At 49.5% G+C, this 115,343-nt stretch carries 102 protein-coding genes and 4 riboswitches (2 of these 106 running past the window's edge); of the genes, 81 read left to right on the top strand and 21 right to left on the bottom strand.

What is annotated here, in order from left to right:
- The 10 genes from ADU23_RS29750 to ADU23_RS29710 form a co-directional block, all read left to right on the top strand.
- Positions 1 to 129, top strand: the 3' end of a protein-coding gene (locus tag ADU23_RS29750; RefSeq protein ID WP_053377074.1) for a TetR/AcrR family transcriptional regulator. The gene continues 456 nt to the left of window position 1, outside the view; the window shows 129 of its 585 coding nt (coding positions 457–585); the start codon falls outside the window, past its left edge; the stop codon is at positions 127 to 129.
- A 57-nt stretch (positions 130 to 186) separates the two neighbouring features.
- Complete coding sequence (locus ADU23_RS29745) at positions 187 to 1,620, top strand: DHA2 family efflux MFS transporter permease subunit (protein WP_053377900.1); 1,434 nt, start codon at positions 187 to 189, stop codon at positions 1,618 to 1,620.
- 122 nt (positions 1,621 to 1,742) lie between these two features.
- A riboswitch (cobalamin riboswitch) is annotated at positions 1,743 to 1,942 on the top strand.
- Positions 1,943 to 2,124: 182 nt separating this feature from the next.
- A complete protein-coding gene (locus ADU23_RS29740) occupies positions 2,125 to 2,895 on the top strand; it encodes a DUF4430 domain-containing protein (protein ID WP_063846281.1) in 771 nt (256 codons plus the stop codon).
- The gene (locus ADU23_RS29735) at positions 2,892 to 3,761 is read left to right on the top strand and encodes an energy-coupling factor transporter transmembrane component T (protein ID WP_053377072.1); all 870 of its coding nucleotides are present in this window, start codon (positions 2,892 to 2,894) and stop codon (positions 3,759 to 3,761) included. The genes ADU23_RS29740 and ADU23_RS29735 overlap by 4 nt, the downstream gene beginning before the upstream one ends.
- Positions 3,752 to 5,401: an ABC transporter ATP-binding protein gene (locus tag ADU23_RS29730; RefSeq protein WP_053377071.1), complete on the top strand. Its 1,650-nt coding sequence runs from the start codon at positions 3,752 to 3,754 to the stop codon at positions 5,399 to 5,401. Before ADU23_RS29735 ends, ADU23_RS29730 begins: the two co-directional genes overlap by 10 nt.
- A gap of 41 nt (positions 5,402 to 5,442) precedes the next feature.
- Complete coding sequence (locus tag ADU23_RS29725) at positions 5,443 to 6,075, top strand: ECF transporter S component (protein WP_157266209.1); 633 nt, start codon at positions 5,443 to 5,445, stop codon at positions 6,073 to 6,075.
- Between the two features lie 181 nt (positions 6,076 to 6,256).
- On the top strand, positions 6,257 to 7,204 hold the full coding sequence (locus ADU23_RS29720; protein ID WP_053377069.1) for a carbon-nitrogen hydrolase family protein: 948 nt from the start codon (positions 6,257 to 6,259) through the stop codon (positions 7,202 to 7,204).
- Between the two features lie 26 nt (positions 7,205 to 7,230).
- On the top strand, positions 7,231 to 7,371 hold the full coding sequence (locus tag ADU23_RS33370; RefSeq protein ID WP_176707723.1) for a hypothetical protein: 141 nt from the start codon (positions 7,231 to 7,233) through the stop codon (positions 7,369 to 7,371).
- Between the two features lie 110 nt (positions 7,372 to 7,481).
- Positions 7,482 to 8,120 carry an HNH endonuclease gene (locus tag ADU23_RS31855; RefSeq protein ID WP_063846119.1) on the top strand — a complete coding sequence of 213 codons (639 nt, stop codon included), beginning with the start codon at positions 7,482 to 7,484 and terminating at the stop codon, positions 8,118 to 8,120.
- A 374-nt stretch (positions 8,121 to 8,494) separates the two neighbouring features.
- Positions 8,495 to 9,949 (top strand): cellulase family glycosylhydrolase, encoded by a 1,455-nt coding sequence (locus ADU23_RS29710; RefSeq protein ID WP_063846118.1) that lies wholly within the window; start codon positions 8,495 to 8,497, stop codon positions 9,947 to 9,949.
- A gap of 74 nt (positions 9,950 to 10,023) precedes the next feature.
- Here ADU23_RS29710 and ADU23_RS29705 read toward each other — a convergent pair whose 3' ends face one another.
- A complete protein-coding gene (locus ADU23_RS29705; protein WP_053377068.1) occupies positions 10,024 to 11,028 on the bottom strand; it encodes a LacI family DNA-binding transcriptional regulator in 1,005 nt (334 codons plus the stop codon).
- Positions 11,029 to 11,391: 363 nt separating this feature from the next.
- Here ADU23_RS29705 and ADU23_RS29700 point away from each other — a divergent pair, with 363 nt between their 5' ends.
- From ADU23_RS29700 to hisC, 15 genes are all read left to right on the top strand, one after another.
- Complete coding sequence (locus ADU23_RS29700) at positions 11,392 to 12,753, top strand: ABC transporter substrate-binding protein (RefSeq protein WP_053377067.1); 1,362 nt, start codon at positions 11,392 to 11,394, stop codon at positions 12,751 to 12,753.
- Between the two features lie 143 nt (positions 12,754 to 12,896).
- Positions 12,897 to 15,827, top strand: coding sequence for an extracellular solute-binding protein (locus ADU23_RS29695; RefSeq protein WP_231637558.1), 2,931 nt, complete (start codon positions 12,897 to 12,899; stop codon positions 15,825 to 15,827).
- A 16-nt stretch (positions 15,828 to 15,843) separates the two neighbouring features.
- Complete coding sequence (locus tag ADU23_RS29690; RefSeq protein ID WP_231637557.1) at positions 15,844 to 16,749, top strand: carbohydrate ABC transporter permease; 906 nt, start codon at positions 15,844 to 15,846, stop codon at positions 16,747 to 16,749.
- 4 nt (positions 16,750 to 16,753) lie between these two features.
- On the top strand, positions 16,754 to 17,620 hold the full coding sequence (locus ADU23_RS29685) for a carbohydrate ABC transporter permease (protein WP_053377066.1): 867 nt from the start codon (positions 16,754 to 16,756) through the stop codon (positions 17,618 to 17,620).
- Positions 17,621 to 17,633: 13 nt separating this feature from the next.
- Positions 17,634 to 19,127 carry an NHL repeat-containing protein gene (locus ADU23_RS29680; RefSeq protein ID WP_053377065.1) on the top strand — a complete coding sequence of 498 codons (1,494 nt, stop codon included), beginning with the start codon at positions 17,634 to 17,636 and terminating at the stop codon, positions 19,125 to 19,127.
- Positions 19,124 to 19,744 (top strand): Yip1 family protein, encoded by a 621-nt coding sequence (locus ADU23_RS29675; protein ID WP_053377064.1) that lies wholly within the window; start codon positions 19,124 to 19,126, stop codon positions 19,742 to 19,744. Before ADU23_RS29680 ends, ADU23_RS29675 begins: the two co-directional genes overlap by 4 nt.
- Before the next feature lie 14 nt (positions 19,745 to 19,758).
- Positions 19,759 to 22,335, top strand: coding sequence for a DUF5696 domain-containing protein (locus ADU23_RS29670; protein WP_053377063.1), 2,577 nt, complete (start codon positions 19,759 to 19,761; stop codon positions 22,333 to 22,335).
- The gene (locus ADU23_RS29665) at positions 22,332 to 23,231 is read left to right on the top strand and encodes a carbohydrate ABC transporter permease (RefSeq protein ID WP_053377062.1); all 900 of its coding nucleotides are present in this window, start codon (positions 22,332 to 22,334) and stop codon (positions 23,229 to 23,231) included. The genes ADU23_RS29670 and ADU23_RS29665 overlap by 4 nt, the downstream gene beginning before the upstream one ends.
- 26 nt (positions 23,232 to 23,257) lie before the next feature.
- A complete protein-coding gene (locus ADU23_RS29660; RefSeq protein WP_197286120.1) occupies positions 23,258 to 24,259 on the top strand; it encodes a carbohydrate ABC transporter permease in 1,002 nt (333 codons plus the stop codon).
- A gap of 64 nt (positions 24,260 to 24,323) precedes the next feature.
- The gene (locus ADU23_RS29655; RefSeq protein WP_053377061.1) at positions 24,324 to 25,358 is read left to right on the top strand and encodes a glycosyl hydrolase; all 1,035 of its coding nucleotides are present in this window, start codon (positions 24,324 to 24,326) and stop codon (positions 25,356 to 25,358) included.
- A gap of 50 nt (positions 25,359 to 25,408) precedes the next feature.
- Positions 25,409 to 26,503 (top strand): SGNH/GDSL hydrolase family protein, encoded by a 1,095-nt coding sequence (locus ADU23_RS29650; protein ID WP_053377060.1) that lies wholly within the window; start codon positions 25,409 to 25,411, stop codon positions 26,501 to 26,503.
- Complete coding sequence (locus tag ADU23_RS29645) at positions 26,500 to 27,972, top strand: glycosyl hydrolase (protein WP_053377059.1); 1,473 nt, start codon at positions 26,500 to 26,502, stop codon at positions 27,970 to 27,972. The genes ADU23_RS29650 and ADU23_RS29645 overlap by 4 nt, the downstream gene beginning before the upstream one ends.
- A gap of 37 nt (positions 27,973 to 28,009) precedes the next feature.
- Positions 28,010 to 30,571, top strand: a complete 2,562-nt coding sequence (locus ADU23_RS29640; protein WP_053377058.1) for a beta-mannosidase — start codon at positions 28,010 to 28,012, stop codon at positions 30,569 to 30,571.
- Positions 30,572 to 30,756: 185 nt separating this feature from the next.
- Positions 30,757 to 31,431 carry an S-layer homology domain-containing protein gene (locus tag ADU23_RS29635; RefSeq protein WP_053377057.1) on the top strand — a complete coding sequence of 225 codons (675 nt, stop codon included), beginning with the start codon at positions 30,757 to 30,759 and terminating at the stop codon, positions 31,429 to 31,431.
- A 170-nt stretch (positions 31,432 to 31,601) separates the two neighbouring features.
- Positions 31,602 to 32,714, top strand: a complete 1,113-nt coding sequence (hisC, locus tag ADU23_RS29630; protein WP_053377056.1) for a histidinol-phosphate transaminase — start codon at positions 31,602 to 31,604, stop codon at positions 32,712 to 32,714.
- A gap of 65 nt (positions 32,715 to 32,779) precedes the next feature.
- Here hisC and ADU23_RS29625 read toward each other — a convergent pair whose 3' ends face one another.
- Entirely contained in the window at positions 32,780 to 33,418 is a 639-nt protein-coding gene (locus tag ADU23_RS29625; protein ID WP_053377055.1) for a CAP domain-containing protein, read from the bottom strand.
- A gap of 290 nt (positions 33,419 to 33,708) precedes the next feature.
- On the opposite strand from ADU23_RS29625, the gene ADU23_RS29620 reads away from it, so the two are divergent.
- On the top strand, positions 33,709 to 33,909 hold the full coding sequence (locus tag ADU23_RS29620; protein WP_053377054.1) for a cold-shock protein: 201 nt from the start codon (positions 33,709 to 33,711) through the stop codon (positions 33,907 to 33,909).
- 124 nt (positions 33,910 to 34,033) lie between these two features.
- Here the strand turns inward: ADU23_RS29620 and fabV are convergent, their stop codons facing one another.
- Positions 34,034 to 35,224, bottom strand: coding sequence for an enoyl-ACP reductase FabV (gene fabV / locus ADU23_RS29615; protein ID WP_053377053.1), 1,191 nt, complete (start codon positions 35,222 to 35,224; stop codon positions 34,034 to 34,036).
- A gap of 210 nt (positions 35,225 to 35,434) precedes the next feature.
- A complete protein-coding gene (locus ADU23_RS29610) occupies positions 35,435 to 35,644 on the bottom strand; it encodes an alpha/beta-type small acid-soluble spore protein (RefSeq protein WP_053377052.1) in 210 nt (69 codons plus the stop codon).
- A gap of 132 nt (positions 35,645 to 35,776) precedes the next feature.
- Between ADU23_RS29610 and ADU23_RS29605 the strand changes: the two genes are divergently transcribed.
- Complete coding sequence (locus ADU23_RS29605; protein ID WP_053377051.1) at positions 35,777 to 36,430, top strand: ATP-dependent DNA ligase; 654 nt, start codon at positions 35,777 to 35,779, stop codon at positions 36,428 to 36,430.
- A 257-nt stretch (positions 36,431 to 36,687) separates the two neighbouring features.
- On the top strand, positions 36,688 to 36,828 hold the full coding sequence (locus ADU23_RS33025; protein ID WP_157266021.1) for a hypothetical protein: 141 nt from the start codon (positions 36,688 to 36,690) through the stop codon (positions 36,826 to 36,828).
- Positions 36,829 to 37,055: 227 nt separating this feature from the next.
- Here the strand turns inward: ADU23_RS33025 and ADU23_RS29600 are convergent, their stop codons facing one another.
- Positions 37,056 to 37,541: a C40 family peptidase gene (locus tag ADU23_RS29600; RefSeq protein ID WP_053377050.1), complete on the bottom strand. Its 486-nt coding sequence runs from the start codon at positions 37,539 to 37,541 to the stop codon at positions 37,056 to 37,058.
- A 167-nt stretch (positions 37,542 to 37,708) separates the two neighbouring features.
- The gene (locus ADU23_RS29595) at positions 37,709 to 38,689 is read right to left on the bottom strand and encodes an aldo/keto reductase (RefSeq protein WP_053377049.1); all 981 of its coding nucleotides are present in this window, start codon (positions 38,687 to 38,689) and stop codon (positions 37,709 to 37,711) included.
- A gap of 258 nt (positions 38,690 to 38,947) precedes the next feature.
- Here ADU23_RS29595 and ADU23_RS29590 point away from each other — a divergent pair, with 258 nt between their 5' ends.
- From ADU23_RS29590 to ADU23_RS29560, 7 genes are all read left to right on the top strand, one after another.
- On the top strand, positions 38,948 to 39,727 hold the full coding sequence (locus tag ADU23_RS29590; RefSeq protein WP_053377048.1) for an alpha/beta hydrolase: 780 nt from the start codon (positions 38,948 to 38,950) through the stop codon (positions 39,725 to 39,727).
- 219 nt (positions 39,728 to 39,946) lie between these two features.
- Complete coding sequence (locus ADU23_RS29585; RefSeq protein WP_053377895.1) at positions 39,947 to 41,440, top strand: alpha-N-arabinofuranosidase; 1,494 nt, start codon at positions 39,947 to 39,949, stop codon at positions 41,438 to 41,440.
- 13 nt (positions 41,441 to 41,453) lie between these two features.
- Positions 41,454 to 41,726 carry a DUF6171 family protein gene (locus ADU23_RS29580; RefSeq protein ID WP_053377894.1) on the top strand — a complete coding sequence of 91 codons (273 nt, stop codon included), beginning with the start codon at positions 41,454 to 41,456 and terminating at the stop codon, positions 41,724 to 41,726.
- A 339-nt stretch (positions 41,727 to 42,065) separates the two neighbouring features.
- Positions 42,066 to 43,079 carry an S-layer homology domain-containing protein gene (locus tag ADU23_RS29575; RefSeq protein ID WP_053377047.1) on the top strand — a complete coding sequence of 338 codons (1,014 nt, stop codon included), beginning with the start codon at positions 42,066 to 42,068 and terminating at the stop codon, positions 43,077 to 43,079.
- A 36-nt stretch (positions 43,080 to 43,115) separates the two neighbouring features.
- A complete protein-coding gene (locus tag ADU23_RS29570) occupies positions 43,116 to 43,712 on the top strand; it encodes a TlpA family protein disulfide reductase (protein WP_053377046.1) in 597 nt (198 codons plus the stop codon).
- A 92-nt stretch (positions 43,713 to 43,804) separates the two neighbouring features.
- Positions 43,805 to 47,950 carry a beta-L-arabinofuranosidase domain-containing protein gene (locus ADU23_RS29565; protein ID WP_053377045.1) on the top strand — a complete coding sequence of 1,382 codons (4,146 nt, stop codon included), beginning with the start codon at positions 43,805 to 43,807 and terminating at the stop codon, positions 47,948 to 47,950.
- A gap of 69 nt (positions 47,951 to 48,019) precedes the next feature.
- Complete coding sequence (locus ADU23_RS29560; protein ID WP_053377044.1) at positions 48,020 to 52,528, top strand: sugar-binding domain-containing protein; 4,509 nt, start codon at positions 48,020 to 48,022, stop codon at positions 52,526 to 52,528.
- Between the two features lie 67 nt (positions 52,529 to 52,595).
- Here ADU23_RS29560 and ADU23_RS29555 read toward each other — a convergent pair whose 3' ends face one another.
- Positions 52,596 to 53,894 carry an alpha-glucosidase/alpha-galactosidase gene (locus ADU23_RS29555; RefSeq protein WP_053377043.1) on the bottom strand — a complete coding sequence of 433 codons (1,299 nt, stop codon included), beginning with the start codon at positions 53,892 to 53,894 and terminating at the stop codon, positions 52,596 to 52,598.
- A gap of 215 nt (positions 53,895 to 54,109) precedes the next feature.
- Here ADU23_RS29555 and ADU23_RS29550 point away from each other — a divergent pair, with 215 nt between their 5' ends.
- The 3 genes from ADU23_RS29550 (at position 54,110) to ADU23_RS29540 (ending at position 56,886) form a co-directional block, all read left to right on the top strand.
- Complete coding sequence (locus tag ADU23_RS29550) at positions 54,110 to 54,898, top strand: AraC family transcriptional regulator (RefSeq protein ID WP_442950636.1); 789 nt, start codon at positions 54,110 to 54,112, stop codon at positions 54,896 to 54,898.
- Between the two features lie 119 nt (positions 54,899 to 55,017).
- Entirely contained in the window at positions 55,018 to 56,106 is a 1,089-nt protein-coding gene (locus tag ADU23_RS29545) for a tetratricopeptide repeat-containing glycosyltransferase family 2 protein (RefSeq protein WP_053377041.1), read from the top strand.
- A gap of 156 nt (positions 56,107 to 56,262) precedes the next feature.
- Complete coding sequence (locus ADU23_RS29540) at positions 56,263 to 56,886, top strand: hypothetical protein (protein WP_053377040.1); 624 nt, start codon at positions 56,263 to 56,265, stop codon at positions 56,884 to 56,886.
- Positions 56,887 to 57,617: 731 nt separating this feature from the next.
- On the opposite strand, the gene ADU23_RS29535 is transcribed toward ADU23_RS29540, so the two are convergent.
- Complete coding sequence (locus ADU23_RS29535; RefSeq protein WP_053377039.1) at positions 57,618 to 58,637, bottom strand: LacI family DNA-binding transcriptional regulator; 1,020 nt, start codon at positions 58,635 to 58,637, stop codon at positions 57,618 to 57,620.
- 127 nt (positions 58,638 to 58,764) lie between these two features.
- Here ADU23_RS29535 and ADU23_RS29530 point away from each other — a divergent pair, with 127 nt between their 5' ends.
- The 6 genes from ADU23_RS29530 (at position 58,765) to ADU23_RS29505 (ending at position 64,627) form a co-directional block, all read left to right on the top strand.
- Positions 58,765 to 60,555: an L-fucose isomerase gene (locus tag ADU23_RS29530; RefSeq protein WP_053377038.1), complete on the top strand. Its 1,791-nt coding sequence runs from the start codon at positions 58,765 to 58,767 to the stop codon at positions 60,553 to 60,555.
- A 15-nt stretch (positions 60,556 to 60,570) separates the two neighbouring features.
- On the top strand, positions 60,571 to 61,230 hold the full coding sequence (locus ADU23_RS29525; RefSeq protein WP_053377037.1) for a class II aldolase/adducin family protein: 660 nt from the start codon (positions 60,571 to 60,573) through the stop codon (positions 61,228 to 61,230).
- A gap of 51 nt (positions 61,231 to 61,281) precedes the next feature.
- A complete protein-coding gene (locus ADU23_RS29520) occupies positions 61,282 to 62,784 on the top strand; it encodes a rhamnulokinase (protein ID WP_053377036.1) in 1,503 nt (500 codons plus the stop codon).
- A 46-nt stretch (positions 62,785 to 62,830) separates the two neighbouring features.
- The gene (gene fucU, locus ADU23_RS29515; protein WP_053377035.1) at positions 62,831 to 63,265 is read left to right on the top strand and encodes an L-fucose mutarotase; all 435 of its coding nucleotides are present in this window, start codon (positions 62,831 to 62,833) and stop codon (positions 63,263 to 63,265) included.
- Positions 63,266 to 63,754: 489 nt separating this feature from the next.
- Positions 63,755 to 64,165 carry a hypothetical protein gene (locus ADU23_RS29510; protein ID WP_157266019.1) on the top strand — a complete coding sequence of 137 codons (411 nt, stop codon included), beginning with the start codon at positions 63,755 to 63,757 and terminating at the stop codon, positions 64,163 to 64,165.
- An 18-nt stretch (positions 64,166 to 64,183) separates the two neighbouring features.
- Positions 64,184 to 64,627, top strand: a complete 444-nt coding sequence (locus ADU23_RS29505) for a hypothetical protein (protein WP_053377033.1) — start codon at positions 64,184 to 64,186, stop codon at positions 64,625 to 64,627.
- Positions 64,628 to 64,639: 12 nt separating this feature from the next.
- Here the strand turns inward: ADU23_RS29505 and ADU23_RS29500 are convergent, their stop codons facing one another.
- A complete protein-coding gene (locus tag ADU23_RS29500; RefSeq protein WP_053377893.1) occupies positions 64,640 to 65,182 on the bottom strand; it encodes a GNAT family N-acetyltransferase in 543 nt (180 codons plus the stop codon).
- A gap of 83 nt (positions 65,183 to 65,265) precedes the next feature.
- Entirely contained in the window at positions 65,266 to 66,123 is an 858-nt protein-coding gene (locus ADU23_RS29495) for a helix-turn-helix transcriptional regulator (protein WP_053377032.1), read from the bottom strand.
- Positions 66,124 to 66,312: 189 nt separating this feature from the next.
- Between ADU23_RS29495 and ADU23_RS29490 the strand changes: the two genes are divergently transcribed.
- A complete protein-coding gene (locus tag ADU23_RS29490) occupies positions 66,313 to 68,217 on the top strand; it encodes a beta-L-arabinofuranosidase domain-containing protein (protein ID WP_053377031.1) in 1,905 nt (634 codons plus the stop codon).
- A gap of 75 nt (positions 68,218 to 68,292) precedes the next feature.
- On the opposite strand, the gene ADU23_RS29485 is transcribed toward ADU23_RS29490, so the two are convergent.
- Together ADU23_RS29485 and ADU23_RS29480 are read right to left on the bottom strand one after the other, a co-directional pair.
- Positions 68,293 to 69,258: a DUF4358 domain-containing protein gene (locus tag ADU23_RS29485; RefSeq protein ID WP_053377030.1), complete on the bottom strand. Its 966-nt coding sequence runs from the start codon at positions 69,256 to 69,258 to the stop codon at positions 68,293 to 68,295.
- A 156-nt stretch (positions 69,259 to 69,414) separates the two neighbouring features.
- Complete coding sequence (locus ADU23_RS29480) at positions 69,415 to 70,302, bottom strand: helix-turn-helix transcriptional regulator (RefSeq protein WP_053377029.1); 888 nt, start codon at positions 70,300 to 70,302, stop codon at positions 69,415 to 69,417.
- A 123-nt stretch (positions 70,303 to 70,425) separates the two neighbouring features.
- On the opposite strand from ADU23_RS29480, the gene ADU23_RS29475 reads away from it, so the two are divergent.
- The 10 genes from ADU23_RS29475 (at position 70,426) to ADU23_RS29430 (ending at position 83,539) form a co-directional block, all read left to right on the top strand.
- Positions 70,426 to 71,313 (top strand): sugar phosphate isomerase/epimerase family protein, encoded by an 888-nt coding sequence (locus ADU23_RS29475; RefSeq protein WP_053377028.1) that lies wholly within the window; start codon positions 70,426 to 70,428, stop codon positions 71,311 to 71,313.
- A gap of 31 nt (positions 71,314 to 71,344) precedes the next feature.
- Positions 71,345 to 72,397 carry a Gfo/Idh/MocA family protein gene (locus ADU23_RS29470; protein ID WP_053377027.1) on the top strand — a complete coding sequence of 351 codons (1,053 nt, stop codon included), beginning with the start codon at positions 71,345 to 71,347 and terminating at the stop codon, positions 72,395 to 72,397.
- A gap of 216 nt (positions 72,398 to 72,613) precedes the next feature.
- Positions 72,614 to 74,149: a sugar ABC transporter ATP-binding protein gene (locus tag ADU23_RS29465; protein WP_053377026.1), complete on the top strand. Its 1,536-nt coding sequence runs from the start codon at positions 72,614 to 72,616 to the stop codon at positions 74,147 to 74,149.
- Entirely contained in the window at positions 74,121 to 75,131 is a 1,011-nt protein-coding gene (locus ADU23_RS29460; protein WP_053377025.1) for an ABC transporter permease, read from the top strand. The genes ADU23_RS29465 and ADU23_RS29460 overlap by 29 nt, the downstream gene beginning before the upstream one ends.
- Complete coding sequence (gene yjfF, locus ADU23_RS29455; RefSeq protein ID WP_053377024.1) at positions 75,128 to 76,156, top strand: galactofuranose ABC transporter, permease protein YjfF; 1,029 nt, start codon at positions 75,128 to 75,130, stop codon at positions 76,154 to 76,156. Before ADU23_RS29460 ends, yjfF begins: the two co-directional genes overlap by 4 nt.
- A gap of 70 nt (positions 76,157 to 76,226) precedes the next feature.
- Positions 76,227 to 77,276, top strand: a complete 1,050-nt coding sequence (locus ADU23_RS29450) for an ABC transporter substrate-binding protein (RefSeq protein WP_082198166.1) — start codon at positions 76,227 to 76,229, stop codon at positions 77,274 to 77,276.
- A gap of 119 nt (positions 77,277 to 77,395) precedes the next feature.
- Positions 77,396 to 79,174, top strand: coding sequence for a cache domain-containing sensor histidine kinase (locus ADU23_RS29445; RefSeq protein ID WP_053377023.1), 1,779 nt, complete (start codon positions 77,396 to 77,398; stop codon positions 79,172 to 79,174).
- 19 nt (positions 79,175 to 79,193) lie between these two features.
- Positions 79,194 to 80,405 carry a response regulator transcription factor gene (locus ADU23_RS29440; protein WP_053377022.1) on the top strand — a complete coding sequence of 404 codons (1,212 nt, stop codon included), beginning with the start codon at positions 79,194 to 79,196 and terminating at the stop codon, positions 80,403 to 80,405.
- Positions 80,402 to 82,282 (top strand): substrate-binding domain-containing protein, encoded by a 1,881-nt coding sequence (locus ADU23_RS29435; protein WP_053377021.1) that lies wholly within the window; start codon positions 80,402 to 80,404, stop codon positions 82,280 to 82,282. The genes ADU23_RS29440 and ADU23_RS29435 overlap by 4 nt, the downstream gene beginning before the upstream one ends.
- Before the next feature lie 96 nt (positions 82,283 to 82,378).
- The gene (locus ADU23_RS29430) at positions 82,379 to 83,539 is read left to right on the top strand and encodes a sn-glycerol-1-phosphate dehydrogenase (RefSeq protein ID WP_053377020.1); all 1,161 of its coding nucleotides are present in this window, start codon (positions 82,379 to 82,381) and stop codon (positions 83,537 to 83,539) included.
- Positions 83,540 to 83,611: 72 nt separating this feature from the next.
- Here the strand turns inward: ADU23_RS29430 and ADU23_RS29425 are convergent, their stop codons facing one another.
- Both ADU23_RS29425 and ADU23_RS29420 read right to left on the bottom strand, forming a co-directional pair.
- A complete protein-coding gene (locus ADU23_RS29425) occupies positions 83,612 to 84,439 on the bottom strand; it encodes an aldo/keto reductase (protein ID WP_053377019.1) in 828 nt (275 codons plus the stop codon).
- An 18-nt stretch (positions 84,440 to 84,457) separates the two neighbouring features.
- Positions 84,458 to 85,624, bottom strand: coding sequence for an iron-containing alcohol dehydrogenase (locus ADU23_RS29420; protein ID WP_053377018.1), 1,167 nt, complete (start codon positions 85,622 to 85,624; stop codon positions 84,458 to 84,460).
- 185 nt (positions 85,625 to 85,809) lie between these two features.
- On the opposite strand from ADU23_RS29420, the gene ADU23_RS29415 reads away from it, so the two are divergent.
- The 10 genes from ADU23_RS29415 (at position 85,810) to ADU23_RS29370 (ending at position 97,119) form a co-directional block, all read left to right on the top strand.
- Entirely contained in the window at positions 85,810 to 86,715 is a 906-nt protein-coding gene (locus ADU23_RS29415; RefSeq protein WP_053377017.1) for an ArsR/SmtB family transcription factor, read from the top strand.
- Positions 86,716 to 87,111: 396 nt separating this feature from the next.
- The gene (locus ADU23_RS29410; RefSeq protein ID WP_053377016.1) at positions 87,112 to 89,181 is read left to right on the top strand and encodes a bifunctional rhamnulose-1-phosphate aldolase/short-chain dehydrogenase; all 2,070 of its coding nucleotides are present in this window, start codon (positions 87,112 to 87,114) and stop codon (positions 89,179 to 89,181) included.
- A 15-nt stretch (positions 89,182 to 89,196) separates the two neighbouring features.
- On the top strand, positions 89,197 to 89,568 hold the full coding sequence (locus ADU23_RS29405; RefSeq protein ID WP_053377015.1) for a sensory rhodopsin transducer: 372 nt from the start codon (positions 89,197 to 89,199) through the stop codon (positions 89,566 to 89,568).
- 28 nt (positions 89,569 to 89,596) lie between these two features.
- Positions 89,597 to 90,817: an L-rhamnose isomerase gene (gene rhaI, locus ADU23_RS29400; RefSeq protein ID WP_053377014.1), complete on the top strand. Its 1,221-nt coding sequence runs from the start codon at positions 89,597 to 89,599 to the stop codon at positions 90,815 to 90,817.
- A complete protein-coding gene (locus ADU23_RS29395; protein WP_053377013.1) occupies positions 90,814 to 92,283 on the top strand; it encodes a rhamnulokinase in 1,470 nt (489 codons plus the stop codon). Before rhaI ends, ADU23_RS29395 begins: the two co-directional genes overlap by 4 nt.
- A gap of 38 nt (positions 92,284 to 92,321) precedes the next feature.
- Positions 92,322 to 93,080, top strand: a complete 759-nt coding sequence (locus ADU23_RS29390; protein WP_053377012.1) for a DeoR/GlpR family DNA-binding transcription regulator — start codon at positions 92,322 to 92,324, stop codon at positions 93,078 to 93,080.
- A 262-nt stretch (positions 93,081 to 93,342) separates the two neighbouring features.
- Positions 93,343 to 94,065: a (Fe-S)-binding protein gene (locus ADU23_RS29385; RefSeq protein ID WP_053377011.1), complete on the top strand. Its 723-nt coding sequence runs from the start codon at positions 93,343 to 93,345 to the stop codon at positions 94,063 to 94,065.
- Positions 94,066 to 94,067: 2 nt separating this feature from the next.
- Positions 94,068 to 95,597: a LutB/LldF family L-lactate oxidation iron-sulfur protein gene (locus tag ADU23_RS29380; protein ID WP_053377010.1), complete on the top strand. Its 1,530-nt coding sequence runs from the start codon at positions 94,068 to 94,070 to the stop codon at positions 95,595 to 95,597.
- Positions 95,590 to 96,315, top strand: a complete 726-nt coding sequence (locus ADU23_RS29375) for a LutC/YkgG family protein (RefSeq protein ID WP_053377009.1) — start codon at positions 95,590 to 95,592, stop codon at positions 96,313 to 96,315. Before ADU23_RS29380 ends, ADU23_RS29375 begins: the two co-directional genes overlap by 8 nt.
- A 78-nt stretch (positions 96,316 to 96,393) precedes the next feature.
- The gene (locus tag ADU23_RS29370; RefSeq protein WP_053377008.1) at positions 96,394 to 97,119 is read left to right on the top strand and encodes a FadR/GntR family transcriptional regulator; all 726 of its coding nucleotides are present in this window, start codon (positions 96,394 to 96,396) and stop codon (positions 97,117 to 97,119) included.
- Positions 97,120 to 97,266: 147 nt separating this feature from the next.
- Here ADU23_RS29370 and ADU23_RS29365 read toward each other — a convergent pair whose 3' ends face one another.
- On the bottom strand, positions 97,267 to 98,169 hold the full coding sequence (locus ADU23_RS29365; protein ID WP_063846279.1) for a hypothetical protein: 903 nt from the start codon (positions 98,167 to 98,169) through the stop codon (positions 97,267 to 97,269).
- Positions 98,170 to 98,469: 300 nt separating this feature from the next.
- On the opposite strand from ADU23_RS29365, the gene ADU23_RS29360 reads away from it, so the two are divergent.
- The 6 genes from ADU23_RS29360 (at position 98,470) to queF (ending at position 102,860) form a co-directional block, all read left to right on the top strand.
- The gene (locus ADU23_RS29360; RefSeq protein ID WP_053377006.1) at positions 98,470 to 99,576 is read left to right on the top strand and encodes a rhamnogalacturonan acetylesterase; all 1,107 of its coding nucleotides are present in this window, start codon (positions 98,470 to 98,472) and stop codon (positions 99,574 to 99,576) included.
- A gap of 83 nt (positions 99,577 to 99,659) precedes the next feature.
- Positions 99,660 to 100,178 (top strand): hypothetical protein, encoded by a 519-nt coding sequence (locus tag ADU23_RS29355; protein ID WP_053377005.1) that lies wholly within the window; start codon positions 99,660 to 99,662, stop codon positions 100,176 to 100,178.
- Positions 100,179 to 100,310: 132 nt separating this feature from the next.
- Positions 100,311 to 100,354: riboswitch (PreQ1 riboswitch) on the top strand.
- 146 nt (positions 100,355 to 100,500) lie between these two features.
- The gene (queC, locus tag ADU23_RS29350) at positions 100,501 to 101,166 is read left to right on the top strand and encodes a 7-cyano-7-deazaguanine synthase QueC (RefSeq protein ID WP_053377004.1); all 666 of its coding nucleotides are present in this window, start codon (positions 100,501 to 100,503) and stop codon (positions 101,164 to 101,166) included.
- Positions 101,166 to 101,618 carry a 6-carboxytetrahydropterin synthase QueD gene (gene queD / locus ADU23_RS29345; RefSeq protein ID WP_053377891.1) on the top strand — a complete coding sequence of 151 codons (453 nt, stop codon included), beginning with the start codon at positions 101,166 to 101,168 and terminating at the stop codon, positions 101,616 to 101,618. Before queC ends, queD begins: the two co-directional genes overlap by 1 nt.
- The gene (gene queE / locus ADU23_RS29340) at positions 101,605 to 102,336 is read left to right on the top strand and encodes a 7-carboxy-7-deazaguanine synthase QueE (RefSeq protein WP_053377003.1); all 732 of its coding nucleotides are present in this window, start codon (positions 101,605 to 101,607) and stop codon (positions 102,334 to 102,336) included. The genes queD and queE overlap by 14 nt, the downstream gene beginning before the upstream one ends.
- A gap of 26 nt (positions 102,337 to 102,362) precedes the next feature.
- Positions 102,363 to 102,860, top strand: a complete 498-nt coding sequence (queF, locus tag ADU23_RS29335) for a preQ(1) synthase (protein WP_053377002.1) — start codon at positions 102,363 to 102,365, stop codon at positions 102,858 to 102,860.
- Positions 102,861 to 102,936: 76 nt separating this feature from the next.
- On the opposite strand, the gene ADU23_RS29330 is transcribed toward queF, so the two are convergent.
- Entirely contained in the window at positions 102,937 to 103,293 is a 357-nt protein-coding gene (locus ADU23_RS29330; RefSeq protein WP_053377001.1) for a hypothetical protein, read from the bottom strand.
- A gap of 451 nt (positions 103,294 to 103,744) precedes the next feature.
- Between ADU23_RS29330 and ADU23_RS29325 the strand changes: the two genes are divergently transcribed.
- Entirely contained in the window at positions 103,745 to 103,939 is a 195-nt protein-coding gene (locus ADU23_RS29325; protein WP_053377000.1) for a hypothetical protein, read from the top strand.
- A gap of 64 nt (positions 103,940 to 104,003) precedes the next feature.
- Here the strand turns inward: ADU23_RS29325 and thiD are convergent, their stop codons facing one another.
- The 4 genes from thiD to ADU23_RS29305 are packed head-to-tail and all read right to left on the bottom strand — an operon-like array spanning position 104,004 to position 107,403.
- Positions 104,004 to 104,813, bottom strand: coding sequence for a bifunctional hydroxymethylpyrimidine kinase/phosphomethylpyrimidine kinase (gene thiD, locus ADU23_RS29320; protein WP_053376999.1), 810 nt, complete (start codon positions 104,811 to 104,813; stop codon positions 104,004 to 104,006).
- 34 nt (positions 104,814 to 104,847) lie between these two features.
- Positions 104,848 to 105,882, bottom strand: coding sequence for an ABC transporter substrate-binding protein (locus ADU23_RS29315; RefSeq protein WP_231637556.1), 1,035 nt, complete (start codon positions 105,880 to 105,882; stop codon positions 104,848 to 104,850).
- Positions 105,879 to 106,655 carry an ABC transporter permease gene (locus ADU23_RS29310; RefSeq protein ID WP_053376998.1) on the bottom strand — a complete coding sequence of 259 codons (777 nt, stop codon included), beginning with the start codon at positions 106,653 to 106,655 and terminating at the stop codon, positions 105,879 to 105,881. The genes ADU23_RS29315 and ADU23_RS29310 overlap by 4 nt, the downstream gene beginning before the upstream one ends.
- Positions 106,636 to 107,403, bottom strand: a complete 768-nt coding sequence (locus ADU23_RS29305; protein WP_053376997.1) for an ABC transporter ATP-binding protein — start codon at positions 107,401 to 107,403, stop codon at positions 106,636 to 106,638. Before ADU23_RS29305 ends, ADU23_RS29310 begins: the two co-directional genes overlap by 20 nt.
- An 88-nt stretch (positions 107,404 to 107,491) precedes the next feature.
- Positions 107,492 to 107,594: riboswitch (TPP riboswitch) on the bottom strand.
- 88 nt (positions 107,595 to 107,682) lie between these two features.
- On the opposite strand from ADU23_RS29305, the gene ADU23_RS29300 reads away from it, so the two are divergent.
- The 6 genes from ADU23_RS29300 to ADU23_RS29275 all read left to right on the top strand — a co-directional run bounded on the left by ADU23_RS29300 (position 107,683) and on the right by ADU23_RS29275 (position 112,582).
- Positions 107,683 to 108,240 carry a DUF1273 domain-containing protein gene (locus ADU23_RS29300; protein WP_053376996.1) on the top strand — a complete coding sequence of 186 codons (558 nt, stop codon included), beginning with the start codon at positions 107,683 to 107,685 and terminating at the stop codon, positions 108,238 to 108,240.
- A gap of 130 nt (positions 108,241 to 108,370) precedes the next feature.
- A complete protein-coding gene (locus ADU23_RS29295; protein ID WP_053376995.1) occupies positions 108,371 to 108,976 on the top strand; it encodes a DUF2087 domain-containing protein in 606 nt (201 codons plus the stop codon).
- A 98-nt stretch (positions 108,977 to 109,074) separates the two neighbouring features.
- Positions 109,075 to 109,968: an aminoglycoside phosphotransferase family protein gene (locus ADU23_RS29290; protein ID WP_053376994.1), complete on the top strand. Its 894-nt coding sequence runs from the start codon at positions 109,075 to 109,077 to the stop codon at positions 109,966 to 109,968.
- A gap of 79 nt (positions 109,969 to 110,047) precedes the next feature.
- A riboswitch (ZMP/ZTP riboswitch) is annotated at positions 110,048 to 110,127 on the top strand.
- Between the two features lie 57 nt (positions 110,128 to 110,184).
- Complete coding sequence (locus ADU23_RS29285) at positions 110,185 to 110,763, top strand: DJ-1/PfpI family protein (protein WP_053376993.1); 579 nt, start codon at positions 110,185 to 110,187, stop codon at positions 110,761 to 110,763.
- Positions 110,764 to 110,784: 21 nt separating this feature from the next.
- Positions 110,785 to 111,258, top strand: a complete 474-nt coding sequence (locus ADU23_RS29280; protein ID WP_053376992.1) for a GNAT family N-acetyltransferase — start codon at positions 110,785 to 110,787, stop codon at positions 111,256 to 111,258.
- Between the two features lie 127 nt (positions 111,259 to 111,385).
- Positions 111,386 to 112,582 (top strand): MFS transporter, encoded by a 1,197-nt coding sequence (locus ADU23_RS29275; protein WP_053376991.1) that lies wholly within the window; start codon positions 111,386 to 111,388, stop codon positions 112,580 to 112,582.
- A 124-nt stretch (positions 112,583 to 112,706) separates the two neighbouring features.
- Here ADU23_RS29275 and ADU23_RS29270 read toward each other — a convergent pair whose 3' ends face one another.
- Positions 112,707 to 112,925, bottom strand: a complete 219-nt coding sequence (locus ADU23_RS29270) for a hypothetical protein (protein ID WP_053376990.1) — start codon at positions 112,923 to 112,925, stop codon at positions 112,707 to 112,709.
- A 149-nt stretch (positions 112,926 to 113,074) separates the two neighbouring features.
- Here ADU23_RS29270 and ADU23_RS29265 point away from each other — a divergent pair, with 149 nt between their 5' ends.
- From ADU23_RS29265 to ADU23_RS29255, 3 genes are all read left to right on the top strand, one after another.
- Complete coding sequence (locus ADU23_RS29265; protein ID WP_053376989.1) at positions 113,075 to 114,469, top strand: stalk domain-containing protein; 1,395 nt, start codon at positions 113,075 to 113,077, stop codon at positions 114,467 to 114,469.
- Positions 114,470 to 114,683: 214 nt separating this feature from the next.
- Entirely contained in the window at positions 114,684 to 115,166 is a 483-nt protein-coding gene (locus ADU23_RS29260) for an NUDIX hydrolase (RefSeq protein ID WP_053376988.1), read from the top strand.
- Between the two features lie 97 nt (positions 115,167 to 115,263).
- Positions 115,264 to 115,343 carry the beginning of a phosphotransferase gene (locus ADU23_RS29255; RefSeq protein ID WP_053376987.1) on the top strand. The gene runs 904 nt beyond the window's last position, so the window shows 80 of its 984 coding nt (coding positions 1–80); the start codon lies at positions 115,264 to 115,266; its stop codon lies beyond the right edge, outside the window.

Here is a 115,343-nt window from a genome sequence, read left to right as displayed (position 1 = left end):
GTCAGCGTGGTGCTCGTTTCCTTGCTGGAGGGTGCTTTGATCCTCGCCATAACGAAGCGGGATAAGCAGCCGTTAATGAGTGCGGCGAAGTGTGTGCCGTATTTGATTCATAAATGCCCATCTCTATGAGAGGTCATAAATAAAAGATAGATAGAATGTAGGAGAGTGGAAAGCTTGCAAGCAACAATGGCAGAAACACAGCAAAATACGGGGCAGAAATATAGAGTGCTCCCCATCATGATTTCCTTATTGTTAAGCGGATTTATCGGCATGTTCAGTGAAACGGCTCTAAACGTAGCGCTAAGCGATTTAATACGCGTATTCGACATCACCGCGCCGACCGTGCAATGGCTGACGACCGGATACCTGCTGACGCTCGGTATTTTGGTGCCGGTCTCGGGATTATTGCTCCAATGGTTTACGACAAGGCAGCTATTCATAGCTGCATTAAGCTTCTCCGTGCTCGGCACGCTAGTAGCGGCGCTTGCGCCAAGCTTTGAAGTTCTGATGACGGCGCGTGTCATTCAAGCCGTGGGCACAGCGCTGCTGCTGCCGCTTATGTTCAATACGATCCTTATTATTTTCCCGGCCGAGAAGCGGGGAGCGGCGATGGGCGTTATCGGGCTTGTTATTATGGTCGCACCGGCTGTAGGCCCTACGATTGCAGGTCTTCTTATTGAAAACTTGAGCTGGCACTGGATTTTCTGGCTTTCGCTGCCGTTCTTAGTTATTGCTTTGTTGTTCGGTATGATGTACATGCAAAACGTCTCGACGATTACAAAGCCTAAAATTGATATCATGTCTCTTCTATTCTCGACGCTAGGCTTTGGCGGCATTGTGTTTGCTTTCAGCAGCGCGGGCGAAGGTGAAGGCGGATGGGGCAGCACAAAAGTCATTGTTTCCATGGTCATCGGTATTTTAGCGCTTATCTTATTCGCGGTTCGTCAATTGAGAATGAAGCAGCCGATGATGAACCTGCGGGCATTTAAGCATCCGATGTTCGTCGTAGGTACGCTAATGGTATTTATTTGTATGATGGTTATTTTGTCTTCGATGCTCGTATTGCCGATGTACCTGATCAGCGGGCTTGGGCTTAGCGCATTAACGGCAGGACTCATTTTGCTGCCAGGCGGACTATTAAACGGTATTATGTCTCCGATTATGGGCAGCTTGTTCGATAAATTCGGACCGAAATGGCTCGTTATTCCAGGTCTTGTTATCGTCGCAGCCGTGCTTTGGTTTTTCTCGGGCATTACGACGGCATCAACGATTACACTTATCATCGTTCTTCATTCCTGCTTGATGATCGGGATCTCCATGGTATGGATGCCTGCGCAAACCAACGGCCTTAATCAACTGCCGCGCGAGCTGTACCCGGACGGAACGGCGATTATGAACACGCTGCAGCAGGTAGCTGGCGCGATCGGAACAGCGGTTGCCGTGAGCATCATGACGGCAGGTATGAAAGACTTTATGAAGGGCGTGGCAGATCCTGCAAATGCGCCGCTAGCGATGACAGCGGGCATATCGGATGCGTTTATCTTTGCCATGATCGTTGCGATTGTTGGTTTGGTCGTCGCTTTCTTCATTAAACGGGTCCATGTTAGCAAGCAGCATTAATAGATAATAGTTTTGTGTACAAGAAGATTCGGTTGCCACGTGCGATCGAATCTTCTTTGCTGCTAGCTGCCATTCTGTTATAGACAAACCCCGGCAATCCCGATATGATTGATTCAACAATCAAATAAAGATATAGAAAAGGTGCAGACAGAGCTTGCTTTGTTTGCTTAAAAGGGAAGTCCGGTGCAAGGCCGGCGCGGTCCCGCCACTGTATGTGAAGAGCGCTTCTACCCTAACATGCCACTGTCCTCTTACTGGATGGGAAGGCTGGGAAGCGTGATGACGCACGAGCCAGGAGACCTGCCTTTTCTTATTTTGTTTCTCATTCTTCGGGGGATAAGAATGTGGAGGCGCAATCGTCAAGCAGAACGCATGATATCATTTTAAAATGCTGTGCCGATCTTTTATTAGACATGCAGATCCCTTTCATTTAGGGGTCTTTTTTTTATTTTTTAACGTCTTTTGGATAGTTGGATGAGAGGGAGTAGAAATAAGTTGACAGCAATGAACAGTAAAAAATGGTTTTTCGGCATAATCGTACTCCTGTTAATGATTAGTTTATTAGCTGGCTGCGCCGCTCAAGGGCAACAGGCGAAAGTGGAGCCGAATCAAACGCAAGAGAGCAGCAAGGCACAAACAGAGCAAGAAGCAAATGACGGAAATGTAGAGCAGCCTACAGCTTCTAGCGTGACGGCGGAGCAAACGCAGACTGCAGCGCCGACCGAAACGCCGGCAGAAACAGAAAGCGCAGGGAAAGACAAAGCTACAGCTGCCGCAAGCGATAAGCCGGGGGCAGCCAAGCCAACGCCTAAGCCGACTGTCGCTCCTCCTGCCAAGGATCAGAAAAATCAGCCTATAGCGAAACCAAGCGCTACGGCACAGCCCGTTAAGACGGAGAAACCGGCGCGAACCAAAGCGCCGCAGCCAGCCAATATCGTCACCATTTCGATCATTGCGGACGAAGAAACGGGGACTGTGCTTGATCCTACCGCGGTTGAGCTGAAAAAAGATGATACGGTGCTTGACGTGTTGAAGAGAATTACACGAAAAAATAAAATTCAAATGGAGTATAAAGGATTAAAAGCGACAGCTTATATCGAAGGAATCGATAACGTCTATGAGTTCGACCACGGTGCAAAGAGCGGCTGGATGTACAGGGTTAACGGCGAGTTTCCGAACAAAAGCGCAGGCGCCTATGAACTTAAAGAAGGCGACGTTATTGAGTGGTTGTATACGATTGATCTCGGCAAGGATCTAGGAGCTGAATATGAATGAACACCGCCTTTGGTTCCGTACATCCGATTACGAGCTTCAGCTATTACGCGGGCGTCATAGCCTTTAGCATGCTGCTCTTCCATCCTGTATTTCTCGTGACCTCTCTTGCTGCGGTTACGCTAGTTATTATCATTCACGGCGAAGGGAAGCGGCTGCTTAGGCTGCTTCCTTATTATGTGCTGATGGGCGGCTTCGTCGCCGTTCTAAATCCGCTTTTTTCGCATCGCGGCAGACATATTTTATTTTATTTCATGGATCAGCCGATTACGCTGGAAGCGATTTTGTATGGCGTGACGATGATGCTTTCATTACTTGGGATACTGCTCACCTTCGTATCGTTTCAGTTTATTGTCACGACCGATAAGTGGATGTATTTGTTCTCTCGCGCGCTGCCGCGAACGTCTCTGCTCACGTCGATGTCGATCCGCTTCGTGCCGCTGTTTTTGCGGAGGCTGGAGCAAATAACGACCGTACAGCGGACGAAGGGCGTATCGATTATGGAAGGCAGCCTGCGCAAGCGCTGCAAGGATGGCATGCTGCTCATTCGCGTGCTGCTCACATGGTCGCTTGAGGAGGCGCTGCAGACGGCAGATTCGATGAAGGCGCGCGGCTATGGCGCAGCCAAGCGAAGCTCATACGTCATTTACCGCATGGATCGAAGGGACGTATACACGCTTTTGTTTTTGGCGGCGATGGGCATTGTGTGCGTATGGGGCTGGGTGCAGGGCTTTGGCGTGCTGACCATATACCCGCGGCTTGAAACGATGCAATTTCACCGAGGGGAAGGCTTTGCCTATGCGTGCTACTGTGCCTTTTTGTTAACGCCGGTCGTACTCGAAGGAATGGAGAGAAGGTCATGGAAGTGATTCAAGTAAACAATTTGACGTTCCGTTATCCCGAAGCAAAGGGGGCAGCGCTTGATGACGTTTCGTTTCATGTGAAGCAGGGTGAGTTTGTTGTTTTGTGCGGCGCTTCAGGATGTGGCAAAACGACGCTGCTTCGGCATTTAAAAAAAGAGACGCTTCCGGTAGGCAAGCAATCGGGGTCTGTTAGATATAACGGCACATTGCTTGCGGAGCTGCCTGCGATTGAAGCAGCAGAGCAAATCGGCATGGTGTTTCAAAATGCTGATAACCAAATCGTTATGGATCAGGTGTGGCATGAACTTGCCTTTTCAATGGAGAATGTCGGTTATGATCAGGCAGTCATGCGCAAGCGTCTAGCTGAAATGAGCCATTTCTTCGGGCTTGAGGAGCTGCTTTATAAGTCCGTGCATGAAATATCGGGAGGGCAGAAGCAGCTGATTAACCTAGCTTCCGTATTGCTGCTTCAGCCGAAGCTGCTCCTGCTCGATGAGCCGACCTCGCAGCTTGACCCGGTTGCTGCCCGTGATTTTTTGCAGCTTCTCTATCGCCTGAATCAAGAGATGTCGATGACGGTTATTATTAGCGAGCATCGGCTCGAGGATGTTATCCCGCTTGCGGATCGGATCGTGATGCTGGAGGGAGGCAGGGTAAAGCACGACGCTGCCCCAAGAGAGCTTTGCGAAGCAATCGGTGCGGATGAATCGACAAATGATCTGTCGTATTTACCGTCCGTTGCGAAGCTGTTTTTGTCAGCGCAAGCGGCAGGCAAGCCTTTTGCGGCGCAAGAAATTCCGCTAACGGTACGCGAAGGCAAGCAGTGGCTAGCAGGCCAAGGCGGATTAAAGCCGGACTTATCGCATCAGAATGGCGAGCGCGTCAGCAGCACGCTTGATCCGAGTCAGCGGCTGCTAACTTGCGATGAGATAACCTTCAAGTATGAGAAAACGGGTTCAGAGGTGCTGAAGAAGCTGTCGCTTGATGTGTATAAACATGAGTTTTTGGCGGTGCTTGGCGGCAATGGGGCTGGCAAAACGACGATGCTGCAGATGATGGCCGGGCTTTTGCAGCCCCAGCGCGGCAAGGTGAAGCGGGAGAAACATGTAAAGGTCGGCTATTTAGCGCAAAATCCGCTGCTTTACTTTAGCTATGATACCGTTCTGGAAGAGCTGCAGCGGATGGCCGAATATGCAGGGCTCGCGGATCGTGAACGCAAGATAGCAGAGGTTGTGGAGGCGCTCCAGATCGCCGCTATTTTGCCTAAGCATCCCTATGATTTGAGCGGCGGGGAGCAGCAAAGAGCGGCGCTAGCGCTAGTGCTGCTTGGCGAGCCAGACGTGCTGTGCCTGGATGAGCCAACGAAGGGGCTAGATCCTATTGCAAAGCAGCGAACAGCAGAGCTGCTGCAGCAGCTTTGCCAATTAGGCAAGACCATCGTTATGGTTACGCATGATATTGAGTTTGCAGCGGAGCATGCGACGCGCTGCGCGATGCTCTTTGACGGAGCAATAGCTGCCGAAGCCGATCCGGCTCTATTTTTTGGAACCAACTACTTCTATACGACGGCTATAAACCGAACGGTGCGCGAGTGGCTGCCGGAAGCTTTGACGACCAAGGACGTGATTGAGCAGTGGGCAAATTAAAGCTTTGGTTTTTGGCAAGCATCGGACTGTTCATAGCAGCTATGGCGTTATCGGCGGCGATTACGGAGGACCATTACCTGCTGCTGAGCATTGTGCTCCTTTTTGTGACGATGCTGCCATTCTTCACGAGGTTCGAGAGACGGTCGATTGAAGCGCGCGAGATCGTTATTTTAGCCGTGCTGGCTGCTATCGCGGCCGTCAGCCGCGTACCTTTTGCACCATTGCCAAGCGTACAGCCAACATCGTTCGTTATCATTATTGCGGCAATCGTGTTTGGCGCAGAGTCCGGCTTCATTATCGGAGCGATTGCCGCGGTAGTATCGAACGTTTTTCTCGGACAAGGGCCTTGGACGCCGTGGCAAATGTTTTGCTGGGGCATGATTGGAGCAACGGCTGGATGGCTTCGCCATACTTGGCTCATCAAAACCAAAATCGGCTTGCTCACTTTCGGCTTTGTATGGGGCTTTTTGTTTGGCTGGATCATGAATGTATGGTATATCATTGGATTGCCGGATGCGCTTAGCTGGAATTTAGTTATTGTCGCCTATATTCAAAGCTTTTATTTTGATCTTGCCCATGCGCTGTCCAATGTGTTTTTTCTTGCCGTGTTCGGCAGCAGCTGGATCGCGATATTAAGCCGTTTCAAGACGAAGTACGGCTTACTGGATTCCTAACCGTTCTAACCCTAACAAAGACAGGCGTCAGCCAATAGGCTGGCGCCTGTCTTTGTTAATTAAATTGGCTGGGCAAAATACATGCCAATTGGACGGTTACAGAAAGGGAAGATCCATTTATGATAAAACGAAAAGGATCAGCTAGGCAAAGCGCTCGGGATTAAAAAAGGAGACTTACATTATGAATGAACGTATTGTAAAGGTAGCCGTCGTTCAGGCGGCGCCGATTTTATTCGATAAATTGTCCGCTTTTCAACAGATAGCAAGCTATGCCAGGCAGGCCAAAGCTCAAGGCGCCAAGCTGCTGTTATTTCCCGAAGTGTTTATTGCCGGTTATCCAAGAGGACTTTCCTTTGGTGCCCGGGTCGGCAGCAGAACGATGGAAGGACGCGAGGACTTTGCCAGGTACTGGGAGAGTGCCATAGATGTGCCTGGATCAGACACGGATTTGCTTGGTGAAATCGCGAAGGAAGCAGGCGTTTATTTGATCGTTGGCGTCGTAGAGCGGGATCAGGATTATAGCCACTCGACGCTATATAATAGCATGATCTATATCGGACCGGATGGCAGATTGCTTGGCAAGCACCGGAAGCTGATGCCGACTGGCTCGGAACGATTGCTGTGGGGACAAGGCGACGGGAGCACGCTTACCGTTATTGAAACCCCATTTGGACGAATTGGCGGATTGATTTGCTGGGAGAACTATATGCCTCTTGCCAGGACGGCGATGTATGCGAAAGGGATCGATATATTATTGACGCCCACAGCCGATGCAAGAGATACATGGCAAGCGACACTGAAGCATATTGCCTGCGAGGGGAGGTGCTACGTATTGTCCAGCAATCAGTTTGTGACAAAGGCAGCTTATCCTGCAGATTTGAATGGTTATGCGGAGCTTGCGCAGGACCCTGAGACATTATGCCGGGGAGGCAGCGCAATCGTTGGTCCTTTAGGTGAATATGTAACGGAGCCGGTATACGGGAAAGAAACGATTTTATACGCGGATTTGGATATGTCGCTTGTGACTAAGAGCCGCTTCGACTTTGACGTTGTCGGCCACTATAATCGCCCCGACGTCTTCCAGCTTCATGTAAATGAAACGAAGCAAAATATCGTAACCTTTACCTGATTATTTAATTATGAGGAGGAGAGCAAATGGAAGTGCCAGTAGGCGTATGGATCGCATCAGCTATTATTGTTGTTATTTTAGCATGGATTACGTTTTGGATTACGAACAAAGCTTATTCCCGTAGATGGGAAGATCAAGATACTGAAAATAAAGGCAAGCACTATTAGTTTGCAGAAGCTGGTTCCATGCAATTAGGGTGAAGCTCCCATGGCCTTGCAATTAATGCTACAATAGTAGAAAAACATGAGGGGACGAAATCGGGAACATCGCAAGAGAGATGCCCCCGGACAAACTGATGGATGAAACAGAACCTCTTGCCACGAAGCAATGCGCCAGCTGCAAGGAAGAGAAGCCGCTCACCCAATTTCTGCGACGAACGGGCAGGCGTTCAAGTGCAGGTTCACGCCGAGGCGCATGCCGGGAGTGCAGAAAGGCGAAGGCTGCGGCCCCTTTAACGGCTGTTACCGCGAAAGAGCCAATAGCAGTGAGAAGCAGCGTCAAGGCTAACAAATCGCTGCCTATGCCTCCAAGACCTTCTATTCCATTGCCGAATGATCCCGCAGCTCTAAAGACGACTCGTCAAGGGACGATTTGGATGAGGGGCAAGACGGACAAAGGTCGGCGCTGGTATCAGGAAATTGATTTGGAGCTCGCGGTAACGCTCGTGAAGGAGCATGCTGCGGTTATCGTGAATCGGCATACGATTCGAAGGCTGTTTAGCAACAAGGATTTCCGGCGCTATATTTTGGAGCGGGACAACCATACTTGTTATTTTTGCGGGCAATTTGGCGATACGATCGATCATATGCTGCCGCGTGCCAAGGGAGGGCATACGACGCCTGTCAATTGTGTTTGTGCCTGCAATGCTTGCAACCAGTCAAAGGCCGACCAGGATATAGAATCGTTTATGAAATAAGTAAAGAAGCTGCCACCGTTCCGTAATAGGGATGGTGGTATTTTGTTTGTGCCTTATTTGTCACTGAATTTCTTATGCCTCACAAAATGCATTGAAAGAATAACGGAAAAAAATGATTTGTTATTAAAAGTTATTAATTATATTGTTGATCAAATATCGTTATTCATGTTATGTTTTAATAACAAATTTTATTATGGAGTTACATCAGCTAAGATGTGAATACCCAGTGACTGTTTTTTCATCTCTAAAGTGTTTCTAAAGGAGGTGGTGGGATCGAATAGATAGGTGGGAAGTGTACCGATTTACTTGCAGCTAGATCGATCACTAAAAGCCAGGCCTTCATCACAAAAAACAGTAGGAGGGATTTCGTAATAATGATGATCCGAAAAATGAAACTAACACTTATGTTTGCTATTATGCTGGCTTTGGTTGTTCCGTTTATTCCTAATGAGCAAAGCTTTGCAGCCAATGGATTTTATGTAAGCGGTAACAAATTGAAGGATGCGAACGGAAATGATTTTGTTATTAGGGGTATTAATAACCCTCATGCTTGGTATGATACCCAAGCTTATAATGCTCTGAGCACGATTAGCTCAAAAAAAGTAAATGCGGTCAGAATCGTGTGGCAAACGAGCGGAACGGCAGCACGTTTACAGCAAATTATCGATCGCTGCAAGGAGCTGGGGATGATTGCGATTGTAGAATTGCATGACGTAACTGGCTCTAACAGCGCAAGCGGCTTAAACAATATGGCTAGTTATTTCGCCAGCAGCGCGGTAAAGGCTGTTCTGACCAGTAATGAAAAGTATGTGCTCGTCAATATTGCGAATGAATGGGGAGACTCCACGCTAGCTGATACGTCTTGGCGCGATGCTTACAAAACGGCTATTACAACCATAAGAAATGCAGGTATCCATAATGCAATCGTAGTAGACGGTTCTGGCTGGGGGCAAAATTCTTCTCCAATCAAGGCTTACGGAAACGCGCTTCTTTCGCATGATCCTGATCATAATGTTATGTTCTCGATCCATATGTATGGCTCTTGGAATGATTCCGCTCGAATCGGCTCGGAGCTGCAGGCGATTAAGGATCTGGGCTTGGCGGTCATGATTGGGGAGTTTGGTTATAACTATAACAACGGCAACAATAACTTGGGTAGTCAGGTTAATGCTCAGGAGGTTATGAACCAGAGCCAGGCAAAAGGAATTGGCTATATGGCATGGTCTTGGACAGGAAACGATTCGGGGAATGCTTGGCTTGATATGACGACAAGTGACTGGCAGACGCTTACGTCGTGGGGAAATCTTGTCATTAACGGAACAAATGGCATAGCGGCAACTTCAACGAAAGCATCTGTTTTCAGCAGCGGCACAGCTTCCGCCTTGTATGATTTTGAAAATAACAGCACGCAAGGGTGGACCGGTTTAAATATAACAGGCGGCCCCTGGTCGGTGACGGACTGGGCAGCAAGCGGCAGCAATTCATTAAAAGCGGACGTAACGTTAGGAGGCGGTCAATTTACGCTAAAATATACTGGGTCTAACAATTTTAGCGGAAAGTCCTCCATCTCAGCAAAAGTAAAGCATGCAGCGTGGGGAAATGTAGGGAGCGGCATACAAGCGAAGCTGTTTATCAAAACAGGAGCAAGCTATACATGGTATGAGTCCGGAACGGTAAATATCCAATCCTCAGTCGTATCGACGCTCACGTTGAGCTTGTCCGGCGCAGCTAATTTGGGTGATGTACGTGAATTGGGCGTATTATTCCTGTCACCGGCTAACTCTAGCGGAACATCCGCCGTTTATGTCGATAGTGTAACGCTTCAATAAGCGATAAGCGGAGTTGTTTGAAGGATAAGGGCTGGTATTCCAGTCCTTATCCTTTCTTTGACAAGGCGGCTGACTTAATTTCTAATCATAACCTCAGCTTGAATGAGCGTTTTTTCATAGCTGGTGCTTGGATTAAGAATCCGCCATAACATTTGATCAACCGCTCTCTTCCCGAGCAGCTCCTTATCAACATTCACCGTCGCTAAAAATGGAATTTGCGGATGCGTATTGTCGAAGCCGGTAAAAACAAGATTTTCAGGAATGTCCATCCCTATATCCTTGAGCGTTTCCAACGCAAATAATGCGAAGGTATCGTTGGCGCAAACGAAAACCTCCGGCAAGCCATGCTCAAGGACAGCAGCCTTAAACGTATCGTGAAAGTTTTCGATGTCTGGTCCCATTAGAGAAGGGATCTGCTTTAGCTCGATGTCGTGATCCTCCAGCGCGGAGCGGAAGCCTAGGTAACGCTCATAGAAGCTTTGCGCATCTCTAATATTTCCTAAAAACTGATAGCTCTTGTAGCCCTTCGTAATGACCGAGTTCATGATTTCTCTCATGCTGGATAGATTGTCGGTAAAGATAGAGTCGCAATGAAAGCATGAATCATAATGGTCAACCATAACGACAGGAATGCCTAACCGTTTAATATCGAGCAGCACAGGCGTCGAAATCGATCCAACGGTTATGATGCCGAGTATAGCCTCAGGATTTAAGAGGGAAAACATAGAATCATCCGTAGGCTCCGTTAAGGTTAAAATGTTAATGCCTTTCAGGTTCAGCCTAGCCGATATGCCGTTAAATATAGGGCCCCAGTATAAGGACTCGGTGTTCTGATAACGTACATTTGGAAAAAGTACGAGAATCGTTCCTGACCAGTTCCGTGTATCAATGTCCAAAAGCTCGCTTGGAACAGGTGCAGCTTGGGCGTCCTTAAAGTAACCTAATTGGCCTGCTGCCCTTAAAATGAGCTCCCTTGTTTGTGTGCTGACTCCAGATTTCCCAGACAATCCCCGTGATACAGCGAACTTCGATAATCCAGTAAAATCAGCTATTGATTGAATCGTTACTTTTCGCCGCATATCTGTCATCCTACCTTACTATTTTTGTTTGTTAGTTAATTTGCGTTTTGTTATTTTGTTATGTGACTAAATATAGCTGGTTTTTCGATGAAATACAAGCGCTTGAACTTAAAAAATGAGCTATTGTAGCGGTTATCTTTGTTGTTATTTATAATAACATTAAGAAAACAATTGACCATATTTGTTTTTGGTGATACATTTGTTATGCAAAACAAATAAAACAAATAACAAAACAAATACGAGGCGGTGGTTTAGGGAAATCAGGCAGTCGCGTTATTTTTTTATTCCTCTATGCAAGCGCTTTATTCTTGGAAGGTTTTCGTGTAATACCCACTGATGAATGTAAAATTGGGAGGTTCGGTCATGAGAAAAATAAAAGGATTATCTGTTCTGGCATTATGTTTGATGCTTATCCTTACAGCTTGCAGCGGCGGCAATAACGGAAATAAAGGCAACAATGCCACTCCAAAAGAAAGCGCTGCCACAGAGGCGACTGCTGCACCGGAAGAGGCAGCTGCAACGCCAGAGCCAGTAGATATGGGCGGTCGCGTTATTAAAGTAGCAGCTTGGTGGGATTTGAAGCCTGCTGGAACAACAACCTCTGAGAAAGCCCGCCTTGCGAAAATCGAAGAGGTGGAGAAGAAATACAACGTCAAAATAGAATTCGTAAACGTGCCATTTGAAGAATATATGCCGAAATTCACAGCGACGATTTTGTCGGGCGAGCCGTTTGCCGATATCGTGCAAATGGAATACAAAGCGGCTTTGCCTGCTATTTTGAAAGGGCAGCTGCTTCCTCTAAGTGACTTCACGACCAATGCCTCGAACATTAACGGCGAAGCGAATCTAATCGCGAAGGCGCCTCCTATTGCAGGGAAAGATTATGCGTTCGACGATCCGGGTACAGGCGGCACGGGGCTTCATTATAACCGTGACCTCTTCAAGAAGCTTGGCCTTCCAGATCTGCAAGAGCTGTACACGAGCGGTCAATGGAACTGGGACAAATTCATGGAAATCGCTAAGCTAGCAACAAAAGATACAGACAATGACGGTAAAATTGACGTTTATGGCTACTCCGGCTGGTCGCATGACTTATTCCGCAACCTGGCTGCTGCAAACGGCGGCTTCATCGTTAACGAGACAGATGGTACACAAGGCTTCACGGACCCAAAAACAATTGAGGCGGCAGAGTTTGTAAACCGCATGTACAATGTCGAGAACGTTGTAAGAGTCAAATCAGGCAATAAAACGAACTGGGAAGAGTCGAATACATTTAAAGACGGCGATGTCGCGATGTTTATTTCCGCAGCATGGAATCTAGGCGGCTTAACTTTCGATATCGGTGTGGTTCCGATGCCGAACGGCCCTCAAGGAAGCCCGGAAGTGACATTTGCGAATAATGCCGCAGCAGCTAAGTTTATTCCGAAGGGCGTTAAAGATCCTCAGCTCGTTTATCAAATCTACGAAGAAACGTTTGACATTCCGAACACGCAAGAGTTCCCAAGCCAAGAGTGGTTGGAGAGCCTTTATAACCACGAAGAGGATATTCTCATGACTCGCGATCATATCAACGGTACCGGCCAGATTTTGCTGGATGATGCTTATCCGGACTTTCCGACTGGGAAATTCATTGAAGACATTCTTGTAAACAATCAATCGGTTACCGCAACGGCTGAGAAATACAAACCGGAAGCAGAAGCTTCTATCGCCAAGCTGGGCAAATAATCTTGATTATTCATTGATTATAGGGACTTATCATGAAGGTTGGGGGATGTCCTTGTGACCTCCCCTGATTTTATGAATAGGAGATTTCAAGCTTCCCCGCCATTGGACGGAGAAACCATATCCGCTTGTAAGGAGGACTTCTGGTGGTAAGCAATTTGCGGTTATCATACATAACAAGGAAAATCGTGCCTGTCGTTTTGGCATTTTTAATTGTCCTTCCCTTTGGCTCTGGCGTTCAGGCAGATACAAGTTCAAGCAGTTCTTCAACGAACGAACAATTGGGAAGCGGCACTGATAAAACTGCTTCTTATAATGAACGCAAATATGCTCAGTATATGAAGGAATACGAAGGCGCTGCAAGGCCAGAGAAGGAAATCGTACTGGAAGCAGCGGGCTACAGCCGATTGGATGGAGCAGGATTCGAGAAAATCGACCAGTACGAGGGTATGGATGGCGTGTCGCTGTTGACCGGAGAAGCAGGCGAGGCAGATTGGACCTTTCAAGTTGAGGAGGCAGGCTTGTACAACCTATCGCTGCTCTACTATCCGATAGAAGGAAAAAGCTCTGCCATCGAGCGCGCTTTATGGATAGATGGGGAGCGTCCTTTCCGCGAGGCTGCTTTTTTGCAGTTTGACCGGATTTGGGACAATCAGAAGGAGAAGATCGTACAGGACAACCAAGGCAATGATTTAAGGCCGAAACAGATCGAAAAGCCGCGATGGAGCGAGAAAGCCTTTCAAGATTCCGACGGCTATGAGAACGAACCTTTTCTATTTTATTTTTCACGCGGCACTCATACGATTACGTTAGAATCCACTAGGGAACCGATGGTGATCAAGCAGCTCAAGCTATTCCAGCAGACAGCGCCCTTGCCATATGAACAAATGCTTCAGCAATATGACGCAGATGGATTAAAGGAAACGGAAGGCCAGATGATTACGATCGAAGGGGAAGCCTCGAGAGCCAAATCGTCGCCGACTTTGTATCCACTCAGTGAACGCTCCAGCGCTGCTGTATATCCATATAGCGCTTCGAAAATAAAAATCAACACGATTGGTGGCTTCAACTGGCGATTGCCAGGACAGTGGATGGAATGGGAGATCGATGTCCCAGAGACGGGACTTTACAAGATCGCCTTCAAATCTCAGCAAAATTTTGTAAGAGGCATTTATTCGACCCGGACACTTACGATTGATGGAGAAGTTCCCTTTAAGGAAATGGAGAAGATCCCGTTCCGATATAAAAGCGGCTATCGGCTCGATGTAATGGGCGGCAAAGATCCTTATTTGTTCCCGCTGGAGCAGGGCAAGCATACGCTGCGGCTTGAGGTCAGCCTTGGCGAATTCGCTCCGCTTATTAGAGAAGTGGAAGAGAGCCTCTATAGCCTGAACGAAATGTACCGCAAAATATTGATGATTACCGGTACGAAGCCAGATGAGTTCCGTGATTATCAGCTTGATAAAAAAGTACCGGATTTGCTATCGGTATTTGGCTCCGAGCGTGATCGCCTGAAAGCCATTGCGAGTCAGCTTGTGAAATTGTCAGGCCAATCCAGTGACCAAGAGGCGCTGCTTAAGACGATGGCAGTGCAGTTGGATGAGATGATAAAGGATCCGGACACCGTTCCAAGAAGGCTAACGGCTTATAAGACGAATACGGGCGGGCTCGGAACATGGGTTCAGCAAGCAAGGCAGCAGCCGCTTGAGATTGACACGATCTATGTCGCTTCGCCGGATAAAAAGTTTCCGAAGAAGGGGATGGGACTTAGCTCGAAGCTGAAGCATGAAGCAACAACCTTCGTATCCTCTTTCTTCACGGATTATAACCAAATCGGCAATGTAGCCGAAGATGATGCGCAGCGATCCATTACGGTATGGATCGGCAGCGGCCGGGATCAGGCGAACACGATGAAAGCGATGATCGACGAAACGTTCACCTCCGTTACAGGCATTAATGTCAATTTGAAGCTGGTTAATATGGGAACGCTGCTTCCTGCTACGCTCGCTGGCCAAGGCCCCGATGTTGCCATGCAGATCGACAATGATATTCCCGTTAACTTTGCCATGCGGAACGCTTCCGCAGATTTGACCCAATTTGCAGATTTTACAGAGGTGAAGGATCGGTTTCGTCCTAGCGCAATCGTGCCGTACAGCTATGAGAAGGGCGTATTTGCACTGCCGGAAACGCAAACGTTCAACATGCTGTTTTACCGCAAGGATGTGCTGAGCGAGCTGGGCCTTGAAGTGCCGCAAACCTGGGATGATGTATCTAACCTGCTTGCTGTGCTGAGCAAAAACCATATGCAATTTGGTTTGCCAGTCGTCGCCCAAGCAGCTGTTCAAGGGCAGAACATTCCTCCCAACTCGATGTATGCAGCGCTTCTCTTCCAGAACGGCGGCGCATTTTACCGCGATGGCGGGAAGGAGTCGGATCTGGATTCCCGCGTTGGGATCGAGACCTTTAAGCAGTGGACGGAGTTTTACACGGATTATAAGCTGGAGCGCGAATATGACTTCGCCAACCGGTTTCGTACAGGACAAATGCCAATCGGCATAGCGGATTATACAACGTACAACCAGCTTTCGGTGTTCGCGCCGGAAATTCGGGGCATGTGGGGATTCGCGCCAATTCCGGGAACGGCGCAGAAGGATGGAACCGTTAATCGCGAGGTGCCAAGCGGCGGCAGCGCGGTCATTATGCTAAACAAAGCCGAGGATAAGGATGCAGCTTGGCAGTTTATGAAATGGTGGACGAGCGATGCAACGCAAACGGTATTCGGCCGGGAAATGGAGGGCCTGATGGGCGCTGCGGCACGTTATCCGACTGCGAACATTAAGGCGCTGGACAGCTTGCCATGGCCGGTTGCCGATTATGAAAATTTAAAAGCACAGTTTGAATGGGTGCAGGGCATGCCGGAGGTGCCAGGCGGCTATTTCACTGGACGGCATTTGTTCAATGCCTTTTACAAGACGGTAGTCGGCCAAGTGGAAGCACGTGAGTCGATCATGGACTATGTTCAGTACATGCAGGATGAAATTCGGACGAAACGAAAAGAATTTGGTTTACCGCAATAATGGGGGAGGGTCAAGCATGCAAAATTGGTGGAGCCTGAAGTTGCGGGAAGTGAAAGCCAATAAGCATTCGTACATTTTGCTGGCGCCATACATGGTGTTGTTCGCCGTCTTTACGATATTGCCAGTCATTATTTCGATTGTACTGAGCTTTACTTATTTTAATATGCTGGAATTTCCGAAGTTTATCGGCTGGCAAAACTATACCCGTCTGTTTCTAGAGGACGATGTGTTTCTAATTGCAGTGAAGAACACGATATTGTTCGCCGTCATTACCGGCCCGATCAGCTATATTGCTTGTTTTGTGTTCGCATGGATTATTAATGAGCTGTCGCCAAAGGTAAGAGCGGTCATGACGCTTGTATTCTATGCGCCTTCGATATCCGGAAACGTATTTTTTATTTGGCTCATGATCTTCTCAGGCGACCGCTATGGGATCGCCAACGGGCTGCTTCTCAAATTAGGCTTTATATTGGAGCCGCTGCAGTGGCTGAAGACAGAAGCTTATATTTTGCCGATCATTATTCTCGTCCAATTATGGCTCAGTCTCGGAACGGGCTTCCTCGCTTTTATCGCAGGGCTGCAGACGGTGGACAGCACTTTGTATGAAGCAGGGGCAGTGGACGGCATCAAAAACAGATGGCAGGAGCTTTGGTATATTACGTTGCCATCCATGCGGCCGCAGCTTATGTTCGGAGCGGTTATTCAGCTGACAACCGCGTTCGCAGTTGCAGATGTGTCGATTGCGCTTGCGGGTTTTCCGAGCGTCAACTATGCAGCAGAAACGATTGTTACGCATTTGATTGATTTCGGCACCACCCGCTTTGAAATGGGATATGCCTCCGCAATCGCCACTGTACTGTTCATGATCATGGTGGGGTCCAATCTGATCGTCCAAAAACTTCTTCGCAAGGTGGGTGAATGAAATCATGACTTTCTCGTTTCGTATCCGCAGGAAACGGGTGAACCGATCGTTCTGGGGCAGCTTTTCCCTTTTTCTATTGCTTGCGGTGTTCGGCGCATTCATGATCTTGCCGCTCATCTACGCCATTAATAACGCATTCAAGCCATTGGATGAAATTTTCATGTTTCCGCCGACGCTGTTTGTCCGCAATCCGACGATGAATAACTTCGTTGATCTTATGGGCTTGCTCGGCAATTCATGGGTGCCGTTCTCCAGATACATTTTCAACACGGTATTTATTACGGGGATGGGGATTATCGGGCATGTGCTGCTTGCTTCGGCTGCAGCCTACCCTCTGGCTAAACATAAGTTTCCCGGCAAAAACATGATGTTCGGGGTAGTTGTTCTATCCCTGATGTTCACGCCTGCGGTTACGGCCATTCCGACGTACATGATCATGTCATGGCTCGGCTTAATTGACACGTATTGGGCGGTCATTATTCCGGCGTTCGCGTATTCGCTTGGCTTGTATCTCATGAAGCAATTCATGGAGCAAATTCCTGACGTGCTGCTTGAGGCAGCCAAAATCGACGGTGCGAGCGAATACCGCATTTTTTGGACAATCGTCATGCCTAACGTGAAGCCGGCTTGGCTTACGCTCATCATTTTGTTATTTCAAATGCTTTGGGGCAGCGATGGAAATGGTTTCATTTATAGCGAGCAGCTGAAGTCGCTGCACTTTGCCGCGAATCAAATCGTACAAGGCGGTATCGCACGCGCCGGGGCAGCCGCCGCTGTTGCGCTTATTCTAATGAGCGTGCCTATTACATTGTTTGTTTTCTCGCAGAGCCGAATTATAGAGACGATGGCAACTTCAGGAATGAAAGACTAAGGGGGGATTGCGCTTGGCAGCGAAAAAATGGCTTCTCGTGGTTGCGGTGGCATTCCTGTTGCTTGCTTATGCAGCGCCGGTACCTGCGCTGGCATCGTCGACGCCTTATGAGAGCTATAACTATAACTATTGGGAAGAAGCGGTGCCCGCGCCAGCGGTATATGTTCCGAGCCGATCGATAACCGGTTCGGACCTTGGCATCGGCGACTTTCTGGAGCCAGCCGACATGGTCGTTGCAAGCAGCGGGCTCATCTATATTGTGGACAGCGGCAACAGCCGGATCGTCTGCTTGGATGACAAGTGGAACGTGCAAAGCATAATCACAGGGTTCGACAACGCAGGCAAGTCGGATAGCTTCAAAAATCCATCAGGCTTGTACATTGATGACGAGAACAATCTTTATGTGGCGGATACGGATAATGGCCGCGTCGTCGTCCTCACCAAAGAGGGAGCTTTGCTCCGCTTGATTGAGAAGCCGCAGTCCGATATTTTAGCAGGCGAATTCAAGTTTAATCCGTTAAAGGTAACGGTGGATAAGGCCAAGCGGGTTTACGTCGTAGCCAAAGGCGTATACGAAGGCATTATGCAATTTGACGGCAACGGCAGCTTTATCGGGTATGTAGGGACGAACAAGGTGAAACGCGACTATACGGAATTTTTGTGGCGTTTCCTCTCAACCAAAGCGCAGAAGGCCCAAATGGTGCTGTTTATTCCAACGGAATTTTCTAATATCGATATTGATGCCAAAGGATTCGTCTATGCGACGAATATCGATCCAGACTCCAGGGAGCCGGTTAAACGGCTTAATCCTTCGGGCGAGGACGTTCTGAAGCGCTTCGGATATTTTGATGTTAGAGGTGATATTCTGTTCCGAAGAGTGGTTGGCCCCTCCAAGCTGATAGATGTAAAGGTGCAGGAGAATGGCATGTACAGTGTGCTCGATGCCAATCAAGGAAAGGTGTTCACTTACGATGACGAAGGCAATCTCCTTTATGTGTACGGCGGGAAAGGCAATCAAACGGGTACCTTCAAAATACCGGTAGCCATTGAGAGCTCGGGAGAGAACCAGCTGGTGCTTGACCGGGGAAAAAGCAATATCGTCGAATTCAAGCCGACGAAATTCGGCGCAAGCGTTAATGAAGCTATAGGGCTTCATTATAACGGTGAGGATAAGCTAGCCGTACCAATCTGGCAGGATGTGCTTCGGCTGAACTCGAACTACGATATTGCGTATATCGGTATCGGCAAATCGCTGCTGATGGAGAAACGGAACGGTGAAGCGCTTGAATACTTCAAGCTTGGCATGGACCGCGACGGTTATTCCGTCGCCTACAAGCGGTATCGCAGAGAAGTGATGAAAGAGCATTTTGGCACGTTCCTGACTGTGCTATTGATCCTGGCTGCCGCATGGGCGGCATTCAAGCTGGTTAGCTCTCGGAGACAGAAACGAATGCTGACGATGCCCGGTTTTGCCGCGCAAAGCCTGAAGGGGGAGAAAGCGCCATGAAGCAGGATTTCATTAAGTTTCCGCTGCACCTGATCGTGCATCCATTTGACGGCTTCTGGGATATGAAATATGACGGCAAAGGAAAAGTCCGGGTTGCTCTAGTTATACTAGCGCTGGTCGTCTTGTCTATCATTTTGCAAAATCAGTTTGCGGGTTTTCTAGTTAACTATAATGACCCGCGTTATTTGAATAGTATCTCACAGCTGCTTACGATCGTATTTCCTTTCTTCCTGTGGTGCATCTCCAACTGGGCGATTACAACCTTAATGGACGGGGAAGGGAAGTTTAAGGAAATCGTTATGGCAACGGGCTATGCGCTTGTGCCCATCGTCCTCCTGTACGTGCCGATTACAGTCGCTAGCCGGTTCATGGTGGAGGAAGAGACTGCTTTTTATTATTTGGTCATTTCAATTTCTTCGATCTGGTTTGTAGGGCTCCTCTTTGTCGGTACGATGACGGTTCATCAGTATTCGGCGTTCAAGACGATCATCACGATGATTCTAACGATCATTGTAATGGGAATCATCGTTTTTCTAGGAACGCTCGTGCTTAGTATGATGCAGCAAATTTATGAATTTATCGTTAACATTTATCGAGAAATTATTTTCCGTACGTAGAGGAGGCCGCAACCGTGAGAAAACGAAAAATGCTGTTTGCGGTGCTCGCCTGCGCCGCAGCAATCTGTATCCTTGCCATTATCTTGCTGGTGACGAACCGGGGGGTGCGGGCAATCGATGCAGCCGCTTATTTAAAGCCGACTGTAGAAATGGAAGCGGGCAGTGAGCTGAAGCTGCTGTCTGACTCGTCGGAAGGCGTGCCTGGCATGAAGCTTGTGGCGGACAACTCCGAATTATCGCTCTATTACAACGCTGACACAACTGAAATAGCGGTGAAAGACAAACGGCAGGGTGAGGTGTGGTACAGCAATCCGGCTAACCGGAGCGAGGATAAAATAGCCTCAGCGTTCGAGAAGGAGGTGTTGTCCTCCCAAATAACGGTGCTCTTCCGGGACTCTGTCGGCACATTGGACAATTTTACGAACTTTGCTCGAAGCATCAGCGCGAAACAGTTCACTGCCGAAAGCATTGAAAATGGCATTCGGATTACGTATACGATTGGCGATATGTCACTCGGCATCGACGCTTTGCCAAAGTATATTAGCAAAGCCCGCTTGGAAGAGAAGGTGCTGACTAAGCTGGACGAAACCTCGTCCAAATATGTATCGGTACGTTATTATCCGAATGCGGCGAATCCGGATGTCATGGAGCGGCTCGATGAGCAAATCTCCAAGCAGCTTGTACTGAACAAAATGATGGCTGCCTTCCAGAAGGCGGGTTATACCGAAGACGATCTTGCTTTCGACAATGAAGAGAACGGGGCAGCAGGAGGAAGCCAGTCTTCCAAACCAAACTTCGTCATTCCGCTGGAGTATCGCCTGGATGGGGATTCTCTTGTCGCATCGATTCCGGTGAAGCAGGTGAAGGAGAGCGCAAACTACCAGATTCGCAGCATCGAGCTGCTCAACTTCTTCGGCGCAGCAGGGTCGGAGCAAGAAGGTTATATGTTCGTGCCGGACGGCTCGGGCAGCATTATCCATTTGAACAACGGCAAGGTGAAGGAAGAGCAGTATGTGCAGAAGGTTTACGGCTTCGACCCGAACGACAATAGCTTTAGACGCGGGCAAGTGAGCGAGAGCGCCCGCATGCCGGTATTCGGTCTGAAGGCAGGCAGCTCCGCATGGTTTGCTGTCATTGAAGAAGGAGACGGTATAGCGAGTATTGCAGCGGATATTAGCGGCAAGAAAAACTCCTATAACTATGTGCACAGCAGCTTTGCTCTGCGCGGCGAGGATGAGCTTGAGCTGTATACCGGCTCTACCATTCAAGAAATTCAGCTGCTGAACGATGAGATTTACCAAGGCGATATTAAGGTTCGTTACAGCTTCTTGGCAGAAGATAAAGCTAGCTATTCAGGAATGGCCGAGCTTTACCGTGATAGGCTTGTGGCGGATAAGGCGCTTCAGCCGCTGGAAGCAGGAAAAGACATCCCTTTCTATCTGGAAATCGTAGGGGCAGTCGATAAGCAAAAATCATTTTTAGGCGTACCGTATCGCTCGGTTATTTCTATGACCACATTTGATGAGGCTGCTCAAATGGCTGCGGAGATGAAGCAGGATGGCGTTAACCGCTTGCTTATGCGTTACACGGGCTGGTTTGGCAAGGGCGTCAACCATAAAACGCCGGTAAAATTAAAAACGGACAGCGTGCTCGGCAGCAAGGCAGAGCTTAAGGATTTGTCCAAGCAGTTGGAGCAAGCAGGGGGGACATTATTCCCTGATGTTGCTTTCCAGCAAATCTATCATGATGATAGCGGCTTCACGCCTTCCTCCGATGCGGCACGGTTCGTGACCCGCGAGCAAGCGGAGCTGTATCCGTATAACCGGGCATTGAACCGGATGGATATGTCACTTGGAGCCTATTATTTGTTATCGCCAGCGAAGCTTCCCTTCTACGTCGATACCTTCATGAAGAAGTATGAGCCGCTCCAGATGAAGGGTATAGCGCTTCGCGACCTTGGCAGCTTGCTAAGCTCAGACTACCGAGTCAGCCGGGTCATTCAACGGGAGACGGCAAAACATATTATCAAAGAGCAGCTTGAAGTGATCGACAATGGGGTAGAGGAAACGATGCTATCAGGCGCTAACGCTTATGCGTGGCCGTATGCAGACCATCTCATAAATGTGCCGACAGCATCCAGCGGGTTCAATATTACGGATGAGGAAGTGCCTTTCTACGAAATGGTCGTACATGGTTATATGGATTACGCGGGCAGCGCGGTTAATTTGAGCGATGAGCAGGATTTGAAGAAGCAGCTGCTTCGTTCGCTTGAGCTCGGCGCGGCACCTTATTTCTCATGGACCTTTGAGTCGTCTTCGAAGCTGAAGTTTACCCCTTTTGATACCATGTTCTCTACTTATTACAAAGACTGGTATGACGAGGCGCTGTCCATGTACAAGGAATCGAATTCGGCTTTAGCCGGGCTTCGAAATGAGCGGATGGTCAAGCATACGCGTCTCCAAGAAGGTGTAGTGGAAGTGGAGTATTCGAATGGAACAACGATCACGGTGAACTATACGGATAAACCCGTTGCCATTCATGGAAAGACAGTCGAAGCAGAGCATTACTGGATCGGAGGCGAGCGCTCATGAACGGATATAAGCTAACCTTAAGCCGCAAGCGCTCACTGCTAGGCTTCGCTTTTGTCGCACCTTGGCTCTTTGGTTTTGTGTTTATGTTTGCAACGCCGCTTATCCAATCGATCAAATTCAGCCTCAGCAAATTAACGGTAGCGCCATCGGGTTATGAGCTGGATTATGTAGGGCTGTCCAATTTCAAGGAAGCATTGTTCATCGATGCGAACTTTAACCGGATTTTAACGCAATCGATTACTGAAATGGCCTTAAACGTGCCGATGATTTTATTTTTCAGCCTCTTCTCGGCAACGTTGCTGAACCAAAAATTCCGGGGCAGAATTATCGCGCGCGCCATCTTTTTCCTGCCTGTCATTCTCGCCTCCAACGCGATTTCGGCAGCTGAGTCAGCAGGGCTGATTAACCTTGTTGGCGATGCAAGCGTCGTGAATGAGATGGGCAGCGAGTCTTCGGATTATAACATTATGTCGATGGTGATGATGCTCAGCGAGGTTGGCTTGCCGCTCTCTTTCATTGATTACATTATTGAAGCGATTACGCGAATCTATGAAATTATAACGAGCTCCGGCGTCCAAATTCTTATATTTCTAGCCGCGCTGCAGTCCGTGCCAGGATCGATGTATGAGGTTGCGAAAATGGAAGGGGCAACGGCGTATGAATCCTTTTGGAAAATAACGTTCCCAATGGTTAGCCCGCTTATTCTGACCAATGTCATTTATACGATTATCGATTCCTTCACTGGCAGCGCCGTTACCGACATGATCTTTACGACCGCGTTCAAAACACAAAACTTCGGGCTAAGCTCCGCGATGTCTTGGATTTATACGCTAATCGTCAGTATTGTCTTGATCGTGATTGGCGTCATTCTATCGCGAAGAGTCCATTACAACTAAGTAAAAAGCAAAGGAGGAAACAGCCTATGGAAGCTTCTCAGGCGGTTCGCAACGAGGAGACGAAGTATCGGATGCAAAAAGCGAGAAACAAAACGGTCGACATGCTTTATTCGATCTTCCGGTATGCGCTTGTGATCGGCATTTCGTTCATTATTATTTATCCGCTGCTGATGAAATTTTCAGTCGCATTCAAAGCCAAAGAGGATATATATAATCCGACGATCTACATGGTGCCCGTTCATTTTACGCTCGATAACATTAAGATGGCGATGGAGATTTTGAATTACTTCCCGCTGCTTGGCAACACGCTGCTCTTTGTCATTGTCACGACTGTGCTGACGGCCGCCTCCTGCGCCCTTGCCGGATACGGATTTGCCCGGTTCTCATTCCCCGGGAGCAACGTGCTGTTCGCCCTCGTCATATTGACCATTCTCATTCCGACGAGCACGCTGATGGTGCCGATGTACCTTCATTTCAGAAGCTTTGACTTACTAGGCATTGTGAAGCTTTTTACTGGCAAAGACGGCGTGAATCTATTGAATACGTACTGGCCTTCCGTTATTACCTCGGCAACAGCGATTGGTCTGAAGGCAGGCTTGTTTATTTACATCTTCCGGCAATTCTTTAAAGGAATGCCGAAGGAAATTGAGGAAGCGGCGCTTATCGACGGCGCTGGCGGCGTAAAAACCTTTCTGCGCATTATGCTGCCGAACGCAGTGCCGCCTATGCTGACGGTCGTATTGTTTTGTTTCGTATGGCAGTATAACGATACCTTCTTCACCTCGCTGTTCATGAGCGAGACGCAGCTTATGCCGCTGAAGGTCGCATCATTATCCGCTCAAGCGAATCAGCTGATCCCGCTTATGCTGGGCGTCGGAAGCGGTGCTAACGTTAAGGCTGATCCGAACCACGTGGCGATGATTATTGACACCGGTATTTTGCTCGCCATTATTCCATTGATTCTACTCTATTTGCTCGTTCAGCGTTATTTTGTTGAGAGTGTCGAGCGCAGCGGCATTATCGGCTAGGAGCCTTGGTTTATGCAGTCTTTCATATACAACTAGAAAACAATAAGGATGGGAGAAACCGTAAATGTGGAATTTGGAGCAGCAGCCAGCATTTAAAGTAGAGCCTAAGCTGATCAATCCGAATGCGGATGATAATGCCAAAAGGCTAATGACCTATTTGTGCGATAGCTATGGAACGAGGATTTTGACTGGGCAGCAAATCGGCGTCGTATCAACCCCCGAGCTTGATATTTTACACGAGGTCACAGGCAAATATCCAGCTGTTTATGGGTTCGATTTCATGAACTATTCACCATCGCGTACAGAACGAGGGGCAACATGCTCCGATACCGATATTGCCATCGATTGGTGGCAAAGCGGCGGTATCGTAACCTTCTGCTGGCACTGGAACGCGCCGAAGGATTTAATCGATTTGCCGCCGGATAGAACATGGGGCAGCGGCTTCTATACGAAGGCTACGACCTTCGATGTGCAGAAGGCGATGGATGATGAGGAGTCTGAGGATTACCGGCTGCTTATTAGAGATATTGACGCGATAGCTGCTGAGCTTGCGCGGCTTCAAGCTGCGGGAGTGCCCGTGTTATGGAGGCCGCTGCATGAAGCCTCGGGCGGCTGGTTTTGGTGGGGCGCGAAGGGGGCTGACCCATGCATACGCCTTTGGAAGCTGATGTACGACCGTATGACTAACCTTCATAAGCTCAATCATTTGATATGGGTATGGAATGGCCAGCATGCGGACTGGTATCCGGGAGATGAGTACGTTGATATTATCGGCGAAGATATTTATCCTCCCGAGCATAATTACGAGTCTCAGCAGCAGAGGTTTGCTGCGGCGAAGGCCTATACGAGCATGAATAAAATTGTTGCGTTATCGGAAAATGGGGCGATTCCCGATCCTGATCTTATGTTGCAGGATAATGCGCTTTGGGCATGGAATTGTACGTGGTACGGCACTTTTGTCTACGATACGATTGATGGTCGCAGAGTGTATGCGGAGAAGCACACGGAGAGGGAGCAATTGATTAAATTTTACAATCACCCTTTCTCTGTTACGAAGGATGAGCTGCCTAATCTCCAGAACTATAAGCTGCGAGAGTAACGTAAAGTAGCAAGGCAAAGCCTAAACCTTTATCGAGGAGTGCGTAACCCATGACGTTGTCGGTTTGGAAGCATAGAAATAAGCTGCATCACACGCTGCAAAAAGTAAAGGATGGACGCATAAAGGTGGGTTTTATCGGCGGCTCCATTACCGATGCAAGGCCGCGCCATAATTGGCCGGAGCCGGTTATTAGCTGGCTCGCTGAGCAGTATCCGCAGACTCGCATTTCGATTGAAAATGCGGCTATCGGCGCGACTGGCAGCGATCTGGCTGCATTTCGAGCCAAGCGTGACTTGATCGATACGGAATGTGATCTCGTGTTTGTTGAATACGCGGTTAATGATGAGAACGAACCGACCTTGAAGCGCAATCGCACGCGAGAAGGGTTAATTCGGCAGCTGCTGGCTTCCGGCCAGCGGGATATCGTAATCGTATACACGTATTCGCAAAACATGTATGAAGCGATGCAATCAGGTGCGGTTCCAGATACGATAAGCGAATTCGATCGTATCGCTGAATACTATCAGATTGGTTCGGTATGGATGGGCTTGTATGCTCTTGAGGAGGTCAAAAAAGGCAGGCTGCGCTTTGAAGAGTGGCTGCCTGACGGACTTCACCCGACGAGCCGAGGGAGCCTCAGCTATGGGCAAAGCGTCATCACGTTTCTGACAAAGGAATTGCTCGAATCGGATGTTAACGCGAAAGGGCTGGATACACCCCTTCCAGAGCCGCTAGATGCTAAGTGCTGGGACAAGGTGTACGCATTATCCTTCGATCAAGTACAAACGAGCGGTCCTTGGGTTATCCGCAGATGGCCGCACCTAGAATGGATCGATCAAGTACTTGAGACAGCGGCTGTTGGAGCGGGACTCTCCTTTCGTTTCGAGGGAAGGGGCCTCGCGCTTGGTTTTGACTTTGGCAGAAGCTCCGCAGAGTTCCGCTACCGAGTAGACGGCGGCGAGTGGCAACCTTCGGAACGAGAGCGTCCATCCTGGTTAGCGGAGGACGGCTGGTATCGGCTTAGCTTTTTTGGAGATGATTGGTCCGGTGGAGCGCATCTCTTCGAGCTTGAAGTTATGCATGGCAATCAACCTAATTGTACGGGCACTAATTTTCGATTGGCAAAGGTAGGCATTATTCAGTGATACTAAAGCAAAAGAAAATGATTATAGGCGTTGCAATCTTAACAGGTTTAGCGTTTGCAGGCTCGGGCGCCGCTCTCGGTTTGGCAGTCAAGGCAAAGAAGGAAGAGCCATTCGTTATTTATGAGGCGGAGGATGGGCAGCTATCCGGCACCATCGCCGCGCAAGGAGCGGATGGGTTCTCTGCTTCGGGTTTTGTTACCGACTTTACCGATGAGGACGACCAGCTAACGATTGAAGCAGAGGCGCCCAAAACAGCGTTATACGATGTATGGGTCAGCTATCGTGCTCCAAACGGAAATAAAGTGGCAGGCCTTTCGCTTAACGACAGTCCTCACGGCGATTTGGCGTTGGAGCAGAGCAGCTCATTTACCGAGGTTAAGGCCGGAAAAATGCTCCTAAACAAAGGAGTGAACCGTATTAGTCTTAAGCGCGGCTGGGGTTACTACGATATTGACTATATCAAATTGCAAAAAACGAAGGCGGCAGCAAAGCATAAGGTCACCAATCAATTAGTGAATCCAAACGCATCTCCAGAAGCGAAGAAGCTTATGAATTATTTGGTGAAAAGTTATGGGAACATGGTGCTATCGGGTCAAACAGGGCTGGAAAACGTAGACTTTCTGGAGAAGATAACCGGCAAGAAACCGGCCATTGTCGGATTTGACCTCATTGATTATTCTCCAACAAGAGCGGAGCATGGTGCTGTCTCTTATGAAGTAGAAAAGGCGCTAGGCTGGCATAAGCAGGGAGGCATTACGACCTTCTTATGGCATTGGAATGCGCCTTCAGGCGTGTTGGACGAGAAGGGAAAAGAATGGTGGCGCGGCTTTTATACCGATTCGGTAACCTTTGATCTGGAGCAGACGTTAAGCCATCCCGAATCGGAGAATTATAAGCTTATGCTATCGGATATTGACGTTATTGCGGAGCAGCTCAAACGATTAAGAGACGCCCATGTTCCCGTTCTATTCCGGCCGCTGCATGAAGCGGAGGGAGGATGGTTTTGGTGGGGAGCTAAGGGACCAGAACCTGCGAAACAGCTTTACCGGATTTTATATGATCGGCTCGTTAACAAGCATGAGCTGAACAATTTGATTTGGGTGTGGAACTCTGTGTTGCCGGAATGGTATCCTGGTGACGATGTGGTAGATATCGTAAGCGTGGACAGCTATCCTGCGCCGGGCGATCATTCGCCGGTCAGCAATCAATTTGATAATCTTGTTGCACTCGTAAAGGACAATAAGCTGGTGGCATTAACCGAAAACGGCTCCATACCTGATCCGGATTTAATGAAGGCCTATAGGGCGAATTGGAGCTGGTTCGTCACTTGGGAAGGTGAGTATTTGACCGATGGGAAACATAACAGCGAGCAGATTTTAAACAAAATTTACAATCATCCAGACGTCACTACACTTGATGAGCTGCCAAACTTATTCGGAATGAAAAAAGATGCAGATATAGAAGAGTGACAATCGATAGGAAAACATAACCCTTCAGGAGGACATGATGAGAGAGACACAACAAGTACTGAACAATTGGAAATTTAAAGCATGCAAGGACAATGAATGGCTGGAGGCAATCGTTCCGGGCTGCGTCCATACGGACCTGCTGCGAAATGGCGTGATCAAAGATCCTTTCTATGCGACGAATGAGCATGATTTGCAATGGATCGACAAAATCGATTGGGAGTATGAAGCGCGTTTTGACGTTGAAGAGCGGCTGTTTAACGCCTCCTCGCTGGAGCTTGTATTCGATGGACTTGATACGTATGCAGATGTGTATGTGAACGGCAAACATGTGTTGTCCGCCGACAATATGTTTAGAACGTGGAAGGCAGATGTGAAATCGCTTGTAACGGCTAAGGACAATGTTATGCTGATCAAATTCCGCTCGCCTGTCCAAGAGGATTTGCCGAAAATCGAGAAGCTTGGCTATAATCTGCCCGCGTCGAACGATCAGTCGGAGCTTGGCGGGCTAGGCGCTCAGAAGATAAGCATCTTTGCTAGAAAAGCACCCTACCACTACGGATGGGATTGGGGTCCAAGGTTCGTGACAAGCGGTATCTGGCGCGAAGTTAGGCTAGAGGGCTGGTCTGACAGCAGGATTAATGACGTTTATGTAAGGCAGGACCAGGTATCAGCATCGGAAGCTAGCCTAACGGTTAGCGTGGAAATAGAGTCAGAGCACGCTTGGAGCGGCTTGGTGAGACTGAGCGCGGACGGCCAAACTTGGGAGCAAGAGGCCCATTTGGCAGAGGGTGTTAATGTCATTGAGATTCCTGTCACGATCGAGCAGCCGAAGCTCTGGTGGAGCAGAGGGCTGGGCGATGCCCATTTGTATACCTTTACAGCAGAGCTGAGTAAAGGGCAGCAGACGATCGCTGCCAAATCCGTACGCACGGGCTTACGCTCCGTTCGTTTGGTGCGCGACAAGGATGCGGTTGGGGCAACCTTTTATTTTGAGCTGAACGGTGTGCCGGTATTTGCGAAGGGCGCTAACCATATCCCGAATGACAGCTTTATTACCGATGTGACGGAAGAGCGCTACAGGCATGAAATCGTTACGGCAGCGGAATCCAATATGAATATGCTGCGGGTATGGGGCGGCGGCATATATGAGCAGTCGATTTTTTATGAGCTATGCGATGAGTACGGCATTTTGGTATGGCAGGACTTTATGTTCGCATGCAGCATGTATCCCGGCGACCAAGCGTTCCTTAATAATGTCCGCCTAGAGGCGGAAGAAAACGTGAAGCGTCTCCGCAACCACCCGTCAATCGTGCTATGGTGCGGCAATAACGAGATTGACTCCGCTTGGGCGCAGTATGACGAGAAAGGCGGCTGGGGCTGGAAGAAGGAATATACGCAGGAACAGCGAGCTGTCATTTGGGCAGACTATGAGACGATCTTCCATGACATTTTAGCTGAAGCGGTTGACGCTCATGCGCCGGGAACACAATATTGGCCGTCATCTCCGCTAATTTCGCTGTCGGGCGACATTAATCAGCATGCGCACCCGCTCTCCACTGAAGGGGACGTTCATTATTGGGGCGTTTGGCATGCGGTTGAGCCGTTCGAGAACTACAATGTCAAAATCGGGCGCTTCATGAGCGAATACGGCTTCCAGTCGTTTCCCGAATACGATACGGTGATGACGTTTGCGACGGAGCAGGATTTGGCGCTTGATTCGAAGGTTATGCGGGCGCATCAGAAGAATGGCGACGGCAACCGTCTCATTAAGGAATACATGGATATTTATATGAGTGAGCCTAAGGATTTTAGCGCATTTCTATATATGAGCCAAGTTTTGCAGGCTGAGGCGATGAAGATGGCGATCGAAGCCCACAGACGCAGCATGCCATATTGCATGGGGACGCTTTACTGGCAGATGAACGATTGCTGGCCGGTTGCATCTTGGGCGGGCATGGATTATTACGGCAAGTGGAAAGCGATGCAATATTATGCCAAAAGAAGCTTCGCCGACACGATGCTGTCGTTTGACAAAACGGATGACGGAAAGGTTAATGTGCATATCGTAACCGATTTGTTAGCGCCGCTTTCCGGTGACCTGAAGCTGACGCTGTATGATTTTGCCGGCGCGCTGATCAAGCAGGTATCGACTAAAGTTGCAGTGGCGGGCAATAGCGCTGCAGTAGTCTTCTCTATTAATGAGCAAGAATGGCTGGCAGGCCATGAAGCAGGAAACGTTGTCTTGTATGCGGAGCTTGAGCAGGAAGGACAGCTGGTGGATAGCAAGGAGCATTATTTGGTCAAGGCGAAGGAGCAGAAGCTGACGGCGGGCACTATTCACATCAGTGAAGTAGAAGGCAGCAATGGCACCCTATTCTCGCTTGCGACGGACGTGCTTGCGAAGCAAGTATGGCTAACTGCAGAGGGCGAAGGCATGTTCTCGGACAATTTCTTTGACCTCATCCCAGGCGTTGCCAAGACGGTAGAGTTCCGCTTGCGCGAAAGCGGCGAGAGGATGAGCAAACCGGCAGCGGCCGGCAAAGTCCAAGCTCGCTCGATGATTGAGTTTTTGGCTGAAAGCAAAGTAGAACAGGCTTAACAGGATACGCGAGGGCGCTAGTGACCAAGCTTTGGTCATCTAGCGTCTTTTTTTAGGCGAAGGAGATTAGCGTTAAGAGAGTGGATTGTTAAGTTTATAAAAAAAGGTAAGTAAAGCTGCAACCTTTTATTTTGAAGCTCGTCTATGAGGAAGGAACGTTCCAAAAACTAGATGAGGTGACAACGATGACAGGAAAATTTAAATTGATTACACTAGCGGCTACTGCTGTTTTAACTCTATCTATTGCTGGACAAAGCTTTGCAGCCGCATCAACGTTTACAGATCTTACGAATGGAGCTGCAAAAGATAAAATTTCCTCCCTTCAGCAAAGGGGTCTGGTGCATGGCATCAGCAGCGATCGTTTTTTCCCTGATGCGACGCTTACTGCAGCTCAAGGCATTCAGCTCATTGTGAACGCTCTTGATTTGAATATGGATCTTATCCGATTCATTAAAGAGCCTAAGGCGACGGATTATTTTGAAAAAGCGGATAATGCCGCATGGTACGCTAACACGCTGATTATCGCTGCGAGCAATAACATGGATCTGCCGAAGGATCTTGATCCTAATCAGACTTGGACCAAAGAACAATTTACGCATCAGCTGATTTTAGCTATTGAGCTTCATAGCAATTTGCCGATGATCAAACTATTGCCGGTTGAGATTGGCGATGAAGCTGATCTATCGGTTGAATATGGCGGCTCCATCCAGCGCGCGCTCGCGCTAGGGATTGCAGCTTTGGATGCAGAAGGCAACTTTAAGCCGCAGGAGAGCATTACCCGCGCGGATGCTGCTGTGCTTATCTTTAATGCGCTAGCATATATAGAGGCACACCCGGCCCCGGCACAGCCGTTGTCTTAAATGATAGGAGGGAGGCGCCTGTGGGGGGCGCCTTTCTATTTACATATTAACAAAAGCCATATACGTATATTGTAGAATAATAGTCACACATTAATCCTTTACTGCGACAAAGAGTTAATGTATCATAGTGATAAAGTTTTCAAATAACGTCTATGAAGGTGAAGCCATTTATGAGCGGAAAAATCGAGGTTCAAGCACGCAAGGAATTAAAACAAATGAAGCCTTATACCCCCGGGAAACCGATCTGGGAGGTGCAGAAGGAGCTTGGCCTTGAGCGGGTTGTGAAGCTTGCGTCCAACGAGAATCCGCTAGGTCCTTCTCCGAAGGCGGTAACGGCTATGCAGGCGGCATTAACGGATCTCCACCGGTATCCGGACGCCCAGTCCGTACAATTGAAGCAAGCGATCGCGACCCATTACGAGCTAAGTGCCGAGCAAGTGATCATCACCAATGGCGGGGATGAGCTGATTACGCTCCTATCTGAGACGTTCCTTGATGCCGAAGATGAAATTATTGTTCCAGGGCCTACCTTTAGCGAATATGAATTTGGTGCTCAGCTGATGGGTGCCAAAGTGATAGTAGCGCCGCTTACGAATGATCTTCAATACGATCCAGAGGCTATTGTTGCAGCCGTGACGGAACGAACGAAGATGGTGTATTTATGTTCACCCAACAACCCAACCGGCACGATTTTGTCCAAAAAAGAGCTGCAATATATTCTCGACTCCCTTCCCAAGTGGGTGCTCGTCGTGCTTGATGCCGCATATAGCCACTTTGTCTCTGCGGATGATTATTCGGATGGGATCGAATTTGTGCGCGCGGGCTATCCGCTGGTCGTCTTAAAAACCTTCTCGAAAATATACGGTTTAGCAGGCATACGCGTCGGCTTCGGGGCTGCGCCGCAGGCGATTATCCAAAACATTTTGCAGGTCAAAGAGCCGTTTAACGTAAACGCCTTGGCTCAAGCGGCAGCAATTGCGGCTATAGGGGACGAAGAGCATGTATCACGTTCGCGTTCGCTTGTTGCCGAGGAGCGCCAGCGGCTGTATGCATCATTCCGCGAGCTGGGATTAAGCTATACAGAGAGCATGAGCAACTTTGTGTTGGTAGAGGTCGGCGAGCAATCGGAGTTTATCTACGAGCAACTAATGGCTAAAGGCATTATCGTTCGTCTGGCAAAAGCATGGGGGCTGAATTCGCATTTGCGAATATCGATAGGCACGCCTGAGGAGAATGAGCTGCTGATCGAGGCATTGCATCATATTTTGAAAGAAAATACGTAACAAAAAAACAGCCATTCCGGACCTCCAGAATGGCTGTTTTTTAATATCGCTGACTGGTAATAAGTTTATCCGGTAAACTCTTGAACCCATGCGCCCTTGAAGTAAGCAATTCCGATCTTTGAAAAGCTGCCGCTTAAAATATTCGCCCGGTGGCCTTCGCTATTCATCCAATCATTCATAACCTGCTCGGGAGTCGGCTGGCCTTTGGCAATGTTTTCGCCAGCAGCGCTGTACGTAATTTGAAACTTTTTCATCATATCAAACGGTGATCCATAGGTGGGGGAATTATGGTCAAAGTATTGGTTGTTAATCATATCCTGAGCTTTGACCATCGCCATTTTAGATAAATCGCTGTTCATGCTAAGGGAGCCTAAACCTGCTTTGGCACGTTCGGAATTGACGATTTGCAGCACTTGCTGGTCAAATTCCAGTGAGGTTGAAGGCTGCTCCGGCGCGTAGTCAATCGGATCTTGTTTGTTCGTGATCCATTTTGGAACGTTATGTTGATTTTTTTTCATCGGCATTGCGGACTTGCCTGTTTGAGGGGTGGTAATGGAAGAAGCTTGCGTTACCTTCGGCACCGATTGGATCGTCTTTGTCTTAATTTCCGAATGAGAAACGGCAGACTGTTTGTTGGTCACGTTATGATTGGCTGAACAGCCTGTGACGATTAATAAGGCAGCAATTACGATATACCTCTTCATTGTATGGACACCTCGATATCGGATTAAATTAAGTGCATCAGACTATATGTTTGCCAATAATGACGGCTTTTATGCCGTTCTGGAGCGGGAGGGGTTAAATTTTCGACTATTTTGAAAAAAGACTTGCGTATTGTAAATGCCTATGTTATATTATCAATACAAACAACAAATTTAACCTTGAATTCACATATTGAAAAGGTTGTCATTTGTATGATGATATCTTTTTCAATGTGTGATTTTTAGTTTTTCTGGAAAAAACATGTTAAAAAACTTATTGGAGGTCATTTAAAATGGAACAAGGTACAGTGAAATGGTTTAACGCAGAGAAAGGTTTTGGCTTTATCGAAGTAGAAGGCGGCAACGATGTATTCGTACATTTCTCCGCAATTCAAGGCGAAGGCTTCAAATCCCTTGACGAAGGTCAACGCGTTGAGTTCAACGTAACTCAAGGCAACCGTGGACCACAAGCAGAAAACGTTGTAAAACTGTAGTATTTTAAACAAAGAGCCCTTAACTTCGGTTAAGGGCTTTTTTTTGTTGCTGGAGCCAGGACGAGACAAGAAAAAAAGCCACTTCGAGCAAATGAATGCTCGAGGCGGCTTTTATTGGATTTATTTATTTGAGGTTAGTAATGTTAACTTCCGGATTCACGTCCGCTTCATAATTAATGCCGTCTGTTTCAAAGCCGAACAGCTGGAAAAACTCGCGACGATAGCCTTCAAGATCGGATAGGTCATATACATTTTCCGTAGAGAGCTTAGCCCATACTTCTGCAACCTCAGCTTGAATTTCAGGTCTCATCTCCCAATCGTCAACGCGGATAAGCCCTTTCTCGTCAATGAGCGTTTCGCCCTTGCCGTATAGGCGCTCGGAGAACAAGCGATACATTTGCTCGATGCAGCCCTCGTGAATGCCTTTTTCCTTCATGACTTTATAAAGAGCGGAAATGTAAAGCGGTACGACTGGAATTGCCGAGCTCGATTGCGTAACCAAAGCTTTGTTGACGGATACGAAAGCGCGGCCGCCATTTGAGCTGAGCTGCGCGTTAAGACGCTTAGCAGTAGCTTCAAGATCGTTTTTCGCTGCACCGATCGTACCTTCGCGATATACCGCATGCGTAATTTCTGGACCGATATACGAATAAGCAACGGTAGTTGCGCCTTCAGCCAGCGCACCTGCTTGCTGCAGCTCGTCAATCCACATTTGCCAGTCCTCGCCGCCCATGACCGCGATCGTCTGGCGAAGCTCGTCCTCTGTTGCCGGCTCGATGGTTGCTTGTGATACCTCGCCGCTGTGGAAGTTAACGGTTTTGTTCGTGTACGTGCCGCCAAGCGGCTTAATAACGGAAGCGAAAGTTTCGCCAGTCTTAGGATGTGTGCGGCGCGGAGAAGCGACGCTGTAAACGACCAAATCGATTTGTCCAAGCTCGGTGCGAATGAGGTCGATCGTTTTTGCTTTAATTTCGTCGGAGAACGCATCGCCTACGATGCTGTAGGATTTACGTCCAGCAGCGGAAGCAGCCTCTTCGAATGCAGCCGAATTGTACCAGCCCGCCGATGCCGTGCGCGCTCCTTCGGCAGCTTTATCGAAGTAAACGCCAATCGTGTTAGCGCCAGCTGCAAATGAGGATACGATGCGGGAAGCAAGGCCGTAGCCCGTCGAAGCACCGATAACAAGCACGTTGCGAGGGCCTTCGATAGCTGGTTGTGCTTTAACGTACTCGATCTGGCGCTGCACTTGCTGCGCGCAGCCCTCCGGATGTGCAGTCGTACAAATAAAACCTCTCGTTTTCGGTTGAATAATCATATTGGAATATTCCTTTCTTTTATGGAATTCGTTTGTTTACAGTATGTAACGGCAAAACGGACAACTCTATCTCATTTTACCGACTTTTGCTGCATAAGGGAAGTTCCCCGTTGAGGACTAACGCATTTATTTTGCAAAATTACAGCAGTATGCAAACAAATAAGCGCCGATTCAGCCTTTAGGCGTTCTCGGCGCTTATTTATGTGAAAGTTAACGACGACCTGAGAGCTGCTGCTCAGCCATTTGAACGAGTCGGCGTGTAATTGATCCGCCGATGGAGCCCATATCGCGTGTAGTCATATTGCCGTAATAGCCATCTTGCGGAAGTTGAATGCCAAGCTCTTGAGCGACTTCGAACTTGAGTTGCTCCAACGCTGCGCGTGCTTGGGGGACAAGAAGTTGATTTGTGCGGTTTGCCATCTTTTCTCAGCCTCCTTCTTAACCCTATTATGCGGAGCGTTGGCAGAGATTATTCGCTAATTGCACCTAAATTTACCGCCGTTTTTCAGAATGAGTCCGTGCTAAAATGGATACACGGAAGGAGGCGGCATTATGTTTATGAAGCCAATGCTCATGACGAGATATGAGAAGCCTTTTGATGATGAAAATTATATTTTCGAACCGATCATTGACGGCCATCGGCTGCAGCTTTCTTTCATGTCGAGCAAAACGAAATTATATACAAGGCACTTTAATGAAGTTACGCGGCAGTATCCCGAGCTACATAACGTTCCTTTGAGAGAGCCTGCCGACGTTGTCCTCGACGGTGAGGTTGCCTATGTAAATCCTCATACTGGAGCGATTGAGTTCGATACGCTTCAGAAGAGATTCCGGCTGAAGAAGGAACCGAGCATACGAGATGCCAAGCGGATAAACCCTGTGGAGTTTTTTGTGTTTGATATTCTCTATTATAATGGAGTTGATCTGCGGGAAACGCCGCTGCTTGAGCGCAAGAGGCTGCTGGATGCTATTTTGGAGGATAACCTTTATTATAAGAAGATGCTGTTCGTAGAGCGGGAAGGGATGGCTTTGTTCGATCTAGTCAAACGTTCCGATCTTGAGGGCGTCGCATGCAAGCGAAAGGACAGTACTTATGCCGAAGGGCGCGGGGACAACTGGTTAAAAGTGAAAAATGATGAATATGGCGTGCTGCCTATGACGGAGATGCGCAACGAAGTAAGTAACGCTGAACAGAAAAGTTGTTAATGTAAATGTTAATCAATATACGTTTATTAAAGTTTGGAAAGAGATGCTGACGGCAAATGTCGTTGGCATCTTTTTTGTTGCTGATCGCTTCTAATTATACAAATACGGCTAAGTGAAGCCCGTCATAAACGATAAATTTGTTATTGACGATAAGCGGGCGAAATCGTTACAATATAATCGTTAATATTATTAGTAATCAATTAATAAAATAACAAATGTAAGCGCTCTTTTAAATGCTTGCGTGGAAGGCGAGGTGCATGGCAAAAGTTTTTGTTTTTTATTGCGGAAGCCATTCAAAACATTCGTTTAAATCGGAAGGGGATGGCTGCTTTTTTGTGGAAAAATGGAACGCGATCGCACCAGAAGCGGCTATCCGCGGAAATAAAGCAGGAAACTAGACATATGAAACCATGCTGCGCGAGTACATGTATATCGTCCATTAGCGTTATCGATATTGCACCTGCTCTGAAAGATCGCAATTCATATGGGCAAAGATCGTGAAGCAATGAATGTTTCATATTTCGTTTAAATGTTTAAATAGGTTGTAGAATCAACGCCGCTCAATTGCCTTAAACAAAAAAAGAGCTGCAAATCGCATTCAGCGATCGCAGCTCCATCCATAATTCTAATTGACTACGCGTCTAGCCGTTACGTAGGTTTTTGACCAGTAGCTTGTATTCAGATTTGATACGGTAACGCCTTGGCTCGAAGAACTGTGAATGATTTTGTTGTTGCCAGCGTAAATAGCTACATGGCTAATAGACTTGCCGTTTGTTTTGAAGAAAACAAGATCGCCCATGCTCAGGGAGTCCTTGGGAACCTTCTCGCCAATTGTTGCTTGAGCAGTAGAAGTCCGTGGAAGAGAAACATCCAGCCCTTTAAACAAGAATTGCGTGAACGAAGAACAGTCAAAAGCGTATGTAACGCCAGCGGGTGCACCAAATCTATATGGAGTGCCAATGTATTCTTTGCCTGTGGAAATAAGATCGATCGTTTCAGGTGTTGCTGCATGCGCTTTCTGTGCAAATGATCCGAGTGTGATAGCTGACATGACGATCGCGCTGCATATGCCTGCTTTTGCAATTGATTTCATTAGGTTTGATTTTCTCATGCTGTCAGGATGTCCCTCCGCGTTTCGTATTATGTGTAATGACTATAACACATTTACAAAACGGCAATTTTCGCTCATGAGAGCGAAAAGACAGCTATTATCGGGATTATGAGCAATTATGAGAAAAGAATGAAAAATTATTAATGAAAAACAGCAAATAATGCGCCTTAAGGCATATTTACGCCTCTAGCGCTCACAAGAAGGGTATACCATTGCTCCCGAGTCATCAATTCTGCTTGTTTTACAGCGTCTTTACAAGCCAATATGCGCTCTGGATTTACCGTGCCGATGACAGGCTGTATGCGGGCAGGATGCTTCATTAGCCAGCCAAGCACTATGGATTCAGGCGTTGTATCGTTCTCCTCAGCCAGCTGCTTAACGAGAGCGGCTGTTTGCAATTCTGCCTCGTTCGCATTCTCCGATACCTTGCCGGAAAATCTCCCTTGCGCAAGCGGGCCCCATGCTTGAATTTGAATGTTTTCCATTTGCATGAATTCCATAAGCCCTTCAGGGAAGCTGTCGTTCAGTCCGGCTTTTTGATTGACGTGAACGCCGTGGTCAACCCAGTCATGACGCAGCAGGCTCATTTCCAGCTGATTCACGACAAGGGGATCGGGCAATTCACGCTGCAAGAAACGGATCTGGCCCGGGCTCATGTTGGATACGCCAAAGTTGCGCACCTTGCCTGAGAGCTTCAGCTTCGTGAAGGCTTCAGCGATTTCATCCGGTTCCACGAGCGGATCTGGACGGTGAAGCAGCAGAACATCCAAGTACTCCGTGCCAAGCCGCTCCAAAATGCCGTCTACCGAAGGCAAAATATGTTCTTTCGAAAAGTTAAAGCGTACGGGCAGTGCGCCGTCAGACAATTGAATGCCCACTTTGGATTGAATCACAATCTGCTCGCGCAGCTTAGGCTGCTGCTTGAGCACTTGTCCGAATACAGATTCGGCTTTGCCCCTTGTATAGATATCTGCATGATCATACATCGTAATGCCGATTGATAAAGCAGCTTCAACTGCAGCTTCCGCCTGAGAGATATGACTAGATGTAATCGGGTCTGCAAGATCCCAGCTTCCGCCAAGTCCCATGCAGCCTAGCGCAAGCCGACTGTCTGATATTCCGCGACGAGCTAATGGCATCAATTTCATTTTTAATCATCCTCCGCTATATAGGTTGGAAAAACCTTCAATCGGATTCTATTATAACGCTCTATTTCCAATCATATAAGCACTGAAAAAAAGTTCACTAACTAACCTTGTGACGCATAGGCTGGATCGAATAGACGTTGTTGCAAGCTAGCATTGCAAGCGCTTCTTTTTGGTGCTACATTACTTATGATTAGGTTCAGTTCAAAAATGCTAGACGAAGTAGTCTAGCTTCACTAGATCAATTGGGAGGAATATCGATTGGCTTATATTACCTGTAACTTTTTTTCGGAAGCGCTGGGCTTAAGCACGTCAATGACCGTTATTTTGCCGCAGCAGACAACCTCGCAAATCGGTATGAATAATCGCAGCAGCCAGAAGCTGCACAAAACCTTATATTTATTGCACGGCCTGTCCGACGACGATACGATCTGGTCAAGAAGAACGTCTGTCGAGCGTTATGTAGCTGAGCTCGGGCTCGCCGTAGTCATGCCGAATGTTCATCAAAGCTTTTATACGGATATGGAGTATGGCAATAAGTATTGGACTTTTCTAACGGAAGAGCTTCCTGCTGTCGCTAGATCGTTTTTCCCTTTATCAGACGCACGCGAGGACAATTATGTTGCAGGCTTGTCGATGGGCGGTTATGGCGCGTTTAAATGGGTGCTTAGGCATCCGGATCGAATCGCAGCTGCGGGCAGCTTGTCCGGCGCGCTAGATATGGCCAACCATATCAAAGATCCGGCTCATATGAAGCCGTTATTCAACCTTATTTACGGTGACAAAGAGGTTAAAGGCTCGGATAATGATTTGCTGCACCTTGTTACCGAGCTTGCACCTTCTTCGTCTCCGAAGCCGGCGCTTTACCAGTGCTGCGGCACGGAGGATTTTTTATACGACGATAACCTGGCGTTCCGCGACGCTTGCAAGCAAGCGGATTATCCGCTGACATATGAAGAAGGTCCCGGCACTCATGAGTGGGGCTATTGGGACACGCATATCCAGCGCTTCTTGCGGTGGCTGCCCATTACGAATGAATAGATAGCAGCCTTACGATGCTAGTTAATAGAGGGAGAGAGGAAAGCTACCAAGCTGATGAGGCTGGCAGCTTTCTTTTTTTATTTAAGGGTTGCAAAATGTATCCGCTCCCATTATGCTTTGTATAGAATTAATGTTTATGTTTATGGATCAATAAATACATTAATTCAACTATTGGATATGTTATTTATTCTAATCATACAAAAAGCGAGGGCGAATGAAATGGCAAACCGCGTAACCATTAACGCCGATTTGGCAGCAGGCACGATTAACCGCAATATTTATGGACATTTTTCCGAGCATTTGGGCCGATGTATTTATGAAGGCATTTGGGTGGGCGAGGATTCCCCTATCCCGAATACAAACGGCATTCGCAATGACGTTGTAGCCGCGCTTAAGCAGTTGAAAATTCCAGTGCTGCGCTGGCCGGGCGGCTGCTTTGCCGATGAGTACCATTGGAAGGACGGCATCGGTCCGCGCGAATCACGCAAGCGGATGATTAACACACACTGGGGCGGCGTGCTTGAGAATAACCATTTTGGCACACATGAGTTTTTGATGCTGTGCGAAATGCTGGAGTGCGAGCCGTACATCTCAGGCAATGTAGGAAGCGGCACGGTTCAGGAAATGTCGGAATGGGTGGAGTACATGACGTTTGACGGCGTATCGCCAATGGCGGAACTGCGCCAAGAGAATGGCAGGGAGAAGCCGTGGAACGTCAAATATTTTGGCGTCGGCAATGAGAACTGGGGCTGCGGCGGCAACATGCGTCCCGAGTATTACGCGGACCTCTATCGAAGATACCAAACCTACGTGCGCAACTACGGCGAGAACAAGATCCACAAAATCGCCTGCGGACCTAACGTTGACGATTATCGCTGGATGGAGGTGCTGATGCGTGAAGCGCATGGGATGATGGATTCGATTTCGCTGCATTATTACACGATTCCAGGCGAGTTCTGGACGCAAAAAGGCGCGGCGACGGGCTTCTCCGAGGATGAGTGGTACTCCACGCTGAAGAAAGCGCTATGGATGGATGAGCTGATCACGCGTCATTCGACGATTATGGACAAGTATGACAAGGGCAAGCGGATTGGCCTAATCGTAGACGAATGGGGAACTTGGTTCGATGTAGAGCCGGGCACGAACCCAGGCTTCCTGTACCAGCAGAACACGATTCGTGATGCGCTTGTGGCAGGCGTTACGCTGAACATTTTCCACGACCATTGCGACCGGGTTCAAATGGCGAACATCGCGCAGGTGATCAACGTGCTGCAATCGGTTATTTTGACCGAGGGCGAGAAAATGATTTTGACGCCGACGTACCATGTATTTGATATGTACAAGGTGCATCAGGACGCAACGCTGCTTACGACGTCGATTGACAGTCAGGATTACGCCCATAATGATCAGCTGATTCCTCAAGTATCCGTATCGGCTTCGAAAGACGCGGAAGGCCGCATTCATATCAGCTTGTGCAATTTGGACAATCATTCCGGCGCAGACGTTGAAATCGATCTTCGCGGCTTGGCAGGCGCAGGTCTTAAAGTAAGCGGAACGGAGCTTACCGCTACAACGAAGGATGCACACAATACGTTCGAGCAGCCTGAAGCCGTGGTGCCGACCGCTTATCAAGCCTTTAAGGTTGATGGCACTACCATTAGCGCGAAGCTCTCGCCGATGTCCGTTACGGTTCTTGAGCTGATTTCGGAATAATGAACGCCTTATGATGAGCAGCAAAAATCAGTGCAAAGGCTGCCGCGACGAGTACATTGTGACGGACGAGCAGATCGATCGCATTTTGGCAGCGCCGATGTTTCAAACGGATATCAGCGTGCCTGATGACGTGTACGAGCAGCGCTTGATGCAGTGCGGCGGCTGCCCGAAGTTTCAATATGGAACGACATGCGCCATCTGCGGCTGCTTCGTGCGCATTGCCGCCAAATACAAAAACCGTGCTTGTCCACTGCCGGGCGACAGCCGCTGGACGAAATATGCTTAATGAATAGAAACAGGCCGCTTTCCGGCTTCACGGAGAGCGGCCTTCTTGCATCAAAAACGTGCATGCCGCATTTGCCAACGCTCTAGCCCATTACGGAACGGCGGAAATTCGCAACTTTTGACCTGATATTGCAAATACAATCCGATTTCATCTTTGTACAATAAAGCTAATCGGGAGGAAAGCTAGACCTGCGCTGAAAAGAGGGGGACCCTGCGCACATCAGCTGAATCGATAGGTTAGATGTGATACATATTGTATCGTAATGCGTGGAATATGCTGCCTAACAGCTGCTATGATCCTCTCAACAACAACTCTATGAATCTGGAAGGGACGATTTCAATGAAAAATTGTAAGCGTTTTACGATGATGGGTTTGATAGTTCTGCTAGTCGCCATGGCATTGCCGGGCTTCGCGTTTGCGGCTGAGACGCCTAGCTTCACGCTGACTCAGGATCGGTCTGACAATCAAATCAAGATTGCCATTACAGGTGATAAATTAAAAGATATGTACGCCTATGAAGTGAAAGTCGCTTTTGATACGAAGAAGCTTCGCTTCAAGAGCGCAAGCAGCGGAGTTACAGGCTTCTCGATTACGCCAATCGTAGAAGGCGCGCAGATCGTATACGCAACGACCAAAATCGGCAAAAAAGCGGGAGACAGCGGAAAGGTTGTATTATCCAGCTTGAATTTTGAAGCGATTGGCAAGGGAAAGGCGGAAGTGAAGCTCACGGATGTGAAGCTAATAAACAGTGCTTTGGAATCCGTCACCTTGAAACCAAACGTGAAAATAGCGGCAGAGCTGGGCAGTTCGTCCATATTCTTCAAGGATATTGCGGGACACTGGGCGATTGCATCGATTGAACGGGCAGTTGAGCTTGGCTTCATTAATGGCTATGCCGACGGATCTTTCCGGCCGAATGCGCAGGTAACCCGTGCCGAGTTTGCCGCTATGCTCGTTCGCGCTCTTGACCTGCAGACAGCAGTAGGCGCGAAATTATCGTTTAAAGACGCAGCAGGCATTCCAAGCTGGGCAACTGAGTTCGTCGGCACTGCCGTAGACGCTGGCATTATAACGGGCTATGAGGATCAGACATTCCGTGCAAGCACGCCTATCAAGCGCAGCGAGATTGCTGTCATGGTAGCGCGGGCGCTTAAATGGCAGGTTGATGCTTCCAAAAAATCATCGTTTGCCGATCGCGACAAAATTCCGGCATGGGCAGACCCCTCTATCGCAATGGCTGCGGAAGCAGGCGTCCTCAAGGGAAGAGGCGCTAATCTGTTTGTGCCAAGCGCGAACGCCACACGGGCGGAAGCGGTAACGCTGCTGCTCGCTATGATCGATCTTAAAGCCTAACAGCAGGCAATCATTTGCGCACGGGGAGTAGATAGGATGAAAAGCATGATTTGGATACTAGCAGGATTTTTGCTCGCAACCGCCTTTGGCGTCGCATTAATCGTGAAAACGGACCGTACGAGCGGCGAGGAAGGGAAGAAGCTGGATGCTTCCGCGCTGGAGAGCGTGCTAAGCGTAGACCAAGAAGCGGCGCTGCATCGCAAAACATCATCGGGCGTGAAAGCACCCGCCTTTACGCTCAAAGCGCTGGACGGCAAAACCTATACCATCGGAGAAACGAGCGACAAACCGATCGTTTTGCAATTTTGGGCCAGCTGGTGCGAGGCGTGCACCGTGGAAGCTCCTACGCTGAAGAAGCTGCATGAGGCGTACCGGGATAAGGTTGATTTTTATGGCGTCAACCTGTCCTCCGAGGAGAAGCAAGCGGGCAATATCTCGTCATTCGTCCAGCAAAATGAGTGGAGCTTTACCAATCTGCTCGATGCCAATAAACGCGCCTCCTACTTATACGAGCTGCATGCGCTGCCAACCACATTCATTATTGATACGGATGGCACGCTGCTGGACACCTTTCATATGGTTGATCCGATGGAATTTGAGTTGAAGCTGGATCAGCTGACGGAAGGGAGGTGAGCACGGGATTAAGAGCTATTAAGGAGAAATCAGCTTCGAGCTCAATATAGTTACTTGTTTATTTTGACCAAAGTCCGAGGGAGTGAAGCAAGATGAGATTCAGCGCAAAGCTGAAGCCAAGCGTGGTTATGCTGCTTATATTTGCCCTGTACGTAAGCAGCTTTCTGCCAGCTGTCCATGTAGAGGCAGCGGCGGAGGATGAGCCTGGTTTTTTCGAGGATCATTTCAATCGATCGGTCATCAATGAAAAATGGAATGTTGTCGATGGCAATTGGTCGACAGCAAGCGGCAAAATGACAGCAGAGAGCGGCAACGGCTCGAAAGCGCTAATTAAACAGACAGAGCTACAGGATGGAAGCATCGAAGCGGACATTAGCTTTGCTAATCGAAACGGCGATGCGGGCTTATTGGTCCGTACGGTTAGCGCAGCGCCTGGCGCCGACAATGTAAAAGGTTATTACGCGGGCATTTCCGCGCAAGGAACGGGCAGCGTATTTCTTGGGCGCATGGACAACAAATGGACCGAACTGAAGCGCGTTAAGATTGCGGTAGATCCAAGCACGGTTTATCGGTTTAAAGCTAGTGCCGAAGGATCGCAAATCAAGCTTTATGTGAACGACACGCTCGTTTTAGAGCAGACGGACACGACCTATACGAAGGGACAGGTGGGCGTAAGGCTCTACCAGTCGCTGCCGACATACGACAATGTTCAAGTTGCGGATCAGCAGAAAACGGTCGTATTCACGGACAACTTTGATGCTCCCGCGCAGGAGTTGGCTTTGCCGAACTGGCAAACGATTCTAGGCGATTGGAAGCTGCAATCAGGAGGGATTACGGTTAATAAGGGCTCTAATCAAACGCTGCTTGTGAAAGAAACCTCGTTTAATGATTTTACGGCAGAGACGGACTTGAAGCTGACGGCAGCAGAGGGTGCCGCAGGGCTCGTATTTAGAACCCAGTCCAGCGAAGCAGGAAAGCTGGTTAAAGGTTACTATGCTGGCTTGCAATCGGATGGAAACCTCGTTCTCCGCCGTTTAAATGAGGAATGGTCCGATTTGAAAGCCGTCAAAGCTCTGGATGCGGTCGCTCCAAACAAGTTTTATCAGCTGAAAGTCGTCACGTATGGCTCGGGCATTAAAGTCTATCTGGATGATATGCATAATCCGGCGCTGGAGCACAGCGACGACAGCGCGCAGAAATTCACTTCGGGCGGGGTTGGCGTCTGGGCTGATGCGGTGCAGCCGGCGTTTGACAACTTTATTTCCAGCGATTATTACGTGCCGGCGGAGTCGTTCAAAGAGCCGGTAGCCAATAAAGATCCGCTCCTGCAAACGCCGTTCGTACCTCTTCCGCTAGGAGCAGTGAAGGCGGAGGGCTGGCTGCTTAAGCAGCTTGAGCTTATGAAGGATGGAGCGACCGGTTATGCGGAGGATTTGTACGGCGAGCTGAACACCAATTCGGAATGGCTTGGCGGAACAGCGCCGGAATCGAACTGGGAACGCCCCGTTTATTATGTGAAAGGATTAGTAGCGCTTGCCTACACGCTGGATGACCCGGATCTGATCGCCAAGTCGCAAAAATGGGTGAATTGGATGCTGAACAGCCAGCAGGAAGATGGCAATTTCGGTCCAGCCAGCGATAATGATTGGTGGCCCCGCATGGTTGCTATCTATGTGCTGAAGGATTATTACGAAGCGACTAACGATGAGCGGGTCATTCCTTTCCTAACGAATTATTTTCACTATCAATTAAACAATTTGGATAAGCGTCCTTTATTCGATTGGGGACAAATTCGCAGCGGCGACAACCTGAACGTCGTTCTGTGGCTCTACAACCGTACCGGTGACAGCTTCCTGATTCAATTGGCTGAGAAGCTCCATGAGCAAGGTACGGATACGACCGATGTTTTTACGAACAATAACTTTTTGACAGCCGCTAAGAGCAATGCTGGCAACTTCTACACGCAGCATACGGTGAACGTCAACCAATCGATCAAGACACCTGCCATTTATTATCAATTATCGAAAAATGAAGCGGACAAAGACGCCTACCAAGCAGGCGTGGAGCATCTGAATCAATCCCATAACCAAATTACCGGCATCAATTCCGGTACGGAAATGCTCGCTGGCCTTGCATCGACGCAAGGGGTAGAGCTATGTGCCATCGTCGAGCGCATTCACAGCGATGCCGTCACCGCGATGATAACCGGCGATCCGACGATCGGCGATGCGCTTGAGAAGCTTACGTTCAACTCGCTCCCGGGAGCGATGAGCAAGGACATTAAGACGCATCAATATTATTCGCTGCCCAATCAAGTGCAAAGCGGCTTGACCGATCATGGCTTTAAGCAAAATTACGATTCCGGCACGGTGCAATCGCCGTATTCGGGATTTCCTTGCTGCCGCTTCAACATGCATATGGGCTGGCCTTATTTTGTGAAGGATATGTGGGCAGGCACGGCTGACGGAGGGCTTGGCGTTATCGCATACGGGCCTAGCCGCGTCTCTGCCAAAATTAAAGGCGCCAACGTCACCGTTAAGGAGACGACGAACTATCCGTTCGAGGATCAAATCCGCTTTACGATCGAAGAGGCGTCGGAGAGCGTGAATTTCCCGCTTAAGCTGCGTATTCCAAATTGGACAGAGAATGCGACGATTACGGTGAATGGTCAGCCGCAGGCAGCGGTGAAAGCAGGCGAGTATTTCTCCATTGACCGGGTATGGCAAAAAGGGGATACCGTTGTGCTGACTTTGCCGATGGAGATCAAAACCTCGACATGGGTAAACAACTCTATCGGCATTGAGCGCGGACCGCTCGTTTTCTCGCTCAGAATCGAAGAGAGCTGGGTGGAGCAATCGAATCCGGCACCTCAAGTGAAGGAACCCGGCTTCAAGCAGTACAACATCAACGCCGAATCGCCATGGAATTATGGCTTATTGCTAGATCGCGACAATCCTGAGCGTTCGATCGAGGTTGTCATGTCAGACATGCCGGAAAATCCATTTATACAGGAGACGACCCCGATTAAGCTCATCGCGAAGGGTAAACGAATCCCTGCATGGGGCAAAGCGCCTAACGGCGTCTCAGCAGCGGAGCCGCCTGTCGGCCCTGTTTATTCCGCTGAGCCTACGGAGGATATTACGCTGGTGCCGTTCGGAGCGGAGAATCTGCGCGTAACTTATTTCCCTGAGGTGACGGAAGACTTGGCCATTCAACCGGCTAAGTATGAGGCTGAGAAAGCTGAGCTGTTCAAAGCAAGCGCTCGCAGCAATAACATTCATGCCTCCTCAGGCGGCTATGTCGGCGGTATCGATTACGAGGACAGCTACGTTCATTTCAATCAGGTTGAGGCTCCAAAGGCAGGAACCTACAAAATGTTCATTTGGTACGCTCAAAACACGAACAACTACCAGCCTGCAACCGCCAAAATGATTATAAATGACGGCGTGGAGCAGACGGCACAGCTTGCCGGAACGATAAACTGGGGCAGATTTATGGCGACCAGCGTAAACGTTGAGCTGAAGGAGGGCGTCAACTCCATTAAATTTATGCGCGGCTCAGGGGCAAATCCCGGCTTTTACGAGCTGGATTACATTGCTTTGTCGGCAGCAAGCAGCGAGGATGTTGAACCGGAGGTGAAACCGGCTGCGACGTTAACAGGCGACGCAAGCGCGGCGAGCGGACAAATCATTGATCTTACGTTCGGGGTAAGCCGTGTTACGGACAGCGTCTATCAGAGCGTTTATGCGCAGGATGTGACGGTATCCTATGATCCGAGCAAGCTTGCTTTCGTAGGTGTCTCCTCGCTCAGAGAAGGGCTGAATGTGCTTGAGACTAAAGAGCTTGGACCGGGCAAAATCCGCATTCTCGCATTTGCGCAAGGAATGGGCCTAGCGCCAAACGCGGATTGGCTGAAGCTAACCTTCCAAGCTGCTTCGCTGGAGTCGGCGGAGTCAACCAGCGTCACGTTGACCAATGCGAGACTTGCAAACGGCGATGGCGCCGAGCTTGCGCTAAGCGATGCTAAGCACGCTCTGCAAATAGCGGCACGGCCGCCATCAGGCGATCTAAATCAGGATAACAAGGTTTCAATAGGCGATCTTGCCATAGTAGCTGCGGCTTACGGCAAAACGAGCGCTGATCCGAATTGGACACAGTTTAAGAAGGCAGATCTAAATCAAGACGGAAAAGTAGATATTGAGGATCTTGCGATGCTTGCTAAATTAATAATCGGCTAAAAGAACCATGGGGGAAGGCACATCACTTCCCCCACCCAATTTTAATATGAAATATTGGAGGTTCCATACATGTTGAAGCGAAGCAAAGCAATAAGTATGCTTGTAACTTTATCGATGATTTTGAGCATTGCGGCTTCCGCAATCTCGTTTGCCCCAAGGGCTGCGGCAGCGGAAGGCTCGGCGGGAGGAGCTGCGCCGGCTGCGTACCATGGCTTGAAAGCCGAATATTATACCGCGGGAGGACCTCCCAATTTTACATTCGACACCTTTAAGGGTACCGGGTATGACCCGAATCTGGACATTTCTAATCTTGAGCCGTCGATTAAAATGTATACAGGGCAAGAAAATCGCGTCGGGATTAGATGGACGGGGTTTATCCAGCCCGAATTCTCGGAGAACTATACGTTTTATATTACCGGGGACAATGGTTTCCGGCTATGGATTGATAATAAGCTGACGATCGATCACTGGGTCGCGGATTGGGATAAAGAACAAACCTCGCAGCCGGTCGCATTGGTTGCCGGTCAAAAGTACAGCATTAAGCTGGAATTGTTCGAAGATTCCGGCGGCTCGAATGTACACATGCGCTGGGCTAGCCCGAGCGTAGCGAAGGAAGCGGTGCCGACGCAGGCATTTTATTTGCCGGACGGCTTTGCGCCTGGCGGCATAGTATCGGAGGATGGGCTGCAAATCGAGCTTCCCTTCGAAGCGTCGTTAAAACCGGTTACAGCCGAGCTTGTGAAACATTTGAAAGTAAATATCGCAACAGGCAGCTTGTCCCTTGCTTCTGCGGCTTTGAAGGAAGGCGATGACAAAGTCGTTGCCGTTAAGCTAACAGAGCCGCTTAATTCCAGGGATATAGGCAATGTCAAAGCGGTTTATGACGGCAAGGGCGGTCTAGAGACGCTGGCGGGCGAGGTCGTAGCTGGCTTCGATAAGCCGCTGCTTAACGGCTCGAAATATCAAATTATGTCCCCATGGGCGGATGACGTGGATAAGGAAAATGTGCTCCCGGAATACCCAAGACCGCAATTGGCGCGTGAAAACTGGGTTAATCTGAACGGCGAGTGGGAGTTCCAAGCGGCTAAGAAGGGGGAGGCAGTTCCAGCCGGCTTAACGCTGAAAGAAAAGATTCTCGTGCCATTCGCGGCAGAAGCGAAGCTTTCAGGCATCAACCGCGTCGAGGATTTAATGTGGTATAAGCGTACGTTCACCATTCCGAAAAACTGGGACGGTGAGCGCGTGAAGCTTAATTTTGGCGCGGTAGACTATTTGGCAACGGTGTATGTGAACGGACAATCGGTAGGCAGCCATAAAGGCGGCTACACGTCCTTTAGCTTCGACATTACCGATTATCTAGTAGCTGGCGACAATGAGCTTATCGTCCATGTGCTTGACGAGACGGATATGGGAGCAGACCAAGCGGTCGGCAAACAAACCGTTAAGAAGCTCGGCGGCATTTGGTACACGTCCGTATCCGGTATTTGGCAGACAGTATGGCTGGAGCCGGTAGCGGCAGCGCATATCGAGAAGCTGGATATGGCGACGGATATCCACAAGGGAGAATTGAAGCTGAACGTTGCGGGAAGCGGCATTCAAGGCCATACCGTTGAAGCCGTCGTGCTCTCAAATGGCGATGTAATCGGAACGGCGACAGGTGACGTCGGCTCGGAGATAGCAGTACCAGTGCCAAATGCAAGACTATGGTCTCCCGATGATCCGTTCCTCTACGATTTGAAGGTTTATTTGAAGGATGGATCGCAAACGGTAGACGAGGTAACGAGCTATTTCGGGATGAGAGAGATCAAGCTAGGCAAAGTTGATGGCGTAACCCGTCCGCTACTGAATGGAAATTTTGTGTTCCAAATGGGCCCGCTCGACCAAGGGTTCTGGCCGGACGGCATCTATACGGCGCCTACGGATGAAGCTTTGAAATTCGATATTGAAGCGGTCAAGCGCGTGGGCATGAATACGATCCGCAAGCATATTAAGGTAGAGCCTGCCCGTTGGTACTATTGGGCGGATAAGCTCGGCGTACTCGTATGGCAGGATATGCCGAGTCTGGAGGATCGCCAAGGCAATAAAGGCTCCGATATTACGCAGCCAACAAAAACGCAGTGGTTTAAGGAATACAAGGAAATGGTAGACCAGCTTCGCAGCGTTACATCTATTATTGTATGGACTGTGTTTAATGAAGGCTGGGGGCAATTCGACCAAGGCGGTCAACAGACGAGGGACGCTACGGCCTATGTAAAAGGACTGGATTCGACTCGTCTCATCAACAGCACGAGCGGCTGGTGGGATGCCGGAGCGGGCGATTTGCTCGATATGCACAGATATCCTGATCCTGGAGCGCCGAATGCAAGCGATACAAGAGTTGCGGTGCTTGGCGAATACGGCGGTCTAGGGCTGCACGTGCCTGGACATGAATGGAGTCCGCTCGTGTTCTCCTATCAATTAATGAACAGCAAGGAACAGCTTACTTCCACTTACATCAATTATATTAATAGGCTGAAGCAATTGAAGGAAGGCGGACTAAGCGCCGCTATTTATACTCAAATTACGGATGTGGAGTATGAAATCAACGGCTTGCTGTCCTATGACCGGAAAGTAGAGAAAATGGACTTTGACCGCATTGCGATCGCACATCGCGAGCTTATCGGCACAGCGACAAAAACGGATTTGCTTGCTGAAATCGCGAAGGCGGAGGCGATGGTCGGCCAGGCGAAAATCGGCACGGGTGCCGGCGAATATAAGCAAGCGGTGGTTGATGCTTTTAATGCCGTTCTAGATGCGGCTGCGGCGGTTGCTGAGAACGCGAATGCACTTGCCGGAGATATCCAAACGGCACTAAAATCGCTGCAAAACGCGCGCGGGCAGCTGTTCGCTGCCGTTAATGATCCAATTGAAGCAGGCTCGAGGGTAGATGGCTTTGATGCTGCGGCGCTAAATGAAGAATGGTCGGTATTTAAAGCGGATAACAGCAAATGGTCGCTAACGCGCAAGCCGGGCTTCCTCAGCCTAGACACGTCCGCCGGCGATACGTTCCAAGGCTCTAATAATTTGCCGAATATTTTCTTGAAAGACGCACCGGCCGGCGATTTTGTTATTACGACTAAAGTTGAAGCTCCCGTTCGGAAAAACTATCAGCAAGCAGGTCTCTTCCTATGGCAAAATGAAGACAATTACGTGAAGCTAGGCCATGTATGGGATACGGACGGTTCAACAGGCAAAAGCCTGGAGACTGCTTACGAGAAAAACGCCGCTTATGTAAAAGCAACAAACATGGCGAATCATCCAGGTTTTGATACGTCGTATTTGCAGATTCGCAAGATTGGCAATGTCGTTTCCACGTTCTTTTGGAATGGAACGGCTTGGAAGGCTGCGGCAGATCCGATGACTGTCAGCCTATCCAATCTGAAAATCGGTTTCTACGGCTTATCTTCCGGGGATAAAACCTCCATTCAAGCCAATTTTGATTATTTCTCGGTTGGTCCTGTGCAAGCCGCTGATAAAGCAGCGCTTCAAGCTGCGATAACAGCCGCCGAAGCACAGCTTAGCGCAGCGGTAACCGGAACGGAGCCGGGACAATATCCGCAAGTCGCAAAGGAAGCTTTCGGCGCGGCGATTGCGGCGGCAAAAGCAGCAGCAGCTAACGCGGCTGCGGATCAAGCGGCAGTAGATGCAGCAGCAGCAGCGCTGAGCCAAGCGGCAGCAACGTTTGCAGCCGCAGTCGTACCGACTGCTCCTGCAGAGGCGTCAGCTACGCTTGCTGGTCCAGCACAGGTAAAAGCAGGTCAATCCTTTGATCTGAAGGTGGGCATATCGAATATTACAGCAGAGAAGTTCCAGTCGCTTTATGCTCAAATTTTAACGATTACCTTCAATCCTAACCAGCTGGCGTTGTCGGAGGCTGTTTCCTTGCAGGAGGGCTTTGGCATTCTGGAGAAGCATGCCATTGAGCCAGGCAAGGTTCGCATTATTGCGGCGGGCCAAGGCAGCAGCCTATCTGCGGATGCGGAATGGTTGAAGCTTACCTTCCTCGCCAGCGTAACAGGTGCGCCTGTCCGTGCGGATATTTCCGTAAGCGGAATTGAAGTCGCCAACAGCTTAGGGGAAGAGCTTGCGGTAAATGGCGCAGCGCATACGGTACAAATTAGTGCGCAAGTAGATTTGACTGCACTGAATGAAGCTATTGCGGCAGCGGAGGCTCTCTACAACGGAGCGGTAGCGGGCACGCAGCCTGGACAATATCCAGCTGCAGCTAAAGCGGCATTCGGCGCTGCGATTGCAAAAGCCAAAGAAGTCGCGGTCAACCAAAATGCAACCGATGCACAAGTAAGAGACGCAATTGCTCAGCTTCACGCAGCCGCGACAGCCTTCCAAGCATCGGTCTTGTCAGGCGACATCAACAACGATCAGAAGATTACGGTCGGCGATCTTGGCATCGTGGCTGCTGCTTACGGTAAAACAAGCGCGGATCCGAACTGGTCGCAGTACAAAAAAGCCGATCTTAATGCCGATGGCAAAGTCGACATTGAAGATATCGCGATGCTTGCGAGATGGATTCTTGGCTAATGCGGATATAAGGCAATAAAAAAGGGTGACCAGAAGCCAAATGGCTTTTTGGTCACCCTTTTTCTCATTATTTGTAGCTTGGCAGCCAGCTGCCATGCGCTTCGATGAGCTCGTCGCAAAGCGATACGATGTCATCCATAGACAGCTCGGCAGAGGTATGGGGATCGAGCAGAGCGGCGTGATAAATATGTTCACGCTTGCCGGTAATTGCAGCTTCGATGGTTAGCAGCTGCGTGTTGATGTTCGTGCGGTTCAGCGCAGCGAGCTGAGGCGGCAGGTCGCCAACATAGGTTGGCGTTACACCGTTCGCGTCGACTAGGCATGGCACTTCTACGCAAGCTTCCTTCGGCAGGTTCGTGATCAAGCCGGTATTCATGACGTTGCCGCCGATTTTGAACGGGTTGTTCGTTTCGATCGCCTCCAAAATATAAGAAGCATATTCCAGGCTGCGGCAATGCTCAAGGTTGCGGTCGTTAACGAGCGAATCGCGCATCGACTTCCAGCCTTCGATTTGGCTCACGCAGCGGCGCGGATATTCATCGAGCGGAATGTTGAAGCGTTCGATAAGCTCCGGATAGTTGCGCTTGATGAAGTAGGGATGGTATTCGGCGTTATGCTCGGAGGATTCGGTGATGTAATAACCGAATTTCAGCATTAGCTCATAGCGGACCATGTCGCTATGCTGCTCCTTTTGCTTCTCGGCCGCGCGGCGTTTGATTTCCGGATAAAGATCGACGCCGTCCTTGCTTGCTTCAAGCAGCCATGCCATATGGTTGATGCCTGCTATTTTGTATTTAACGCCCGTTGGATCTAGATCCAAGTGCTCGAACAGATGCGGTACGCATACTTGTACACTGTGGCATAGGCCGACGGTTTGGACGCCGCCATGCGTGTTCATCACATTGGTGAGAACAGCCATCGGGTTCGTGTAGTTCAGGAACAAGGCGTCTGGACAAACCTCGTTAATATCGCGGGCAAAATCGAGCATGACCGGAATCGTGCGCAAATTGCGGAACAAGCCTCCGATTCCAACGGTGTCGGCAATCGTCTGACGCAAGCCGTATTTTTTTGGTATTTCAAAATCGGTGATGGTGCAAGGATCATAGCCGCCTACTTGGATAGCGTTAACGATATATTTAGCTCCGCGAAGCGCTTCTTTACGATCGGAGTAAGCTTTAATGTGACAGGTGCTTGCGCTGGTTTGCTTAAGATTAAGCAGCATTTGCTCCGAATCATGCAGACGTTCTGCGTCAATATCAAATAAAGCGATTTCAAATCCTTGAAGCGCTGGTGTTTGCATGACGTCGCCGAGAATATTTTTCGCAAATACGGAGCTTCCTGCGCCAATAAATGTAATTTTAGACATTAGACAATAGCCTCCTAGTGGATGATTGCTGACTCCTCTAGTATAAGGAGGAAAGAGGGAAAAGAATATGGAAGGAACGAAGCATTATATGGAGAAATGTTGCATCATTTAGTATGATAGCTAGAGCAGGCACGATTGGAGGTGTGACGTTGGAATCGCATCATAGTCTTTCATTAAGTATTAACGCAGCTCCGTTAAAAGGAGAAATGTCCGTTTTGTTTAGCGGAAAGGGACAGCCGGTCGCTGGCCATTTTATCGGACCGGCGGTTCACGATTATTATCTCATTCATATTGTGCTGGACGGCGAGGGCATGTTTGAAACGCTAGGAAAGGCTTATTCGTTGAAGAAAGGCGATGCCTTCGTTATTTTTCCCGACATTCTGGTCAAGTACGAGGCAAGCATGAGCAATCCTTGGAAGTATATGTGGGTCGCATTCTCAGGTGAGATCGTAGAGTCTTCGCTCAGCTCGATCGGCATTACGCCGGATCAAGGAGTCATCTGTGATTGCTCGCTGCCCGTCATGCAGAAAATGTTCAGGAGCATGCGCAGAAGCATGGAGAAAACGAATGCCCCCGCTCTTGGAAACATGGAGTCTTCGGGCTGGCTGCGGTTGATTTTGCATGAGCTAGGACGGCTGCACCTTACTGAGAGCACTGCGGCTGACGTGCCGGCGCCTCGCTCTTATCGCCAGATTGACCAGGCCATCCGCCTGCTTTCCTTGCAGTATGGGCAGCAGCTGTCCATTGAAAGCATCGCCCGCACGCTTGGCTACCATCGCGCTCATCTAACGAGGCTGTTCAAAGAGGCGACAGGCCTGCCGCCCATGCAATATTTGTTTAAGGTGCGCATGAAGAAGGCGGAGGAGCTGCTCGAGGGTGAGCTCACCATAGCGCAGATCGCCACTTCTGTCGGCTACAATGATCCGCTTTTTTTCACCAAACAATTTCACAAATGGAGCGGGCAATCGCCGACCGATTTTCGGAAAAACATGTTGAATGAATAGTTTTTGTCCGCTATGAAAAGTTATTCGGCTGTTAGCCGAATGGCTTTTTTATTTTGTCCAAACGCGGCAAAGGCATGCTCCATATAATGTATCGGAACAGGTTAGGGGGAGCGGAAACCGTGATTACGATTAGCTTGTGCATGATTGTCAAAAACGAGGAGCAGGTTCTGGCTAGGTGTTTGGATTCTGTCAAAGAGCTAGTTGATGAGATCATCATCGTCGATACAGGATCAACTGACCGTACGAGGGATATTGCTGCTAACTATACGAATCGCATTTTTCATTTTGAATGGATCGATGATTTTTCTGCTGCCAGAAACTACTCGTTCGAGCATGCGGAAAGTGATTATATTTTATGGCTGGATGCGGATGATTGGGTGCAGGAGAAGGATTTGGAGGCGTTCAAAACGCTCAAACAAAGCTTAGATCCGGCTGTTGACGCTGTTTGCATGGACTATTACGTCGCATTTGATCCGCTTGGGCAGCCAACGGCAGTGATCAAAAGAAACAGGCTCGTCAAGCGTTCCGCTCATTTTGAGTGGCATGACCCGGTGCATGAGCAGCTAGCGGTCTCAGGAAAGGTGGTTTTCTCAGACATTGCAGTGAGTCATGGGCGGGTGCATGCGAAGTCGGATCGGAATTTGCGAATCTATGAGAGCAGGCTAGCGAAGGGAATTAGTCTTTCGAATCATCAGCAATTGCAATATGCAATGGAGTTAACGGCTCATGGTTATTTTGACAAAGCAATCGGAATCTATCAAATAATCATAGCCGATCCATACCGTTATTTTGAAGATAAATTGTTAGCTTGTGACCGGATGGCTCATTGCCATCACGAGCTTGGTTATAAAGAGCAAGAGCTGCAATCGCTGCTGCAAACGTTTAACTACGACATCCCGCGCGCCGATTATGTATGCCGGATTGCTTACTATTTTCAGGAGAACCTTGATTTTGAAAAAGCCGTGAATTGGTATCAGCTGGCGCTGAGGCTGGAGAAACCAAAGGATCGCCTGCGCGGCATTAATCATATGGCTTGGACGTGGTTTCCCCATCTTCAGCTCGTCAAATGTTATGGCAAGCTTGGGCAGCTGGAGAAAGCTTATGAGCATAATGAAATTGCGCTTTCGTACTCTCCAAACGATCAAGCCATCTTAGACAATAAGCAAGTACTGGTGAAGCATTTGAGCAGGAGAGGTTATTTTAAATGATGGTGATCATGGCTTTCCGACAGGCTGCATTAAGGAGATTTCAGCAGCTAACGGGAAGCCTATTTCGTATAGTTAGGGCGAATATCGTATCTATTAGCTGCGGCAATCCATATGATAATTATATGCTAGCAAGATTTAACAGGAGGAGGCGAAGCAATGACGATTAAAAGAGTAGGTTTAAAAAAGCGCGTCTGCAAAAGCATCGTTCGCAAGAGTGTTAGCAAAACAATTATTTGCAAGAAGATTGTCGCCAAGAAGCGTGTGAGAAAGCCGGTTGTTTGCAAGCCGATTGTCAGGAAGAAACGCGTGTGCAAACCTATCGTGTGCAGGCCAATTATTAGGAAAAAGAGAGTCATCAAACAGCGTGTTAGGCGCAACTCTGCGTTTAGAGCGCTCTCTGGTGTTGATCAACAACTGCTTGATGGTATGACAGAGCAGGTTCAATATCAGGTCGAAGAGCTTGATCTGGGCAACGAATATAATTCGGCTACCTCGACTTTTCGCCCCAAAAAAGACGGTGTATATACGTTGTTTGCGAGCGTCTTTTTTCAAACCGTTACCGTGACAGCCTATACGCTAGATTTAGAGATTAGAGTCAATGGCGTGCCGAGAATTTCCGACCAAGAGGATTTTAACAATACGTCAGGCATTATAGAAGCTAGCGGTATCGTAGAACTAGAAGCGCGTGATAGAGTGCAAGTATTTGCTACCGTTTTTGAGAAAAACGTAGAAATTCAAAGCGGATTATCGACACGTTTTGAAGGCGCTAGAATCAGTTAAAGAGAGTATGTGAATAAGATCATATACAAAAGCGGGCGCTAGCGGCGATTCTAGGGGCTCGTTTTTTCATTTTCCTTGTTCGTTCAGCAACCCGCTTTGTGGCTACTCGATCAACCAAATATTTGTCAAACAGAACACGCACCATCCCAACAACTAACTACCCGACCAGCTGAACACGCATCACGCCTTGACTAACCAGCTGTTCAACCAATCACACCAACCCCTTCAAACGTCCACCAACCAACCCCCCCGTCCCGCCAAGATACACTCTAGCATTAACACTAACGGGAAAAACTCCCGCTAATTCAAGCGCTTTTGAGGGGGAAATCAGTATTAGAGGGAATTTCTCCCGCTAATTTTCTGTTTTCAGTCGAATATGAGCGAAAGTACGATATTTAACGGGAGGTTTTCTAGATAAGTGATTTAATTTCCTTCAAATCAGAAAATTAGATGGAGAATTTCCTGTTAATGCCGTCCAACGGCATGGGGGAAGGATGGTTGACGCGGTATTTCTATGGGGCTGGCGAAGCGCGCGAAGGATATATGTGGACGCTGAAAGCAGCTTTTTGAGAAAAATGTTTTCCAGCTAGGCGATTTATTCGCAGCCACATCGACAATTTCACGTTACTCCTGTTCGACTGCGAAGGGGGACTAGGGCTGTGGCGACAAGAGACAGTCAATATAAAACGAGCCTTAGAAGCGATTCGAAGGCTCGTTTTCGTTATGATTTCTTAAAGCGTCGTTATTTCCTTCACCGACCTGCGGATCAACAAATCCGCTGGCAATACGATCTTTTTCCAAGGCAGCGCCGTTTCGCGCTCTTGAATGCGCTCGACGAGCATTTGCATCCCCATGTACCCGAATTGGTAAGCTTGCTGGGCAGCAACGGTCAAAAAAGGCTCGACCTCCGAATACGGTCCAAGATCGTCGAAGCAGACGATGGACATTTCCTCCGGCACACGCAAACCGCGGTCGCGAAGCAGCCTTAATATTTCTACGGCAAGCACGTTATTGCCCGCCACGATAGCGGTAGGAGCAGGCTCCAGCTGGTCCAGCCACTGGCCCATCTCCGTTAAATCATTTAAAGGGCCGAAGCTCGTCTCAAAAACATATCGCTCATCATACGCCAAATCGTTTAGCTTCAATCCGTCCTGATAGCCCTGCAGCCTAAGGCGCGCACTGGAGATGGAAGGAGAGCCGTTCACCATCGCGATGGTGCGATGCCCTTGCGAGGCAAGATGCTCGACGAGTCGTCTCGCGCCATCCTTGCTGTCGCCGAGCACGATGTCGCACTCGATGCCGGGCACTTCGCGGTCAAGCAGCACGAACGGAACGTTATGCTTGCGCAGCGACTCCAAATGAGGCAGCGACGGATCGCCGGCGGGCGCGACCAGAACCCCGTCTACGCGCGTGGTCAATATTGTTGTCACATAATCGGATTCCTTCTCCAAGCTTTCATCGCTGTTGCCGAACAGCAGGCGGTAGCCGGAGCGCTTGGCAGCATCCTCGGCGCCGCGGGCCAGCGTTGTATAGAACGGGTTCATAATATCGGTTATGAGCAGAAAGAGCAGCTTGGTCTGCTGGAGAACGAGGCTGCGCGCCGTTTGATTCGGTACATAACCAAGCTCCTCCATGACACGCTTTACCTTTGCTCTTGTTTTCTCGCTTATTTTACCAGTGTTATTGATAACTCTGGAGACGGTCATAGCGGATACGCTAGCCTTGGCCGCTACATCATATATCGTTACCATATTTTTGTCCCCTTATCGCTAAATCATAGTTTCTATCATACAGAAAAGTAGTCATTGACAGCAACCTTTTTTATTGTTATTTTGAGGTTATCGGTAACATTATTATAACCTAATGGAGGTTTTATTCATGACGGACACAAATTTGCGTTTCCAAAGCGGATTTCCAAAAATCGGCATTCGACCAACAATTGACGGCAGACGGAAAGGGGTTCGCGAATCACTAGAGGAGCAAACGATGAACATGGCAATCGCGACTGCGAAGCTGTTGTCGGAGCATTTGCGCTATCCAAACGGTGAGCCGGTCGAATGTGTCATTGCTGACAGCTGTATTGGCGGAGTATCCGAAGCGGCGGCATGCGCCGATAAATTTGCCAAATCCGGCGTTGGGGTATCGATAACGGTAACGCCATGCTGGTGCTACGGTACAGAAACGATGGATATGGACCCGTCCATTCCGAAGGCGGTATGGGGCTTTAACGGAACGGAGCGCCCGGGTGCTGTGTATTTGGCGGCTGTATTGTCCGGTTATGCGCAAAAAGGGCTACCTGCGTTCGGCATTTATGGCGAGCATGTACAGGATTCAGGCGACACCTCCATTCCGTTTGATGTGAAAGACAAGCTGATTGGTTTTGCTAGAGCGGCGCTTGCAGTAGCTTATATGCGCGGCAAATCCTACTTATCGATGGGCTCGGTTTCGATGGGTATTGCAGGTTCAATCGTAAACGACGCTTTCTTCCAAGAGTATCTTGGCATGCGTACCGAATATATTGACATGAGTGAATTCGTACGCCGTATGGAAGAAAATATTTTTGATCCTGCGGAGTATGAGAAAGCGCTTACGTGGGTGAAGGAAAACTGTATAGAAGGCAAGGACAACAATCCAGCCCATCTTCAAACCTCAAGAGAGCAGAAGGATACAGACTGGGAAACGGTTGTCAAAATGACGCAAATTGCCCGTGACCTCATGGTCGGCAATCCAAGGCTCGCAGAGCTTGGCTTTGGCGAGGAGGCAGGCGGACACAACGCGATCGTGGCAGGCTTCCAAGGCCAGCGGCAGTGGACGGACCATTTTCCAAACGGCGATTTCATGGAAACGCTGCTTAACTCCTCCTATGATTGGAACGGCATTCGGGCTCCCTATATGGTGGCAACGGAAAATGACAGCTTGAACGGCGTCGTGATGCTGTTTGGGAACCTGCTTACGAATACGGCTCAAATTTTTGCGGATGTTCGTACGTACTGGAGCCCTGAATCGGTGGAGCGCGTAACCGGACATAAGCTTGAGGGAGCGGCAGCGAACGGTCTCCTTCACTTGATTAACTCAGGCTCTGCAACGATGGACGGAACTGGCGAGCAGACAAGAGACGGCCAGCCGGCTATGAAGCCTTTCTGGGAAATTTCCGAGGACGAGGCGCAAAAATGTCTAAATGCTACATCATGGCGTCCTGCTTCCGTTGAATATTTCCGCGGCGGCGGTTACTCCTCTGATTACTTGACACGCGGCGGCATGCCGATGACGATGTCACGCATCAACTTGGTTAAAGGCATCGGTCCTGTTCTTCAAATCGCGGAAGGTTATTCGGTTGATTTGCCGGAGGATGTGCATAACACGCTGGATAATCGTACAGATCCAACATGGCCGACGACTTGGTTTGCTCCAACGATTACGGGCGAGGGCGCTTTCCACTCCGTATATGAGGTAATGGACAATTGGGGTGCGAATCATGGCTCGATCAGCTACGGACATATCGGCGCAGATTTAATTACGCTTGCTTCGATGCTGCGGATTCCAGTTAATATGCATAATGTTCCGGAAGAACGCATTTTCCGTCCTAGAGCATGGGGCTTGTTCGGTACGGCAAATGCAGAGAGCGCGGATTACCGTGCTTGTCAAAATTTCGGACCTATTTATAAATAAATTGGAGGTTTTACAATGAGCAGCACTAACATTCGCAATGAGCTATGCAAATATGCCCGCAAGACGGTAACGAACAAGCTGGTCGTTGGGCCAGGCGGCAATATTAGCGCTAAATTCGAGGGTAAAATGTACCTTTCGCCAAGCGGCTTCGCGCTTGATGAGGTAGAGCCGCATCAATGGGTCGAGGTGGATATCGAGACAGGGGAAATTACGGATATCGGCCTGCGTCCGTCCTCAGAGGTGCTGATGCATCTTTATGCATACCGCGCAAATCCGGATATCGGTGCAATCGTTCATACGCATCCGCCTTATTGCATTGCTTTTACGTTAGTTGAGCAGGAGCTGCCGATCATGTTCCCGGACCAAGCGGCGCTCGTCGGCAAAACCGTATACGTGCCTTATGTTCTTCCTACAACGGATAAGCTCGCTGACGCTTATGTAGCGAAAGTGAATGAAGCAAGCTCCGTCTTGCTCGGTAACCACGGACTTGTGACTTCGGGGCGCAATTTGCGCGAAGCCTACTACCGTACCGAAGTCGTGGAGGAAAGCACGAAAATTTATTTGATCGCCAAAGCGATTCGCGAGCCGAAGGTGCTTACGAAGGAAGAGTTCGAGGAGATCGCATCGCTTGAGAGCGAAGCATACCGCATCGAACTGCTGCAAAAGATGAAGTGACCGGCTGGCGCCATCATGGCGCTGGCTTTTACTCAAAGGAGGCTCTAAAGCATGACGAAGCTTGCGACCGTGCTCGCCTTTGATTTAGGCGCAAGCAGCGGCAGGGCGTTAATCGGCGAGCTGCTGCCTGATGAGGCAAGCGGGCAAAGGAAGCTGAAGGTGACGGAAATCCACCGTTTTCCGAATCAGCCGATCGCCGTAGGCGGCCATTTGCACTGGGATATATTGCGCCTCTTGCAGGAGCTGAAGATTGCGATTCGCAAAGCCTTCCAAGAAGGCTACACGCCGCAAACGTTTGGCATTGATACTTGGGGCGTTGATTTTGGGTTATTGGATGCGAATGGGGAGCTTCTAGGCAACCCGTATCATTACCGCGATCCGCAAACGGATGGAATCATTGAAGAGCTGAACGAGCTGATCGGCAAAGAGCGCTTGTATGAACAGGGCGGCTTGCAGTTCATGCCCTTTAATACGATCAACCAGCTGTATGCGATGAAAAAGGCAGGCTCGCCTAAGCTGGCGGCGGCAAGCACGCTGCTGCTTACGCCCGATCTGTTAGCCTATTTCCTGACAGGCGAGAAGGTGTGCGAGTTTACGATGGCAACCACGACACAGCTGTTCCAGCCTAAGGAGCAGCAGTGGAACCGGGAGCTGATGGAGCAGCTGGGCATTCCTAGCCGGCTGTTTCTCGAGCCGATTCACCCTGGCACGAAGGTGGGCAGCTTGACGCCCGAAGTATGCGAAGAGCTTGATGTGCCGCCTATTACGGCGGTTGCGGTCGGCACGCATGATACGGAATCAGCGGTTGCCGCAGTTCCGGCAGCTGGCGAATCCGCATTTGCTTACCTCGTATGCGGCACTTGGTCGCTGCTCGGTACGGAGCTTGCAGGGCCGCTTGTTACGCCAGAGGCACAGAAGCTCGATTTCTCAAACGAAGGCGGAGTCGGAGGCACCTACCAGCTTCTCAAAAACATTATGGGCTTATGGATTTTGCAGGAATGCAAGCGCGAATGGGAGGAGCAGGGCAACGACTTGTCGTTCGCAGACATCGTTGTGCAAGCGGAACGCGCCGAGCCGTTCCGCAGCTTCATCCATCCCGACGATCCGTCCTTCTATGCGCCGTCTGGCATGATTGGCCGCATTCAAGCCTATTGCCGCCAAACGTCGCAGAAGGTTCCGGAGTCGGTGGGTGAAATCGCAAGATGTATACTAGAGAGCCTTGCGCTTAGATACCGTCAGGCGTTGACGCAGATGGAAGCTTTAACGGAGCAGTCCTTCAGCGGCTTGCATATGGTAGGCGGGGGCATTCAAAACGAGCTGCTGTGCAGGTTCACGGCGAATGCGATTGGTCGTCCGGTATGGACGGGTCCAGTGGAAGCGAGCGCAATTGGCAATATGCTCATGCAGCTCGTCGCGCTGGGCGAGTGCGCTGATTTACAGGATGCGCGCATGCTTGTTGCGTCGTCGTTCCCAATCGAGGAATACGCTGCTGCGCATTCGCAGGAATGGGACACGGCGTTTGCATCGTTTGAGCGGCTAGCAGCGGTGAAATAGTTACTATTAATCTATTAGGCTGGAGCATAGAAAGGACGAGGCACATATGCTGATCGGCATATCGAAATTGATTTCCCCTGAGCTGCTTAAGGTGCTCAGTGAAATGGGCCATAGCGACGAAATCGTCCTCGCGGACGGCAACTTTCCGGGCGCAAGCCACGCACAGCGCCTTATCCGCGCCGATGGGCATAACGTGCCCGAGTTGCTTGACGCGATTTTGCGGCTGTTCCCGCTCGACCAATACGTCGAGAAGCCGGCTGCGCTTATGCAGGTAGTAGCCGGAGATACGGTACAAACGCCGATATGGGACCAATATCGTTCAATCATCGAGCAGCGGACGGGGCTTTCGGAGCCTTTCGAGCAGGTGGAGCGCTTCGCGTTCTATGAGCGGGCGAAGAAGGCCTACGCCGTCATTGCGACAGGAGAGAGCGCGTTGTACGCCAATCTTATTTTGAAAAAAGGCGTTATTACGGAAGGCTAGCAGGTTATTTATTACGAATAAGGATGATCTATAAGACTGCCTCACGGTCAAAAACCGGGGCGGTCTTTTTTCCACTTCAGGAAACAATTGGGTGATCTTTTGCGTTATAGTAAGTATATACTTGTTTTCGTTGATTAAGAGGAGGTATCTGCTCTGAAAAAAAACCAATTATATCCCGCACTCATTTTTGTTGCGCTGCTTATTATTCTTAAAGATCATACGGGAACTTCGTTAGGTGACCGCATTTTTAATGCTATTGGTTTATCCCCGTGGACCAAATCCAATGATTACGGTTTTTATCTTCCTGGAATAATAGGCATAGCGCTGCTTATTGCCGCTATTGTTTTAACGCTCAAATCTTACCGGTCCAATGAGAGAAAGGTCCGTAACCGTATAATAATTGGCTGCATTTTGCTCATATGGTTGTTCCCGTTTGCTTCGGAGAAAAGCCATTTTCTGCTCCTGTATCATACATCCGCAGCGGAGAAAATGGATTATTCGTTAAAAAACAATGAGTGCACATTCAGCGGGGAAGAGAATAAAGTGAATGCGAGCTGCTCAGTTACTTTATATAATTACGGCAAAGCGGACAGCGTGTCCATAAGGCCTATGCTCAAGCATTCATCTGAAGATGTAGAATTTGATGCTAAGGTCGTTTCTATCACTCCCCACCAAAGGATGACACTGCTTATTGATTTTGTAGGCACGCAAAAAAATGGCGGCAGCTTTTCAGGATTTAGTAAACAAGTGGAGTTTGATCTAATGGCTCCCAATAAGGATGCAACATACAACGCTATGAGAATGCGGGAAATTGCCTGGAATTCCTTAGAAGAAGAGAAAGAGACCGTTACGGGCAAATTGGGCACCGAGGCGATCATAGGCAACAATTTTAGGCGGTAGTGAGAAGGAGCGGGAGTTTTGAGAAATAAGACCATTTGGTTGCTTGCTGTATTGATCGTTATTGTTGGCATCTTTTACTTCGTAGATAAGGGGAAAAATACGACGGTTCAAAAAGAAGTTTTTGCTGGAATAGGTGAAATGGATGCTGTGGGGATGTCGTTAGAAAGATATTCCGACGAAACGAGAATCTCAATTAAAGACAAAGAAACTGTGGCAAAAATGGTAGAGGGTTTATCCGGTGTGAAGCTGAAAAAAGTAAGCGATTTTTCTTCCGAGAGCGAATATGCCATAAGAATATATAGCGATCATGCTGGCAATCTCGGCTTGGAAATGACAAAAGATAAAAAATATGTGGCGATATTTAAGGACTCGGGCCATATCAAATATAAGATTGTTAACGATGACCACCATTTAGATATGATCGATAGCTTAGATTGGGAACAAAAGGACTTCGAAAATTGAAGTCCTTTCTGTTTATTCGGCAGCAGCCGTCTTCAAATAGTCCTCGCGCAAAATCGCGTAATAAGCGATGTCCACGTACTGATCCCATTTGCGAATATGCTCGCGGAAGGTGCCTTCGTATTGCATCCCGGCTTTTGTCATGACGCTGGATGAGGCGGGGTTTTTGGTCATGGCTGCGGCATGGATTTTATTAAGCTGAAGCTCCTCGAAGCCGTATTTTGTAACGCGCTTAACCCCTTCGGTGACATAACCTTTGTTCCAGTAACGTTTGCCCAGCCAATAGCCAAGCTCTGCTCGGTCATGCGATTGATTAAGATTCATTCCAATCGAGCCCATAAAAGTAAGGTCTTCTTTGTTGATAATGGCAAACGTATAGCCTTCGCCATTCTGGGCGGCCTCCAGTCTACGATGGATAAAAGCTTCGGCAGAACCTTTTGGATAGGGATAAGGGATGTTTAACGTCGTGCTGGCAATTTCATAATCATCGATCAGTAACTCCAAGGCTTCAGCATCGCATGGTTCCAATTGTCTAAGCATCAGTCTCTCCGTATACATAGCAGCCACAAAGCATCTCTCCCCACATAAATTTTAATTAAGTATAAAGGAAATTTTGGAAGTTACAAGAGTTTAAAGCAGATTTAGTTAGAACGGTACTGTTTGCGGAACGCTTTAGGCTTCGTGCCTGTATGCTTGCTAAAGCAGCGAATGAAATAGGGGAAGGAGCCGAAGCCTGTATCCTCAGCGATTTTTCCGATCGGCTCATTCGTATGAATGAGCAGCTGCTTGGCTTTATCGATCCGGTAACGGGTCAAATATTCAAGCGGCGTGCAGCCGAATGTCTTTTTCATGCAAATGGCAATATAGTTGGGGTGAAAATGCAGCTCCTCCGCCATCAGCTTATAGCTGAGCGGGTCTTGATAATGGCGGCGAAAGAACAGGGCAGCCGCCTCTGCGATTTGCAAATAAGGATTGTCCGCTGCTGCCCCGCTCTCCTCCTGGAGCATTTGGAGCAGCGTATGAAATAGCTGCTGCTGCGACCAGCGGGAATGTAAGGAGGGCTGCTCCTGCAATTGAAGCAGCTCGTGCATTTTCTCTTCAATGGCTTGCGGCGTCGGCAGCTTCCCTTGCCTAGGAAGGTGAAAAGGAAAATATTCGATTTGTGCATAGGGTAGCTCGTGTTTGGAGAGTGTAAAGGGTTCTTTTTCATTCGCAGCGTTCCACGGACCTACGGTATGAAAATGAAGCCAATAGAAGTGGGTTTCCTCGCTGCAGGGCTTCGTCGTCCGGTGTGCTCGGTCGGGACGCAAGATCGCATAGTGGCCGCCTGAGATGTCGATTTCTCGTTGTTCCTCCTCCATATATAAACAACCGCGCGTCACGACGATTAGATCGAACACGCCAATATTTGAGCGGTCTGCATGTTTGCCGAAGACTGGATAAGTATCCTCGCCGACTTGCATGAAATGAGGCAGCGGCGGACATATGAATTGGAACATTCGGGCTACACTCCTTGATGAATCATTGTCGACTAATCATAAATGATTATTGCAGCTAGAGTAAAGATATCACTTTCATGTCGATGTTGTGATTGGATAAATAGTGGTTGCGATCGGCTATCCAAATGAAGCTGCTTGGCATGCTATATTCGGTTAGTGGTCATTACGCTATGAAGGAGTGTGTTAGGCATGAGTAATGGGAATGAAGCATTTGCAGCGCTGCCGCTGGGCAGCATTAAGGCCGAAGGCTGGCTATATAATCAGCTTCGGATACAAGCAGACGGATTAACGGGTCATTTGGAGGAGCAATGGGCTGATGTTGGATCAAGCAGCGGCTGGATTGGCGGGGATGGCGAGAGCTGGGAGCGCGGCCCATATTATTTGGACGGCCTGCTGCCGCTTGCTTACATTTTAGGAGACGAGCGGCTTATTGCCAAAGCGAATAGGTGGGTGGAGTGGTCGCTTGCAAGCCAGCAGGAAAACGGATTTTTTGGTCCAAGAGTAATCKAAACGGTGAATCAAGAGGTAGACAAGCAGCAGGACTGGTGGCATTTTATGATTATGCTGAAGGTCATGATGCAGTTCGAAGAGGCTACGGGAGACGAGCGGATCGTACCGTTTCTGAGCAAATTTCTAGGTTTTGTAAGGGCGACAATCGAGGAGCAGCCGCTGAGGAGCTGGGCGGAGTCCCGCGGCTCGGAGCTGCTGCTTTGTATCCTATGGCTCTATAAGAAAACGAAAGACGATGAGCTGTTGAAGCTTGCGGATATCGTTGCGAGTCAAACGCTGGATTGGACTGATATCTTTTATGATTTTCCGTTTTGGCGCAAGGTTGATGAATGGGATTTGCGGACGCATGTCGTGAATGTGGCTATGGGAATCAAGATGCCTGGCATTTTGTATGAGCTGTACGGGGAAGACATACAACGGGAGGCGGTTCATCGCGGGATAGACAGCTTGATGACCTATCACGGACAGGCGCATGGCATGTTCTCTGGGGATGAGTGGCTGTCGGGCACGCATCCGAGCCAAGGCGTCGAGCTATGCGCGGTTGTGGAGTATATGTACTCGATGGAGCAGCTTACTCGTATTTTTGGAGAAGGGCGCTTTGGGGATATTTTGGAGAAGGTGGCGTTTAACGCGCTTCCGGCTGCGATTTCCAAGAATTGGACCTCGCATCAATACGATCAGCAAGTGAATCAAATCATGTGCAATGTTGCGCCAAGAAGCTGGACCAATGGACCGGATGCGAATGTGTTTGGGTTGGAGCCTCATTTTGGCTGCTGCACGGCAAACATGCATCAAGGGTGGCCAAAGCTTGCAGCTCATTTGTGGATGGCGGAATCTGGCGGAGGATTGGCAGCCGTATCGTACGTACCATGTTGCGTGGAAGCTATCGTTGCTGGCGGCGTTGCAGCTCAGGTTCGAGTAAGCGGAGAATATCCGTTCCGCGATGAAGTGGCAATCGAGCTGACACTGGAGCGTGCCGCTGCATTCCCGCTATCGCTGCGCATACCGGGATGGTGCAAGGCAGCAAGCTTAACCATAAATGGAGAATCGATAGCATTGGATGCCGTAAACGGCTATGCGCGCGTAAATCGGGAATGGCATGACGGGGATAAGCTGCTGCTTAAGCTGCCGATGGAGGTGCTTACCATATCCCGCAACCTGTACGCGGTAAGCGTAGAACGCGGACCGCTCGTATACGCCATGCCGATTGCAGAAAACTGGCAGCTTCTCCAAGAGCGGGAAATGTTCCACGATTGGGAAATTTATCCGGGCTCGCCATGGAAGTATGGCCTGCTTGCGGATTCTGACTTTGAGGTAAAGGAAAGCGGGGAGGCTATTCCTTATCAACCGTTCGATGCATCTGCCTCGCCAATTCGCTTGAAGGCAAGCGGCAAGCTCGTGCGCGACTGGAAAATGGAAGGAAACAATGCAGGCACGCCGCCGCTGAATCCGAACACGGAAGGTCAGCCGGTAACGGAGCTTGAGCTTGTTCCCTACGGCAGCGCGAAGCTGAGAATCGGCGAGTTCCCACTGCTGGGGCAGCGAAAGCCGGTTGGCCGCACACAGCAATTAACTAGGGAATAACAAATAAGCTGGAGCAGCTCTTTGGTGATTTCACCTAAAGGAGCTGCCCCAGCTTTTATTTATGATAGCCGACGACTACTTCTTGAAGAAGCCGTTAAAGATTTCCGCTGTCTTCTTCTGGTCCGGCGATATGGAGAAGAGGACGAAATTTCCGCTGCGTAAAATTTGATAGTTTAGCGATTGCTCGTATTGGTCGGGCAAATAGGTTTCGAAAGCCTTTTGCACCGCTTCCGCACGCTTCTCAAATGCCGCCTCGATATCGGCATAGTCTTTCTCCGTTTTGAGGTGGACGACGGAGAATTCCCCAGCTTGAATCATCATCTTAGGCTGATAGAAAATGCCGTCAACCAGCTGGGCTTCCATGTCTATGCCATAGACGTCCTTCACTTGATCGTCCTGAACAGCCGTTAGCGGTCCGAGTCCGGCATCTGCTGTTATTTTGGCTGCAATGTCGGCAACGGTGACCTTGCCGAATGGATTTTCCGGATCTGGCTTCGTTGTTGGCTTAGGCGTAGGCGATGGCGTTGCCATTGTAATGGTGGAAGGCGTTGGCGTTGCCGACGGCTTCGTGCTTGGTTCCTGTGTTGGAATAACTGCTCCCGGCTGTTTAGTTGGCATCGCTGTCGGGACGGGCTTTGGCGTTGCACCGGGCTTTTTGGTCGGCTTTGCCGTTTCCTTGGCAACCGCCTCATTGGCCGGTTTTTTGGTCGCAGCAGGCTTCTGCGTTGATGAATTCTCTGTTGGAGCTACTGTCGCTGTTGGCTCCTCAGTCGCCGTTTCCTTCGCCGGTGCAGAGGTAGGTGTAGCTGTAGCTGTAGGTTGTTCGGTTAAGGCAGTTTCACTGGGCGCTAGCGTCGGTTCGGGCGCCTTCGTCGCTTCTGGCTCTTCCGTGGAATTCGTCGCTTCGGCTGCGCTTGTTGTATCTGTTGGGTTTGCGTTATTTTTCACTTGGCTTGATCCATCGCTGCAGCCAGCAGCCATGACGGCAATCAGCATCGCGAAGATCGCAACGGAGAAATATTTATTTTTAATCGGAAACATCCAGTTATCCCCTTTAATCATCGTTGTATATTAGACGCTAGCAGGGTATACAAAGTTGCTAGATTCATCATTCTCCTTTAATAGCGACTAAAAATAGTTATAATGAATGTTTTTACATGAATAATAAATCGCGCATATATATGCACAATATCTCGTTTATGTCTTCCGCGTCTGCGAAGGCGTAGTCCCTTTATACTGCTTGTACAGCTTCGTAAAATAGTTCGGATTCTCGCATCCGACCTTGGCGGCAATTTCGGTTATCGTGTCATTGCTCTCGCGAAGCAGCCGCTCCGCTTCGTTCATGCGGCAGACGTTGACATACTCCACAAAGGTGCGGCCGGTCAGTTTTTTGAATAGCTTGCAGAAGTGGTAAGGGTTCAAGCTAACTTGCTTCGCCGCTTGTTCGATCGACATTTTCTCGCCAAACTGTGATTCGATGCGCTGGATAAGCGCTTTGAAGCGATCCCGATTGACGAAGTATGGCTCCGCCGGCTTGCCTGCGAGCTGCCGTTCCATGAAGGTGCGGGAGAGCAGGGTGAACAGCGTGTGCAGCTTAGACTTTACGATAAGCTGGTAAGCAGGCGGTTTCGCGGCAAGCTCGGCGGTCACTTCATCGAGCAGCGAGTAATAGCGGAGGACTGCCTCATCCTGCGCCGACGGCTTGACGGGATAATGAAGCCGGCCCTCCAGGTAGGGAGCGACAAACTGGGCATGCACAGGATCATGAACCCAATCATTAAAGAGCGATGCGTTCAATACGATGCAATCATAATGCACATTTTCGTAACGAAGCGCATAGCCGACATGCAGACCGCCGCCAGGAATAATAATAACGTCACCCTCATTAAGGATGTATGGACGGCTGTCGATATGGAAGAGGGCGCTGCCTTCCCTCATGATGATGATCTCGAAATGCTCATGCCAATGCAAATATAGAATGCAATCATTTGGCGCTGCGTCATGACAGCGGTTTTGAAATAGCTGGATCGGGTATGTTTTATGCTCGAGACGGGTATTTTCCCAAAGCTCCTTAGGATAGGTCAATCTGCTCACCACCACAAGATTAGACTATTATTGCTCAAGATTGTATAGAGTGATCTGCATAACTCCTAGCTATAATGGAGTTGTTACGAATACTATAAGCCAATATTGGAGTGATATACAAGGATGGATAACAAATTGCGAATTGGAACGCTTGTAGGCGGAGGAAATGCGGATCACGTCATTCCGCAAATAGTGAAGCATGGATTTGAATCATTTAATTTAACCTTTTGGCAAACGACCGGCAGCACGGATTTGGTTGAAATGGCTAAAAGGGTTAGAGCGCTCGCTGATGAGCATGATTTTGTCGTACCAGCTGTAAGCGTTTTCGGAAATCCGTTGACAGGGGAAGGCAATAATGCCGATACGCTAGCCAGCTGGGAACGTCTCATTGACCATGCCCACTTATTCGGAGCGGATATCGTATCCGGCTTCACGGGCCGACTGACGGATCAATCGATCGACGAATCGATTCCAAGGTTCAAGGAAGTGTTCGGCGAGCTAACGAAGCGGGCTGCGGCTAAAGGCATACGGATCGCTTTTGAAAATTGTGATATGGGCGGCACTTGGGCAACCGGCGACTGGAATATTGCGCATAACCAGGCAGCCTGGGAGCTGATGTTCAACGCGGTGCCGGAAGACAATATCGGACTGGAATGGGAGCCCTGCCACCAAATGGTCAGCTTGATCGATCCGATTCCGCAGCTGCGCAAATGGGCGGGCAAGGTGTTCCATGTACATGGCAAGGACGCAACGATTGCATGGGATATCGTAAAAGAGCATGGCGTGCACAGCAAGCAGCAGTTCGTATGGCACCGGACGCCGGGCTTCGGCGATAGCAACTGGTCGGATATTATTACGATTTTGAGACAGAATGGCTACAAAGGCACGATCGATATAGAGGGCTGGCATGATCCCGTTTATAAGGATGAGCTGGAAATGACCGGACAGGTTCATGCTTTGAATTATTTGAAGCGCTGCCGCGGCGGCGATTTTGTTCCAAATCCAGTTTAAATTAGCGGAGCGAAAGCGAGGAGAAAATCAAATGACAACGAAGCATCGAGTAGTCATTGCCGGCTGCGGCGGGATGGCGAATACGTGGGTGGACTATGCGAAGGATCGGGAAGACACGGAAATTGTTGGACTTGTTGATATAAAGGAGGAGTTTGCTGCGGCGATGGCGGAGCGCAAAGGGCTTGCTTGCCCAACTTTCACCGATATTAAGCAAGCTATTAAGGAGACAGGGGCGACTTTGGTATTTGACGTTACGATACCGGCGAGCCATTATGCAATTAGTACGGCTGCGATAGAGCTTGGCTGCAATGTGTTTGGCGAGAAGCCGCTCTCGGAAACGATGAGCGATTGCAAGGAGATCGTGCGAATGGCTCAAGAGAGCGGCAGGACGCATGCCGTTATGCAAAATCGCAGGTTTGATCCGCGCATTCGCGCCTTTCACGGGCTAATCGAGAGCGGAACGATCGGCAAAGTGGGGTTCGTAAGCGCGGACTTCTTTATCGGCGCGCATTTTGGCGGCTTCCGCGATGCGATGGAGAGCCCGCTGCTGCTCGATATGGCGATCCATACGTTTGACCAAGCAAGATATATTTCCGGCGCAAATCCCGTTTCGGCCTATTGCCATGAATTTAACCCTCCCGGCTCTTGGTATGCCGGAAACGCGATGGCGATCTGCATCTATGAAATGTCCGACGGCTCGGTCTTCAATTACCGCGGCTCTTGGTGCGCAGAGGGCGTGCCAACTTCATGGGAAGCGTCTTGGCGGGTGACCGGCGAGCATGGCACCGCGATTTGGGACGGCAAAGGAAATCCGTATGCGGAGATCGTTGCTGCAGGCGATCAAGACGGCAAGTTTATCCGCGATTACGAGCGGGTTGAAACGCAGCTTCCCGAAATGGCGAATACGTTCCATAAGGGCTGCTTGGATGAAATGTTCGCCGCTCTCGACGAAGGCCGCAAGCCGGAAACCGATTGCAGCGACAACATCTACAGCATGGCGATGGTGCTTGCCGCCGTAGAGAGCGCCAAAACCGGGCAAAAGGTGCTGATTTCTGATTTTATGGGAACGGCTGCGCTTAAATAAGGCTTAAAAGGACTGACAAACAGAGGGTGTCTCGGCAGCTAGTAAGCGGCCAAGGCATCCTCTTTTTGTCATGCAAAAAACGTGATCGCGCTAGAAACATCAAGCGTCCGCTGACCTAAATGTCCGAATTGTTTAAAAAAAGACCTATATTTCTAAATACGCATGCCTGCTCTTTTTCCTACAATTGGAGGTGAAAATGGAAAGAGGTGAAGGTCAATGAGCACTGAATACGTGCTTCATATGAAAGGGATTAGCAAATCGTTTCCTGGCGTCAAGGCGCTGTCAAATGTTGAATTTAGCCTCAGAAAGGGCGAAATTCACGCTCTGATGGGAGAAAACGGAGCAGGCAAATCGACGCTGATTAAAGTTGCGACAGGCGTTCATAAGTGGGATTCAGGCGAGGTGAAGCTGGCCGGACGGCCGATTGCACCCAAATCTCCGCTCGAGGCACAGCAGCTTGGCATCAGTACCGTCTATCAAGAGGTTAATTTATGCGCCAACCTAACGGTGGCCGAAAATATTTATGTTGGCAGGCATCCGAGGAAACGCGGACTTATCGATTGGGAAAAAATGTACCGGGACAGCGAGCGCCTGCTGGCGCGGCTTGATCTCGATATTGATGTGAAGCAGCCATTGTCCCATTATTCGGTGGCGATTCAACAGATGGTTGCCATCGCCCGGGCGGTTGATATTTCGAGCGGCATTCTTATTTTGGATGAGCCAACCTCAAGCCTGGATGCCAATGAAGTGAAGCAGCTGTTCAAGGTAATGCGCAAGCTGAAGCAGGACGGGATGGGCATCGTGTTCGTTACTCATTTCCTTGATCAGGTTTACGAGATAACGGACCGAATTACAGTGCTGCGCAACGGCGCGCTCGTTGGTGAATATGTGACAAAGGACTTGTCCAAAACAGAGCTCGTCTCGCATATGATCGGCCGGGAATGGACTACGGAGGACGCTGCCGGCAAAAAAGCGGTGGAGCGCATTTCAGGCGAAGGTTTCCTTAAGGCGAGCTCGCTCGGGAAAAAAGGAAGCATCAATCCCATCGATCTCCAGATCGGAAAAGGCGAGGTGCTTGGGCTGGCAGGGCTGCTCGGCTCTGGCCGGACGGAAATCGCCAAGCTGATCTTTGGCATCGATAAGGCCGATGAAGGCACGCTGACGGTTGACGGCGAGCAAATCACATCGATGTATCCGCAAAAAGCGATTCAGAAGGGGCTTGGCTTCACACCGGAGGACCGCAAGGTAGCTGGCATTGTGGGCGAGCTGACTATACGTGAAAATATCGTGCTTGCGCTGCAAGCGCGCAAAGGCATGTTCTCGTTCATCCCGCTGCGCAAGCAGAAGGAAATCGCGAACAAGTATATCGAGCTGCTCAAGATCAAGACGCCAAGCGCGGAGCAAAAGATCGAAAATTTAAGCGGCGGCAATCAGCAAAAGGTTATTTTGGCAAGATGGCTTGCCACTCAGCCCAAGCTGCTCATTCTGGACGAGCCGACGCGCGGCATCGATGTTGGGTCTAAGATGGAAATTCGCAAGCTCATTCTCGATTTGGCGGCAACCGGCATTTCGATATTAATCATTTCCGCGGAGCTTGAGGAGATGGTGCAGTGCTGCAACCGGATTATCGTGCTGCGTGATCGAATTAAGATTGGCGAAGTTGCCGGTGCGGACATGCGCGAGAATGTCATAATGGAAATGATTGCGAAGGGAGCGGAAATGTATGGCGGGTCTGACGGGATTGGCGCGTAGCTTAGGCAGGCAGAAAATGATATGGCCGATCCTTGCGATCGTCGTTTTATTTCTATTTAACTTAATGGTCATACCGGATTTCTTCCGAATGGAGTGGAAGGATGGCCATTTATTCGGCAATTTGATCGATATTTTGAAAAATGGCTCACCCCTCATTATTATCGCGATTGGCATGACGCTCGTGATTGCCAAGGAGGGGATCGATATTTCGGTAGGTTCCGTCCTAGCGATTTCGGGAGCCATCGCGGTCTTTATGCTTGATGGTTATCCGCTTTGGCTAGTTATTTTGGCAGGCGTCGGCGCTGGCTTGATATGCGGCTTATGGAATGGGATGCTGGTCGCGATCATCGGGATACAACCGATGGTGGCGACGTTGATTTTATTGACGATTGGCCGCGGCATCGCCCAGCTCATTACGGGCGGCCAAGTGCTTACGACAAGCGACAAGGCATACCAGTTCATCGGCAAAGGGCATTTGCTGGGCCTTCCTTTTCCGCTGTTCATTGCAATGGGCGTTTTCCTAATCGTCTATCTCTTTAAAACGCGTACCGCTTTCGGGCTCTTTCTTGAGGCGGCTGGAGGCAATAAGACAGCGAGCAGCTATGCAGGTATCCGGCCTAAAGTGATCTTCATGACGGCTTATACGATTACAGGCATTTGCGCAGGCATTGCCGGCATTATTATTAGCGCGAACGTAGCAAGCGCAGATGCAAATAACGCAGGACTATGGATTGAGCTCGATGCGATTCTTGCCGTCGTCATTGGCGGAACATCGATGCGCGGCGGACGTTTTTACCTCGGCGGAACGATATTTGGCGCGTTGTTCATTCAAAGCCTCACGACAACGATTTATTCGCTAGGCGTTGAGCCATCCAGCATTTTGCTCGTGAAAGCCGTAGTCGTTATTGTCGTCTGCTTAATTCAATCCGATATATTCCGGCAGTCGTTTAAATTGGCGAAAAAGAAGGTGGCGGCACAATGAAGCAGGTATCGATGAAAATTAGCCATAACAACATTATTGTGCTCGCGACGCTGCTGCTTTTATTTATTTTGTACGGCTCGGGCGCTGCGCTGTATACCGGATTTTTCTCGATGCAGGTTTTTCTGAATCTATTTATCGACAATGCCTACCTCATCATAGTAGCGACCGGGATGGCTTTCGTCATTATAAAAGGCGGCATCGATCTATCGGTAGCCTCGGTCGTTGCGCTTATCAGCATGGTTTCCGCCGAATTGTTCAGGCAAGGTGCCAATGCGATTGTCGTAACGATCGTAGCGCTCGTAATCGGCACGCTGTTCGGCGCAGGGCAAGGTTATTTGATTCAACGCTTTCAGCTCCACCCGTGGATCGTCACGCTTGCGGGCATGTTCCTCGCCAGAGGGATCAGCTTCTTAATCAGCACGGAGAGCATCGTCATTAACAATCCGTCCTACGTCTGGCTATCCCAGCACAAAATACACGTATGGGGAGATAGCTTTATTACGATCAGCGTACTCATTGCGGCTGCCGTGGTTGTCGCGGCGCTCTTTATAGGCCGCTACTCTTCCTTTGGCAGAGCGGTTTATGCCATTGGCGGCAGCGAAAAGTCGTCGGTATTAATGGGCTTGCCAGTAGCGAAAACGACTATTCTGGTTTATACGTTAAGCGGTTTGTTCTCCGCGATCGGCGGCATCGTATTTACGCTGTATATGCTGTCGGGCTATTCCCTGCATTTGATGGGCATGGAGATGGATGCGATTGCGGCTTGCGTCATTGGCGGCATTTTGCTAACAGGCGGGTTTGGCTACTTGATCGGGCCGACGCTTGGCGTGCTCTGTACCGGCATCATTCAGACGATCATCATGTTCCAAGGAACATTAAGCTCATGGTGGACCAAAATTACAATCGGATTTTTATTATTTCTTTTCATGGCATTTCAACGAATTATTGTGATGAGAAAAGAAAAAAGCGCATTGCCGGCTTCCAAAAATAAACCGAAATTTGAAAATAAAGTCGTTAATTTGTAAATACAGATCAAATGTAAAATTTGTATATTGAAAGTGTAGCCAATAGATGCTTGAAAGGGAGGAAGTAAGAATGAACAGAAAGAAACCGTTTTTTATGACCATGCTTGCAACGATTATGCTAGTAGGCTTAATCGCAGGCTGCGGGAACAGCAGCAACAATGGGGGCAACAAACCGGCAAGCGGCAATGCAACGAACGAGCCTAAGACCGAGGAAGCGGCAACGGATGCGCCGGCAGAGAGCAAGAAGCTTGTCGTAGGCTTCGCGCAAATCGGTGCAGAGAGCGGCTGGCGTGATGCCGAGACGGATTCGGTTAAAGCGACATTTGGCGAAGATCCGAATTTCGAGCTGAAGTTCTCCGATGCGCAGCAAAAACAAGAAAACCAAATTAAAGCGATCCGTACGTTCATCGCTCAAAAAGTAGACGCGATTGGACTTGCGCCTGTCGTTGAATCGGGCTGGGAAACGGTATTGAAAGAAGCAAAGGATGCTAACATTCCCGTATTTCTCCTTGACCGCGGCATTTCAAAAGGCAATGAAGACCTTTATGTATCGTTCATCGGCTCTGACTTTATTCTTGAAGGCCAAAACGCAGCAAAATGGATGATCGAAGAGTTCGGCGCTGGCGCACAAGTAAACATCGTTCAGCTCGAAGGAACAGTAGGCGCAAGCGCGGCGAATGACCGTAAAAAAGGGTTTGAAGACGCGATTGCAAGTGAAGCTGGCTACAAAATCGTTTATTCCCAAACCGGCGATTTCACTCGCGCCAAAGGGAAAGAAGTTATGGAAGCTTATCTGAAAAAGGATAAAAACATCCAAGTTGTGTACGCACACAATGATGACATGGCGCTAGGCGCGATTCAAGCGATTGAAGAAGCGGGCCTTAAACCGGGCACGGATATTAAAATTATCGGCGTAGACGGCATCAAAGCAGCTTTCGAAGCGATTGCTGAAGGCAAAATGAACGTGACGGTTGAATGTAACCCGCTTCTTGGGCCGCAGCTCAAGCAAGCTATCCTTGATTACAAGGCTGGCGCAACGCTGGAAAAATGGATTAAATCCGATGAGGACGTTTATTTTGGCCAAAAAGCAATCGATGCATTGCCTAATCGTAAATATTAATTTATAAGTTAATGGAAAAGTAAGGAAAATACGAAATTACAAAAGAGAAAAATCTCTTTTGTAATTTCGTTTTTCGCATTAAAATGGAATTGCAACACTATTTTATGAGAACGGATTGGATGTCTATGCTAAGCGGATTGTTTGCGAATAGAAGTATCCGTTTCAAGTTGTTGTTTTATTTTGTTATTATCACTTTATTTTCCATTTTAGCGCTCAGTTTTTTGGGCAGCACCTTGTACAAAAACGCCATTGAAGAGGAAACGAATGCACACACGGTGCAGATGATGGATCAGGTTAAAAACCACATCGAAGTATACATACAAGAAATGGACAACATTATTTACTACCTGTCGCAGGATTCGTCGGTCATCCAGTTTATGAAATGGTCTAATACCGATTCAAAGCTTTTTACGGTACTGGATTCTATAGTAAAAAAACTGCAGGGGGTCTACATTGAGAAGCATGTGGAAATTGCAGGCGCAATGATTGTAAGCGATAACAATCAGTTCGCCAGCGCCGGGTTGGAGCAGATTACTAGAGATCCGATGACGGAGGAGCAATGGTACAAGAAAGCGGTGCAGCAGCCGGATCACATCCATTTGTTCAGCCATCCGATCGGAAGAAATATTAGAGCCGAACAAAATTTAAGCGCCGATCAGGTGTTATCGTTCGTGAGAGCGGTGAAGGACCCTTCGACGGGTGAAGTGCTTGGCGTTATTTTGATCGATATGAAGCTCGACATCATCCAGGATATTATCGAATCGGCACCGCTTGGCAAGAGCGGCTTTATCTTCATCATGGACGAGAAAGGCGGTGTCGTCTATTCGCCGGTCAATCCAACCGTTTACCGCATATCGGGGAACTGGCTGGAGGGCCGCTCCGGCAAAGTTTTCCGCCATATCAATGAGCAGGAATACCAGATGGTCTATAACACCTTTCCGGAATTTGACTGGCGGATCATTGGCGTATTCCCGCTGAAGGAATCGCTGCAGGTCGTTGCCGATATTCAATTTTATACGGTTATTATTGCGCTGGTCACGCTGCTGCTGGCCTTTATGGCATCGTGGTATTTCACCAATTCAATCGTTCGTCCCGTCGGCAAGCTGCGCAGCTTAATGAAGAAGGTGGAGGAAGGCGAGCTGCATTTGCGCTTCCCAAGCAAGACGAAGGACGAGATCGGGCAGCTCGGCAGCAGCTTCAACAATATGGTGCAGGAAATCGACAACCTGATCCATCTCGTCTATTTGGAGCAAAAGGAAAAGCGGGAGGCGGAGCTGAAAATTTTGCAGGCGCAAATTAAGCCCCATTTTCTCTACAACACGCTGGATACGATTCAGTGGATGGCCCAAGACCGGGATGCGGACGATATCGTCGATATCGTTGTCGCACTGACCCATCTTTTTCGGATTAGCCTCAGCAAAGGGCGCGAGGTCATTCCGCTTAGCGACGAGATCCAACATGTGGAGAGCTACCTGATCATTCAAATGGCGAGATACGAGGATAAGCTTTCCTATGAGATCGAGATTCCGCCGGAGCTAGCGGTGCAAAGCGTGCTCAAAATTATTTTGCAGCCGCTCGTTGAGAACGCGATTTATCACGGCATTAAAGCAAAGCTGGGCAAAGGCAAAATTCGGATCACGGGCAAGGAGGAGGATAGCAAGCTGGTGCTCATTGTTGAGGATGACGGCATCGGCTTTGAGGCTGAGCGGCTCGCCCAGATGAACGAATCCTTTCATGCCATCCGGCAGAGCAGCGAGGATCGGGGTTATGGCTTGTATAACGTGAACGAGAGAATCAAGCTGACGCATGGCACGGGGTACGGTCTTACGATTGAAAGCGAAAGCGGACGAGGTTCTAAGATCGTGGTCCGTCTTCCGTTAATGCTAGCATTATTTTAAGTGGCAGGGAGGGAATCGTATGTGGAAACTGCTTATTGCGGATGATGAGCCGAAGATTCGTAGAGGATTGTCTAAGGTGCTGCCTTGGGAGGAGCTTGGCATTGAGCTTGTCGGCGAAGCCGAGAACGGCTTGCAGGCGCTCGAGCTAGCGGAGGAGCGAAAGCCCGATATTTTGTTCGTTGATATTTGCATGCCATTCGTAGACGGGCTTGAATTTATTGAACGGCTGCGGCTTACGCTGGAGCGCTGCATTGTCATCGTTATTTCGGGCCATGACGAATTTCGTTATGCCCAGCAGGCTGTGAAGCTGCATGTCTTTGAATATATGCTTAAGCCAGTCGTGAAGAGCAAGCTGGAGAGCGTCGTCCGCAAAGCGATCGGCGAGCTTGAGCAGGCGCGTAATCAAGAACAAAAGCTCGTATGGATGGATCAGCAGCTCAAAACGAACTCCATTGCCATTCGTGATACCTTTCTATTGAAGTGGCTCGAAGGCATCTTGGCAGCGGAGGAGATTCATAGCCAAACGGCATTTCTGCAGCTCGGCTGGGAAGGCGCGATCGGCATGATTGCGTTTAAGGTCATTCATAACGTAGAGTCCGGCAAGGCGATGCGGGTATGGGACCGGGATTTGCTGGAATTTGCTTTGAAAAATATTACCGAGGATTTGCTCGCCGCAGGCGGAACGGGCAGACATGTCGTCCTGAACGATAAGAAGGGTCATATCATCGTGCTTGGGCGGGTAGACCACTATGCGGAATGGCTGAGGCTTGGCCAGAAAATTCAAGACAAGATGGAAGCGCTGCTGGAGAAAACGATTATCGTCGAGCAGCAAGCGGCGGATTTTATCGAAGATATTCCGAAGCTGTACCGCTCATTAGTGAAGGAGCTTGGCAGCAAAGGCAGCTTGTCTCCGATCGTTATTTTGACCAAAAAATTTATTGACCGCAATTACGGCTTGCCGACGCTGACGCTTGGGGATGTTGCCGAAGGCGTGCAGGTAAGCCCGACTTACTTAAGCAAGCAGCTAAAGCGGGAGCTTGGCTTGTCCTTTATCGATTATTTGACGGAGGTACGCATTCGCAAGGCGATTCAGCTGATGAGTGATCCTTTGTTCAAGGTATATGAGATCGCGGAGAAGGTGGGCTACAGCAGCCAGCATTATTTTAGCAGCGCCTTTAAGAAGGTGACGGGAACCTCTCCGATGGTCTATAAGAAAGGGATACGTTCATGACCGCCAGGCAAATCGCAAAACGGGTACTTTTCCTTCTCATGCTCATCGTGGCGGTTGTGTTTGCCCGCTCTTGCATCATGAACTCGGAAAACGGGGATCACGATAACGGCTATAAATATTTGATCGGCGTGTCGCAGCCCAATTTGAGCGAGCCTTGGCGCGTTGCCATGAATGAGGAGATCCAGCAGGAGGTAAGCAAGCACGAGGATATGCGCGTCATCTTCACCGATGCGGCCCAGAGCAGCGATCAGCAGGCGCAGGATGTGCAGAAGCTGGTCGGCTATGGCATTGATTTGCTCATTATTTCGCTGGATGATCCGGTTGCCCTTACGCAAACAGTAAGCGCCGTGTACAACGATATTCCCGTTATTGTGCTGGGCAGAGGAGTGACGGGTTACGATTATACGCTTTATGTCGGTACGGACGACGAGATGATCGGACGCAAGGCAGGCGAATTCGCCAAGAATACGCTTGGCGCAGCCGGCGGGAATATCGTGGAAATACAAGGCCTTGCGGGCTCGCCGACCGTGGAGGAGCGGAGCAAGGGATTTCGCGATGCGATTCAGATCTCCAAGCTGAGCATCGTACAGACGATGAATGCGGATTGGCAGCGTGATCGGGCCGAGGATTTGTTAATCGATTGGCTGAAGGAGCATCGGGACGTCGACCTGGTATTTGCCCATAATGAAGCGATGGCGCTGGGCGCTTATCGGGCGGTGCAGAGGTATGATATTAAAAATATTAACATTATCGGAATCGACGGGGTCAATTCCGAGAACGGAAGCTTGAAGCTGGTGTCCGAGAACAAGCTGACGGGAACCTTTACAAGCCCGCCTGGCGGCAAGGAAGCCATTCGGTATGCGATCGATATTTTGAACAAGGAGAAGGGCATACCGAAAAAAGTCATTTTGCGCAGCCAGAAAATAACGGATCAATGGGTGGATACGAGCCAAACCAAGTTTACGCCGTCTCCTGACCCGTCTACGGATTCTCCTGAAGCTCCGTTAGTCGTCGGATTTGCGCAGGTTGGCATGGAAAGCGGCTGGCGGATTGCGCATACGAAGTCCGTAATCGATGCGGCGAAGGAGGCAGGCGTTGAGCTTCTTTATGAGAATGCCGACCAGTCGCAAGATAAGCAAATTGAGCTCATCCGCCGGTTTATCAAGCAAAAGGTTGACGTTATTGCTTTCTCTCCGAAGACGGAGACCGGCTGGGACGAGGTGCTGCAAGAGGCCAAGCAGGCAGGCATTCCGGTGATTTTGTCCGACCGGGAAGTAAACGTCAGCGATGATACGCTTTGGACGGCATATATTGGCTCGGATTTTCGCGAGGAGGGACGGCGGGCAGCAAGGTGGCTGATCCAGCAGTCGAAGGAAGAGCAACGCTACCAGATCGTCGAGCTGCAGGGCACGCCGTTTTCGGCGCCTGCCGTTGGACGGAAGCAAGGCTTTAATGAAGTGATCGGAACGGATAATCATTTCGCTATAGTTGAATCGCTGGAAGGGGATTTCACGAAGAAGCAGGGCAAGGAGCTGATGGCCGCCGCATTGAAGCGGCATGGCTCCAAGATTGACGTAGTCTATTCGCATAATGACGATATGGCTCTCGGCGCTGTCGAGGCTATTGAGGATTTTGGCTTGCGGCCGGGAAAGGACATTATTATTATTTCTGTCGACGCGACCAAATCAGCGCTCAAAGCGCTCAGCATCGGCAAGCTTAATTTTGCGGTAGAATGCAATGCGCTGCTTGGCCCGCAGCTTATGAAAGCCGTTAAGGATTTATCCGAGGGCAAGGAGCTGCCGATGAAGATCATTACCTCCGAAGGGGTATTTACGCAGGAGTCGGCCAAGATGGCGCTGGCTAGCAGGGAATATTAGACTTTGGCGGCTGGCGCAAGCCTTTCGCAATGGTTGACAAGCGGCACCAACCAAGAGCAAAATAAAGCATATCCTTAACGAAATGAGGCGTAACGATTGCCATCCCTTATCGATAAAGTTAAGAAGCTTGCCGCTGGATTTGATGAAGAAACGCTGCGTTCCATCGAAATTAACCCGCTTCGGGTTGAAGCGGGTGCCATTCAAGAGGTTGCTCCTTACTTGAAGGAGCAGCAATATAGCCGCGTCATCATTGCGGCGGACGCTATCACTTACGAAATCGCAGGAAAAACGCTGGAAGAAGCAGTAGCCGCGCTTGGCATTTCCGTTCATGTTACTAACCTTAAGCCAGACCGTCAGGGCGATGTGATTGCTGATGAGGCATCGATCGTACAGCTTTTGCTTGATATTCAGCAGTATAAGGCACAGGTTGTCATTGCAGCAGGTTCAGGAACGATTCATGATATCTCCAGATATGCCGCTTATACGGCTAGCATTCCATTCGTATCCGTTCCAACGGCGCCGTCTGTGGACGGCTTTAATTCCAAAGGCGCACCAATTATTATTCGCGGCGAGAAAAAAACGATAGCCGCGATTGGCCCCGATGCGATATTTGCAGATCTGGACATACTCGCGAGTGCGCCGGCTGCGATGGTGGCAGCGGGCTTTGGCGATATGCTTGGCAAATATACGTCGCTTCTTGACTGGAGCTTTGGCGCGTCGGAGGGCGGTGAGCCGTATTCGGTGGAAGTAGCCGAAATTACGAGAATCGCGCTTAACAAATGCGTAGAGCATATCGATCTTATCGCACGCCGCGATCCGGAAGGCATTCGCATCTTAATAGAAGCGCTGATTGAGTCAGGGCTTGCGATGCTGCTGTTTGGCCAGTCGCATTCAGCTTCGGGCTCGGAGCATCATTTGTCGCATTTCTGGGAGATGGAATATATCCGCCTTGGCAAAAGACAGCTCTTGCACGGCGCTAAGGTTGGCGTAGCATGCGCGGAAATTTCCAAGCTCTACCACCGCTTAGCGGAAGAAGAGTCCGGCCTTGCTTTCACGGCTCATCATGAGAAGGTGCGAGAGGCGATAGCCGCTCTTCCGGGTGAGAGCATGCTTCGCGAGTGGCTTAGCCAAGTAGGCGGACCATCAACGACAGAGGAGCTTGGCGTCGATTCGGAGCTGCTTATGCGCAGCCTGCTGGAAGCTCATCATGTAAGACCGAACCGCTACACCTTGCTGCGAGCTTATAACTCGCTTTAATGCCTGAGGCTCTTTACGCTCAAACGGCTCCGTCCCTTTAAATGGGGCGGAGCCGTTTGTTTATATATGGAGTTAGAAATTGAAGTTGTCTGGGTCCGGACCATAGCGGTGATCGCTGTTAAGCGCGCTGATCTGTGCTACTTCCTCTGGCGTTAGGGCGAAGTCGAAAATATCCGCATTCTCCTTCAAGCGAACGGGATTGATCGATTTTGGAATCGTAACGACCTCGTTCTGAAGATCCCAGCGAAGCACGACCTGAGCAGGCGATTTGCCATATTTGGCGCCAATCTCAGCGAGAATGCTCTGGTCAAGATTGCCTTGCATAAGCGGGCTCCATGCCATCAGCTGAATGTTGTTGCTCTTCGCGAAGGAGTGCAGCTCCTGTTGTGTCAGAAGCGGGTGATACTCCACCTGATTGACCATTGGAACCACCTCGCCGGAGGCGATAACATCCTGCAAGTGATGGATTTGGAAGTTGCTTACGCCAATGGCGCGAACATAGCCGTCACGGTAAAGCTTCTCGAGCGCACGCCAGGTTTCGGTATATTTGTCTTTGACTGGCCAGTGGATAAGAAGCAAATCAACAACCTCTACGCCGAGCTTGCGTCTGCTGTCCTCGAATGCGGTTAGCGTGGATTCATATCCTTGATGCGCATTCCAAATTTTTGTCGTGATAAAAATCTCATCGCGCGCGATGCCGCTGTTGCGGATGCCGGCGCCTACGCCCGTTTCATTATTATAAGCGGCTGCCGTGTCGATGAGCCGGTAACCTTCCTCGATAGCTGAGGCAACGGTTCTCTCCGCTTCGCCGTCATCCTTCACCTTCCAAACGCCAAGGCCGAACCAAGGCATCTTAACACCATTACTTAATGTGGTAGAATCGATTCTTGCATTTGTCATGAATAAACGACCTCCATATTATAGTGATAATTCTAAAATAGCCTTAACATCCTCTTTCTCCAAACGTTTGAACGAACCGATAGCGCCGTAACGAACGGCTTCCTCCGCCATACGATCAAGCTTTTCGCTTCCGATCTCGAAGTCGGCAAGACGTGATTCGGCACCGATGCGCGTGAAGAAATCACGTGTCGCTTGAATGCCTTCAAGCGCGATTTCTTGATCTGATTTTCCTTCCGGATTGACGCCCCATACACGTGTTGCGTACTGAACGAAACGATCAATGCGCTCTCCATGCACGTATTTCATCCAGTTCGGGAAAATAACCGCTAGTCCAGCGCCGTGCGGGATATCATAAATGGCGCTTACTTCATGCTCGATGCCATGCGAAGCCCAATCGTTTGTCATGCCAACGCTAATAAGTCCGCCGTTTAGAGCCATCGTGCCGCACCACATGAGGTTGGCGCGAGCGGCAGCATCTTCCGGATTTTCAAGCGCGATCTCGACGTTTTCAATAACCGTTTGCAAAATAGATTCGCAGAAGCGCTCTTGCAGCGGCGTATTTTCGGTTAAGCTGAAATATTGCTCGAACACATGCGACATAATGTCGACAGCGCCGTTAACCGTATGATTGCGGGGTACCGTATAGGTTAGCGTTGGATCAAGGATTGAAAATTTAGGATACGTAAAAGGGCTGCCAAAGGCGCGCTTTAAGTTCTCTTCCCAGTTCGTTACGACGGAGGAGCCGTTCATTTCCGATCCGGTTGCTGCCAGCGTAAGAATCGTTCCAAGCGGTAGAGCTTTCTGGATGACAGCTTTGCCTGTGAAGAAATCCCATACATCGCCTTCGTAGAGAACGCCTGCTGCAATCGCTTTGGCTGCATCAATAACGCTGCCTCCGCCAACAGCTAGAATGAAATCAACGCCTTCTGTGCGGCAGATATCAATTCCTTTTTTTACTGTAGATAGGCGTGGATTTGGTTCAATATTTGGAAGCTCGTGTACCTTGATGCCAGCCTCGTTAAGAAGGCTGACCGTGTTATCGTACAAGCCTGTTTTCTTTATGCTGCCTGATCCGTAAACGAGAAGAATCGTTTTACCGTACTTGGAGGCTAGTTGGCCTACTTGATTCGCCGTGCCTTCGCCGAATACGATGTGTGTTGGGTTTACAAATTGAAATGAATTCATGACTTACCTCCTAAGTTTGTTTAGATAACTAAAAAAGCAACTAAATATCTTTTAAGTTATGTATACGCCGTTAATTTTAGTGATATTGAAAATAAATGTCAAGTTTTAATCCATTAAAGCATTGAAAGCTTAACTTTTTAGTTATATAATGAGGGGCATTAGATAGAAGCAAAGGGGTAGCCGTAATGGAAGTGGAAGTTAGCACGCGTAATATGAAGTTTCTTGAATGCTTCTCATCTCAAACGCGGGTGAAAATGATTGAACTGCTCAGCGTGCAGCCAATGAATATTAAAAGCTTGTCTGAAGCGCTAGATATAAAATCTCCTATTGTAACGCGGCATATTCATATGTTGGAGGAAGCGGGCATTGTTCGCTGCGAAAGCTTGCCGGGAATACGCGGCATGCAAAAGATTTGCCATTTGCAGCTGACGCAAACGATGCTTCTATTTAAAGGCACGCCTGCTGCGGACGAATCCAAAAGATATAACGTATCGCTTCCGGTGGGGCATTATTCATCCTGGCAGATCAAGCCCACATGCGGGCTGGCTAACGATACCCAAATGATCGGCATGTGTGATGATCCGCGGTATTTTGCCGACCCGGAGCATGTCCATGCCAAGGTACTGTGGTTTGGCTCGGGTTTCGTTGAATATCGCATTCCGAATTATATGGTCAATAATGAAACGCCGGAATCGCTGGAAATATCGATGGAAATTTGCTCGGAAACACCGTGCAGCGTCAATCATTTGCCATCGGATATCGCATTTGTGTTAAATGGCGTAAGCATCGGAACATGGACGTATCCGGGTGATTTTGGCAGCACGCGGGGGTTGTATACGCCAGAATGGTGGCATAAGAACATAAAACATGGCTTGATTAAGACGATCCGCGTGAATGCGCAAGGCTCATTCATTGATGGCATCCAAGTTTCCAATGTGACGATCGATCAGCTTATGCTGGCTTATGACAAAGAAATTTTGTTCCGTATTTCTAGCAGCGCGACAGCCAAAAACTGCGGCGGTGTCACGCTTTTCGGCAAAGGCTTCGGCAATTACAACCAAGATATTGAAGTGACGCTTCGCTGTCAATAGTGGCAGGTAAGGGACGAGCTCCGCAAGGTCATTTGTGACTTTGCGGAGATTTTTTTGATTGGGTTTATGCGGCTGGGCTGGGTTATTCAATTGAAGAGAAAGTTTAAGAGGACTAGAGACAAGCCCCGGGGAAATAGTTGTCTTGCAGCTGAAAAAATCCAGTTGACAGGCTGCGGGTAGGGGATGAGATGCCGTTTGCTGAGAGTTCTGCTATTTCGTAGCAGATCTTTTTTTATCTGTTTTTATTTACGCTTTTACTCCTGTTTTGTTTTTGTTTTAGCGCTATAAAACGTCGCTTATCATTTCCGTTTGTGTTTGAAATATGTATATTCAAAAATAAACAAATATGTTATGATCGATTCAAACAAATACAAAACATCATTCGGAGGTATATCCATGGTACAAAGCTTATGGGAAAATGAAAAAGCATCGCAGCTTGAGAACGGATTAGCTGAGCTTGTTTACCGCTCCAACATTATCGGCTCGGATCGCCGGGTATGCAACTATGGCGGCGGCAACACGTCCAGCAAAACAATCGTAAAAGACTTCCGCGGCCGTGAAGTTGAAGTGATGTACGTGAAGGGCAGCGGCTCTGATTTGGCTTCAATGAAGGCAGGCAACTTTACGGGTCTTCGTATGGATGATATCCGTCCATTGTTCGAGCGTTCCGAAATGCCGGATGAAGAGATGGTTGCTTACTTAGTGAACTGCATGATCGATTCGAAGCACCCGCGCGCGTCTATTGAAACGCTGCTGCATGCTTTTCTTCCTTTTAAACACGTGGATCATACGCATCCCGATTCTATTATTAGCTTGTGCTGCGCGGATAACGGCAAAGCGCTCGCGAAGGAAATTTTCGGCGACCGCTTCGTATGGGTTCCTTATGTGCGTCCTGGCTTTAACCTGTCGAAAATGATTGCGGAAGGCGTTCTCGCTAACCCGAATGCGGAGCTCGTGCTTATGGAGAAGCACGGCTTAGTGACATGGGGCGAGACGAGCGAGGAATGTTACGCGCAAACGATCAAAATCATTTCGGAAGCGGAAGCGTTCATCGAATCCCGCTTTGACGAAGCATCGCTGTTCGGCGGCGTAAAGCACGAGGTGCTGGAAGCGGATGTGCGCAGAAGCGTGGCCGCTCAAGTAATGCCAACCATTCGCGGCGCGGTTAGCGATGCGAAAAAAATGATTTTGACCTTTGACGATGAGGCGGATGTGCTTGCATTCGTTAGCGGACAGGATTCGCCGCAACTATCTCAAGTAGGCGCTGCTTGCCCGGATCACCTTGTGCATACAAAGGTTGTTCCATTGTTTATTGATTGGACGCCTAACGCGGAGGATATCGACGGCTTGAAAGCGAAATTGTCAGAAGGTATCGCTGCTTATAAGGAACAATATAAAGCTTACTTTGACCGCAACAAAAACGAAGGCGACGTGATGTTCGAAGCAGCGCCGCGCGTTATCCTCATTCCAGGTATCGGCATGATCAATACCGGCAAGAGCTGGGCGATGGCACAGGTCAGCGGCGCACTTTATCACCGTGCGATTGCGGTTATGCGCGGCGCAACGGCACTCGGCGAATTTGTATCGCTAAGCGAGAACGAGTCGTACAACGTGGAGTACTGGCCGCTTGAGCTTTACAAATTGTCGCTTGCTCCTGCTGAAACAGAGTTTTCGCGCAAGGTTGCCTTCATTACGGGCGGCGCAGGCGGCATCGGCAGCGAAACGGCACGCCGTCTAGTGTCGGAAGGCGCGCATGTCGTGCTTGCTGATCTCAATCTGGAAGGCGCGCAGAAAGTTGCCGCTGAAATTAACGAGAAATACGGCGATCACCGTGCGACAGCCGTCAAAATGGATGTGACGAGCGAGGAGCAGGTAGTCGCTGCTTATGCGGAGACGGCGCTTGCATATGGCGGAGTTGACATCATCGTCAACAATGCAGGTCTTGCGACATCAAGCCCGTTCGATGAGACTTCGCTTAAGGAATGGAATCTGAACATGAACGTGCTCGGTACAGGCTACTTCTTGGTAGCGCGCGAAGCGTTCAAATTGATGAAGCAGCAAAGCATCGGCGGAAACATGGTGTTCATTGGCTCGAAAAACTCGGTATACGCTGGCAAAAATGCTTCCGCATACAGCTCTGCCAAAGCGCTTGAAGCACATTTGGCACGTTGCATCGCAGCGGAGGGCGGCGAGTTCGGTATCCGCGTGAATACGATTTTGCCGGATGCGATCTTGCAAGGCTCTGCGATTTGGAACGGAAGCTGGCGCAATGAACGTGCAGCGGCATACGGCATCGAGCCGGATCAGCTCGAAGAATACTACCGCAAACGCACAACGCTGCTCGTTAACATTTATCCGCGCGACATTGCGGAAGGCATTGCTTTCTTCGCTTCGTCCAAAGCGGACAAAACGACGGGCTGCATGCTGACCATTGACGGCGGCGTGCCTGCTGCATTCACTCGATAGGAGGACTGATGCGATATGTTTCAAGCGCGAGGAGAAAAAAATTGGTACATTCCCGACGGTTTTATTCCGCCAGACAGCACGGGAGCGCTCATCAGCCACGAAGCGGTATGCGTGCTGAACTGTTCCTCGGAAGAAGCACTTATTCGTTTTACGATTTATTTTGAGGATCGCGAGCCGATAGAAGATGTTGTGGTTGTCGTGCCAGGCAGACGTACGAAACATATCCGCACCAGCACATTGATGAAGGAAGGCGCGTCGATTCCAATCGGCGTTCCTTACGCCATCGAGGTGCAGAGCGATATTCCGATAATCGTACAATACAGCCGCCTGGACTCTACGCAAGCTGAGAATACGTTAATGTCTACAATGGCTTTTCCAATGAAATAATAACTATAGATATGGAAGGGTGTTCAACATGTCCGATAAAGCTTATATGTTATTTGAGGAGCAGCAGCAAGCTAGAGGCATTAACATAGATGATGTGAAATCAAAATTGAAAGCGCTAAAAATCGAGACGCCATCTTGGGGCTACGGCGATTCCGGCACACGTTTTAAGGTGTTCCAGAAGGAAGGCGTTCCCCGCAATCCGTTCGAAAAATTTGACGATGCGGCGCAGGTGCATAATCTGACAGGACTTGCCCCTTCAGTTGCGATTCACATTCCTTGGGACAAAGTTGACGATTACGGCAAGCTAAGAAGCCACGCAGAGAGCCTCGGGCTTACGATTGGCGCGGTCAATCCCAACCTGTTCCAGGATGAGGATTATATGCTTGGAAGCGTTACGAATTCGGATGCGGCGATTCGCCGGAAAGCAACGGATCACTTGCTCGAATGCGTAGATATCGCCAAGGAAACGGGCTCGCGTGATTTTAGCCTATGGTTCGCTGACGGTACAAACTACCCAGGCCAAGGCCATATCCGCAAGCGCAAAGGCTGGATGCAGGAAGCGTTGACCGAAATGTACAATGCGATGTCGCCGCATATGCGGATGCTGATTGAGTACAAATGTTTCGAGCCTGCGTTTTATCATACCGATCTCGCGGATTGGGGCATGGCCTATAATCTAGCGCAAAAGCTCGGTCCGCAAGCCGAGGTGCTTGTTGATACGGGACATCACTTGCCAGGGGCAAATATTGAGCATATCGTCGCTTATTTGATCGACGAGAAACGTCTCGGAGGTTTCCATTTCAACAGCCGCAAATATGCCGATGACGATCTCATTGTCGGCTCTGTGAACCCGTATGAGCTGTTTTTGATTTTCTATCAAATTCTGAGCGGAGCAAATGACGCAGATGCTGCCATTCGCAGCAACGTAGAAAATATCGCTTATCTTATCGACCAATCGCATAATATCGAGCAAAAAATTCCGGCCATGCTGCGTTCGGTTTTGAACGTTCAGACACAATACGCGAAGGCGCTGCTTATTAATCATGCCGAAGTCGACGAGGCTGCTGAGCGCAACGATGTTCTAGGCGCGGAAGACGCTGTTCGGCGCGCTTTCGAATTTGATGTGACGCCGCTGCTGCATTCGCTGCGCGAAGAGCAAGGGTTGCCGCTTGATCCGATGAAAGCCTACCTGAGCAGCAGCTATGGCAAAGACATCTTGGTGAGGGGCAAGGGCGGTGCCAGCTGGTGACCATCCTCGCTTATGATCTCGGGGCGAGCAGCGGAAGAGCGCTGCTCGGAAGGTTAAATAACGGCAAGATCGAGGTTGAGGAGCTGCATCGTTTCCCGAATGATCCGGTGCAGGTCGGCGATCGGCTGCACTGGGATATTTTGCGGCTGCTGCATGAGCTTAAGCAGGGATTGCTTAAGGTGAAGCATCGCGGCATTACGCTGGACAGCATCGCTATCGATTCTTGGGCCGTTGACTTTGGCTTGATCGGAAGCAGCGGCGAGCTGCTGGGCAATCCTTACCATTACCGCGACCATCATACGGATGGGGTCATGGAGCAGGTGGTCGAGGAGCTGAGCAAAGCTCGTATTTTTGAGAAGACGGGCATACAGTTTCTGCCGTTTAATACGATTTATCAGCTTGCGGCTTTGAAGAAGGCCGATTCGCCGATTTTGCGGGACGCGAAACATTTTCTGATGATTCCGGATTTGCTCCGTTATTTTTTGACTGGCGAAATGTTCAACGAACTCTCCAATGCGACGACGACTCAGCTGTATAATCCGGTAACGGGCAGCTGGGATGAGGAGCTGATAAGGGCAATCGGCATCTCGCCGGAAATGTTCGGTAAAGTTGTGCAGCCTGGAGCTAGGGCGGGCAGCCTGCGTCCTTCCGTTTGCGAGGAGCTGGGCATCGAGCCTGTTCCTGTATACGCGGCTGCGGAGCATGATACCGGATCGGCGGTTGCGGCAGTGCCAGCGCTTGACCCCTCGTTTGCTTATCTGAGCTGTGGCACATGGTCGCTTATGGGAACAGAAGTTCATGAGCCTGTTATTAATGAGCTCGCTCAGCAGCTGAACTTTACGAACGAAGGCGGCGCATACGGCACTTTCCGCTTGCTGAAAAACATTATGGGCTTGTGGATTTTGCAGGAGTGCAGACGCTCGTGGGAGCGAGCAGGAGTTTCGTACTCGTTTCCCGAATTAGTTAAGCTGGCTGATGAAGCGAAGCCATTCGCGGCGTTCATTGATCCTGATGATCCGTTGTTTCTCCGCCCAGGCGATATGCCCGCTAGAGTAGCGGAATATTGCATGCGTACAGGGCAATCGGCACCTGAGGGTGCGGGCGCGATCGTTCGTTGTATCTTGGAGAGTCTGGCGCTTAAATACCGTTATGTGTTCGAATTGACGGAGCAGCTTTCAGGGCAATCCTTCAGCGGTCTTCATATGGTAGGAGGCGGCATTCAGAATACGCTGCTGTGCAAATGGACGGCTAATGCGATCGGCAAGCCGGTATGGGCAGGTCCTGTAGAGGGCAGCGCGATCGGCAATATGGTCGTTCAGTGGATTGCAAGCGGCGAGCTTGCTGATATTTGGGAAGCGCGCAAGGTCATTCGGGAGTCTTTCCCGGTTGACGCGTACGAGCCGGAGCAGCGTGCGGAATGGGAGCATGCATACGGTGCATTCAAAGAAAAAACAGGAATCGCTTAAAAAGGCGAATACAAATATAAGTTAGAAAGAGGTACGCTATGCTGGTCCAGGAACGATACGACAAAATTGTGCAGCTTGTAAATGAGAGAGGCAGCATCCGTGTAACGGAGCTAAGCGAGCTATGTCAAGTAACCGAGGAAACGATTCGGCGCGACCTTGACCGCTTGGAGCAAGCCGGACGTTTGCGCCGCTCCCACGGCGGCGCGGTTAGCGTAAAGGATCAGCAGCCGGAGATTCCGTATTTTGAGCGGGAAATTACGCGCGCGGAGGAGAAGAAGCGGATCGCTGAGGAAGCGATTAAGCTGATCCAGCCTAAGGACCGTATTTTGCTCGACGCGAGCTCCACCGCTTGGTATATGGCGGCTAGCATGCCGGACATACCGCTGACGGTGCTTACCAATTCCATCAAAGTAGCGATGGAGCTGAGCAGCAAGGAGAAGATCGAAGTGATTTCGACGGGCGGCATATTGGCATCGCGTTCCTTGTCTTATGTCGGGCCGCTCGCAGAGCGCTCACTTGATGCGTATCATGTGGATAAAGCATTTTTCTCATGCAAGGGCGTTCACTTGGAGCGAGGCGTAAGCGAGTCAAATGAGCTCCAAGCGCGCATCAAGCAGAAAATGGTCGGCATGGCCGACCAGGTGATTCTGCTGGCTGACTCCAGCAAATTCGGCGTTCAAGCCTTCACGCATGTCGCTGATTTGAGCGATGTCGATACGATCATAACCGACAGGCATTTGTCGCCTGGGCTGTTGTCACAGCTCAAGGAGAAACAAATCTCCGTCACAACGGTTTAACCGAACACGGCGCTGGCTTCAGTAGAAGCGCAGCGCTGTTTTTGTAAAAGTGCGGATGGTCTATGGCGCTGGAAAGCAAGCTGCTGACGCGGGATAGGGAGCTTTAAGCGCCAATAGGTGCTTAAAGAGCTTCGAACGAACAACAGCCGAATCACGTTTCCAAATCCGATCGGACATTTTCTTTATCAACAATCTCTTTTTTAACCAAACTTGTCTGACAACCTGATAAAATAACATCAATCATGACAAAAGGGGTGCGGGTATGAAGGTTTCCTTATTTATTACTTGCTTAAGCGATGCGCTATATCCAAGGGTCGGCGAAGCGATGGTGCGCTTGCTGGCGAAGTACGGCGTCACATTGGCGTTTCCGACGGTACAAACCTGCTGCGGGCAGCCGGCTTTCAACAGCGGCTACTGGAAGGAAGCCAGGGAGTCGGCTAAGACGATCTTGGATGCTTTTGAAGACAGCGATTTCGTTATTTCGCCTTCGGGCTCCTGCACGGGCATGATTCATCATTATCCAAAGCTGTTTGAGGATGATCCGGTTATGTTAAAGCGTGCGAATAAGCTGCAAAGCAAATCGTATGAGTTTACTCAGTTTTTGGTGCAGGTGCTCGGCGTTACGGATATCGGTGCCGCATTCCCACATAAGGTGACGTACCATCCTTCCTGCCATGGCAGCCGGATTCTCGGCGTCAAGGACGAGCCGCTCGCGCTTATTCAGAACGTGAAGGGGCTTGAGCTTGTGCCGCTTCCATTTGCGGAGGACTGCTGCGGCTTTGGCGGAACGTTTGCGGTCAAAATGGCGGATATTTCAGGGGCAATGGTGACGGAAAAAGTTGATCATGTGCTGGAGACGGAAGCGGAAGTGCTGGTCGGACTCGACATGGCATGTCTTCTAAACATTGCCGGCAACCTGCGCTATCGCAACGAGCCCGTTCGCGTCATGCATTTGGCAGAGCTTCTCTATGAAGGGGTGAAATAAGGATGGCTGGAGCAAAAACGGAAGCTACCGTAAAAGCTAGGGCAGATCTTGCGCTCAATGATGAATTTCTGCGCAAAGCGGTAAGGTTTACGACGGAGCGTCTTCGCAACGGAAAAAAGAAAGCGACAGACGAGCATGGCAATTGGGAGGAATGGCGGGAGCGCGGCAAGCAAATTCGGCTGCATACGATCGCTCATCTCGATTACTATTTAAATCTGTTTGTAAATAACGCCCGTGCGAACGGCGTCCATGTGCATTTTGCAAGCAATACGGAGGAAGCTGTGAAGCTAACGCTTGATATCGCTGAGCATGCGAATGCCAAGTCAGTCGTCAAATCCAAGTCGATGGTGTCGGAGGAGCTGCATCTGAACCACGCGCTTGAATCAATCGGCGTCGAAGCGGTAGAAACCGATTTGGGCGAATACATTATCCAGCTAGCAGGCGAGATGCCTTCACATATCGTTATTCCGGCGATTCACAAAAATCGCTATCAAATTGCCGACCTCCTCTCCAAGGAGGCGGGCTACACGCTGCCGCCGGATACGACGGCGCTTGCAGGCTTTGTTCGCAAAAAGCTGCGCGAAAAGTTTTTGGATGCGGAAATCGGCATGACCGGCTGCAATTTTGCGATTGCGGAGACGGGCTCGATGGTGCTTTTTGAAAACGAAGGCAACGCCCGTATGGTTAGCACGGTTCCCAAAACACAAATTACGCTTATGGGCATGGAACGCATTATTCCGTCATGGGCTGACCTTGAGGTCATGGCGACGCTGCTGCCGCGCTCGGCAACGGGACAAAAGCTTACGATGTATATGTCCGGCATTACGGGTCCGCGCCGCTCGGAGGATGCGGATGGTCCGGATGAAATGCATATCATTATTATCGATAACGGCCGTTCGCTGCAGCTGGGCGATCCTGAGTTTCAAGAGCTGCTGAACTGCATTCGCTGCGGCGCCTGCTTAAATGCTTGTCCCGTCTATCGCCACATTGGCGGCCACGCCTACGGCAGTACCTACAGCGGTCCGATTGGAGCCGTACTGACCCCATCCTTGAACAAAAATATCGCGGAGTGGGACGATATCGCCAACGCCTCCAGCTTATGCGGTGCTTGTTATGAAGCGTGTCCGGTCAAAATCCCGCTGCACGACATGCTCGTTTATTTGCGCAGACGCAAGGTGGAGAGCGGCAACGGCAGCAAAATGGAGTCCATCGGCATGCAAGGTTTCGCTACCGTCATGGGGAATTCCTCGCGCCTCGGCGGCGTGCTGCGGCTGGGCAAGCTGGGGCAAAAGCTCGTTGTCCGCAGCGGCGTCATCAAGACGAAGCTTGGTCCGCTTAAAGGCTGGAACACGTACCGCGTCACGCCAAGCTTGCCGAAGGAGTCGTTCCGCGATCGCTGGGATACGCTTGATCAAGAGCTGAAGCAGGTACTCAAACAAATGGAGCCGTCGATGCAAAATCGGATGGAGGAGCTTGTGCGCCAACGCGAGCTGGATGAGAAAAACGGCAAAGGAGGACACGGTCATGGCTGATTCGCATAAACAGTGGTTAGAGAAGCTAGAGGCGGAGTCACGCGTGAAGCAGGAGCATTTTATGAACGATATCGCCGCTAAGCTGAGGCATCCTAGAATGGTGAATAAGCCGCAGCATCCGTTCCGCGGCGCGCCTGACTTTTGGAATGCCTTCGAATGGTCGGAAGAGGAGCGAATCCAGCAGTTTACCGATAATTTTTTATCCGTAGGCGGTCATGTGGCGCGTCTTCAGACGATGGAGGAAGCAAAAGCTTTTATCGTGCAAAAGGCTGGGGAAATGAGCGCGAAATACGTTGTTCGCCAAAATCAGCCGGAGCTGGATGCGCTTGATCTTGAAGGCTCTCTCACAGACTCAAAAGTGTCCACATGGAATACGGATGCGGAGCAATACTGGCGTGCGCGTGCGGCAGAAGCGGATTTTGGCATCGTCATTGCGGATCATGCTGTCGCCTATACAGGCTCGGTAACCGTATTGTCGGCGCCGAACAAAGGCCGTTCGGTCAGCCTGCTGCCGACCGTCCTCATTATAATCATTCCGATAGAGCGGTTGAAAACGAGACTAGGCGAGGTGCTCGTAAAGTTTGATGAAGCGGGTCAAGGGCAGCTGCCGGCGGGGATTCATTTTATTTCCGGCCCAAGCCGCTCCTCCGATATTGAAAATGATCTGACCATCGGGGTTCATGGCCCAGGAATTGTATACGCGCTGCTGGTCGGATAGGATTAAATTCGTTACTGATAGCGAAGGGCACGATTGCAAGGCGGCGCGTGCCGTATACTGCATAGGAGGTTAGTGTCCATGCCGTCTTTAGAGGTAGAGAAGCTTTCAAAGCGCAACCACTACGAGGCAATTACCGAGCAAGTGAAGCAACTGATCGTGGAGGGCAAGCTCAAAGTCGGAGATAAGCTGCCTTCTACGAAACAAATGTCCGAGCAATTTGGCGTTGGCCGTTCGACCACCCGCGAGGCTTTGAGCGCGCTTAAAGCGATGGGCTTAATCGACATTCGGCAGGGCGGGGGCTGCCGCGTTATTCGCAACGCGCCAATGGATATGGAGCTTCCTGAGCTTACGTCGCTTCGCTTGAACCGCGAAACGGTGCTTGAGCTATTAGAGGCTCGCGAAGCGCTGGAGGTATCGGGCGCGGCAATAGCCGCTGCGAAGCGGACGGATGAGGATGTAAAGCTGCTGCGTGATTTGATTGACGAGATGGAGCGGACAGTTGGCGATGAGACCGAAGGCGAGCGGCTAGACCTGAAGTTTCATCTTACGCTCGCAAAGGCGACACATAACTCCATCATGGTGCGCTTGTTTGAGTCGATTATGAATTACATTGAAACGGCCATCCACGATATTCGGCGAGTCGAGCTGTATGCCAGCACAGCTGTTGCGGAGCGGCTTTATAAGGAGCATCTAGCTATCTTCGAGGCGATTGAGCAGCAAAATTCCGAGCAAGCAGCCGAACGAATGAAGCAGCATTTGCAGCATATTGAGAGCATCGTGCTAAAGCATTTGGGCGAAGGCTAAATGGGCGGGATGCAGCTACCCATTTATAGTCCCCCCTTTTTTGCTGCGCAGGATAAATCCCAAAGCGGCTGCCTCACAAAATAAAAAGCCCGTATGCCGCCGACATCATCCTGATGGCGGAGGCATACGGGCTTTCATCGACTAGTTCTATTTCACTGTACGCAAATATTTTTTGATAAATTCTCGCGCTTTCTCCGGGTTTTTGCTGTCGAGGCGTATCCCGATGATCATGTTCTCCTTGTAAAGAGGAAGCTGATCGACAAGGGCGCTTTTGCTTATATCGATGCCGTACACATGCTCCTCGGTATCGTCTTCGGTCTTCGCCTTCAACGTCAAACCATCTTTCAGCAATGGTTTGAGCTCGCCGTTAACGTCGTTATCGAGGTTCATTAGTACGCCCTGATTGCCGATCCACTCAAAAATATTCCGATCCATGATGTAAACATCCGGATGCTCTGTCGCCAAAATCAGCACTGCTTTCTGCATATAAGCCATTTGCGATTGTTCGTCGGCAGGTACGAAGGTTAACATGGAAACGAATCTTTTCCATTCGGGAAACGCTGTCAAAAGTGCGCTTTCAATCGGCTCTTCCTTAGGAGCGTCATCCTTCAGCATGTAATTGCCCATAAAAGATACGTTTAAATCGACAGGCGGCAGACTAGCAAGCCGTTCCTGCTCCTCACGGTAGTTCATGAAGCTGATTACCCCATAGATAATAAGTGCTACTGCTGCAATTGCGCCAAGCGTATGGAACTTGTAATAGCGCCAGAAATGGTCCATTTTCTGAGCTTGTCCAGCCATCTTCTTGTACTTGCCGTATTCCTGCTCGTTGAAGGCATCGGTCAGCTTGCGATCCTCATACTCTAAAATCAGCCGATACGCCTGTGTAATCTTCGCAAAAGAATCCTCCGCGTCACCCGCGTCGTCCTTCTGCTTCTGCGTTCGGGAGCGTGCTTGACGCATAAGCGTCGTATAGCGTTTCTCCACTTCCTCTTTTGCCGCTAGCTCTGGCAGCCCCATCGTTTCATAGGCTTGTTTCAACTCTTCCACTTGCGTCACCTCAATTAGTAAGTAGCTCCTGCATGATTCCTATCTATTAGTATACGGAATTCCACCGGTAACGCAAACTTTGACAGCGTTAAACGGGCATTTGTCATTTCCTGCCGCACGCTGCCATTTCCAGCGATCGTTATGCGGCGTATGCTCAGCTCGATCCTTAAATAACAAATAAACGGTACACATGTGCAGGGGGTCTGATTTTTGAACAAAATAGACGAATTATTGGCTTCCTATCCACACGTCATTTGTTATTCTACTAATAGGACAATCAACGGATAGGATGGTGCTGGCATGACTACATCGTTTCGCTTTGATTTTGGGATTGGCAACGCGCCTGCTTCCCCTTATATACAAGTGCTTCCGGATACCGTTTATAGCGAGGCGGCAGGCTACGGCTTCGAGTCTAACGAGCGTGTCAGCTCGCGGAATCGCGATGACCAGGATCGCCTGCGCGGCGCCTTCTGCATACCGCTAGATGCTGTGTTTGCCGTCGATCTGCCTAACGGCTGCTATACGGTAACCGCAACGATCGGCGATGCAATTGCCCCGACCTCAACGACCTTAAAATATGGCGTGGGGCGCATCGTACTCCACAAGGCAGTTACATCGGCGGGGCAGTATGCGGTGCACAGCTTTACGGTCAAGGTGGTTGATGGGCGTTTGCGCCTTGCTTTCTCTGGCATTGCACCGCGCATTAATGCGCTGCGGATTGAAGAGGCGAAGCAAGCGACCACCATTTATTTGGCTGGCGACTCGACCGTGACCGATCAAGATACGTTTCCGTATGCGGGCTGGGGACAAATGCTTCCGTTATTTTTTAAGACGGATGTGGCGATTGACAACCATGCGATGTCGGGCAGAAGCTCTAGAAGCTTCATTGATGAGGGGCGCCTTGCAGCGATATTGGAGCAAATTAAGCCTAACGACTACTTGTGGATACAGTTCGGACATAACGACGAGAAGCCGGACGCCGAACGGGCAACGGAGCCTTTTGGCAGCTTTAAGGAGATGCTCACGATCTATGTGGAGGGGGCTCTTGCACGCGGCGCAAGGCCGGTACTGATTACGCCGATGCATCGCCGCAAGTTTGACGAGCAGGGGCGGATCATCGACACGCATGGCGATTATTTGCTTGGCATGAAGCAGCTTGCGTCGGAGCTTGACGTTCCGCTTATTGATTTGGCTGCAAAAAGCAAAGTCTTGTATGAGCAGCTGGGCGACGAGCCCTCGAAGGCGCTGTTCATGTGGGCATATCCAGGCGAATTCATTCATTTTCCGGATGGCGCACAGGACGATACGCACTTTCAAGAGCTTGGCGGTATCCAAATTGCAGGGTTGGTTGCCGAAGGGGTACGCGAGCTTGGTCTGTCGCCGCTATTCTTATATTTGAAGGGATAATTACAAAAGAAAACTCGATTCTACGTTCCTTATCGACTACAATAGCTTAGTACCTACTGCTGTAAAAAAGAGAGGAATCCATGATGTTTGATCCAACTGTATTTGAAAACTTGAAAGTCGCTTTTGAGAACCAAATTTATGACCTAGACACGCTGGATCGAAAGGTTGATATCATCAATCGGATAGACCGGTTGGAATTAGCCGTTATGTCTCGCGAGTTTGCGCTTCAATTCACGCTGGCTGGCCGCGCGGAGGTGTCAGCGGAAATACAGCTCACTGCATCGCTGAAGGATTTGGCGGCTGAGCTCTTAGAGCAAAAGGGCGAGACGCCCGCTTGTACGCTGAGGCTTCGCTTCTACATGCAGTTGAGTGATGTAAACGAGCAGTGCAGGCAGATCGAGGACATCCTGCAGCGTATTTGGGAGCCGGAAATGGCGCCGACGCAAACGATAAGCTATTTATTCGGCGATGAAGCGCCGAGCTATTCGAATGTGATCGAGCTAAGTTTTAACCGTAAAATAAGCGAGGAGCAAATGGAAGACATTCCTGAGCTGTCCCAGCATGTTCTTCAGACGCTTGCGAAGCTGGTGGAGATCGTATAATAAGCAGAAGGGAATGGAAGCTGGTTAGTAAAATACTGTCTGTTTCTATTTGCCCAAAGCTATGCTATAGTACTTGAGGATATGCAACTAAAGAAGAAATTCCGGTGCCTCGTCAATCGACTTAACGGGCGGCCGGGAGAGGTTCGCGAACTCCCTCTATAAAAAACTATGCGAAACGATTGTCCCGTCAGGTGACATCGTCGTTTTTGCGTTCGGCGCGAACCGGTTTTTTACCGTTTCGCGCCGTTTCTTTGGTTTTTTAGCTACTTATGAAGGATGTCAGGCGATCTCTATCTTCTCAAACCAGAGAGGGAGATGCAGCATGAAAAAGGAAAAGGCGGTCGTCGTATTCAGCGGCGGCCAGGACAGCACGACTTGCTTGTTTTGGGCAATGGAGCGCTTCTCGGAGGTTGAGGCCGTTACGTTCAATTATGGACAGCGGCATAAGTTAGAGCTCGAATGCGCGGCGGATATTGCCAAGGAGCTGAATATTAAGCATCATATTCTCGATATGTCGCTGCTTAATCAATTGGCGCCTAACGCGCTCACTAGAGATGACATTGCGATTGAGCAAAAGGAAGGGGAGCTCCCTACCACCTTTGTTGATGGCCGCAATCTCTTATTTCTAACCTTCGCAGCCGTGCTGGCTAAGCAGCAAGGCGCGAAGCATATCGTGACAGGCGTATGCGAAACGGATTTTAGCGGATATCCGGATTGCCGTGATATTTTCGTGAAATCGCTCAATGTCACGCTGAATTTGTCTATGGATTATCCGTTTGTCATCGATACGCCGCTCATGTGGCTAAACAAAGCCGAGACATGGGAGCTTGCCGAGACGCTCGGCGCGTTTGAATTTGTACGGGAGCGGACGTTAACCTGCTATAACGGCATTATTGCTGACGGCTGCGGCGATTGCCCGGCATGCCAGCTGCGTAAAAACGGATTGGACGAATATTTGGCCAAACGAATGGATGGAGTGAAGCAATGATGCTGCAGCAGGTGTATCCAGCAGCCGCTCACCCTTACTCTTATGAGCTGAACAAGGATTTTCAGTTCGCAGCGGCACATTATGTGCCTGCCGAGGAAGCAGGCAAATGCCGTCAGCTTCATGGGCATACGTATTATGCCAATGTGACGGTAGCGGGCGACGAGCTTGATGCGGCTGGTTTCCTAGTCAATTTTGCTATTATCAAGCAGCTGATTCATGACCGGTTTGACCATACGCTGCTTAATGACGACAAGGAGAGCTTCAGCGACACGCAGCCGGAGCGATTTCCGACGACGGAAGTGGTAGCACGCACGATTTACGAGATCGTTCAGCGTTATTTGGACAGTACGGTGAATCGCCCGCAGTGCGTTCAGGTTTATTTAAGAGAAACGCCGACAAGCTACTGTATCTACCGCCCTAAGAGAAAGGCGGGTTCGGATGCAGGCGATTAAACGGATTCCCGTTCTGGAAGTATTCGGTCCCACCGTGCAAGGCGAAGGGATGGTCATTGGCCGAAAAACGATGTTTGTTCGTACCGCAGGCTGCGATTACAGCTGCTCATGGTGCGATTCGGCATTTACTTGGGATGGAAGCGCGAAAGCAGATATTCGCATGTTAACGGCGAATGAAATCATAGAGGAACTAATGGCAATCGGCGGAAAAACGTTCGAGCATGTGACGATTTCCGGCGGCAATCCCGCGCTGCTCCCGCAGCTTAGCGTATTTATTGAAGAGCTGCACGCGCGGGGGATAAGCGTAGCGCTAGAGACGCAAGGCAGCCGCTGGCAGGACTGGTTTTGGTCGATTGACGAGCTGACCTTGTCGCCGAAGCCGCCAAGCTCCGGCATGAAGACGGATTGGCAAATTCTCGACGAGATTGTATCCAAGCTAAACGAAAAGGAAGCAAGCTTTTGCTTAAAAACGGTCGTCTTTGATGACGAGGATCTCGAATACGCAACTTTTGTTCATATGCGCTATCCGAATGTTCCCTTTTACCTGCAAGCTGGAAACAGTCAATTGCAGGAAACGGAGCCGCACAGGATGCTGCCTTATTTGGTAGAGCGTTACGAATGGCTGATCAACAGAGTAATGCCGAATGATGAATTGAAGCGGGTTCATGTGCTCCCGCAGCTTCATACCTGGGTATGGGGCAATAAAAAAGGCGTTTAATAGGAAAAGGAAGGGTGGAGACGAGCATGGAAGGAAGAAGCAAGGAAGAGCTTAATGGCGTAACGCTGCTCGGCAATCAAGGCACACAATATTTGTTTAACTACTCGCCGGAAATTTTGGAGACATTCGATAATAAGCATCCAAACCGCGACTATTTCGTTAAGTTTAACTGCCCGGAGTTTACGAGCCTTTGTCCGATGACGGGGCAGCCGGACTTTGCAACGATTTATATTTCATATATTCCCGGTCAAAAAATGGTAGAGAGCAAATCGCTCAAGCTGTATTTGTTCAGCTTCCGCAACCATGGGGATTTTCACGAGGATTGCATGAACATCATCATGAATGATTTGATCGCGCTCATGGAGCCGAGATATATCGAGGTTTGGGGCAAGTTTACGCCTCGCGGAGGCATTTCTATCGATCCTTATTGCAACTGGGGCCAGCCAGGCACCAAATATGAGCAAATGGCGGAGCATCGCCTCATGAACCATGATCTTTATCCGGAGAAAGTGGATAACCGTTAACTTAACGCATAGGAAAGGGACACCTGTCGCAGGTGTCCCCAGACTATCGGCTAAGCCCCTCATTTGGGGCTTTTTTTTAGTTATGGAAGCTTACCGAAGGTCCCATCCAGCTGTCAGGATTGCTGGCCACGAATTTATAAGTGCCGGCCGGCTGATTGCCAAGATTTAATGTGCCTTGATGCATATCATGGCCAGGCCTGCCGCCTTCTTCCGAATAAGAGGTAATGAAAACATCGCCTGATGAAGTAACGCGATAAATCGTGATGTTCAAATATCCGCTTACATGGGAATCGTACGCAGAATAATAGACGTACAGGTTGCCTCCGCCATGCGAATAAGTCCCCGTTTCAACCCGGTTTGCCGCGGAAGCGGACGAAGCAAATGCAAGCAACATGACGAGTACGATGAAGCTTAAGCCCATTTTTTTCATCATTGTATTCCTCCTCTTCAAATGGTGATCGCCAATCAACGGAATGTACACATGCTCCTCCAAGCGCGGGCTCTTGGAAGCCAATCGTGTGCAGGATCGAAGCTGAGAATCACCTCCTTTAAATAAAGGAATAAAAGATGTGTTATTTCGGGCTGAATGGATGGAGGAGCTCTAGGGAGCAGCCAATCAATAGAGTGCAGCAGAGGATTTGCTGGATTATCGTAAAAGTTAATAGATGATATAGGCGGGAATAATTCCCATTGTACTAGTAAGTTAACCCATTGGCAAACAAAAATGTAAACATATGCATGTTAAGTATTCGATTATGTATGGGGTTAACCCGCCTAAAGTCTAGGCTTCTATCCTTCCTTAAGTCCATAGCTTTTTATTTTCATTGCTCTATACTTAGGAATAGAACGGCTAATGAAATAGCGAGGAAATGAGTGGAACGTCTATGATAAGAAATGTGATATGCATGTCTGTGCTGCTTTGTACGATAGCGGCGGCGCTTACGAGCTTTGATATGGCGCCGGAAAGAGTGAATGCTGCGGCAGCGGAGCAATCGAAGTATGATGTAAAGCCTCTTACGGCAGTAGCGGTTATGCAGCTTGAAGTTGAATCGGCGGCAAATTTTAATCTTCGAATATGAAACAATAGCTCAAAGAAAACGCCGCTTCCATCCCGGAAGCGGCGTTTTCTTTGGACGAAATAGGCTACTCGCCCCGAAGCCTGCGCCGGTAAGCAAAATGATTCGTAGGCCCGTGGCCATCGCCAAACCCCAGCTGGTCTTCGATGGCAGCTTGAATGAAGGCTTTGGCTGTACGAATCGCCTCGGGAACGGTTTTTCCTTGCGCGATTTCCGCCGTTAATGCGGCTGAGAAGGTGCAACCGGTCCCATGCGTATGACGGGTTTCGATTCGCCGGCTTTCCAAGTAATCGAATCGCTCTCCATCATAAATAAGGTCGACTAGCCGTGCGCTGCCCGAATCATGCCCGCCCTTGATGACGACATAACGGGAGCCTTGCTGGAACAAGATTTTTGCTGCTTCCTCCCGTTCGCTCAGCGTGCGGATAGCCATCCGTGCGAGCAGCTCGGCTTCGGGAATGTTTGGCGTCGTTACGAGCGCGAGCGGCACCAAATGTTTAACGAGCGCTTGAATGGCTTCCTGCTGAAGCAGGGAAGAGCCGCCTTTGGCTACCATGACAGGATCAATGATCAAGTTCTGCCATTGATACTGCTTTATTTTGGCAGCTACAATTTCAATAATTTCGCTGCTGAATAGCATGCCTGTCTTAAGCGCGGAAGGCGTTAAATCCTCGCCGATCGAATCCAGCTGCCTTCTGACGGCAGCGGCTTCTACCGGATATACGCCTTGGACGCCAAGCGTATTTTGCGCCGTTACTGCGGTTAGGACTGACATGCCGTAGGCGCCAAGCTCTTGAAAGGTTTTGAGATCGGCTTGAATGCCTGCGCCGCCCCCGCTGTCTGAGCCTGCAATCGTTAACGCTTTATAGATGTTCATCGACTCGTTCCCCCGATCGTATCAATTCGCTGTCTTACAAATTGGAGAAAGCATCCTCAGCCTTTATGTCTGGCGGCAGCAGATCATTGTTAAGCAGCCATTCTCTTACATGGGACCAGGAAGCCGGGTCCTGATAGCCGAAGGCTTGCTCTCCCGCATCCATAAGCGGCAGCAGGATGTCCAAGCTTTTTGTCTCGATCTCCTTGTCGAGCGGCGACGTTTGATCCTCGTGCTCGAACAGGATCGACAGCGCTTGCTCGGCATTGGCGGAAACGTATTGCTGGCCTTCTGCCATGGCTGTAATGAATTTATGAAAAAGCGCCTTTTTCTTGCTTAGACCATCGTCGCTGGCAACAAGCACCAGCTCGTAATAGTCGGGCACGCCATAATCGGCTGGGTTAATCGCGGTCATGGGATAACCTTCCTTGGCAAGCAGCAATTGCTCATGATTAATGAAACCGCCGATGATGGCATCTACTTTGCTCGTCGAGATCGCCGGAATAAAGCTGAAGCCTACGTCGATCATTTGTACAGCTTGCGGATCTCCGCCGTCCTCCTTAATCATCGTGCGCATCATCGCCTCGTAGAGGGGGATAGAGGAGTAGCCGACTTTTTTGCCGACCAGATCCTTAGGCGACTTTACGCTTCCGCCTTCAGGCACCATCAGATGATTGAGCGGATGCCTGACGATTGCCGCAATGGACTTGACAGGAATTTTCTCGCCGCGAGCCATCAGAACTTGTGGCTGGTAGCTGAGTGCCAAATCGATTTTGCCTGCGGCTACCAGCTTTAAAGCATCGTTTGTGTCGGCGGGCATCTGAATATCAACCTCTAGTCCTTGCTTCTTGAAATATCCGTTCTTCTGAGCGGCGTATAAGAAGGAATGAACGGCGTTTGGATACCAGTCGAGCATAATCGATATTTTCTCTATCTTCTGATCATCGGCTGAAGCATCGGCCTTGGAGGCTTCGTTATTGTCCGTGGCAGCCCCGCCGCATCCGCTTATTACAAGCAGCATGGCAGCAAGCGTGATCAAACCGCTCCAGTTTTTTTTAGCTTTTGTCATCATTTCTTCGTTCCTCTTCTCTTTAAAATCATTTTCTCAAGCAGCATCGCGCTGGCAAATAAGAGAATGCCAATGAGCGATAGCAGAAATACGGATGCAAACATGGCATCGGTGTTCAAATTGCCGGACATTCGCCGGCTGTAATAGCCAAGCCCTTCGCTGCCGCCTAGCCATTCGCCTATCGTAGCGCCTACGACGGAGTAGACGACGGACAGCTTAAGACCGGAGAAGAAGGAGGGCAGGGCAGCCGGAATTTGTATTTTGCGGAAAATGTCCCATCGGGTCGCTCCCATCGTCAGCAGCAGCTCCCGATACTCCGCATCCCCTTTGCTCAGGCCGTCGTAGGTGCTGACGACGATAGGGAAGAAGGCAGTCAAAAAAACGACGGCGACCTTGCCCCAAATCGTATAGCCGAACCATAAAATGAAGATCGGCGACAGAGCAATTAACGGGATCGTCTGGCTAATGACAATGAAGGGATACAGCGCCTTCTCGAGCGTGCGGAACGCATTCATGGCAGCTGCAAGAGCAACCCCGCCTATGACGGACAAGAGGAAGCCAAGCGCGACCTCGCGCAGCGTGGCAGCAAGATGCTTGCCAAGCAGGAGGCTGCTGTCCTCGACCAATGCCCCGCCGATTGCAGTTGGCGCTGGAAGAATGAAGGCGGGAACGAAGCCAAGGTGCACGATCCATTGCCAAACGATAAGAAGGAGCATTAGCAGCAGAATAAAAAGTCCGTAATTTTGCAGCCATGTGTTAAAACGTAGTTTGCGCATGCAGTCGTCGCTCCAAATCTTGCCGCAGCTTCACAAAAGCAGCTTCATAATTCAGCTCATAGTGTCTGGGGCGCGGCAGCTGAACGGCGATTTCCTGCACGCCCAGCGGGCTGCTTTCGGACATCAAATAAATGCGGTCGCTAAGCAATATAGCCTCCTCCAGATCATGCGTAATAAAAAGGACGGTTTTGCGCAGGTCGCCCCATAGCTCAAGCAGCCATTTGTGCATGCCGCGCTTAGTCATCGCATCCAGCGCGCCGAATGGCTCATCAAGGAGCAGAAGCTCTTGCCCGGTCACGAGCGTCCGCAAAAAAGCGGCGCGCTGCCGCATGCCTCCCGATAGCTCATCCGGATAAGCCTGCTCATATCCAGCAAGCCCGAAGCGGCTGAGCAGCTCCCGTATTTGCGCGGAGCCAGCTGCGCGGTCTCCTCGCGCAAGCTCAAGCGGCAGCAAGCAATTATCGAGCACGGTCCGCCATGGGATGAGCAGATCTTTTTGCGGCATGTAGGCGACCTTGCCTAACCGGTGCGGGGCAAGCTCGCCGCGCAGCCTAATTTCTCCTTCGGCAGGCTGAAGCAGCCCGGCCATAAGCTTGAAGAGCGTGCTCTTGCCTGAGCCGCTTGCCCCGATGATCGATACGAATTCGCCGGCGTGAGCCTCCAATGATAGATTGGAGAATACAGGCTTGCTGTTAGATGGATAGGAGTAGGTCAAATGGTGAAGCGATAATAGCGCGGTAATACGCATCCCCCCGTAAACAAATAAAGACCCACCCATTTCCGGAGGGAAATGAGCGGGTCTAACGAACAAACAAGGCTTGCGCGCATGAATGAATGCTGTTTCTGCTCCACTTCCCTCCGCTGGAATGATCCAGATCAGGTTCAAAGGGTCCGGAGCATGCGCTCCATCTCAGCCGTTAGACTCCCCTAGTGAAATAAAATAGGTCCATATTCAATTTGTATTTTTTCTACTATAGCATACACTGGAGAGATGTAAACCATAATTATCCGAAAAGGCGTTGAATAAATGAAAAATTTACTCGTTACGGGCTATCGCGCGCATGAGCTTAATATTTTTAACCAGAAGCATGAAGGCATCGTTTATATTAAAAAAGCATTGACAGGCAAGCTGTTTCCGCTCATCGAGGATGGGCTTGAATGGGTCATCACACCCGGACAATACGGCGTTGACCTCTGGGCATGCGAGGTCGTCATCGCGCTTAAGGAAATTTATCCGCATCTGAGACTCTCGATTATTGCGGCGTATGCAAATCCGGAAGAAAAGTGGAAGGACGATAAAAAGGAATTTTACCAGCAGGTGCTGAAAGGGGTCGATTATTACGCTTCCGTCAGCAATCAGCCGTATAACGGGATATGGCAGTTTAATGCGCGGGACGAGCTGCTCTTCCGCAAGACGGACGGCATTCTGCTCGTTTACGACGAGGATGCGGGCGAGGGCAGCCCAAAGTTTATTAAGGAAAAGGCGCTCAAGAAGCAGCAGGCGGAAGGCTATGAATATATCAGCATCAGCTCGGAAGATATTCAAAGCATCGCGGATGATGACAATTTGTATTCCGAACATTAATGGTTGAAACGGTAGGAGATACATGCGTTCCCAGTGATTTGACAAATCACGGGAACTGCATTATCATCTGATTAGATAGTTATCTAATTAGACGAATGTTAAATATACTATAAAGAGAGGATTTAAAACGATGCAGCTGGATAAAGTTGTCGCGTACCATAAGGCGCTGGCAGATGCGACGAGAATCAAACTATTGATAATGCTCGCTGAGGGCGAGCTGAATGGCCAGGAGCTGGCTGAGAAGCTAGGCGTAACGCCTGCTACGGTCACGCATCATGCGACTAAGCTTCGCGAAGCGAGCTTAATTAATGAGCGAAGAGAAAAAAATACGATTTATTTTTCGTTGAACCATTATTTTATTAAGAGCAACGCGAGTGCCGCGGAGCAGCTCATTTACCGAAACGCGGGAACAGAGAGGGGATTGGAGAGCATGGAGGAGAGCAGCAAGCGATTGCAGGACTCGGTTATCCGAAATTTTTTTACGGCAGAAGGAAAGCTAAAGCATATTCCGGCTCAGCATAAGAAGAAGCTTATCGCGCTGCAGCATATCGTGTCGCAGCTGACAAGGGGACAGAAGTATACGGAGAAGGAGATAAATGTTTTTATTAAAGGCTTCCATGATGATTTTGCTACGATTCGACGGGAATTTATTATGCATCAATACATGTTTAGAGAAAACGACATTTATGAACTGAATCCGCAGGAAATGTGGGCGAAATGGGAGACGTTAACTTAGAGGCGGCGGAAAAAATGATTATACCTATTTTGGGCCTGTAAAGCCCGCAGCTTCCCGGCTAAGATAAACGTATACCATACATTAAGGGAGCTGTTTTATTGTCTGATAGAAGTGAACTTGTTTCACAGTTGCTGTTGACTGCCGAGAAGCTTGGATTAACGGATATTGATCCTGTTATTTTAAGCAAAGGCGGAAATTTGATTATTCATTTGACTCCTCATGAGGTTATTGTCCGGGCAGCTGTTGTTCTATCCGAACAAAATGCAGGGCATGCACATGACATTTTAGAGCGGGAGGTGCGGGTAGCCTTTCATTTGCATAATTATGGCGTGCCCGTGGTGAAGCCCATGCCAGACGCGGGGCCTCACCGCGCCGCGGGCGTGTGGGCGACATTTTGGCGTTACGCGCCGCCTGTGCAGCTCGAGCCCCTTTCACCAAGCGAGGCCGTTGCGCTCGTTAACAAGCTTTCTTTAGCGATGCGCGACTTCGCTGGCCCCATGCCCGTGCTCGGCGTCTGGGAACGGGCTTGTCAGGCGGCTGCAAGGCTAAGCGAACACCCGGATGACCGTATCCAGTCTTTATTGCGGGTTTTTCTGGAGATAGACATTCAAATTCGATCGATTAAACGAGAAGCTTTGATGCCTGCCCATGGAGATGCCCATGCCGGCAATGTGCTTCCAAGCCCGGAAGGCTGGCTTTGGATCGATTTTGAGGATGTATCCTACATGCCTGCTTACTGGGATTTGGCATCGTATATATGCAACCTTGCTTTGTTTGGCGGCTCCGAGGAGCCAACCTATGTTTACTTGATGAGCCAAGCCGAGATGATAAAGGATCCTTCAGCTTTTGCGCTTGCGCTGACGGCGAGGACGTTGCTTGCTACCTTATCCAATCTCGATTTAGCGCTTGTCGGTGACGGGGATTTGCCATTCGCGATCAGGCAGCTGGAGCTTGCGGAAGCTTTTATCAGCAGGATTAACGAGAGGGTTTAACGCTTCCTATTGAATCGAACCTGTATATAGTAAAAAAGCATTGCTATATGTTCTTTTTCCTCATACAATAAAGTAAATATCTGGTATGTGCGACTGGCGTAAACGTGGATAACCACGAGGAAGCACTTATTTATATCGCCGTACGCCTGGGCAAAGTATTTGATCTTTGATCAAGTACTTTTTTTATTTTTATGATGAAAGGTCAGGTGTTTACGCATGAAGATGGCATTCATTCTGTTTGACAGCATGACGACGCTGGATTTTACCGGTTTTTATGAAGCGGTAACGTGGATGGGAATTTTGAAAGCAAAGGAAACGATGTCATGGGACTTTTGTTCGAACAAAAAGGAGATAACGGATGATCGGGGGCTTACGATGAAGATCGACCGGGTTCTGCCTGACCTGTCAGCCTATGATTTAGTATTTATACCGGGCGGGTTATCGACAAGGCAGCTCAGATATGATCCCGATTTTATGTCATGGATTCAAACTGCGCGAGATGTGCCGTACAAGGTATCCGTGTGCACTGGGGCATTGATTTTGGGTGCTGCTGGTTATTTGCACGGCAAAAAAGCGACAACCAATCCATCTGCCTACGACCTGCTTGCCCCTTATTGCGAAGAGGTGATTAAGGAGCGTTATGCGAGAGACGGGAATGTTTTTACAGGCGGAGGGGTATCGGCTTCCATTGATTTAGGTTTATTTGTCGTAGAATCCCTTACGAATGAAGCGGTGGCGCGGCAAATTCAATTGAAGATGGATTATCCTTACTATACTGCTGGTTTGCGAAAATAGAGGTGCGGGAGGATGGTTTAGATGCAGATTCGTTTGTTGGAAAAAAGCGATCAATCGCAAGTTGAGTACATAATGGCGGGGCACCCGCTGCAATTTCCTCCTTTTATTATGGAGAAGTATCCTGAGCGCTGGCAAGCTTTTTTGGCTATCCAAAATGACAAGCAATGCCGTTACTATGTCTATTTAGCGGAGTCAGGCGAGGTAGCGGGCCATGCCGGATATTTGTTGAACGAAGAATTGGCGCTATATGAAATCGAGGGGGTAGCGGTGTCGCCCAAAAACCAGCGGCAAGGGATCGGGAAAGCCTTGATCGATAATATTTGCAAACAGATAAGAAAGTTGGGAAGGACGCAAGTGATTCTCTACACGTTAGGCCATGCGGGCAATGAAGATACGTTGTCCTTCTATCGCGGCATTGGCTTTGAAATGATGAACTGGGAGAACGATTATTTTCAAAAGGATTACCACCGGGTCACTTTCGTCAAAGGCTTATAAAACTGATTTTCATCTAACGAAGGAGGCATGCTGGCAATGAAAGGAGGTTGTCAGGCATTGCTGCCAAGTATACAATGTGTAAGGGGAAAAATAAGGACAATAATTGTTCAAGGAGAGTGCAACAGGTTTGTCATCAAGTGCTATCGCTACAACTTCACTTTCATTTCGTTTTCGTTTAATTACTTTGCTGCTGGTCGTCGTAGTTGCGGGCATGAGCCAAGGGCTGCTGCTTCCGCTGCTGTCCATAATGCTGGAGGACTCCGGCGTTTCGGCGGATATGAACGGCATTAACTCAGCGGCTATGTATATCGGAATTTTCTGTACCATGTTTTTCGTAGAGAAGCCGGTCTTGCGTTTTGGTTACAAAAAAGTGATCGTAGCAGGTATTTCGCTAGTTACGCTTGCGAGCCTGCTCTTCCCATTTACCGAGTCGCTTGCCCTATGGTTCGCCTTGCGGCTCCTCGTCGGCGTGGGCGATAGCTCGCTCCATTATGCTACCCAGCTTTGGATTGTAAGCTCAAGCCCTGCCGATCGGCGCGGGAGATACATCTCGTTGTATGGAATGGCATACGGACTTGGCTTTAGTCTAGGGCCGCTCGGCATCAATCTTCTTCCGCTTGGCAGGGCGGTACCGTTTATTGTTTCTAGCCTGTTTTTTGTCACGGTGCTGCTGCTAGTGCTGCGTATGAAAAGCGAGATGCCAGAGCGAGCCCCAAGAGATGCTGCGGCTGAGAATCGGTTCGTTAGAACGTACCGGATGGCGTGGTTCGTGCTTATACCGGGCTTCTTGTACGGCTTGATGGAGGCTTCCATGAACAGCAGCTTCCCGCTGTACGGCTTGCGCATTGAATTAAGCCAGCACTGGATCTCGCTGCTGTTGCTGGCATTCGGGGTAGGGGGGCTGGTTTTGCAGCTGCCGCTTGGTATCTTGAGCGACCGAATCGGACGTAAACCGGTGCTGATTGCCTGCGGAATAGTCGGGTCGCTTGCTTTCTTCGCGATTCCTGCCGCCGGGAACAATGTTTTGCTGCTATTCTTGCTGTTCGCAATTGCTGGAGGCGTGGTGGGATCGTTCTACTCACTCGGACTTGCTTATGCGGCTGATATTTTGCCCCGGGCCATATTGCCGGCAGCAAATGTCATCGCCTCGATCCATTTTAGCATCGGAAGCATTATGGGGCCGACGCTCGGCGGTTACGGCATACGTTATGTATCTCCTTCCATTAACTTTCTGTTCTTGGGCGCAGCGTTTCTCGTTTTCGCCATGCTCGGCTTCGGATTTCGTCCGAAAAGGCAAGCCGGAGACGTAACCGCGTCGGTGTAGAGGTTTGCAGTAACGATTCAGCCAATTTAACGGGAAAAGACGGATTCGAATACGATTCCCGACACGCAAAATGAGCCTTAGAAGCGATTCTAAGGCTCATTTTTATTTTTGGCCGCTTAAGTTGTCACTCATACTTATTTGCACTGGATGATTTGTGCTTCGTCTCTTCCTTATGTTTCTCATCCTGCACCTGAAGCTTCAGATCCTCTACCGGTATGGGATCAACGGTCTGCTCGCTTTTGAACTTATCGAACAAGCTCTCCTTGTCTGTCGGATATTGCTCGGGGTGATCTCGTTTGCCATTCTTCGCTGCACCGTCTGCATCCTTCTCGAATTCATTCATGCGAATCCACCTCATTTCGTCGTTTCTATGTATGTACCCAAACTTTTGGCGGATCAATCGAAATGGTTGTAACTTTTTCCCAAAATTGGCGTCTAACTTTTATCTGGATAACAAATGGAAGGAAGGTGAACGAGATGAGGGGGAATTGGATGAAGCTAGTCATTGTATCGATTATTGTGGCGGCTGCGGTAACTCCGATGTCTGCTTCTGCTAATGCGGCGAAGGCGCCGCTGCTGGATGGCATTGTATCGATAGATGGAAATTATGCGCTGGACAATAAAGGCGTGTTATGGGCTTGGAATGAGGATACGTTCGAGGCCGTGCGGGTGCTGAGTGACGTTAAGAAGATTTCTGAGCGCAATGCGGCAGTAAAAAAGGACGGAAGCGTGTGGACGTGGGGAAGAAAAACAGAAAGCGTAGCTGCACCGGGCGGCGGGTTTGTTTATTTTAATTCCTTCGATCAACCGGCCCCCGTGGAGGGGCTTAGTAACGCAGTCGACATCTCTGGCCAGTATGTGCTTAAAGCGGACGGAACCGTTTGGTCGCTAGGAGGATTATGCGAGTACCAGCTGCCTTCGGACGCCTGTGCCGCAGGAGCAAGCGTGGAGGAGAAGCGCAAGCCAGGCCGGATCGGCAAGCTTACGGATATCGTGGCGATTGAGGGAGGAGGATATTTTCCGATTGCGCTCGCAAAGGACGGTACGATGTGGATTTGGGGAAGAGACAAATATAATGAGCCATTTCTTCCTAGTAAAGTGCTGGATAATACCGAGACTAACCCAACGATTTTCAAAAAAGCGGCATCCATCTCTACAGGTATGGCGATTAGCGCATCATGGGATGTCTATTTAATGAACCGATATGCTATTTATGGGCTATCCATTCCTAATTTCAACCTTGCGAAGCTGGCTCCAAAAGCGGCGGCAGTTGCGGGGGCGATGGATGATTTAGGGGATTTCTCCGCCTTCTCCTACGTTCTCATGAAGGATGGCTCGGTGTCGTATTGGATTTGGCCGAATGTGGATAAGAAGCTTTATCCATTAAAAGGGCTTAGCCAGATAAAGGCGGTTAGCGCTTTGAGCGAAGGTGGAGGCACGGCGCTTCATAAGGATGGCACTGTCTCGTCATGGGCTCGGATGAGCAATTACTACGGAGATGACAAGTTCAAATATAACCGGAAAATCATCCCGAAAAAAGTTGTCAAAGGGATCGGGATTCGTTTGAATGGCAACTATCAGCTCGTAGAAAAGCAGCCTGCGATGGTGAACGGCTCCGTGCTCATCCCGGTTCGGGGATTGTTCGAATCACTTGGCGGCACCGTCAGCTATGCGAATGACATCGTAACCGTCAAATTTGGCGCGCAAACCATCAGGATGGAAGTGTGGAAACAGGAAGCGACTGTAAACGGTACAGAGGTGGAGCTGGCTGAACCCGTGCAGATCATCCGCGGAAGTACGATGGCGCCGCTGCGTTTCGTTGCTGAGTCGATGGGAGCAAGCGTAGTCTGGGATGCAAAGAACAGGGAAGTGCAGCTTGGATTGTAGCAAAGGCATCGACACAAACGAGACTATCGCGGTACAGATTAGCGACGAATCATTTTTGAAGGCAAACTACGAGGGTGAATAGGAAGGGAATCATTTTAGCTGGAAAAATGTTTTTCTTTATCTTGCGGGGCTATTCGTGCTCGTCAAGGTCATCCTCTTTGTGAAAAACAATTGGAAGTGAGACCAAGCGCGAGGCGCTGAGGGGGATATGAATATGGCAATGCCAACACATATTGTGGCAGTAGGCGGCATCGTTGAGGATGAGCATGGAAACATTCTGCTCGTCAAAACGCAGCATGACGGCTGGGTTTTTCCTGGCGGGCAAGTGGAGGTTGGTGAAAATTTGATAGACGCATTAAGCAGAGAGATAAAAGAGGAAAGCGGGATCGACGTCATTGTCACTCAATTGATAGGCGTCTATTCCAATACAGCGACTCATAAATGGCATGACGGAGTAACGGATGTGCCTACCAAAGTAATGCTTGACTATGTCTGCAAGCCTGTAGGCGGCCAATTGTGTACATCGGAAGAAACCTCGGAAAGCTGCTGGGTCGCCAAGAATCAAGTACTAGATCACATTACGGAGCAGGCTATTCGCACCCGTTATCAAGCGTATTTAGACTTTTCTGGAAAAATAGCTTATATGGACTATGTAACGAAACCCGAGTTTGAGGTGAAATTGAACAGGACGATTTAAATAACGATAAAGCAGACAGTTGATTATAAAAGATTTTTACCTTTATCTGGGGAATGGGCTGCTATATGATGAGGCTAAAAAGATTAGGGGTAACGCCATGTATACTGGGCCTACAGCTTTGCGGTCCGTCCTAGACCAGAACTATTTGCAGTATGGTTTAAGCGAACAATATGATAT

The sequence above is a fragment of the Paenibacillus sp. FJAT-27812 genome (assembly GCF_001273905.1).
Lineage (GTDB): Bacteria > Bacillota > Bacilli > Paenibacillales > Paenibacillaceae > Pristimantibacillus.
This window is presented reverse-complemented; position numbering and strand designations above follow the sequence as displayed.

Coding starts and splice junctions, on each gene's coding strand:
- ADU23_RS33025 (WP_157266021.1), top strand. CDS start 36,688: ATGGCAAAAGTTTTTGTTTTTTATTGCGGAAGCCATTCAAAACATTCG.
- ADU23_RS29555 (WP_053377043.1), bottom strand. CDS start 53,894: ATGTCTAAAATTACATTTATTGGCGCAGGAAGCTCCGTATTTGCGAAA.
- rhaI (WP_053377014.1), top strand. CDS start 89,597: ATGTCCGATAAAGCTTATATGTTATTTGAGGAGCAGCAGCAAGCTAGA.
- ADU23_RS29315 (WP_231637556.1), bottom strand. CDS start 105,882: ATGATGACAAAAGCTAAAAAAAACTGGAGCGGTTTGATCACGCTTGCT.
- ADU23_RS29295 (WP_053376995.1), top strand. CDS start 108,371: ATGCAGCTGGATAAAGTTGTCGCGTACCATAAGGCGCTGGCAGATGCG.
- ADU23_RS29330 (WP_053377001.1), bottom strand. CDS start 103,293: ATGATGAAAAAAATGGGCTTAAGCTTCATCGTACTCGTCATGTTGCTT.
- ADU23_RS29425 (WP_053377019.1), bottom strand. CDS start 84,439: ATGACAAATGCAAGAATCGATTCTACCACATTAAGTAATGGTGTTAAG.
- ADU23_RS29355 (WP_053377005.1), top strand. CDS start 99,660: ATGTTTGATCCAACTGTATTTGAAAACTTGAAAGTCGCTTTTGAGAAC.
- ADU23_RS29510 (WP_157266019.1), top strand. CDS start 63,755: ATGGATTATTCGTTAAAAAACAATGAGTGCACATTCAGCGGGGAAGAG.
- ADU23_RS29665 (WP_053377062.1), top strand. CDS start 22,332: ATGAACGGATATAAGCTAACCTTAAGCCGCAAGCGCTCACTGCTAGGC.
- ADU23_RS29730 (WP_053377071.1), top strand. CDS start 3,752: ATGGAAGTGATTCAAGTAAACAATTTGACGTTCCGTTATCCCGAAGCA.
- ADU23_RS29470 (WP_053377027.1), top strand. CDS start 71,345: ATGACAACGAAGCATCGAGTAGTCATTGCCGGCTGCGGCGGGATGGCG.
- ADU23_RS29270 (WP_053376990.1), bottom strand. CDS start 112,925: ATGAATGAATTCGAGAAGGATGCAGACGGTGCAGCGAAGAATGGCAAA.
- ADU23_RS29385 (WP_053377011.1), top strand. CDS start 93,343: ATGAAGGTTTCCTTATTTATTACTTGCTTAAGCGATGCGCTATATCCA.
- ADU23_RS29685 (WP_053377066.1), top strand. CDS start 16,754: ATGACTTTCTCGTTTCGTATCCGCAGGAAACGGGTGAACCGATCGTTC.
- ADU23_RS29360 (WP_053377006.1), top strand. CDS start 98,470: ATGACTACATCGTTTCGCTTTGATTTTGGGATTGGCAACGCGCCTGCT.
- ADU23_RS29600 (WP_053377050.1), bottom strand. CDS start 37,541: ATGAGAAAATCAAACCTAATGAAATCAATTGCAAAAGCAGGCATATGC.
- hisC (WP_053377056.1), top strand. CDS start 31,602: ATGAGCGGAAAAATCGAGGTTCAAGCACGCAAGGAATTAAAACAAATG.
- ADU23_RS29570 (WP_053377046.1), top strand. CDS start 43,116: ATGAAAAGCATGATTTGGATACTAGCAGGATTTTTGCTCGCAACCGCC.
- ADU23_RS29420 (WP_053377018.1), bottom strand. CDS start 85,624: ATGAATTCATTTCAATTTGTAAACCCAACACACATCGTATTCGGCGAA.
- ADU23_RS29460 (WP_053377025.1), top strand. CDS start 74,121: ATGGCGGGTCTGACGGGATTGGCGCGTAGCTTAGGCAGGCAGAAAATG.
- ADU23_RS29280 (WP_053376992.1), top strand. CDS start 110,785: ATGCAGATTCGTTTGTTGGAAAAAAGCGATCAATCGCAAGTTGAGTAC.
- ADU23_RS29540 (WP_053377040.1), top strand. CDS start 56,263: ATGACGATTAAAAGAGTAGGTTTAAAAAAGCGCGTCTGCAAAAGCATC.
- ADU23_RS29500 (WP_053377893.1), bottom strand. CDS start 65,182: ATGTATACGGAGAGACTGATGCTTAGACAATTGGAACCATGCGATGCT.
- ADU23_RS29475 (WP_053377028.1), top strand. CDS start 70,426: ATGGATAACAAATTGCGAATTGGAACGCTTGTAGGCGGAGGAAATGCG.
- ADU23_RS29660 (WP_197286120.1), top strand. CDS start 23,258: ATGGAAGCTTCTCAGGCGGTTCGCAACGAGGAGACGAAGTATCGGATG.
- ADU23_RS29635 (WP_053377057.1), top strand. CDS start 30,757: ATGACAGGAAAATTTAAATTGATTACACTAGCGGCTACTGCTGTTTTA.
- ADU23_RS29305 (WP_053376997.1), bottom strand. CDS start 107,403: ATGCGTATTACCGCGCTATTATCGCTTCACCATTTGACCTACTCCTAT.
- ADU23_RS29610 (WP_053377052.1), bottom strand. CDS start 35,644: ATGGCAAACCGCACAAATCAACTTCTTGTCCCCCAAGCACGCGCAGCG.
- ADU23_RS29575 (WP_053377047.1), top strand. CDS start 42,066: ATGAAAAATTGTAAGCGTTTTACGATGATGGGTTTGATAGTTCTGCTA.
- ADU23_RS29705 (WP_053377068.1), bottom strand. CDS start 11,028: ATGCGGCGAAAAGTAACGATTCAATCAATAGCTGATTTTACTGGATTA.
- ADU23_RS29725 (WP_157266209.1), top strand. CDS start 5,443: ATGGCGTTATCGGCGGCGATTACGGAGGACCATTACCTGCTGCTGAGC.
- ADU23_RS29260 (WP_053376988.1), top strand. CDS start 114,684: ATGGCAATGCCAACACATATTGTGGCAGTAGGCGGCATCGTTGAGGAT.
- ADU23_RS29565 (WP_053377045.1), top strand. CDS start 43,805: ATGAGATTCAGCGCAAAGCTGAAGCCAAGCGTGGTTATGCTGCTTATA.
- ADU23_RS29585 (WP_053377895.1), top strand. CDS start 39,947: ATGGCAAACCGCGTAACCATTAACGCCGATTTGGCAGCAGGCACGATT.
- queF (WP_053377002.1), top strand. CDS start 102,363: ATGGAAGGAAGAAGCAAGGAAGAGCTTAATGGCGTAACGCTGCTCGGC.
- queC (WP_053377004.1), top strand. CDS start 100,501: ATGAAAAAGGAAAAGGCGGTCGTCGTATTCAGCGGCGGCCAGGACAGC.
- ADU23_RS29410 (WP_053377016.1), top strand. CDS start 87,112: ATGGTACAAAGCTTATGGGAAAATGAAAAAGCATCGCAGCTTGAGAAC.
- ADU23_RS29640 (WP_053377058.1), top strand. CDS start 28,010: ATGAGAGAGACACAACAAGTACTGAACAATTGGAAATTTAAAGCATGC.
- ADU23_RS29700 (WP_053377067.1), top strand. CDS start 11,392: ATGAGAAAAATAAAAGGATTATCTGTTCTGGCATTATGTTTGATGCTT.
- queD (WP_053377891.1), top strand. CDS start 101,166: ATGCTGCAGCAGGTGTATCCAGCAGCCGCTCACCCTTACTCTTATGAG.
- ADU23_RS29465 (WP_053377026.1), top strand. CDS start 72,614: ATGAGCACTGAATACGTGCTTCATATGAAAGGGATTAGCAAATCGTTT.
- queE (WP_053377003.1), top strand. CDS start 101,605: ATGCAGGCGATTAAACGGATTCCCGTTCTGGAAGTATTCGGTCCCACC.
- ADU23_RS29620 (WP_053377054.1), top strand. CDS start 33,709: ATGGAACAAGGTACAGTGAAATGGTTTAACGCAGAGAAAGGTTTTGGC.
- ADU23_RS29325 (WP_053377000.1), top strand. CDS start 103,745: ATGATAAGAAATGTGATATGCATGTCTGTGCTGCTTTGTACGATAGCG.
- ADU23_RS29285 (WP_053376993.1), top strand. CDS start 110,185: ATGAAGATGGCATTCATTCTGTTTGACAGCATGACGACGCTGGATTTT.
- ADU23_RS29625 (WP_053377055.1), bottom strand. CDS start 33,418: ATGAAGAGGTATATCGTAATTGCTGCCTTATTAATCGTCACAGGCTGT.
- ADU23_RS29710 (WP_063846118.1), top strand. CDS start 8,495: ATGATGATCCGAAAAATGAAACTAACACTTATGTTTGCTATTATGCTG.
- ADU23_RS29300 (WP_053376996.1), top strand. CDS start 107,683: ATGAAAAATTTACTCGTTACGGGCTATCGCGCGCATGAGCTTAATATT.
- ADU23_RS29375 (WP_053377009.1), top strand. CDS start 95,590: ATGGCTGATTCGCATAAACAGTGGTTAGAGAAGCTAGAGGCGGAGTCA.
- ADU23_RS29265 (WP_053376989.1), top strand. CDS start 113,075: ATGAAGCTAGTCATTGTATCGATTATTGTGGCGGCTGCGGTAACTCCG.
- ADU23_RS29380 (WP_053377010.1), top strand. CDS start 94,068: ATGGCTGGAGCAAAAACGGAAGCTACCGTAAAAGCTAGGGCAGATCTT.
- yjfF (WP_053377024.1), top strand. CDS start 75,128: ATGAAGCAGGTATCGATGAAAATTAGCCATAACAACATTATTGTGCTC.
- ADU23_RS33370 (WP_176707723.1), top strand. CDS start 7,231: ATGGAAGTGCCAGTAGGCGTATGGATCGCATCAGCTATTATTGTTGTT.
- ADU23_RS29530 (WP_053377038.1), top strand. CDS start 58,765: ATGACGGACACAAATTTGCGTTTCCAAAGCGGATTTCCAAAAATCGGC.
- ADU23_RS29535 (WP_053377039.1), bottom strand. CDS start 58,637: ATGGTAACGATATATGATGTAGCGGCCAAGGCTAGCGTATCCGCTATG.
- ADU23_RS29520 (WP_053377036.1), top strand. CDS start 61,282: ATGACGAAGCTTGCGACCGTGCTCGCCTTTGATTTAGGCGCAAGCAGC.
- ADU23_RS29370 (WP_053377008.1), top strand. CDS start 96,394: ATGCCGTCTTTAGAGGTAGAGAAGCTTTCAAAGCGCAACCACTACGAG.
- ADU23_RS29440 (WP_053377022.1), top strand. CDS start 79,194: ATGTGGAAACTGCTTATTGCGGATGATGAGCCGAAGATTCGTAGAGGA.
- ADU23_RS29445 (WP_053377023.1), top strand. CDS start 77,396: ATGTCTATGCTAAGCGGATTGTTTGCGAATAGAAGTATCCGTTTCAAG.
- ADU23_RS31855 (WP_063846119.1), top strand. CDS start 7,482: ATGCCCCCGGACAAACTGATGGATGAAACAGAACCTCTTGCCACGAAG.
- ADU23_RS29655 (WP_053377061.1), top strand. CDS start 24,324: ATGTGGAATTTGGAGCAGCAGCCAGCATTTAAAGTAGAGCCTAAGCTG.
- ADU23_RS29745 (WP_053377900.1), top strand. CDS start 187: ATGGCAGAAACACAGCAAAATACGGGGCAGAAATATAGAGTGCTCCCC.
- ADU23_RS29690 (WP_231637557.1), top strand. CDS start 15,844: ATGCAAAATTGGTGGAGCCTGAAGTTGCGGGAAGTGAAAGCCAATAAG.
- fabV (WP_053377053.1), bottom strand. CDS start 35,224: ATGATTATTCAACCGAAAACGAGAGGTTTTATTTGTACGACTGCACAT.
- ADU23_RS29675 (WP_053377064.1), top strand. CDS start 19,124: ATGAAGCAGGATTTCATTAAGTTTCCGCTGCACCTGATCGTGCATCCA.
- ADU23_RS29525 (WP_053377037.1), top strand. CDS start 60,571: ATGAGCAGCACTAACATTCGCAATGAGCTATGCAAATATGCCCGCAAG.
- ADU23_RS29405 (WP_053377015.1), top strand. CDS start 89,197: ATGTTTCAAGCGCGAGGAGAAAAAAATTGGTACATTCCCGACGGTTTT.
- thiD (WP_053376999.1), bottom strand. CDS start 104,813: ATGAACATCTATAAAGCGTTAACGATTGCAGGCTCAGACAGCGGGGGC.
- ADU23_RS29740 (WP_063846281.1), top strand. CDS start 2,125: ATGAACAGTAAAAAATGGTTTTTCGGCATAATCGTACTCCTGTTAATG.
- ADU23_RS29415 (WP_053377017.1), top strand. CDS start 85,810: ATGGAAGTGGAAGTTAGCACGCGTAATATGAAGTTTCTTGAATGCTTC.
- ADU23_RS29650 (WP_053377060.1), top strand. CDS start 25,409: ATGACGTTGTCGGTTTGGAAGCATAGAAATAAGCTGCATCACACGCTG.
- ADU23_RS29390 (WP_053377012.1), top strand. CDS start 92,322: ATGCTGGTCCAGGAACGATACGACAAAATTGTGCAGCTTGTAAATGAG.
- ADU23_RS29435 (WP_053377021.1), top strand. CDS start 80,402: ATGACCGCCAGGCAAATCGCAAAACGGGTACTTTTCCTTCTCATGCTC.
- ADU23_RS29450 (WP_082198166.1), top strand. CDS start 76,227: ATGAACAGAAAGAAACCGTTTTTTATGACCATGCTTGCAACGATTATG.
- ADU23_RS29735 (WP_053377072.1), top strand. CDS start 2,892: ATGAACACCGCCTTTGGTTCCGTACATCCGATTACGAGCTTCAGCTAT.
- ADU23_RS29605 (WP_053377051.1), top strand. CDS start 35,777: ATGTTTATGAAGCCAATGCTCATGACGAGATATGAGAAGCCTTTTGAT.
- ADU23_RS29720 (WP_053377069.1), top strand. CDS start 6,257: ATGAATGAACGTATTGTAAAGGTAGCCGTCGTTCAGGCGGCGCCGATT.
- ADU23_RS29580 (WP_053377894.1), top strand. CDS start 41,454: ATGAGCAGCAAAAATCAGTGCAAAGGCTGCCGCGACGAGTACATTGTG.
- ADU23_RS29595 (WP_053377049.1), bottom strand. CDS start 38,689: ATGAAATTGATGCCATTAGCTCGTCGCGGAATATCAGACAGTCGGCTT.
- ADU23_RS29495 (WP_053377032.1), bottom strand. CDS start 66,123: ATGTTCCAATTCATATGTCCGCCGCTGCCTCATTTCATGCAAGTCGGC.
- ADU23_RS29485 (WP_053377030.1), bottom strand. CDS start 69,258: ATGTTTCCGATTAAAAATAAATATTTCTCCGTTGCGATCTTCGCGATG.
- ADU23_RS29310 (WP_053376998.1), bottom strand. CDS start 106,655: ATGCGCAAACTACGTTTTAACACATGGCTGCAAAATTACGGACTTTTT.
- fucU (WP_053377035.1), top strand. CDS start 62,831: ATGCTGATCGGCATATCGAAATTGATTTCCCCTGAGCTGCTTAAGGTG.
- ADU23_RS29560 (WP_053377044.1), top strand. CDS start 48,020: ATGTTGAAGCGAAGCAAAGCAATAAGTATGCTTGTAACTTTATCGATG.